Origin of the sequence: Actinoplanes hulinensis (assembly GCF_019429605.1) — a bacterium.
In the GTDB taxonomy this organism is placed as follows: domain Bacteria; phylum Actinomycetota; class Actinomycetes; order Mycobacteriales; family Micromonosporaceae; genus Actinoplanes; species Actinoplanes campanulatus.
Genome location: NZ_JAHXZI010000002.1, coordinates 222,625 through 337,967 on the forward strand (window position 1 = coordinate 222,625; position 115,343 = coordinate 337,967).

102 protein-coding genes, 2 tRNA genes and 3 pseudogenes (2 of these 107 only partly in view) are annotated in these 115,343 nt (G+C 70.0%); 58 read left to right on the forward strand and 49 right to left on the reverse strand.

Annotation, left to right across the window (positions count from 1 at the left end):
• Positions 1 to 256: the 3' portion of a DUF2231 domain-containing protein gene (locus tag KZ829_RS04810; protein WP_220142621.1), read on the forward strand. It extends 221 nt beyond the left edge of the window; the window shows 256 of its 477 coding nt (coding positions 222-477); its start codon lies beyond the left edge, outside the window; the stop codon is at positions 254 to 256.
• A 115-nt stretch (positions 257 to 371) separates the two neighbouring features.
• On the opposite strand, the gene KZ829_RS04815 is transcribed toward KZ829_RS04810, so the two are convergent.
• A complete protein-coding gene (locus KZ829_RS04815) occupies positions 372 to 686 on the reverse strand; it encodes a translation initiation factor 2 (RefSeq protein ID WP_246635068.1) in 315 nt (104 codons plus the stop codon).
• Positions 687 to 750: 64 nt separating this feature from the next.
• On the opposite strand from KZ829_RS04815, the gene KZ829_RS04820 reads away from it, so the two are divergent.
• Entirely contained in the window at positions 751 to 930 is a 180-nt protein-coding gene (locus tag KZ829_RS04820) for a hypothetical protein (protein WP_220142623.1), read from the forward strand.
• A gap of 36 nt (positions 931 to 966) precedes the next feature.
• Here the strand turns inward: KZ829_RS04820 and KZ829_RS04825 are convergent, their stop codons facing one another.
• The 3 genes from KZ829_RS04825 to KZ829_RS04835 form a co-directional block, all read right to left on the reverse strand.
• Positions 967 to 1,401 (reverse strand): hypothetical protein, encoded by a 435-nt coding sequence (locus tag KZ829_RS04825; RefSeq protein WP_246635069.1) that lies wholly within the window; start codon positions 1,399 to 1,401, stop codon positions 967 to 969.
• A 338-nt stretch (positions 1,402 to 1,739) separates the two neighbouring features.
• A complete protein-coding gene (locus KZ829_RS04830; RefSeq protein WP_220142625.1) occupies positions 1,740 to 2,087 on the reverse strand; it encodes an FmdB family zinc ribbon protein in 348 nt (115 codons plus the stop codon).
• A 149-nt stretch (positions 2,088 to 2,236) separates the two neighbouring features.
• Complete coding sequence (locus KZ829_RS04835) at positions 2,237 to 2,971, reverse strand: 5-formyltetrahydrofolate cyclo-ligase (protein WP_220142626.1); 735 nt, start codon at positions 2,969 to 2,971, stop codon at positions 2,237 to 2,239.
• 82 nt (positions 2,972 to 3,053) lie between these two features.
• Between KZ829_RS04835 and KZ829_RS04840 the strand changes: the two genes are divergently transcribed.
• From KZ829_RS04840 to KZ829_RS04865, 6 genes are all read left to right on the forward strand, one after another.
• On the forward strand, positions 3,054 to 5,030 hold the full coding sequence (locus KZ829_RS04840; RefSeq protein ID WP_220142627.1) for a GGDEF domain-containing protein: 1,977 nt from the start codon (positions 3,054 to 3,056) through the stop codon (positions 5,028 to 5,030).
• 46 nt (positions 5,031 to 5,076) lie between these two features.
• Positions 5,077 to 5,970 (forward strand): UTP--glucose-1-phosphate uridylyltransferase, encoded by an 894-nt coding sequence (locus KZ829_RS04845; protein WP_220142628.1) that lies wholly within the window; start codon positions 5,077 to 5,079, stop codon positions 5,968 to 5,970.
• On the forward strand, positions 5,967 to 7,280 hold the full coding sequence (locus tag KZ829_RS04850) for a molybdopterin molybdotransferase MoeA (protein WP_183222579.1): 1,314 nt from the start codon (positions 5,967 to 5,969) through the stop codon (positions 7,278 to 7,280). Before KZ829_RS04845 ends, KZ829_RS04850 begins: the two co-directional genes overlap by 4 nt.
• Positions 7,281 to 7,919 carry a GNAT family N-acetyltransferase gene (locus KZ829_RS04855; protein ID WP_220142629.1) on the forward strand — a complete coding sequence of 213 codons (639 nt, stop codon included), beginning with the start codon at positions 7,281 to 7,283 and terminating at the stop codon, positions 7,917 to 7,919. It abuts the gene before it with no gap.
• Positions 7,920 to 8,019: 100 nt separating this feature from the next.
• Complete coding sequence (gene sepX, locus KZ829_RS04860) at positions 8,020 to 8,769, forward strand: divisome protein SepX/GlpR (protein WP_220142883.1); 750 nt, start codon at positions 8,020 to 8,022, stop codon at positions 8,767 to 8,769.
• A gap of 197 nt (positions 8,770 to 8,966) precedes the next feature.
• A tRNA-Ala gene (locus KZ829_RS04865) sits at positions 8,967 to 9,043 on the forward strand.
• A 62-nt stretch (positions 9,044 to 9,105) separates the two neighbouring features.
• Here KZ829_RS04865 and KZ829_RS43805 read toward each other — a convergent pair.
• The 4 genes from KZ829_RS43805 to KZ829_RS04885 form a co-directional block, all read right to left on the reverse strand.
• Complete coding sequence (locus KZ829_RS43805; protein WP_220142884.1) at positions 9,106 to 9,336, reverse strand: helix-turn-helix domain-containing protein; 231 nt, start codon at positions 9,334 to 9,336, stop codon at positions 9,106 to 9,108.
• A complete protein-coding gene (locus tag KZ829_RS04875; RefSeq protein ID WP_220142630.1) occupies positions 9,333 to 10,643 on the reverse strand; it encodes a replication initiator in 1,311 nt (436 codons plus the stop codon). The genes KZ829_RS43805 and KZ829_RS04875 overlap by 4 nt, the downstream gene beginning before the upstream one ends.
• 98 nt (positions 10,644 to 10,741) lie before the next feature.
• A complete protein-coding gene (locus KZ829_RS04880; protein WP_220142631.1) occupies positions 10,742 to 12,139 on the reverse strand; it encodes an FtsK/SpoIIIE domain-containing protein in 1,398 nt (465 codons plus the stop codon).
• Positions 12,139 to 12,495: a hypothetical protein gene (locus KZ829_RS04885; RefSeq protein WP_220142632.1), complete on the reverse strand. Its 357-nt coding sequence runs from the start codon at positions 12,493 to 12,495 to the stop codon at positions 12,139 to 12,141. Before KZ829_RS04885 ends, KZ829_RS04880 begins: the two co-directional genes overlap by 1 nt.
• A gap of 891 nt (positions 12,496 to 13,386) precedes the next feature.
• On the opposite strand from KZ829_RS04885, the gene KZ829_RS04890 reads away from it, so the two are divergent.
• A complete protein-coding gene (locus tag KZ829_RS04890) occupies positions 13,387 to 14,760 on the forward strand; it encodes a UDP-N-acetylmuramoyl-tripeptide--D-alanyl-D-alanine ligase (RefSeq protein ID WP_308285339.1) in 1,374 nt (457 codons plus the stop codon).
• 2,370 nt (positions 14,761 to 17,130) lie between these two features.
• Here KZ829_RS04890 and KZ829_RS42660 read toward each other — a convergent pair.
• The 3 genes from KZ829_RS42660 to KZ829_RS04900 form a co-directional block, all read right to left on the reverse strand.
• Complete coding sequence (locus KZ829_RS42660; protein WP_308285340.1) at positions 17,131 to 17,589, reverse strand: glutamate ligase domain-containing protein; 459 nt, start codon at positions 17,587 to 17,589, stop codon at positions 17,131 to 17,133.
• A 12-nt stretch (positions 17,590 to 17,601) separates the two neighbouring features.
• A complete protein-coding gene (locus tag KZ829_RS04895) occupies positions 17,602 to 18,564 on the reverse strand; it encodes a Mur ligase domain-containing protein (protein ID WP_246635072.1) in 963 nt (320 codons plus the stop codon).
• A 112-nt stretch (positions 18,565 to 18,676) separates the two neighbouring features.
• On the reverse strand, positions 18,677 to 18,946 hold the full coding sequence (locus tag KZ829_RS04900) for a hypothetical protein (protein WP_220142633.1): 270 nt from the start codon (positions 18,944 to 18,946) through the stop codon (positions 18,677 to 18,679).
• A 501-nt stretch (positions 18,947 to 19,447) separates the two neighbouring features.
• Here KZ829_RS04900 and KZ829_RS04905 point away from each other — a divergent pair.
• Positions 19,448 to 20,581, forward strand: a complete 1,134-nt coding sequence (locus KZ829_RS04905; protein ID WP_220142634.1) for a helix-turn-helix domain-containing protein — start codon at positions 19,448 to 19,450, stop codon at positions 20,579 to 20,581.
• On the opposite strand, the gene KZ829_RS04910 is transcribed toward KZ829_RS04905, so the two are convergent.
• The 3 genes from KZ829_RS04910 to KZ829_RS04920 all read right to left on the reverse strand — a co-directional run bounded on the left by KZ829_RS04910 (position 20,578) and on the right by KZ829_RS04920 (position 24,132).
• On the reverse strand, positions 20,578 to 21,108 hold the full coding sequence (locus KZ829_RS04910; RefSeq protein ID WP_308285341.1) for an NUDIX hydrolase: 531 nt from the start codon (positions 21,106 to 21,108) through the stop codon (positions 20,578 to 20,580). The two genes, KZ829_RS04905 and KZ829_RS04910, sit on opposite strands and share 4 nt — an antisense overlap.
• Positions 21,109 to 21,368: 260 nt before the next feature.
• Positions 21,369 to 22,622 (reverse strand): pentapeptide repeat-containing protein, encoded by a 1,254-nt coding sequence (locus KZ829_RS04915; protein WP_220142636.1) that lies wholly within the window; start codon positions 22,620 to 22,622, stop codon positions 21,369 to 21,371.
• A 175-nt stretch (positions 22,623 to 22,797) separates the two neighbouring features.
• Positions 22,798 to 24,132: a tyrosine-type recombinase/integrase gene (locus KZ829_RS04920; RefSeq protein ID WP_220142637.1), complete on the reverse strand. Its 1,335-nt coding sequence runs from the start codon at positions 24,130 to 24,132 to the stop codon at positions 22,798 to 22,800.
• An 89-nt stretch (positions 24,133 to 24,221) separates the two neighbouring features.
• Between KZ829_RS04920 and KZ829_RS04925 the strand changes: the two genes are divergently transcribed.
• Positions 24,222 to 24,665 (forward strand): hypothetical protein, encoded by a 444-nt coding sequence (locus KZ829_RS04925; RefSeq protein WP_220142638.1) that lies wholly within the window; start codon positions 24,222 to 24,224, stop codon positions 24,663 to 24,665.
• A gap of 695 nt (positions 24,666 to 25,360) precedes the next feature.
• Here KZ829_RS04925 and KZ829_RS04930 read toward each other — a convergent pair.
• Positions 25,361 to 25,819: a GNAT family N-acetyltransferase gene (locus tag KZ829_RS04930; protein WP_220142639.1), complete on the reverse strand. Its 459-nt coding sequence runs from the start codon at positions 25,817 to 25,819 to the stop codon at positions 25,361 to 25,363.
• Between the two features lie 9 nt (positions 25,820 to 25,828).
• On the reverse strand, positions 25,829 to 26,332 hold the full coding sequence (locus KZ829_RS04935) for a DUF2199 domain-containing protein (protein WP_220142640.1): 504 nt from the start codon (positions 26,330 to 26,332) through the stop codon (positions 25,829 to 25,831).
• A 131-nt stretch (positions 26,333 to 26,463) separates the two neighbouring features.
• On the opposite strand from KZ829_RS04935, the gene KZ829_RS04940 reads away from it, so the two are divergent.
• Entirely contained in the window at positions 26,464 to 27,708 is a 1,245-nt protein-coding gene (locus KZ829_RS04940; protein WP_220142641.1) for a GAF domain-containing sensor histidine kinase, read from the forward strand.
• A gap of 55 nt (positions 27,709 to 27,763) precedes the next feature.
• Here the strand turns inward: KZ829_RS04940 and KZ829_RS04945 are convergent, their stop codons facing one another.
• From KZ829_RS04945 to KZ829_RS04955, 3 genes are all read right to left on the reverse strand, one after another.
• Positions 27,764 to 30,049, reverse strand: coding sequence for a bifunctional polysaccharide deacetylase/glycosyltransferase family 2 protein (locus tag KZ829_RS04945; RefSeq protein ID WP_220142642.1), 2,286 nt, complete (start codon positions 30,047 to 30,049; stop codon positions 27,764 to 27,766).
• Positions 30,046 to 30,753 (reverse strand): hypothetical protein, encoded by a 708-nt coding sequence (locus KZ829_RS04950; RefSeq protein WP_220142643.1) that lies wholly within the window; start codon positions 30,751 to 30,753, stop codon positions 30,046 to 30,048. The genes KZ829_RS04945 and KZ829_RS04950 overlap by 4 nt, the downstream gene beginning before the upstream one ends.
• Before the next feature lie 428 nt (positions 30,754 to 31,181).
• Positions 31,182 to 32,765 (reverse strand): dolichyl-phosphate-mannose--protein mannosyltransferase, encoded by a 1,584-nt coding sequence (locus tag KZ829_RS04955; protein WP_220142644.1) that lies wholly within the window; start codon positions 32,763 to 32,765, stop codon positions 31,182 to 31,184.
• A 75-nt stretch (positions 32,766 to 32,840) separates the two neighbouring features.
• On the opposite strand from KZ829_RS04955, the gene rsmI reads away from it, so the two are divergent.
• On the forward strand, positions 32,841 to 33,692 hold the full coding sequence (gene rsmI, locus KZ829_RS04960; RefSeq protein ID WP_220142645.1) for a 16S rRNA (cytidine(1402)-2'-O)-methyltransferase: 852 nt from the start codon (positions 32,841 to 32,843) through the stop codon (positions 33,690 to 33,692).
• Between the two features lie 64 nt (positions 33,693 to 33,756).
• Here the strand turns inward: rsmI and KZ829_RS04965 are convergent, their stop codons facing one another.
• Positions 33,757 to 34,779: a hypothetical protein gene (locus tag KZ829_RS04965; protein ID WP_220142646.1), complete on the reverse strand. Its 1,023-nt coding sequence runs from the start codon at positions 34,777 to 34,779 to the stop codon at positions 33,757 to 33,759.
• A gap of 132 nt (positions 34,780 to 34,911) precedes the next feature.
• On the opposite strand from KZ829_RS04965, the gene metG reads away from it, so the two are divergent.
• From metG to KZ829_RS04980, 3 genes are all read left to right on the forward strand, one after another.
• A complete protein-coding gene (gene metG / locus KZ829_RS04970) occupies positions 34,912 to 36,717 on the forward strand; it encodes a methionine--tRNA ligase (protein WP_220142647.1) in 1,806 nt (601 codons plus the stop codon).
• 185 nt (positions 36,718 to 36,902) lie between these two features.
• Positions 36,903 to 38,180: a hypothetical protein gene (locus KZ829_RS04975; protein WP_220142648.1), complete on the forward strand. Its 1,278-nt coding sequence runs from the start codon at positions 36,903 to 36,905 to the stop codon at positions 38,178 to 38,180.
• Positions 38,181 to 38,340: 160 nt separating this feature from the next.
• Complete coding sequence (locus KZ829_RS04980; RefSeq protein ID WP_220142649.1) at positions 38,341 to 39,657, forward strand: hypothetical protein; 1,317 nt, start codon at positions 38,341 to 38,343, stop codon at positions 39,655 to 39,657.
• A gap of 1 nt (position 39,658) precedes the next feature.
• On the opposite strand, the gene KZ829_RS04985 is transcribed toward KZ829_RS04980, so the two are convergent.
• Entirely contained in the window at positions 39,659 to 40,693 is a 1,035-nt protein-coding gene (locus KZ829_RS04985) for a hypothetical protein (protein WP_220142650.1), read from the reverse strand.
• A gap of 70 nt (positions 40,694 to 40,763) precedes the next feature.
• Between KZ829_RS04985 and KZ829_RS04990 the strand changes: the two genes are divergently transcribed.
• The 5 genes from KZ829_RS04990 to KZ829_RS05010 all read left to right on the forward strand — a co-directional run bounded on the left by KZ829_RS04990 (position 40,764) and on the right by KZ829_RS05010 (position 45,903).
• A complete protein-coding gene (locus KZ829_RS04990; protein ID WP_372453837.1) occupies positions 40,764 to 41,678 on the forward strand; it encodes a TatD family hydrolase in 915 nt (304 codons plus the stop codon).
• Between the two features lie 20 nt (positions 41,679 to 41,698).
• Positions 41,699 to 42,586, forward strand: a complete 888-nt coding sequence (gene rsmA / locus KZ829_RS04995) for a 16S rRNA (adenine(1518)-N(6)/adenine(1519)-N(6))-dimethyltransferase RsmA (protein WP_220142652.1) — start codon at positions 41,699 to 41,701, stop codon at positions 42,584 to 42,586.
• Positions 42,587 to 42,614: 28 nt separating this feature from the next.
• On the forward strand, positions 42,615 to 43,562 hold the full coding sequence (locus KZ829_RS05000) for a 4-(cytidine 5'-diphospho)-2-C-methyl-D-erythritol kinase (protein ID WP_220142653.1): 948 nt from the start codon (positions 42,615 to 42,617) through the stop codon (positions 43,560 to 43,562).
• A gap of 7 nt (positions 43,563 to 43,569) precedes the next feature.
• The gene (locus tag KZ829_RS05005; protein ID WP_220142654.1) at positions 43,570 to 45,363 is read left to right on the forward strand and encodes an ABC-F family ATP-binding cassette domain-containing protein; all 1,794 of its coding nucleotides are present in this window, start codon (positions 43,570 to 43,572) and stop codon (positions 45,361 to 45,363) included.
• A gap of 78 nt (positions 45,364 to 45,441) precedes the next feature.
• Positions 45,442 to 45,903 carry a DUF4383 domain-containing protein gene (locus KZ829_RS05010; RefSeq protein ID WP_220142655.1) on the forward strand — a complete coding sequence of 154 codons (462 nt, stop codon included), beginning with the start codon at positions 45,442 to 45,444 and terminating at the stop codon, positions 45,901 to 45,903.
• A gap of 30 nt (positions 45,904 to 45,933) precedes the next feature.
• Here KZ829_RS05010 and KZ829_RS05015 read toward each other — a convergent pair whose 3' ends face one another.
• Positions 45,934 to 46,536: a TetR/AcrR family transcriptional regulator gene (locus tag KZ829_RS05015; RefSeq protein ID WP_220142886.1), complete on the reverse strand. Its 603-nt coding sequence runs from the start codon at positions 46,534 to 46,536 to the stop codon at positions 45,934 to 45,936.
• A 143-nt stretch (positions 46,537 to 46,679) separates the two neighbouring features.
• Here KZ829_RS05015 and KZ829_RS05020 point away from each other — a divergent pair.
• The 9 genes from KZ829_RS05020 (at position 46,680) to cysN (ending at position 56,031) form a co-directional block, all read left to right on the forward strand.
• Positions 46,680 to 46,751 (forward strand) — tRNA-Gln (locus KZ829_RS05020).
• A gap of 84 nt (positions 46,752 to 46,835) precedes the next feature.
• Positions 46,836 to 48,278, forward strand: coding sequence for a bifunctional UDP-N-acetylglucosamine diphosphorylase/glucosamine-1-phosphate N-acetyltransferase GlmU (gene glmU / locus KZ829_RS05025; RefSeq protein WP_220142656.1), 1,443 nt, complete (start codon positions 46,836 to 46,838; stop codon positions 48,276 to 48,278).
• A gap of 114 nt (positions 48,279 to 48,392) precedes the next feature.
• Positions 48,393 to 49,373: a ribose-phosphate diphosphokinase gene (locus KZ829_RS05030; protein ID WP_183222600.1), complete on the forward strand. Its 981-nt coding sequence runs from the start codon at positions 48,393 to 48,395 to the stop codon at positions 49,371 to 49,373.
• A 379-nt stretch (positions 49,374 to 49,752) separates the two neighbouring features.
• Complete coding sequence (locus tag KZ829_RS05035) at positions 49,753 to 50,355, forward strand: 50S ribosomal protein L25/general stress protein Ctc (RefSeq protein WP_220142657.1); 603 nt, start codon at positions 49,753 to 49,755, stop codon at positions 50,353 to 50,355.
• A gap of 88 nt (positions 50,356 to 50,443) precedes the next feature.
• Complete coding sequence (pth, locus tag KZ829_RS05040) at positions 50,444 to 51,043, forward strand: aminoacyl-tRNA hydrolase (RefSeq protein WP_220142658.1); 600 nt, start codon at positions 50,444 to 50,446, stop codon at positions 51,041 to 51,043.
• A 99-nt stretch (positions 51,044 to 51,142) separates the two neighbouring features.
• The gene (locus tag KZ829_RS05045; protein ID WP_220142659.1) at positions 51,143 to 52,852 is read left to right on the forward strand and encodes a sugar transferase; all 1,710 of its coding nucleotides are present in this window, start codon (positions 51,143 to 51,145) and stop codon (positions 52,850 to 52,852) included.
• A gap of 29 nt (positions 52,853 to 52,881) precedes the next feature.
• On the forward strand, positions 52,882 to 53,772 hold the full coding sequence (locus KZ829_RS05050) for a 3'(2'),5'-bisphosphate nucleotidase CysQ (protein WP_220142660.1): 891 nt from the start codon (positions 52,882 to 52,884) through the stop codon (positions 53,770 to 53,772).
• Between the two features lie 49 nt (positions 53,773 to 53,821).
• Entirely contained in the window at positions 53,822 to 54,733 is a 912-nt protein-coding gene (cysD, locus tag KZ829_RS05055) for a sulfate adenylyltransferase subunit CysD (protein WP_183222605.1), read from the forward strand.
• A complete protein-coding gene (gene cysN / locus KZ829_RS05060) occupies positions 54,733 to 56,031 on the forward strand; it encodes a sulfate adenylyltransferase subunit CysN (protein ID WP_220142661.1) in 1,299 nt (432 codons plus the stop codon). Before cysD ends, cysN begins: the two co-directional genes overlap by 1 nt.
• Here the strand turns inward: cysN and KZ829_RS05065 are convergent.
• The 3 genes from KZ829_RS05065 to galE (KZ829_RS05075) form a co-directional block, all read right to left on the reverse strand.
• On the reverse strand, positions 56,015 to 56,821 hold the full coding sequence (locus KZ829_RS05065; protein ID WP_220142662.1) for an ATP-binding protein: 807 nt from the start codon (positions 56,819 to 56,821) through the stop codon (positions 56,015 to 56,017). The genes cysN and KZ829_RS05065 overlap by 17 nt on opposite strands.
• A gap of 135 nt (positions 56,822 to 56,956) precedes the next feature.
• Positions 56,957 to 58,102 carry a galactokinase gene (galK, locus tag KZ829_RS05070; RefSeq protein ID WP_220142663.1) on the reverse strand — a complete coding sequence of 382 codons (1,146 nt, stop codon included), beginning with the start codon at positions 58,100 to 58,102 and terminating at the stop codon, positions 56,957 to 56,959.
• Positions 58,099 to 59,073, reverse strand: a complete 975-nt coding sequence (galE, locus tag KZ829_RS05075; protein ID WP_220142664.1) for a UDP-glucose 4-epimerase GalE — start codon at positions 59,071 to 59,073, stop codon at positions 58,099 to 58,101. Before galE (KZ829_RS05075) ends, galK begins: the two co-directional genes overlap by 4 nt.
• Before the next feature lie 132 nt (positions 59,074 to 59,205).
• Here galE (KZ829_RS05075) and trpS point away from each other — a divergent pair, with 132 nt between their 5' ends.
• The 12 genes from trpS to KZ829_RS05135 all read left to right on the forward strand — a co-directional run bounded on the left by trpS (position 59,206) and on the right by KZ829_RS05135 (position 70,428).
• Entirely contained in the window at positions 59,206 to 60,231 is a 1,026-nt protein-coding gene (trpS, locus tag KZ829_RS05080) for a tryptophan--tRNA ligase (protein ID WP_183222610.1), read from the forward strand.
• A 4-nt stretch (positions 60,232 to 60,235) separates the two neighbouring features.
• Positions 60,236 to 60,766 (forward strand): 2'-5' RNA ligase family protein, encoded by a 531-nt coding sequence (locus tag KZ829_RS05085; protein ID WP_220142665.1) that lies wholly within the window; start codon positions 60,236 to 60,238, stop codon positions 60,764 to 60,766.
• 21 nt (positions 60,767 to 60,787) lie between these two features.
• On the forward strand, positions 60,788 to 61,708 hold the full coding sequence (locus KZ829_RS05090; RefSeq protein WP_220142666.1) for a YihY/virulence factor BrkB family protein: 921 nt from the start codon (positions 60,788 to 60,790) through the stop codon (positions 61,706 to 61,708).
• 7 nt (positions 61,709 to 61,715) lie between these two features.
• Positions 61,716 to 62,081 (forward strand): hypothetical protein, encoded by a 366-nt coding sequence (locus KZ829_RS05095; RefSeq protein ID WP_220142667.1) that lies wholly within the window; start codon positions 61,716 to 61,718, stop codon positions 62,079 to 62,081.
• A gap of 12 nt (positions 62,082 to 62,093) precedes the next feature.
• Positions 62,094 to 62,321: an SCO4848 family membrane protein gene (locus tag KZ829_RS05100; RefSeq protein ID WP_220142668.1), complete on the forward strand. Its 228-nt coding sequence runs from the start codon at positions 62,094 to 62,096 to the stop codon at positions 62,319 to 62,321.
• Between the two features lie 200 nt (positions 62,322 to 62,521).
• On the forward strand, positions 62,522 to 63,616 hold the full coding sequence (locus KZ829_RS05105) for a BMP family lipoprotein (protein ID WP_220142669.1): 1,095 nt from the start codon (positions 62,522 to 62,524) through the stop codon (positions 63,614 to 63,616).
• 160 nt (positions 63,617 to 63,776) lie between these two features.
• Positions 63,777 to 65,258, forward strand: a complete 1,482-nt coding sequence (locus KZ829_RS05110; RefSeq protein WP_308285343.1) for an ABC transporter ATP-binding protein — start codon at positions 63,777 to 63,779, stop codon at positions 65,256 to 65,258.
• Positions 65,255 to 66,442, forward strand: coding sequence for an ABC transporter permease (locus KZ829_RS05115; protein ID WP_220142670.1), 1,188 nt, complete (start codon positions 65,255 to 65,257; stop codon positions 66,440 to 66,442). Before KZ829_RS05110 ends, KZ829_RS05115 begins: the two co-directional genes overlap by 4 nt.
• Positions 66,443 to 66,446: 4 nt before the next feature.
• A complete protein-coding gene (locus tag KZ829_RS05120; RefSeq protein WP_220142671.1) occupies positions 66,447 to 67,715 on the forward strand; it encodes an ABC transporter permease in 1,269 nt (422 codons plus the stop codon).
• A 38-nt stretch (positions 67,716 to 67,753) separates the two neighbouring features.
• Positions 67,754 to 68,467 (forward strand): cytidine deaminase, encoded by a 714-nt coding sequence (locus KZ829_RS05125; protein WP_183222618.1) that lies wholly within the window; start codon positions 67,754 to 67,756, stop codon positions 68,465 to 68,467.
• Positions 68,464 to 69,741, forward strand: coding sequence for a thymidine phosphorylase (locus KZ829_RS05130; RefSeq protein ID WP_220142672.1), 1,278 nt, complete (start codon positions 68,464 to 68,466; stop codon positions 69,739 to 69,741). Before KZ829_RS05125 ends, KZ829_RS05130 begins: the two co-directional genes overlap by 4 nt.
• Before the next feature lie 6 nt (positions 69,742 to 69,747).
• On the forward strand, positions 69,748 to 70,428 hold the full coding sequence (locus tag KZ829_RS05135) for a DUF4272 domain-containing protein (RefSeq protein ID WP_183222620.1): 681 nt from the start codon (positions 69,748 to 69,750) through the stop codon (positions 70,426 to 70,428).
• A 3-nt stretch (positions 70,429 to 70,431) separates the two neighbouring features.
• On the opposite strand, the gene KZ829_RS05140 is transcribed toward KZ829_RS05135, so the two are convergent.
• A complete protein-coding gene (locus KZ829_RS05140) occupies positions 70,432 to 71,232 on the reverse strand; it encodes a putative RNA methyltransferase (RefSeq protein WP_220142673.1) in 801 nt (266 codons plus the stop codon).
• A gap of 26 nt (positions 71,233 to 71,258) precedes the next feature.
• Here KZ829_RS05140 and KZ829_RS05145 point away from each other — a divergent pair, with 26 nt between their 5' ends.
• The 5 genes from KZ829_RS05145 (at position 71,259) to KZ829_RS05165 (ending at position 77,757) form a co-directional block, all read left to right on the forward strand.
• The gene (locus KZ829_RS05145; protein ID WP_220142674.1) at positions 71,259 to 72,380 is read left to right on the forward strand and encodes an adenosine deaminase; all 1,122 of its coding nucleotides are present in this window, start codon (positions 71,259 to 71,261) and stop codon (positions 72,378 to 72,380) included.
• A gap of 451 nt (positions 72,381 to 72,831) precedes the next feature.
• Positions 72,832 to 76,254: a sensor histidine kinase gene (locus KZ829_RS05150; RefSeq protein WP_220142675.1), complete on the forward strand. Its 3,423-nt coding sequence runs from the start codon at positions 72,832 to 72,834 to the stop codon at positions 76,252 to 76,254.
• Positions 76,251 to 76,655 (forward strand): roadblock/LC7 domain-containing protein, encoded by a 405-nt coding sequence (locus tag KZ829_RS05155; protein WP_014447580.1) that lies wholly within the window; start codon positions 76,251 to 76,253, stop codon positions 76,653 to 76,655. The genes KZ829_RS05150 and KZ829_RS05155 overlap by 4 nt, the downstream gene beginning before the upstream one ends.
• A 132-nt stretch (positions 76,656 to 76,787) precedes the next feature.
• Complete coding sequence (locus tag KZ829_RS05160; RefSeq protein WP_106315985.1) at positions 76,788 to 77,168, forward strand: DUF742 domain-containing protein; 381 nt, start codon at positions 76,788 to 76,790, stop codon at positions 77,166 to 77,168.
• A 1-nt stretch (position 77,169) separates the two neighbouring features.
• Positions 77,170 to 77,757: a GTP-binding protein gene (locus KZ829_RS05165; RefSeq protein WP_183222624.1), complete on the forward strand. Its 588-nt coding sequence runs from the start codon at positions 77,170 to 77,172 to the stop codon at positions 77,755 to 77,757.
• Positions 77,758 to 77,903: 146 nt separating this feature from the next.
• Here the strand turns inward: KZ829_RS05165 and KZ829_RS43810 are convergent, their stop codons facing one another.
• The 7 genes and pseudogenes from KZ829_RS43810 to deoC all read right to left on the reverse strand — a co-directional run bounded on the left by KZ829_RS43810 (position 77,904) and on the right by deoC (position 85,209).
• Entirely contained in the window at positions 77,904 to 78,038 is a 135-nt protein-coding gene (locus KZ829_RS43810) for a hypothetical protein (protein WP_281428033.1), read from the reverse strand.
• A gap of 46 nt (positions 78,039 to 78,084) precedes the next feature.
• Positions 78,085 to 78,387, reverse strand: a pseudogene (locus KZ829_RS44800) (HAD family hydrolase); the annotation flags it as partial.
• Positions 78,388 to 78,660: 273 nt separating this feature from the next.
• The gene (locus KZ829_RS05175; protein ID WP_308285344.1) at positions 78,661 to 80,928 is read right to left on the reverse strand and encodes a transposase; all 2,268 of its coding nucleotides are present in this window, start codon (positions 80,926 to 80,928) and stop codon (positions 78,661 to 78,663) included.
• Between the two features lie 64 nt (positions 80,929 to 80,992).
• Positions 80,993 to 81,850, reverse strand: coding sequence for a SatS C-terminal domain-containing protein (locus KZ829_RS05180; RefSeq protein ID WP_220142676.1), 858 nt, complete (start codon positions 81,848 to 81,850; stop codon positions 80,993 to 80,995).
• 114 nt (positions 81,851 to 81,964) lie between these two features.
• Complete coding sequence (locus KZ829_RS05185; protein WP_308285346.1) at positions 81,965 to 82,792, reverse strand: aldehyde dehydrogenase family protein; 828 nt, start codon at positions 82,790 to 82,792, stop codon at positions 81,965 to 81,967.
• 10 nt (positions 82,793 to 82,802) lie between these two features.
• Entirely contained in the window at positions 82,803 to 84,227 is a 1,425-nt protein-coding gene (locus KZ829_RS05190; RefSeq protein WP_220142678.1) for an aldehyde dehydrogenase family protein, read from the reverse strand.
• A 52-nt stretch (positions 84,228 to 84,279) separates the two neighbouring features.
• Entirely contained in the window at positions 84,280 to 85,209 is a 930-nt protein-coding gene (gene deoC / locus KZ829_RS05195; protein WP_220142679.1) for a deoxyribose-phosphate aldolase, read from the reverse strand.
• Positions 85,210 to 85,269: 60 nt separating this feature from the next.
• On the opposite strand from deoC, the gene upp reads away from it, so the two are divergent.
• Positions 85,270 to 85,902: a uracil phosphoribosyltransferase gene (gene upp, locus KZ829_RS05200; protein WP_220142680.1), complete on the forward strand. Its 633-nt coding sequence runs from the start codon at positions 85,270 to 85,272 to the stop codon at positions 85,900 to 85,902.
• A gap of 124 nt (positions 85,903 to 86,026) precedes the next feature.
• Here upp and KZ829_RS05205 read toward each other — a convergent pair whose 3' ends face one another.
• From KZ829_RS05205 to KZ829_RS44400, 3 genes are read right to left on the reverse strand one after another with little or no spacing between them, the layout of a single operon-like run.
• On the reverse strand, positions 86,027 to 86,515 hold the full coding sequence (locus KZ829_RS05205; RefSeq protein ID WP_220142681.1) for an NUDIX hydrolase: 489 nt from the start codon (positions 86,513 to 86,515) through the stop codon (positions 86,027 to 86,029).
• Between the two features lie 51 nt (positions 86,516 to 86,566).
• Positions 86,567 to 87,715: a glycosyltransferase gene (locus KZ829_RS44395; protein ID WP_220142682.1), complete on the reverse strand. Its 1,149-nt coding sequence runs from the start codon at positions 87,713 to 87,715 to the stop codon at positions 86,567 to 86,569.
• Entirely contained in the window at positions 87,708 to 90,566 is a 2,859-nt protein-coding gene (locus tag KZ829_RS44400) for a bifunctional glycosyltransferase/CDP-glycerol:glycerophosphate glycerophosphotransferase (protein ID WP_220142683.1), read from the reverse strand. Before KZ829_RS44400 ends, KZ829_RS44395 begins: the two co-directional genes overlap by 8 nt.
• A 247-nt stretch (positions 90,567 to 90,813) precedes the next feature.
• Between KZ829_RS44400 and galE (KZ829_RS05220) the strand changes: the two genes are divergently transcribed.
• The gene (galE, locus tag KZ829_RS05220; RefSeq protein WP_220142684.1) at positions 90,814 to 91,818 is read left to right on the forward strand and encodes a UDP-glucose 4-epimerase GalE; all 1,005 of its coding nucleotides are present in this window, start codon (positions 90,814 to 90,816) and stop codon (positions 91,816 to 91,818) included.
• An 86-nt stretch (positions 91,819 to 91,904) separates the two neighbouring features.
• Positions 91,905 to 92,591: a GOLPH3/VPS74 family protein gene (locus tag KZ829_RS05225; RefSeq protein ID WP_183222635.1), complete on the forward strand. Its 687-nt coding sequence runs from the start codon at positions 91,905 to 91,907 to the stop codon at positions 92,589 to 92,591.
• A gap of 41 nt (positions 92,592 to 92,632) precedes the next feature.
• Here the strand turns inward: KZ829_RS05225 and KZ829_RS05230 are convergent, their stop codons facing one another.
• Positions 92,633 to 94,273: a phospho-sugar mutase gene (locus KZ829_RS05230; RefSeq protein ID WP_220142685.1), complete on the reverse strand. Its 1,641-nt coding sequence runs from the start codon at positions 94,271 to 94,273 to the stop codon at positions 92,633 to 92,635.
• A 23-nt stretch (positions 94,274 to 94,296) separates the two neighbouring features.
• Positions 94,297 to 96,231, reverse strand: coding sequence for a serine/threonine-protein kinase (locus KZ829_RS05235; RefSeq protein ID WP_220142889.1), 1,935 nt, complete (start codon positions 96,229 to 96,231; stop codon positions 94,297 to 94,299).
• 206 nt (positions 96,232 to 96,437) lie between these two features.
• Between KZ829_RS05235 and KZ829_RS05240 the strand changes: the two genes are divergently transcribed.
• A complete protein-coding gene (locus KZ829_RS05240) occupies positions 96,438 to 98,003 on the forward strand; it encodes an acyl-CoA mutase large subunit family protein (protein ID WP_220142686.1) in 1,566 nt (521 codons plus the stop codon).
• 216 nt (positions 98,004 to 98,219) lie between these two features.
• Positions 98,220 to 99,476: an amidohydrolase gene (locus KZ829_RS05245; protein WP_220142687.1), complete on the forward strand. Its 1,257-nt coding sequence runs from the start codon at positions 98,220 to 98,222 to the stop codon at positions 99,474 to 99,476.
• A gap of 110 nt (positions 99,477 to 99,586) precedes the next feature.
• Here the strand turns inward: KZ829_RS05245 and KZ829_RS05250 are convergent, their stop codons facing one another.
• A complete protein-coding gene (locus KZ829_RS05250; protein ID WP_220142688.1) occupies positions 99,587 to 100,522 on the reverse strand; it encodes a DUF4349 domain-containing protein in 936 nt (311 codons plus the stop codon).
• A 108-nt stretch (positions 100,523 to 100,630) separates the two neighbouring features.
• Here KZ829_RS05250 and KZ829_RS05255 point away from each other — a divergent pair, with 108 nt between their 5' ends.
• Genes KZ829_RS05255 through KZ829_RS05265 form a run of 3 tightly spaced genes read left to right on the forward strand, consistent with a single transcriptional unit; the run spans position 100,631 to position 102,948 of the window.
• On the forward strand, positions 100,631 to 101,263 hold the full coding sequence (locus tag KZ829_RS05255) for an MBL fold metallo-hydrolase (RefSeq protein WP_220142689.1): 633 nt from the start codon (positions 100,631 to 100,633) through the stop codon (positions 101,261 to 101,263).
• 1 nt (position 101,264) lies between these two features.
• Positions 101,265 to 102,164, forward strand: coding sequence for a hypothetical protein (locus KZ829_RS05260; protein ID WP_220142690.1), 900 nt, complete (start codon positions 101,265 to 101,267; stop codon positions 102,162 to 102,164).
• A gap of 46 nt (positions 102,165 to 102,210) precedes the next feature.
• Positions 102,211 to 102,948, forward strand: coding sequence for an SCO6745 family protein (locus tag KZ829_RS05265; protein WP_220142691.1), 738 nt, complete (start codon positions 102,211 to 102,213; stop codon positions 102,946 to 102,948).
• Between the two features lie 20 nt (positions 102,949 to 102,968).
• Here the strand turns inward: KZ829_RS05265 and KZ829_RS43820 are convergent, their stop codons facing one another.
• Both KZ829_RS43820 and KZ829_RS43825 read right to left on the reverse strand, forming a co-directional pair.
• Positions 102,969 to 103,652: a class I tRNA ligase family protein gene (locus KZ829_RS43820; protein ID WP_308285347.1), complete on the reverse strand. Its 684-nt coding sequence runs from the start codon at positions 103,650 to 103,652 to the stop codon at positions 102,969 to 102,971.
• Positions 103,562 to 104,401, reverse strand: a pseudogene (locus KZ829_RS43825) (methionine--tRNA ligase); the annotation flags it as partial. The gene KZ829_RS43820 and the pseudogene KZ829_RS43825, both read right to left, overlap by 91 nt.
• Before the next feature lie 218 nt (positions 104,402 to 104,619).
• Here KZ829_RS43825 and KZ829_RS05275 point away from each other — a divergent pair.
• Positions 104,620 to 105,585, forward strand: coding sequence for a GNAT family N-acetyltransferase (locus KZ829_RS05275; RefSeq protein ID WP_220142692.1), 966 nt, complete (start codon positions 104,620 to 104,622; stop codon positions 105,583 to 105,585).
• Here the strand turns inward: KZ829_RS05275 and KZ829_RS05280 are convergent.
• Positions 105,582 to 106,043: a gamma-glutamylcyclotransferase gene (locus KZ829_RS05280; RefSeq protein ID WP_183222647.1), complete on the reverse strand. Its 462-nt coding sequence runs from the start codon at positions 106,041 to 106,043 to the stop codon at positions 105,582 to 105,584. The two genes, KZ829_RS05275 and KZ829_RS05280, sit on opposite strands and share 4 nt — an antisense overlap.
• A gap of 99 nt (positions 106,044 to 106,142) precedes the next feature.
• On the opposite strand from KZ829_RS05280, the gene KZ829_RS05285 reads away from it, so the two are divergent.
• Positions 106,143 to 107,543 (forward strand): NAD(P)H-quinone dehydrogenase, encoded by a 1,401-nt coding sequence (locus tag KZ829_RS05285; protein ID WP_220142693.1) that lies wholly within the window; start codon positions 106,143 to 106,145, stop codon positions 107,541 to 107,543.
• Here the strand turns inward: KZ829_RS05285 and KZ829_RS05290 are convergent.
• The 7 genes from KZ829_RS05290 to KZ829_RS05320 all read right to left on the reverse strand — a co-directional run bounded on the left by KZ829_RS05290 (position 107,470) and on the right by KZ829_RS05320 (position 114,457).
• Positions 107,470 to 108,171 carry a DedA family protein gene (locus tag KZ829_RS05290; protein WP_220142694.1) on the reverse strand — a complete coding sequence of 234 codons (702 nt, stop codon included), beginning with the start codon at positions 108,169 to 108,171 and terminating at the stop codon, positions 107,470 to 107,472. The two genes, KZ829_RS05285 and KZ829_RS05290, sit on opposite strands and share 74 nt — an antisense overlap.
• A 328-nt stretch (positions 108,172 to 108,499) precedes the next feature.
• Positions 108,500 to 110,245: an acetyl/propionyl/methylcrotonyl-CoA carboxylase subunit alpha gene (locus KZ829_RS05295; RefSeq protein ID WP_220142695.1), complete on the reverse strand. Its 1,746-nt coding sequence runs from the start codon at positions 110,243 to 110,245 to the stop codon at positions 108,500 to 108,502.
• Positions 110,246 to 110,561: 316 nt separating this feature from the next.
• Positions 110,562 to 111,176 (reverse strand): Maf family protein, encoded by a 615-nt coding sequence (locus tag KZ829_RS05300; protein ID WP_220142890.1) that lies wholly within the window; start codon positions 111,174 to 111,176, stop codon positions 110,562 to 110,564.
• A 155-nt stretch (positions 111,177 to 111,331) separates the two neighbouring features.
• On the reverse strand, positions 111,332 to 112,462 hold the full coding sequence (locus KZ829_RS05305) for a S8 family serine peptidase (protein WP_220142696.1): 1,131 nt from the start codon (positions 112,460 to 112,462) through the stop codon (positions 111,332 to 111,334).
• On the reverse strand, positions 112,463 to 113,758 hold the full coding sequence (locus tag KZ829_RS05310) for an HlyD family secretion protein (protein WP_220142697.1): 1,296 nt from the start codon (positions 113,756 to 113,758) through the stop codon (positions 112,463 to 112,465). It lies immediately after the preceding gene.
• A complete protein-coding gene (locus tag KZ829_RS05315) occupies positions 113,758 to 114,144 on the reverse strand; it encodes a hypothetical protein (RefSeq protein WP_220142698.1) in 387 nt (128 codons plus the stop codon). Before KZ829_RS05315 ends, KZ829_RS05310 begins: the two co-directional genes overlap by 1 nt.
• Before the next feature lie 115 nt (positions 114,145 to 114,259).
• Complete coding sequence (locus KZ829_RS05320; protein WP_229806597.1) at positions 114,260 to 114,457, reverse strand: acyl-CoA carboxylase subunit epsilon; 198 nt, start codon at positions 114,455 to 114,457, stop codon at positions 114,260 to 114,262.
• 101 nt (positions 114,458 to 114,558) lie between these two features.
• Between KZ829_RS05320 and KZ829_RS44805 the strand changes: the two are divergent.
• Positions 114,559 to 115,343, forward strand: a pseudogene (locus KZ829_RS44805) (serine/threonine-protein kinase); its annotated part runs 283 nt beyond the window's last position; the annotation flags it as partial.

Below are 115,343 nucleotides of genomic sequence, written 5' to 3' on the forward strand. Positions count from 1 at the left end.
GGAGCGGGTCTCCCCGGCCGGCAAGGAGATCCTCGACGGCCACATGGCGAACGGGACGCTCACCTTCTGGCTCACCCTCGGCCTCGGCGTGGTCGCCCTGCTCCTGGTCGCACTCACCTTCCGCGACCCCCGCGCCCTGCCGAAGGCCGCCGATCTCGGCTTCGCCGTGGTCCTGGTGGTGCTGGCCGCCCTGAGCGGCTACTACCTCTACCAGACCGGAGACTCCGGAGCCACGGCCGTCTGGGGCACCTACTGACCCGGCGCCGACCTCCCGAGCGTTCCTGAAGCCGACCGTCCACCGAGGCGGTTCCGGGCGTGGGCGACGGGCCGGGTGACGAGCGACATGCGCGGGTGGCGGGTTTCGCGGTCGGTCAGAACACGACCCGGGCGCAGAGCAGGCAGACGACGACCAGGGCGATCGCCCCGACGACCAGGCCGACGCCGTAGGTGACGGTGCGGGCGGAGCCCTCCGCCTCGTCCAGCGCGTCCATGTCCTGCGGGGGCAGGGTGCGCGGCGGCGGTGGGTGGGCGATCGTCGGCGGGCGCCAGTCGGCGGGGGGTGGCTCGGCTCGGGGCGGGCCCGGGTACGGCGGCGTCTCCGGCTCGGGCCGGTCCAGTGGATCAGTGGACGGGTCTGGCCGCTGCCAGTAGGAGTCGTCGTCCGGAGGGCGCGTGGGGGAACTCACGTTCACCGACGGTACAGCCGGAGGGGGACGACGGCCGCAACGCTCGCGGCTTACCCTCGTAGTCGTGGACATCCTGGACGAGCCTGAGCGGGACAACGACGCCGAGCGCGAAGTCGACTTCGAATCCGAAGAGGCACCGGTGTTGCCCGACCAGACCCGTGATGACACCGAGCGCGGTTGGGGTGAGCGCAGCCACTCCAACGATGACCGCCTGTTCGAGGACCGCCCGCCGCACTGGGAATGACCGCCCGGCCCGGTCTCCCCGGGGCGTTTCGGCGGATCAGCCGGGGCGGATCAGGATGGCGAAGCCCTGGGCCGGAGTGCTTACCGCACGGTCTGCCTCGGCAGGGGTGAGGGCCAGGAGCAGACCGCCGGTCACCGGGTCGTCGGCTCCGGTCACATCGAGGACCAGGGCCGAACTCGCCACGGGAGTGGGCCGGTCCCGGTCGCCGTCGATTCGCAGCAGGTCCACCCGGTTGCCGGGGCGGACCACGGTCAGGGCTGTCGGGTCGGCCAGGCGGACCGGCACTCCGACACTGCCCGGTGGGATCGGCCGGGCGGCGGACTGCCCGGAAGGCGTCGCCGACGGCTCGCCGGTCGCGGACGAGGACGACCGTGGCGTCGCCGCGGTCGGCACGCAGCCGGACGGCTCGACCCACAGGACCGCGGCCGCTGTGATCAACAGCACCGTGGCGGTGGCCAGCCGGAGCAACATGCCGCGGCTCGGCCGGCGCCATCGCACGGGATCGAGGCGCTCGCCGGACCGTGCCGGAGCCGCGCGGGGCATGAGGGCCTCCAGAGAATCGCCACACCCTGTCGAGCTGTCGCGGGAACGGCCGCATCGACATCGGGCCGCCGGAAGAGCGACCGCATCGACGTTAGGCAGGGGCGGCTCGGCGCCGCGCGGACGCTTGTGGATGACGGGCGAATGTGGAAAACCCCCGCCACACCACGAAACCTGCTACGGCATGGGGCTGTCGCGACTTGCGGAAACGGCGAAGCGCCGAGCCGGTGGCCGGCTCGGCGCTTCGCGTCAGGGTGGTGGCGGTGCGCTCAGGAAGCGGCCGCGGCCTTCGCTCCACCGCTGCTCGACGAGGAGGTCGAGCTGCTGCTGGTGGAGGAGGAGGTTGACGGGGTCGTCGAGGTGGAGGTCGAGGTGCTCGAGGTCTCCGGCTTCTTGGCGGCGGCGTCGCCGCTGCCCGACTTCTCGGCGCTCACGCTGCCTGAGCGGGAGTCGTTGCGGTAGAAGCCCGAACCCTTGAAAACGATACCGACCGAGTTGAACACCTTGCGGAGCTTGCCGGCGCAGTTCGGGCACTCGGTGAGTGCCGGGTCGGAGAAGGATTGCACGGCTTCGAGCTGCTCACCGCACTCGGTGCAGGAGTACTGGTAGGTAGGCACGGCTCCTCCGGATCGATCGGCTCTTGGCACTCGCCAACTCCGAGTGCCAATGTTGCGGCATCGGAGGTCAGTTCGTCCACTCCGGGCCCGGCCTGAGGGAGAAGCGGGCTGGTGTATGCGGCCGCTCATGCGGCTCGAAGTGGGGCTGGTCACATCCGGCGGTTCGGGGCCGGCCGGAGGGAGAGGCCGCCGGTCGGGGTGATCACGGCGTGGACGCGGCGGTCGTGCGGCTCGGCGGGAACGGTGTCGATGTCCTCGCCGTCGTGAAGGAGCGCCACGATCCGTGGGCCGGTGGGCGGGATCGGGTCGTCGGAGCGGGGCGTGGTCGCGCCGTGGTGGGAGTCGTCCGGGTGAGCCGGCACTTGGTCGTGGGGGCTGCCGCCGGGGTCCGGGCGGGGGGCGTCCAAGCGGGCCAGGGCCCGGTCGTAGGAGCCGCCGCCGCGGCCCATGCGGGTGCCGTCCCGGGCTACGGCCAAGGCGGGGACCAGTATCAGGTCGGCGGCGCGCAGGGCGGCCGGGCCCAGTGGCGGGCCGGTGGGCTCCCGTAGGCCGCGGGCGGCGGGAGTGAGGACGCCGGTGAATTCGGCCCAGTCCAGGTCGTTGTCGGGGAGCAGGACCGGCAGCAGCAGGCGGCCACCGGCGGGGAGCGCCTCCGCCAGGCGGTACGGGAGATCGAGGCCCCCGGGTTCGGAGCCGATCGGGACATAGGCGGCGATCGTGATCGGGTGCGCCGCCCGTACCAGAGCAAGGGTTTGATCTTGAAGTTTGGCCGCCGCGGTCGCGAGGGCGATGTCCGAGAGTGATCGACGGACCGTGAGGAGCCGTGCGCGTAGCGCGATCTTGATTTGCAGTGATTTTTCCGCATCACCGGTTAAATCCGACATGCAACACCCCCTTTTGAAATGCGGCAAACGGTGCACACTATGTCAGCATCGCTGGAAGAGAAGGTCGCTCCCGGGAGGATGTGTGACACTTCGAGGCCGGCTGACCAGCGCATTCCTGGTCGTCGTGCTCGGTCCGGTCCTGCTCGGGGCGATTTTCGTCGCACTGACCGTGAGTGCCGTCAACCGTGACCGGACCACGGAACGCCTGGACCACGCGGCGGCCACCGTGGGCGCCGCCGTGGGCGCTCTCTGCCGCCAGTTGCAGGCCGCGGCCGACGCGGTGGCGGTGGTTCCGGCCGAGAACCGGGTCGCGGTCGCCGACCAGCTGGTCGCCCGTGGGCTGGCCACGACGGTGGACGTGACCGTTCCGAATCAGCCGTTGCTGGGACGTGCGGCGGCGCGCAGCGGGAACGGGACGACCGGTCCGCTCAGTTGCGCCGACCCGGCGCCCCGGGGGACGGCCACGGCGTTCGCCGCTTACGCGTACGCCGAAGAAGTGACCGTGGTCGCCGCCCAGGGCATCGATCCCGCCCTGATGGACCGGCTCGGTGACGCCGCCGGGGTGGCCGTGGCGATCGGCGCGCCGGCGCCGGAGGCCGGCCCCCACACGACCCGGCAGCTGACCGCGGTGCCCGGCCAGCCGTTGCCACTCACGCTCAGCGTGCCCACCGGCGAACCCACCCTCCGGTACGCGATCCTGTTCCTGATCGTGCTGGTCACCGCCGCGGTGGCGGTCCTGGCCGCCCGCTGGTTGGCCCGGTCGACCACCCGTCCGCTCGGTGACCTGGCCTGGGCCGCCGACCGGGTGGCGAACGGTGATCTGGACACCCGGGTGCCGATCCCGCGGCCGGACGAGCTGGGCCGGCTCGCCGGGACCTTCAACCGGATGACCCGTGAGCTGCAGTCCTACGTGCAGGCGCTGACCGCGAGCCGGGATCAGCTGCGCCGTCATCTGGCCATCCTCGGGGACACCCTGTCCAGTACGCACGACCTGGACCGGATCCTGCCGGTGATCCTGCGCACCGCGATGACCGCCACCGGCGCCCGGGCCGGGCTGCTGCTGCTCGCCGACCCGTCGGACGGACGGCTGGCGGCCCGCTGCGGCGCCGGGCTGACCGGCGCGTGGGATCTGACGCCGGCCGAGCTGGCGCAGCGCCGCCTGCCGCCGGGGTACGGCGTGCTGGGGACGGTGGCGTCGACCGGCCGGCCGATGCGCGGGGCCGGCGGGCAGAGCCCGGACGAGCCGGTCTGCGAGTCGTATCTCGCGGTGCCGATCTGCGCGCCGCCGGCCGATCCGGAGACCGATCCGGAGCCGGGCATGCTGGGAGTGCTGGCCCTCTACGACCGGCTGGGCGGGCCCGCCTTCGAGGACGCCGATCTGCGGACCCTGCGCACCTTCGCGGGGCAGGCCGGGGTGGCCGTGCACAACGTCCGGGTTCATGAGGAGGCACAGCGTCTCTCGTTGACCGACCCGCTGACCGGACTCTGGAACTACCGTTATCTGCGAGAGGTGCTGCGCCGCGAGGTGGAGCGGGCCAGCCGGTTCGGCCGGATGCTCACCGTCCTGGTTCTCGACCTGGACCACTTCAAGGAGGTGAACGACACGTACGGGCACACCGCGGGCGATCAGGTGCTGGGCGAGTTCGCGCGGCGCATCCGGATCGGGCTGCGGGAGGTCGACGTGGCGTTCCGTCAGGGCGGGGAGGAGTTCGTGGTGCTGTTGCCGGAGACGGACGCGTACGGCGGCGCGATCGTCGCCGAGCGGCTGGGCGCCGCGGTACGGGACCGGCCGGTGCCGGTCGATCCGCGCCGGCCCGGGCTCGACGACCGGATCCCGATCAGCGTCTCCATCGGAATCGCCGTCTTCCCCGAGCACGGCGGCACCGCCCAGCAGGTGCTGGACGCCGCCGACGAGGCGCTGTACGCCGCGAAGCACGCCGGCCGCGACACCTATCGGCTCGCGGAACGGGTTTCCCGGGCCGGGGCGGAGGGGCATCTGGACGCCGCGACCGCCACCACCGGTGGGCCGCAGCCGCCGGGACACGGCCGTGGCCGATAGTCTCGCGGCATGTCCGGCCACGAACCAGCGAAGGTGAAGTGACTGAATGACGACGAAGCGCGCCGTCAAGGCGGTGATTCCGGCGGCGGGACTCGCGACCCGCTTCCTCCCGGCCACGAAGGCGGTGCCCAAGGAACTGCTGCCGGTGGTGGACCGGCCGGTTCTGCAGTACATCGTCGAGGAGGCCGCGTCCGCCGGCATCACCGACGTCCTGCTGGTCACCGGCCGTGGCAAGACCGCCATGGTGGACCACTTCGACCGGCGGCCGGACGTCGAGGCCCGGCTCGAGGAGAAGGGCGACCACGAGCGTCTCGCCGCGGTGCGCCGGTCCAGCGAACTGGCCGACATCTACACCTGCCGGCAGGGTGAGCCACTCGGGCTCGGGCACGCGGTCGGCTGCGCCGCCTCGCACGTCGGCGACAACCCGTTCGCCGTGCTGCTCGGTGACGAGTTCGTCGAGGAGGACAAGCCGCTGCTCCCGGCCATGCTCGACCTCCAGGCACGGACCGGCGGCATCGTCCTGGCCTTCATGGAGGTCGCGCCGGAGGAGACCTCCCGGTACGGCATCGCCTCGATCCGGGAGAGCGACCTGGGTGAGGACGTCGTCGAGGTGACCGGCCTGGTGGAGAAGCCGGCGCCGGGGGAGGCCCCGAGCAACCTGGCGGTCCTCGGCCGGTACGTGCTGCCCGGCTCGATCTTCGACGTCATCGCCGACACCAAGCCCGGCAACGGCGGCGAGATCCAGCTGACCGACGCGATGGCCGCCATGCTGGCCGACGGGGTGCCGGTGCACGGCATCGTCTACCGCGGCCACCGGTACGACACCGGCATGCCGCTCGGCTACCTCCAGGCCGTCGTCCAGCTCGCGGTGCAGCGACCCGACCTGGGCGAGGAGTTCCGGGCCTGGCTGACCGAATTCATCGGCGGCCGGAAGGGATGACCGCCACGGCCGATCGCGAGGCGGCCGCTTCCAACGAGCTGATGCCCCTCGCCGAGTACCTGGGCAGCGTGCTGCGCAGGCTCCGCGCGCTGCCTCCGCTCGACCTCGACCTCACCCAGGCGCACGGGAACGTGCTCGCCGCCGACGTGGTGGCGCCGCATCCGTTCCCGGCGTTCGACCAGGCCGCGATCGACGGGTACGCGGCCCGATGGGAAGACCTGGCCGGCGCCGGGCGCATCGGGTCGCACCCGTCGTTCGGGCAGTTCGAGAACACCGCCCGTACGGTCCGGCTGAACGTGGTCGGCGACATGGGCGCGGCACACTGGCGGCCGGTCCGGATCACCCCGGGCACCTGCTTCTCGGTGGCGGCCGGGGCGCCGCTGCCGATCGGCGCCGACGTGGTCGTCCCGGTCCACTGGACCGATCAGGGCATGGCCGCCGTCGAGATCCTGCACGCCCCGAAACGGGGTTCCGGGGTCCGCCGGGCCGGTGAGGAGTTCGCCGTCGGGCAGCTGCTCGCCGCCGCCGGGTCGTACGTCGCCCCGCCCATGGTCGCCGTCTTCGCCGCCGCCGGGATCGGCCACGTGCTGGTCCGGCCCAGTCCACGGGTGGTGGTCGTGGCCACCGGCGACGAGCTGGTCGACGTGGGCCGGCCCAGCCAGCCCGGCCAGGTGGTGGACGCCAACTCGCACGCGCTCACCGCGGCGGCCGTGGAGGCGGGCGCGATGGCGTACCGGATCGGGATCTGTGACGACGACCCGGAAGGACTGCGCGGCCTGCTGGAGGACCAGACGCTGCGCGCCGACCTGATCATCACGACCGGCGGGACCGGCACCGGACCCGGCGACATGCTGCGCCGGGTGCTGTCCCGGCCCGGCCCGAGCCGCGGCACCGTCGAGTTCACCGACGTCGCCCTCTGCCCGGGCACCGCGCTCGGCTTCGGCACGGTCGGCGGCGAGGAGGTGCCGGTGGTCTGCCTGCCCGGGGAGCCGGGGGCCGCCCTGATCGGCTTCGAGGTGCTGGCCCGGCCGGTGATCCAGCTGCTCGCCGGCGCCGAACCGGTGTTCCGCCCCGGGGTCAAGGCGCACCTGCTGGAGACCGTCTCCTCGCCCGGTGGGCTGCGCGAGTTCCGGCCGGCGCACGTCGCCGAGCGGCGCGGTGGCGGTTACACGGTGCAGCCGCTCGCCGGAGGGCCGTACACTCTCTCCGGTTTGGCCGAGGCGAACGGCCTGCTGGTGCTCGGCGAACGGGTCACCACAGCGGCCGCCGGCTCGACCGTCGACGTACTGCTGCTCGACCGGAGGCGATGAATGCTCGGGGCCACCACACCCGGATGGCCCGCTGTGTTGTCGGACGGGGCCGTGCTGCTCCGGCCGTACAAGCGGGGTGACGCCCGGGCCTGGTCCGAGGTGCGGATCGCCAACCAGGCGTGGCTGGCGCCCTGGGAGTCGGCACCGCCCGGGCCGTGGGCGGAGATGAACTCGCCCCGCGCCTACGGCTACGTCTACCGGGACATGAAACGGGCCGCCCGCAACGGCGACAGCATGCCGTTCGCCGTCTGCCTGGTCGAGGACGGCCGGGAACGCCTGGTCGGCCACGTCAACCTGGGCAACATCGTGCGGCGGGCGTTCGCGTCGGCGTACGCGGGCTACTGGGTCGATCACCGGGTGGCCGGCCGGGGCGTGATCCCGACCGCGCTCGCGCTCGCCGTGGACCACGCGTTCGGGCCGGGCGGGCTGCACCGGATCGAGGTCAACATCCGGCCGGAGAACGGGCCGAGCCGCCGGGTGGTGGAGAAGCTGGGATTCCGCGAGGAGGCCTACCACCAGCGGTACATGCACATCGACGGTGGTTGGCGTGATCACCTCGGCTATGCGATGACGAGCGAGGAGGTCGCCGCCGAGGGTGGCCTGCTGGCGCGGTGGCGGCGCGCCCGTACCGCTAAATGATCTTGAAGGTCGGAGAGCCTCCGGCGCGGCGCGCGAAATATCACGGCTACCGCCCGTAACCTCGCATTCGTCGTGTCCTTTTCCGTGGCGGATCGGAGGCCTGAGGGTGCCGACCTCGGTGCTCCTTGCGGTCCTCGCCGCGGCGGGTCTGCTCGCTCTCGCTCCGGCGCTGGCCCGCCGGTACGATCCCGCCGAGCGCCTCGCCGCGGAGCGGGCGTCATCGACGGCGCGGGTGCTGCATCGCCGCCGCCGTCCGCGCACCGTGCCCGGACGCCGACCGATCAACCCCGCCCGCCAGGTCACGGTTACGGTTCCGGCCCCATCGGGTGATCCCGCGCCACCCGAACGCAGGCTCCGCCTCGTCACCGGCCGGCCACGCCGCGTCCCACGCCGCCGCGGCACACCCGCCGTCGTCCGCCGCCGCCGCGTCTTCGCCGCCCTGGTGCTGCTCAACGCCATCGAACTGGTCGGCGTACTGGTCGTCGGCCCCGGCTTCTGGATCAGCTTCGCCGTCACCGGCAGCCTCCTCGGCGTGTACCTCGTACACCTGCGCAACCGCGCCGTCGCCGACCGCCGGCGCCGGCGCGTGCAGGCCCGCGAAGCCGCCTGGCTCGCCGCCCGCCAGGCCGAGGTCCGCCGCGAGCAGGCCCGCCGCGCCGCCGCCCGCCGGGAGGCCCAGCGCCGCCTCGCCGCCCAGCGCGAAGCCGTCCGGCGGGCCGCCATGGGCCTCGACCGGGAACCCTCCGACCTGCCCGTCGCCGCCAACGGCGGCTCGGTCTCCTATCGGAGGCGCGGCGGGCTGCGTGGTCGCCCCTACGAGGCCGGCGGCCGGCATCATCACGCTTCATAGAGGGGTACGGCGTACGCCGCCCCCGACGACATCGACCCCGCCCCGCCGGCCCGGCGACCTGGGTGCCGGTCGGGCCAGTGCCGCCCGCATCCGGGCGGGGCTGCCCTGCCGCTTCTCGGGAGGGGCGGTTCGCGAGGCGCATGGACGACCTGTTAACCTTTCCTCGGTTCCGCGGTGAGCGATCATCGAGGAGCCAAGGGGCTGTGGCGCAGTCTGGTAGCGCACCTCGTTCGCATCGAGGGGGTCTGGGGTTCAAATCCCCACAGCTCCACCAGTAAGACCAGGTAAAAGGGCTGATCGCGGATGTTCGCGACCAGCCCTTTGATCATTTGACCGTCATTTGACCGTGGCGGAAATCACCAGCGGGACGCCGAGAAGTTCCAGGATCGCCGGGACCGGCACCAGATAGCTGCGCCCGACGCGGATGATCCGTACGGGGAAGTCACCCTCCTTGGCCAGTGCGTACGCCTTGCTGCGGCCGATTCCGAGGATGGACGCCGCCGTTTCGATGTCGGTGGTGAGCCCGAGATCGCGGACCGCCTCTACGGTCCAGGAGGTCTGCCTCAGGAGGCATCACCGTCCTCGCGTGCGGCCCGCAGGTCCTCCTCGATGCCTTCGGCGAACATCGCCTGCCCGACCGTGTGACCGGAGTGGCTGTACCTCCAGTTCCGTTCGACGACCGCGTCGCCGGTGTCCGAATCCTCGCCGTTGGCCGAGCGGCGATGATCAGCGCGGGCGGCGCGGAGCGCGGTGTACGTGGTGGAGTAGCGGCGGCTCTTGGTGGCGGTATGGCCTCGGTAGCCGAGTTGATGCGCCCAGCGGCGGAAACCGAGAGCCCAGCAGGTTCGGATCATGGTGCGGGTGTGCTCGGTGACCGGCAGGACCGCGATGGTGGCGAGGTCCCGGATCGGCCGGTCGACCGTCACGCCGGTGACCTCCGGCTTGCTGACGTACTTGGCGATGTAGGAGGCGACGGCTCGTTCGGTGAGGTCGTCGCCGGTGCGGCCGGGTGTGATGGGCCTGATGTCGAGCTGGGTGCCGAAGCGGAGCACGACCTGGGTGCCCGGCACGGTGAAGAAGACTCGGCCGGTGGCGGATCGGATGGTGCGGATGAGAAGCCCGGTCGAGGCCCATGCCGGTGGTGGGTCGGTGGGGCCTTCGGGACCGTCGAAGCGGACGACGGAGTGGAAGTGGATTGTGCCCCGTCGCTGCCACTCGGCGACCTTGGCGTAGGACACCCGCACGCTCCGGCGCATGACGCTGCGGGAGACGCCGAGAGTGCTGGCCAGGTCTTCGTAGAGGTTGCGGTTGAGGCGTTGCCACAGGTCGCGGGTGTGGGCGTTGAACAGGACCGCGGTCCGGTAGTCGTAGCAGCCCAGGCACAGCGGCGTACCGGTGACCGGGTCGTCGGCGGTGTGGTGGGCGGGACAGGCCAGCGGGCGGCCGTGCGGGCAGGGCGCGGTGCGTTTCCGGGACCGGCAGGGACCGTCGGTGGTGTGCCGGTGGACAGCGCCGAAGCTGGGCGCGGTGAAGGTGGCGAAGACGCGTGGATGGGTCCGGACCGTGTCCGGGATGCTCTTGCCGCCCGCGAGGCCAGCGGCGATGAGGTGGTAGGTGTCGCCCTGATGGAGACGGGCGCAGGGCTCGCAGCGAGAGACTCGCCGGTTGCCGCAGGCGATCGTGAGCCGCTTGTGGGGCTGGGTCTCGGAGGTCAGCGCCGCCAGGAGTCGGCCGGTGCCGGCTTCGAGGGTCAGGGTGTGGCCGATCAGATGGATCGGGTGCTGGCAGCCGCCGATGTGCTTGATGCGGGCCAGCCAGGCCCGGAAATCAGGGTGGGTGGCGGTGGCCAGGACTTCTTGGTCCGTGAAGTGCATACGCCCTCCTCAGGGTCGGGCCCGGCGGGGCCGCGGAACGGGACGTCAGCCAGATGCGCTTCATGGGGTTCTCCTTCCACTTCGAGGGCGAGGGTTCGTCAGAGCAGCGCGGAGTCGAGAACGGGCAGGTGCGGGGTGAGATGGGCGGTCGCCTCGATCGCCCCGTCGAGGGCGTCCGGTGGGAAGTTCATCGAGCGGGCGCGGATCCAGCCCTGCGATGCCGCGGTGGTGATCGCTACGCCCTTCTCCGCTGAGCTGATGAGCTGGGCGGCCTCGACGGCGTCCGGGTAGAGGTCGCCGAGGGTCATGACCGCGGTCTCCTTGTCGTTGACCGCCAGACAGATCCGGCCGCCGAGTTGGGCTCGGAGCGCGGTGACACCGGTGCCGAAGTCGGATCCGACCCGTTGGCCGGCGAGGACCAGGTGGATGCCGAGGGCCGCGCCGAGTTGGGCCAGTCGCAGCAGGTTGGTGGTCGCCTTCTGGGCGGCTTCCTTCTCGTCTCGGGAAGCGACCAGATACAGCTCAGCGAGTTCGTCGACGATGACGATGATCGGGACCGGTCGTAGATCATGGGGGAGCTGCCAGATGTTGCGTTGCCGGTGGTCCCGGCACAGGTTCATCCGGTCGACGGCTTCGCGCACCAGCCGTTGCAGCAGGTCCGCCGCCTGGTGCCGGTCGGTCGCGAGGGCGGACAGCCGAGGTGTGTGTGGGCCGAGTTCCATGCCGCCCTTGCAGTCGATGCCGACCAGGGCGATGGGACGGGTCGCCCACTGCGCTACGGCGGCGTTGATGAGCGTGGACTTGCCGGACTGCGTGGCGCCGGTGATCAGCCAGTGCGGGAAGCTCAGCAGGTTGATGGCCCACCGTTCGCCGTCCTCGCGGGTGCCGATCGTGGCGGCCAGGTCGTCGACGGTCGGCGCCTCGCTCGCCCCGGCTCTTCGCAGGGAGATGTTGATGTTGTCCGGGATGCTTGTCAGCGGGTCGTCGTTCAGGATGGTCAGCTTGACCCGGCCGCGTCCGGAGGCGACGACACGGACCGCGTGGACCCGCCATGCGTGTGCCATGGCGTCGGCGGCCTCGATGAACGCGGTCGGTTTCTGCCCGGCACCGAAATAGATCATCGCGGTCGCTCCGTTGCGGCGCGGACGGACCCGGGTCAGCCGAGGTAGGGCGATGACGTACCGGAAGTTCGCCGCCGGAGCGGATCGGTGGGCTGTGGACAGGCCCGCGTTCAGGCACAGCCGCTGCCAGGACCTGGTCATACGCAGTCGCAGGAACCAGAACCCGTAGAGGCTCCACCACGTGTGCGGCGCCTTGCGAGCAAGGATGGCTCCGGCCACGGCCCAGGCCACCAGCAGGGATCCGGCTCCGATCGCGTACGGAACGAGGCGTTGCCCGGCTTCGGTGAGGTAGTTGAGATCCAGCCCCGAGCTGCCCGGGACGATGCCGGGCAGCTCGGAGATCGTCGGGGTGGGACTCGGTTTCAGTAGGGGCATCAAGCCTCCGACTTGGTCGTGCGGGAGGGCTTGGCGGCTTCCGCCGGCCGGGGGTAGATCGACGCGGCGCGGTAGGAGAGGCCGTGCCGGCCCTCGATTTCCCACTGGGACACGTCCAGCTCGGTGAGACCGACCATGGTGCCCTCGGCGACACCTACCGGCTCGGCAGAGGTCTGGACGTCGATCACGGACGCCTTGCGGGTCCCGGCGCGGCGCAGGGCTACACCGGTGACCCACAACGTGTTGCCGTCGCGGTCTTTGCGGACCTGGCCGTCCATGTCGGTGCGCTGCTCCGGAGCGGAGACGCACATCAGGCCGGTCAGGCGGGTCAGGTCTACAGGGATGTTCGCGTTCATTTGCCCACCTCCAGGGTTTGGCGGAATTGCCGTTCCGCGCGTTGAAACGGGGTGTCCGATTCTCCGAATGCGCAGGTCAGCCACAGGGTGAGCCGGGGTGGCGCCGGTGGAGTGCGTACAACTTTCCCTACTTGGTCAAGGAGGGAGGATCGGGCGGGAAGGGATGGGTGGTTGGGGGCGGAGGGGGCTGCGGCCTACGGCCGGTCCCCCTCCCGCCCTACGGGAAGTCGCGTACGGACCGCGGAGCATCCAGGCCAGCAGCGGCTGACCCGCTGTGGACAGGCGGACCGGGTTTCTGCACAGCCGGCATCCGTCGACCTGGAGGGCGAACGACGCACCAGGCCGTGAACCGGAAAATCGCATGAAAGATCAGGGGAACCCGAATGTCGGGCGCTATGAGGCGGAGTCACCAGCCAGCACTTTGAACCCCCATTCTCTGGGCGGCGATTCGAATAATCGGAAGGCCGTTCATTTCGCCGCCACACCAGCCTACGAATTTCTCGGCGCCTCGCAAGCACGATGACGTGGGCCTCCGCCGAGGCAGGGGCAAACGCCATCCAGGCGTACACCCGTTGGTCATCATCCGTGTCGCCCAGTCCGCACCCGTGTTCGTTGGTCCTCCTAAAAGACCAGGTCAGGGCTGCATCGCCATTCGATCACACGTACTTTTAGGTGCAAGTGGTTTAAGAAGGGCATACATGGTCGAAAGAAACCATGAAATGGGCTCCGTCTGGGTTGCTCGGCGGCGGCTCTGAGGTGCTGCCGCGCCGGGCACGCCCGGCTTGCCACCGAGAAACGGGGTCGCGCCAGGTTCAGTCTGCGATATCGCGTGAGATTTCCTCAGCGTCGACTAATGGCCATGCGAATTGGGGCGAGCGGTAATGTGCCAGGGTGCTGCCTCTGACTCTTGCTGAGATTGCTGCCGCTGTCGGCGGGACTCTCCACGATGCCGATCCGTCTGCGCGGGTGACCGGGCTGGTCACGTTCGACTCGCGTCATGTCGAGCCGGGCAGTCTGTATGTCGCGCTGGTCGGTGCCCGGGTCGATGGCCACACGTTCGCCGGTCAGGCGATCGAGTCCGGAGCGGTGGGTGTGCTCGCGGCGCGACCGGTGGGTGTGCCCGCGATCGTCGTCCCGGATGTCTTGGCGGCGTATGGCCGGCTGGCGACCTTCCTGGTGCAGCAGCTTCCGGATCTCGGAGTAGTCGGGGTGACCGGCTCGGTGGGTAAGACCACCACCAAGGACTTGATCGGGCAGGTGCTGTCCAAACTGGGACCGACGACCGCGCCGCCGGGCAACCGCAACAGTGAGGTCGGGATGCCGGAGAACGTCTCCCGGCTCACCCCGGACGCCCGGTTCCTGGTGTTGGAGATGGGTGCCCGGCATGTCGGCGACATCGCCTACCTGACCTCGGTGGTCCAGCCACAGGTCGGCGTGGTCCTGAACGTCGGCACCGCCCACCTTGGCGAGTTCGGCAGCCGGGAGGCGATCGCGCAGGCCAAGGGTGAGCTGGTGGAGGCCCTGGCCGCTGACGGCGCGGCGGTGCTCAATGCCGATGACCCCCTGGTCGCCGGGATGGCGAGCCGGACGACGGCGAAGGTGGTCACGTTCGGACTCAGCCCGCAGGCGACCATCCGCGCCGAGGCTGTCAGCTTGGACGCGGCCGGCCGAGCCGCGTTCACCCTGCACACGCCCCACGGGCAGGCCGCGGTTACGCTGCGGCTGCATGGCGAGCACCTAGTGCCGAACGCTCTCGCGGCCGCTGCCGTTGCGTTGCACTTCACCGATGACGTGGCGCTGGTCGCAGATGCGCTGAGCAACGCCGATCCGGTGTCGGACGGGCGGATGCAGGTCGCAGACGCGGCCGACGGGACCACGGTGATCAACGATGCCTACAACGCCAGCCCCGTCTCGATGAAGGCGGCGCTGAAAGCCCTCAAGACCATCGCCCAGGACCGGCGGACTGTCGCGGTGCTGGGCCAGATGAACGAGCTGGGCGAGACCTCCGTTGACGATCACGTCGAGGTGGGCCAGACGGTGGCTGAGCTGGGTGTGGATCTGCTGGTCACCGTCGGCAACGATGATGCCGCCCAACTCGGCGAGACCGCTGGGAAGGCCGGGATCGCCACGCTGCACGCTGTCGACCGTGATGCTGCCGCATTGGTTCTGGCTGAACAGGTGCGGCCGGGGGACGTGGTGCTGTTGAAGGGCTCCAACGGTGTCAGGCTGATGTCGCTGGCCCCGATCCTGCTGGCCCGAAGCTGAAGAAGCGGACATCCGTTTACAAGTCCGAACATTCCCAAGGACAGGTACGCGGAGCTCGCTAACGTCATCTGGGCAGTGGCTTTGAGCAATGACGACTTCGTCGGCGTACAGCAGGGCGGCAAGCCCGACCCGTCGTTACCTGAACGACTGGTACGACAAATGAAGACGGCCAGAACCGCTGGAGCTAACGCGGTGAGTCGATAGCCGGCGCGGCTTCACGGGGTGCGGTGACTTGAAGTGACCACACCCCGCGACGCGAAACCTCCGTTGCCTGAACATCACTTACGCCAGGTGAACAGCTCCGCGAAGGCCTTCAGCACGTCGGGCAGGTTCTCCGGCGGAACCTTGAACAGTGCCAAGATCCCGACCACCAAGCGTGGCAGCACATACGCAGCGACGACGATAGCCAAGGGCCAGAGGCCATAGGCGAGATACGGCTCAAGGGAAGCGAGCCCCACGGTAGGCAGTCCTCCTCGACAACAGACTGGTCGAGAAGAGCGTTGGGCTCAGCTCGACCAGTACAAGACTGGTAAAGCTGAGCCGCTTGTCGGCGGGGCGGACTCAGAGGTCTAGAACAACTTCACGCCCGAAGGACCAGCGTCCCCGAGGTAGCCGACTAAAACTCAAGGCATGTCCATCAGCCTAGATGAGGAGCAGCGCAGATCAAATCGCTGTCACTCTTTAGTGCTACTAAGGTCCACGTAGACGCACGAGGCGGCCCAGTCTCAGGGTGTGGGTGTCCGGGCCGCGGCTCATTCGTACAGGTCAGCGTCGCGGTCGGCTTCCCGCACGTCCTCGCTGTACTCGTTTGCTTCGCCCTCGATGACGCGGAAGTCCTCCCGTCCATCGTCAATGGACGATCGCCGAGGCGATGATCTGCCGCGTTTTCTCCAGCGGAGAGAGTTCTAGGATGTACGCGGCTCCGTGCTTCCCGTTGAGTTCCGATTCCTTCTGCTGAAACGTCCGTTCGATTTTGCGGCGCGCGTTTAGAGAAAGGGATTCCTCGTCCAGCGCCTGCCGCCAGCACGCGAGTCAAGGGGAGTTAGCGGGGCTCATTGGTCGATTCCTCTTGTGTTCGGAAAGCGAGATGTCCAGAGCGGCCCGAAACGCAGCCATACGGCCTCGCGCACCCATCACTTCTCCGATCTAGAAATGTTCCGGTGAGGATTTTACGGCGAATCTAGGAGTTCGTCAGAATGGTTTCCGCTACACGAAACGTGCGACGACTGGACCGTGACGTGGATTTTCCGAGTGGCGGAGTCGTCAGCACACACCGCGGGGTGGTTATAAGTTGCAGGGTTAACAAATTCACTATTCGCGATTTTGCGCCTTGACAGTAGCGAAGGCGGCCTGTATAACAGATTCTCGGAAGTCTAGGTAGATGTTGTCAATCCTTAAGGACTTCCGATTGTGAACGAGCTTCTGATCGCTTTCCCGGTCGCCGCCGGAGCGTATGCGCTGCTTATCGGCATTGTTTCCCTGATCGCCGCGTGGCACCCGGACAAGGAGCGTCGGGCTGACGCTCACAAAGTCCTCGACAAGCTGTTGAGGTTCGGTCGGAGTCGGTCTCAGCGGCGTTGAGCCGGTCGCCGGGTGCCCGGGGACACGTGATCGGGGGGTTCGTCACTCAGAGGCGATGCTGGCACCCTCCGCACGCGACGTTCGGGCCGGTGGGTGGCATACCTTCCAGCTAGCAGACCAGCCATCCGGCCAAGGAGCCCTGAGTCCAGCTAGTACGGCGGCCGCCGCTCGTGATCTGAAGACGCCTGAGCATGTCGCGCCAGTGGACCTCCCAGCTCATCCAGCGGAAAGGCTTCCCCGAGCCACTCGCTGAACTCGCTTTCGGCCCGGTGTGGCTGGCGCAAGACGTCGGGGCATGGATCAAGGAGAACCGGCCGGAAGTCGACGGGCAGGACCAGCCGTAGCCGGGGTGTGGAGCTACGAGGACCACACCCCGGACACGACCGAGTTTCCTTACTGGCTACGCGGCCACCAACGAAAGATCTTCGACAACGCTTCGATGACGGCCGGACGGTCCTCCGGCCGGGAGCCACGTACGGCGATAGCAGTGATCATGACCTTGGCCGCGTTGTTCAACGCTGCCACCAGGCCAACTCCGGACAGGACGGCGGTAAGAAGCTCGACGGGCATGGGCATCACACACGACCCCTCGCAGAGCGTGAGGAGGTCGAAACTGGCGTTGTTGGTTACGGCTCAAGGCAACAGAAACTCGCGTGTGGTGACTTGAGGTGACCACACCCGCTACGCGAAACGTCCGTTGACTGTCAGGGTGTTCCGCCTCCACGGCGGAACACGAATGTGTTGACCATCGAGCCTTCGGTCGACGATCTTCCGTTACAGACGGGTGCTCTACACGTACTGGCCGGCGGTTTCGCGGAGCCGGGTCAGGATCGGCATGGCCAGGCCGCTGACGTCGCCGGTGCCGAGTAGGACGACCACGTCGCCGGGCCGGGCGATAGCGGCGACCAGGTCGGCGGGGTGATGGCCGGTGGCGTAGCGGACGTGCCCGCCGGCCGCGATCGCTGCCTCGCCGACCAACGCGCACGAGACGCCGGGGATCGGGTCTGTCCCGTGTACGTCCAGCATGATCGTGCAGTCGGCGCCGATCGCCAGGACCGCGCCCATCTGGCGGCCGAACGTTCGGACCCGGGCATAACCGGAGGGTTGGACCACCGCGATCACCTGCCGGTCCCCGGCCACCTGATGGGCCGCGTCGAGGTCGGCGGCGATCTCGTTGTGGTGGTCGGCGTAGCAGTCGGCCACCGTGACCTCGCCCGCCACCCCGACCGGAGTGAACCGGCGCCGCACACCCGTGAACGCTCATGCGGCCTGCGCGGCTGCGTCGATCGGATAGCCGAAGGCGACCAGCAGCGCCACGGCCGCGACTGCGTCCTGGACGTGGTAGATCGACGGTGTGCCGAGCCGCAGCACACCTCGGCCGTTCCCGGCGTGGACCTCGGTCATGCTCTGCCAGCCGTGCCGGTCGACGGGGCCGAATCGGACGTCGGCTCGCTCGGACTGGCCGAACGTCACCACCCGCACGTCAGGGCGCAGGCGGCGGACCCGGGCGAGCACGTCGTTGCTGGCCGGTTCGTCTGCGTTGGCGATCAGCACACCCTCCGGTCGGAGCCGGGCCGCGAAGGTCACGTACGCGATCAGGTGGGAGTCGAGGCCGTCAAAGTTTTCCGGGTGGTCGTGCGCGATCGTCGTGATCACCGCGGCCGCCGGCTCCAGGAAGTGGAAGGACCGGTCCGACTCGTCGGCCTCCGCGACGAACAACGGCCCGGTGCCGTGGTGAGAGCCCGAGCCGGGAACGTCCAGGTCCGCGCCGACGACGAAGGACGGATCCTGCCCGAGCTGCCGCAGGGCGGCGACCAGGATCCCGGCGGTGGTCGACTTGCCGTGCGTCCCGGCCACCGCGACCAGATGCCGGCCCGCCAGTTCCCGCAACACCTGGGCACGATGGACGACCGGGATGCCGTTGGCGCGGGCGGCCGCGACCTCGGGTGCGTGCTGGGCGACGGTGGTGTAGACGACGCAGGACGCGTCTTCGATGGCGCGCGGGTCGTGCCCGATCTCGACCTTGCAGCCGGCGGCCCGTAACGCGGTGATGCGGTCGGAGTCGGCGGCGTCGGTGCCGCTGACCAGGGCGCCGCGGGCGGCGCAGAGCTGGGCCAGGCCGGACATCGCGGATCCGCCGACGCCGACGAAGTGCGGGCGGCTCAGGTCGATGGGGCCGGTGTACGCGCCGAGGGTGGGATTGCCGGTGACCGTGTCGGCCATGACGGTGTTCCTCTCGTAGAACCGGAAGGGATCTATCGACACCGGCCAGCCGCCGGTGACCGATCAAAGGAAGGCGGGCGCGATCGGTAGGGGATCCGGCCGCGCCCGCCGGTCAACACCCCGCCGCTGGGCTTGCCGGGGGAACCCAGCCCAGGAAGCGAGGCCAGAAGTCGATGTCCACGTCGAGCGGGTGGCGTACCGCGTCGTCGATGGCGTCCTGCATGTGCGCGGCCAGGTACATGCGCAGCACCAGCCGCGACTCCCGGAAGGTCCGAAGTAGCTCCGCCTTCTCGATGTCACAGGGCCAGGGCTTCCCACAGCCCGGGGCCTTGCAGTTCCAGTCCGGCCGCGACGGGACATGCAGGTCGGTCAGCTCCGGCATCGAGCCACCGGCAGCCCGCGCCCGGACACTGCGACGGGAACACGTCGAGCACCGACCAGCTCGGGTCGACTCGCCCCTGGCTGGCGAACCGGCAGCCGGAGGCTCCGGGAGAAGATCACGACCGCGCTCTCGCGCCGCCAACACGGTCCTGGCGAATCACAGGCCAGGCATCGCCCTGTCGCGCTCGACGTCACGTGCTCGTCGAGCGTCGTCTGCGCCTGGCTGAGCAGTTGCTCGGCCGATACCGCGTAGTACGTGTTCCCGGACATGTACTGCCTCCGTGATGTCGGGACGTGCCACTTCGAGCCCTGCACCCTCGTTGATCAAGATGAATGTCTTGATCCTTTCGGGCCCAGGGCGGTTCAGGCATCAATCAGGCAAGCGGCTGCCGGACCGTCGCGAAAGCCAATAGCTATTAACAGATCTGAGTTAACCCCTGGGCTACGGAGAGAAGTACCGGCATCCTGAGACCTGGCAGCCTGGCGAGGTCAGGAGGGTGGGATGTACTCGACCGGCTTACGGGAGGCGCGTAACGCACGCGGATGGTCTCAACGCCGTCTCGTGGCGGGAATCGAAGAGTACGCACGACGCCGAGGCCTTGAAATCGCGTCCACTCCGAGTCTCGTCGTCTACGTATCGGAATGGGAAAACGGGCGGAGGGTGCTGTCCGATTCCTATGCTGCAATCCTTCGCGCTGTTCTCGGAGTCACAGATGGCGAGTTGTTCGGCGATGTTCCCGGCCCGGTGTCCCTCAGCTCGGACGGCTACGCTCAGCTTCTTGAATCGATCGACTCCGCACGCAGTGTGGGGCGGGGGATGGTTGGCACCCTGCTCGCCCAGACGGAGCTGCTGCGCACCATGGATCGGCAGGCTGGGGCGGCATCACTGGTCGACCAGATGGGCTCGCATCTGGCGGCTCTGCAAGAGGTCTTGACCTTCGCCGTTCTGCCGGACGCCCGGAGGCCTGTGGCGATAGCGCTGGCAGGAGCCGCTACCTTGGCGGCTTGGCAAGCGCTGGACGTCGGCGCGGCAGATAGGGCCTGGCGCCATTACGAGCTTGCGAAAACCGCCGCTCGCGATGCCGATGAGATCGCATATCTGGCGCACGCCATGGCGGAGCAGGCTTACGTTCTCGTCGAGGCGGGGAGGAATGATCTGGCTGTCTCGTTGGCACAGGAAGCGCGGCGAACGGGCGGCAGCCGAATATCGAGCAGACTTTCCGCATGGTTGAACGCGGTGGAAGGGGAGTTGTGCGCACTGGCCGGGCTTCCGGAGGACTGCCGGCATGCCTTGGACCGTGCCGTAGCTGATCTGCCGCCGGACAGCGAGGACCGAGATCCGGAGATGGTCAGTATCTTTCTGAATCAGAGCCATTTTGATCGATGGCGCGGCAATACGTTGGCTCTCATCGGTGACGCCAACGCCGTTGGAGAACTGTACGGGGTGCTCGAAACGATGGATCCGACCTTCGTCCGGGCGCGGGCCGGGGTGTTCAGCCACCTGGCTCAGGCTCACCTCGTTCGAGAGGAGGCCGAAGACGCGCGATCATGCCTGCTCACGGCACGGCGCCTGGCCGGCCAGACCGGGTCGGTGCGGCACCGCCGCCGGGTGGAGCGGTTGATGCGGACGGTCTAAGGCTGTTCCGGCTCGATGCCGAAGGCCAGGATGTGAAGCAGTGCCAGCAGTGTTCCGGAGCTGAGGATCTCGCCCTTCGCGATCAGGTCGCGGACAGCTTCCAGCGGGATCCAGGCGACCTCGCCGGACTCTTCGCCGCCCTCAGGCTCGGTGACTAGGTCGGCACCCCGGCCGACGAAGATGACATGGGGTGAGTCGACCATGCCGATGATGGGTTGATAGGTGAGGACTCTCCGGAGAGCATGAGGCCGCCACCCGGTCTCCTCCTCGACTTCCCGGGCGGCTGTGCCAGCTGCATCCTCGCCGGGGTCCAGGAGGCCGCCGGGTAGTTCCCAAGCCCACTTGTCCGGAACGAAGCGGTAGCGGCGCAACATGAGCACCCGATCTCGGCTGTCGACGACCGCAGCGATCGCGGCGCTGTTCAGGCGGACGACGTGGTGCTCGAATCGTTCGACGCCAGGGGGCTCGATGTCGACGCGAGACAGAGTCACCCACCGGTCCTCGTAGATGCTCCGCTCACCGTGCACTCGCCAAGCAGGTGACGGTTCGTTCACCCCGGATGACGCCATCAGTTCCCGGCCTCCTACGAGTTGCGCCCACATGGAAACCTATAGGGCCGTCTCGGGCAGGGAAGGTTTGGGCGCGGTCTCCGGCCTCCTCGGCGTCCTGCTACTAAGAGCGACCGGAAAGCTTAGGCGGCCCACATCACTGGCGAGCCCGCTCGGTGAGGGTCCAGCACCGCTGGAAAGCCCCGAGCTTTCGATGAGCTTGAGGCGGTGAATCGCTGCTAGACCGGGGCCAACTTGCCGTTGACAACCCTGAAACCAGACGGCCAGGAATGCGGCAGACCCGGGTTATCAACCTGAGCATCCTTCAGGCGGTGTCCATCTTCGGCAACACTGGAACTGAAATTGGCAATTCCGGCGAATTGGGCGTTCGGGTACCAGGCACCGCCGCCGAACTTTGCCTTGGCGAACAGTGCGGCGCCACCGAAAAATGCTCCGTTGAACTCGCCATCAACGGCGAATTTCGCACCTGCCCACGAGGCGTCACGCCGAAATTTGGCTCCACAAAAGCTGGCGTTGTCGCCGAAATTTGACCGACTAAATATGGCGCCTCCGAAGAATTCGGCACTGTCAACCCGAGTCTCATTAGCGACCGTCATTCCGTTCAGCTTAGCGTCCCCGAGGAAGGTTGCTCTCCTTAGATCGAGGACCGCTGCCTCACAGCCCGCAAAGTCGAAGTTGCATAGTGTGGCGCCAAATAGATCGATGCGAATTCCGGGCCAGAAATCTAAAACTTCTTCGCGCTCGTTTTCCGTATTAGAATCTCTCAAGTGTGCGGCAAGTGTGCGCTGGATTGCCAGCCGGACTTGAAACTCCTGGCGCGTGGTCAATTTAACTTCGCCGCTAAGAGGCGAGGTGCTGTCTGTGGAGCTCTTTCTGCGTGGCCCCTTGCTGTAAATCTCCGAGTATGCAAGCTCATTGTCCGACGCAGGGATTTCGAATGGCATTCGGAGATAGCCGCACAGGACATCGACGCACATCTGACGGCCGCGTTGCCAGTCGCTTGCGAGGCTGAACATCGCATACACGCCGCCGAGCCTGACGGCCGCTTCAGGGGAGCCTAACTGTTCTGAGGCTACCTTGAAGCGCTCGCCGTACAGTTTTGTTTCCTCTCGTGCGTTTGCCCTGGTGGAAACGACGTGCTGAGCCTCGTTGAAGCGCTGTCTGCGGTAAGCGACAACTAAAGCCACGACGCCTCCCGCTCCAGCCACCACGGCAAGCGAGATTCGGAGACCGCTGTACAGATCAGCGACACTGAGGGCCGTGCCGGTCTCGGGAAGTTCCGGACGCCCAAGGAGTAACCACAAGGAGACGGAACTTGCGCCTGCCACGAGGAGCGCAAGAAAGATCGAGCCGATCACTTGGCGCAGCAGCGAGCCGCGAACTGTGCTGTGCCGGTCAAGATCTTTTGCGATACTGTCCGGATTCCTCTCGTTCACAGATGCAGGGTTGCACAACTGTGCCACCTGCTCCATCGACGTCATTTCAAGGGCCAGGCGTTCGTTCCTTCGGGGAACGGGGTTTGATACGTTGCGCCAGGCTTTTCCTGATCTATCGGTTGGATGCCAACCGATGGCTCCGTCGTACACGGAAGCCCGATGGCTCCGTCGTACACGGAAGCCGTCGCTTCCATGCCGTGATCCGCTGGAGCTAACTGCTGCGGCGGCGGATGCGGGAGAAGGCGTCTACGGCGGCGTCGTCGGCTTCGGGGAGGGTGTGTAGGTACTTCTGGGTGGTGGAGATGTTGGCGTGGCCGAGGCGCTCCTTCACCACCTGGAGGTCGGCGCCGCCGGCCAGGAGCCATGAGGCGTGGGCGTGGCGTAGGTCGTGGATGCGGACTCTGCCGATCTGGGCCTTCTCCAAGGCGGGGTACCAGATCGTGGTGCGGAACCAGGAGCGCGGGATGTGGCCGTCGGTGGTCAAGGTCCGCTTCGCCCGCGGGGAGTCCTTGCCGTCGGCTCGACGCTGGGAGCGGTAGATCGCGAACGCCGCCTTGCAGTGCTGGCAGCGGCACTTTCCGGTGGTGTAGGCGCTTAGCGAGCCGTGCCGGTACTGGCGGCCCTGGTCGTTCGGCTCGGTCAGGCCGAGAGTGTCTGGGTCGGGGACTGCTCGGAGCTTGGGAGTCGTGATCTCCGGGTCGCGGATCGCGAACAGGAGGTCGTCGGGGGCGAGGTTGTTCTCCGTGACATGGGCCTGGAGCTTGGCGGTGATCTGAGGGCTCAGCTTGAGGCGGCGGTGCTCCTCGTCCTTCGGGTACTCCTTCACCAGGAAGCGATCACCTGTGGGGTGGAATCGCTTCGTCAGTTCGACGGCTACCCGCGTCACCAGGAGCGTACGGGTGGCGAAGTTGATGTCCCGGGGTCGCAGTTCGGTCAGCTCGCCCCATCGGAGGCCGGTCTCGATGTCCGTCTCGATCAGGAGGCGGAACTCGTTGTCGGGGAGCACCGAGTACAGGGTGTCGAACTGCTCGGGGGTGATGATCTCGCGGACCTTCTTGGCGATGGCCGGCGTCCGGACTCCCTTGCACGGGTGAAGGAACGTCACCTGGTCGTTCAGGGCCGTCGTGAAGATCGCGCTCAGGATCGTCATGCAGTAGCGGATGGTCGGCGGGTTCACACCGTCGATGACGAGGTCGGCGATCCACTCACGGACGTGCGACGGGAGGATCTCCACCATCTTCATCGGCCCGAAGTGGGGGACGATCACCTTGTCCAGGTAGTACGTGTAGTTCTCCCGGGTGCGCAGCTCGATCATGTGGTTCGGCAGCCACTCGTCCACCACGTACGTCTGGAAGGTCTGTCGCCCACGCCGGGGATCTCCGGCCCGGCCCTCGGCGACCTTGGTCTCCATCCGCTGCCATGCCTTGTCGGACTCCTTCTTGTTGGCGAAGGTGCCCGCGGAGCGCTCTTGGCCCCGGATGTCCAGGTAGTAGGCGGTGTAGCGCGCTTTGCCGTCCCGCCCGACTCGCTTGCGTGAGAATCCCATGCCGCCCTCCCCAGGTCGTCAAGATCGTTTGACCGTCGTTTGACCGTGGACTGGGCGCTACCGGCCGGTACCAACCAGCATCAGTCAACATGGCGATCATCGCTCTGACCTGCACTTTAGCGGCAGAACAGGGATCAAGTACATCGATAATTTTCCCTGAAATCCCCGTTCGCATCGAGGGGGTCTGGGGTTCAAATCCCCACAGCTCCACCCTTGGGAAACGCCTGGACTTCGGTCCGGGCGTTTTTGGTTTGTCACCAGAGGGTGACGTCGTTCGGTTTTCAGCACCGTTCGAATGGACCGAACGGCAGGCGAAACCGAACCGTGAGCGGCTGCTGGAGGTGGCCCGGCGGTGTTTGCGCGAGTTCGGCATGACGATCGAGCGCCGGCCGCTCAGGAATCCGACGGTGACATGGCCGCGGTCGTCACGCTGTCCCGAGGTGGCTCTACCGCTGGACTTCGGGCGGGTGGTCGCGGTGGTGCTTCCCGGGCACCCGGGTTGGCGCTCTCGGCCGTTGCGCCGGTCACTTTGATCGTCGTCCGCGGTTCCGCCGGGACCGGCGGCCGCACACTCGGCGGCTTTCGTGCGCGCTCACTCCCGAAAACCCGGCCGGCCGGAACTCCGTGTAAGCGAGAGGTCCCGTTCGCTGGTCTTTGTGGTAGATCGAGGTGGCCAGAGAATCTCTTTCTCGGTCGTTGCCTGGGCGTCGATGTTATGTCGCCTGTTCGCTTGTCCCCCGCCTTCACCGCGAGCTTAGGCCGGTCGCCGGCGGCGGTTCGAGTCGTCCGCAAGAACCGATGTCGATCTTGGGCAATTGTTGCCGAACGGCGCGATCCTGAGCGATCCCGGCCATCCGGGAGCCTTCTCCCTGGGTGTTTGCGGTTCTACGGCAAGCGCCCGGTCGGGCGAATCACCACATGGGGCCGGCGTCCGCCGCGCTAAGTGGAAATGGGGCTCTCGTCGGCAAAGGGTGCCCGTTTCGTCCGCTTTATATGCCGACGCTATGCGATCTTGAACGATTGGCCACCCGAAACGGTGGCAGATCGACCAAGATCGCTCCGGGTGACGCGTTCGCTGGGCGAGGGATTGCGGATTCGGCCGTGGGCGGCCAAGAAGAAGGCTTCCGACCAAGATCGCTAGCGAGTCGGGATGACGCCACAGCCATCCGACGGCGCGACGTGATATCGCGGCCACCCGCAACTGAGGAAACAGGCTCCAGAACCGTACCTATGTAAGGGTTTTGACCGCGACCGTCTCGCCCTCAATGATCTCGCCGGTGGGGGTGAAGCCCAGCCTGGCGTAGAACGGCGCGGGGCCGCCCTCGCGGGGCTCGTAGGTGACGTAGGCGCGGGTTCCGCCGCGGGTGCGGATCTCGGCGCAGACGGCCTCCACCGCGAAGGTGCCGTAGCCGCGGCCCTGGCGGTCGGCGGCGATGTTGAGGCGCCAGAGGCCGGAGCGCAGGTCGGTGGGGTCGGAGGGTTCGCCCCACGGGAGGTCGAGGAAGGCCATCACGAAACCGACCAGTTCGTCGCCGTCGTAGATCAGGCGGGGCCAGGCGTATTCGGGGTAGACGTACGCCTCGGCGAGGGACTTGACCACCGGCGCGACCAGGTCGTCCTGGTCGGGGCGGACGGAGAGGGCCAGTGCCGCCTCGTAGTTGTCCGGGTCGACCTTGCGGAGATGCATTCCGGCAGGTTAGCGGTGCAGGTGGAAGGCGGCGATCTCCTCCACCCGGGTCCGGGTGACTCCGGCGAGTTGTTCGACGGCGAGTGGGTGGCCGGTCGGTTCCAGTTCGATGTACGGCAACTGCCCCACGGCCCGGGTGTGCACGTTCGTCCGCAGGTTGAGCGTCGACGGTTCGTACCCGGCGATGACGTTGGAGAGCCAGCCGAAGTAGGGCGGCTCCTTCTCCCGGCCGGGTTGTTCCCAGACGTCGACCGCACGGGTGAAGCTGGCCCGGCTCAGTGACACCCACATGCTGTAGGTGAATATCTCCCCGGTGTCCCAGACCGGCAGTTCGATCAGGCCGCGGACGAAGAACTGCTCCCCGGCGATCACGCACAGGTCCGCGTCCAGCAGGCAGCCTTCCTGGTCCGCCATCTCCGGCTGCCAGAAATCCGGGGCCGGAGCGGCGAAACTGAGCGGCGGGCCGTCGTGCACGGCCCCGCACGTGCCGCAGGTGAACTGCTCGGTGCTCATGGCCGCGAAGCATACGGGCGGCACCGGTAGTGACGGTCGGCACGGCCGCTGTCGGTGCCTGATCTGGGTGAAAAGCGAGTCTTGCTACTTTTGGGTGGTACCTCTGAATCAAGTCTCGGAGGTGACGTCACATGAAAGCACCACTGCCCGACAACGAGATCGAGCGGCTGGCGGCGCTGTACTCGCTCGACATCCTCGACAGCCCCCCGGAGAAGGATTTCGACGACATCGTCGCGCTGGCGGCCGGGGTCTGTGAGGCGCCCATCGCGATGGTCAGCCTGGTCGACGCCGATCGGCAGTGGGCCAAGGCCCGGACCGGCTCCGAGGTCGCGGAGACCTCCCGGGACGTGTCCATCTGCGCCCACGCCATCCTCGGCCGTGACCTGCTCGTCGTTCCGGACACCCGGGCGGACGACCGGTTCGCCGACATCCCGGCGGTGGCCGCGAGCGGTGGCATCCGGTTCTACGCCGGGATGCCGCTGCTGACCACCGACGGATTCGCGCTCGGCACCCTCTGCGTCACGGACTTCGAACCGCGGCGGCTCGACATGGAGCAGCAGCAGGCGCTGCGTGCCCTCGCCCGGCAGGTGACCGCCCAGCTGGAGCTGCGCCGGTACGCCTTCGCGCTGGCCAACACCACGGCCCGGCTCCAGGAGCTGGAGCGCCGCAAGGACGACCTGGCCGGTCTGGTCGGCGGGGAGCTGCGGTCGTCGCTGCGGCTCATGTCGGGTTACCTGGAGCGGCTGGGCGACACCGGCTATCACGACGCCGAGATGGCGGACCTGGTCGGGCGGGCCACGGCGGCGCACGTACGGGGGTTCCGTGAGCTGATCGACCACCTCACCACGATGGCCGACGCCGGGCTGGGCGGGGAGAGCCTGCACATGCGGCAGTGCGACCTCACCCGGGTCACCCAGCGGGCGGTGGAGGCGGTACGCCCGATCGCCGCCAGCAAGCACATCTGGATCCTCAACCAGGCGGGCGGCCCGTCGTTGCCGATCATCGCCGATCCGGTGCGCCTGGAGCAGGTCCTGACGCACCTGCTGTTCGCCGCGGTCAAATACACGCCGGAGGGCGGCCGGGTACGGGTCGGCACCGAGATGGAGTCCGGCCCGACCGTACGGCTGGACGACATGGACCTGCCCGACGGCCTGCGGCCCGAGCTGTTCCCGCACCTGTACTACGGGGCCATCGCCAACCCGACCGACGTACCGGGGCCGGACCGGGGGCTGGCCGTCGCCAAACGCATCCTGGACGCCCATCACGCCACCGTGGCGCTCTCCGACCGGCCGGGCGACGGGACGTCACTGCACGTCGTGTTCCCGTACGCCGAGATGACGCCGGCCGAGATGATCCGGGACCTGGCCATCGCCTGAGCACGAGCGGAACCCGCCCCCGACCGGCTGCAGTTCGGTCGGGGGCGGGCCGGTCTCATCGCCGCCGTGCCGGTGGCCTTCCGTGCGCGCTCGGCGGCCAGGTGTCCACCTCGGGCGCCACCCGCTGCCCGGGCGGCATCGGCGCCGGCGGCGTTGGTGGCGGTGGCGGTGGAACCGGCGAGCGCGGGGCCAGGCCGGCCCGGTTGAGCTTGTGCCAGCGCAACCGTCCACCGGTCAGGGCCGTGGTCGCCGACTGCAACAGCACCAGATACATCAGCTGCCGGTACGCGAACTGCTGCAACGGCAGCCGGAGCAGCGGCTTGAACGACTCCTTGTCGAGGCGGAACGCGACCCCCGCGGTGAACAACTGGAGGGCCAGCATGCCGAGCCAGGCCGCCACGGTCTCCTGACGCTCCCAGAAGACCAGGCCGTACACGAGCATGATGTCGACCACCGGCGCCAGCATCGGCAGCGCCACCCCGAAGAGGGCGAGGAACGGCAGGCCCACCCGCCCGAAGCGGCCGGACGGCCCGGACTCGAAGAGCGACCGCCGGTGCTTCCACATCGCCTGCATGGTCCCGTAGCTCCACCGGTACCGCTGGCGGTACAGCTGCTCCAGCGTGGTCGGCGCCTCGGTCCAGGCCAGGGCGTCCTCCACGTAGACGACGCGCCACCCTTTCCGGCACAGCGCCATCGTGACGTCGGTGTCCTCGGCCAGGGTCTCGTCGCTGACCCCGCCCACCTGGGCCAGCGCCTCCCGCCGGAACGCGCCGATCGCGCCGGGAACGGTGGGCATGCAGTTCAGCACCTCGTAGAGGCGGCGGTCCAGGTTGAAGCCGATCACGTACTCGATGTGCTGCCAGGTGGCGACCATGGTCTCCCGGTTGCCGACCTTGACGTTGCCGGCCACCGCGCCCACCGACGGGTCGCCGAACGGCTGGACCAGCCGGTGCAGCGCGTCGGGTTCGAAGACGGTGTCGCCGTCGACCATCACGATCAGGTCGTGCTTCGCCATGGCCACGCCGGTGTTCAGGGCGTTCGGCTTGCCGCCGTTGGGCACCCGGACCACCCGCACGTGCGGCAGGTCCATCCGGTCGACCAGGTCGGCGGTGCCGTCGGTGGAGCCGTCGTCGACCACCACCACCTCGATCATCGGATGGTTGCCGCCGGCCAGTGAGCGGACCGCGGCCTCGATGCCCTCCTTCTCGTTGTAGGCGGGCACGATCACCGAGACCGGCTCGTTCACCGGTGGACCCCAGCTCCAGCCGGGCTTGCGCCGCTGCCGGGCGTTGCGCGTCGCGAGCGCGAGCATGAGCAGCGTACGGCCGATGGTCAGCAGCCCGACCACCAGGAAGAGCCCGGCGATCACGATGACCATGCCGTCGGCCAGGCTGACCGTCCAGATCAGGGCCATGCCGCGCCACTTGTCGCCGGCCGGCGCCTCGGGGTTGACCGGCAGCGCCGCCGCGGGGGCGTCCGCGCGTCCGGCGAGGCCCAGGTTGAGCCCCTCGGTGACGGTGGTGAAGCGGTAGCCCTGAGCCTTCATCCGCGGGATGAACTCGCGCAGCGCCGCGACGGTCTGCGAGCGCTCGCCACCGGCGTCGTGGAAGAGGACGATCGCGGACTGGCCGTCGGCCGGGGTGGCGTTGGCGATGATCTCGTCGATCCCGGGGCGCTCCCAGTCCCGGCTGTCCCTGTCGTTGACCACGACCAGGTAGCCGAGAGCGCCGGCCTCCTTGACCAGCTCCCAGTTGGCCCTGTCGATGGCCGGGTTCATGGACGAGTACGGGAACCGGGCCAGGTTGGTGTGTACCCCGGTGGACCGGGCGATCGCCACCTGGTTCTGGGACAGCTCGAGCTCCCGCCGCCACGGGGCGAGCTTCTGCATGTTGCGGTGGGTGAAGGTGTGCAAACCCAACTCGTGGCCGCCGTCCACGACGTGCTTGGTCAGCTCGGGGTGCCTGGCGACCTGGGCGCCGACGACGAAGAAGGTGGCGTGGGCGTCCTGCTCGCGCAGCACCTCCAGGATCTTCGGCGTCCACACCGGATCCGGTCCGTCGTCGAAGGTGAGCGCGATGGTGCGCTCCGGCAGCCGGCTGGTGCTCTCCTGGCCGCCGGTGGTGTTGATGATCGGGCCGCCGTCGCGGATCGCCGTCGGCACCCCGGCGTAGTCGCCGGCCTTGCTCGCCACGTGGTCGCCGGCGACCTTGGGGTTGATGTACGTCTGCACGAACAGCACCGCCGTGAAGAACACGACCAGGAGCGTGCCGAGCAGCACGCGCGGCGGGGGCACGATGCGGCGCCGGTTGCGGGCCCGGGCCCGGCGGGACGGGCGAGTCACGGGGCGGCCCGGGTGGACGGTGGAGCGCTGTCGGCCGGGTCGTCGGCGGCCGGCGACGGCGCCGGCGGGGGCGGAGGCGGAGGCGGGGGAGTACCGGTCTCCTCGGCCTGCACCGGGCCGCCACCACCCTCACCGCCGGAGTCGGGGACCGCCGGCGGGGCCGGCGGCACCGGCTCGCTCGGGTTCGGGACCGGGGTGTCCGTCGAGGTGGGGGTCGGTGTCGGCGTTTTGGTGGACTCCAGCGTCTTGGTGGCCGTGGCGCTGGGCGTTCCGGTGGCCGATGGCCGGGTGGTCGACTGCGCCGGCTTGCTGGAGGTCGTCGCGGACTGGCTCGCGGTACGGCGTTCGGTGCCGCCGGAACGCCGCTCCACCGACTCGACGCGCCGGGTCGGGGTGGCGTTCGGCGTGGGTGTCGGCGCGGGGGTGGGACGGGCCGTGGGCTCCTGCTCCTCGTCCTTGTCGTCCTCGTCATCCAGTCCGGGCAGTGGGAACACCGCGCTCGAGCTCACCGGACCGCCGGCCAGGCTGATGCCCACCAGGCCCCCGTACACGACGAGAAGGATGCCGAAGGCCAGTGCGAGGCGCCGGAGCAACCGGCTGCGCCGCCCGGTGGAGTCCACGAACACCGGCGCCGGCTCCGGCACGGTGATCACTTCCGTGGGGAGGTGGGGGTCGTGTGGGTCTCTGGGCTCCTGCGAAGTCACGCGGCGAGCTTAAGAACATTTATCGCGATCTTGGCACAGATCACTCACAAGGGGGACAGTCGACTGATCCTCTGAAATAGGACGAAATGCCATGCGTGGCGATTTGGCCGGTCGGAGGGGGTGTGAACCCGTTTCGCTGACCAGCGGCGGGGCATCGGATCGAAAGACGTTATGCCCTTATCCCCAGCAATTACTGTCGTATTCCCGACTGCGTGGCCGAGCAATTCTCGCGAAAGGATTAAACCGATAAGAGAAGTAAGAACTTAATGTCTGAATCGCTGTGATGGTGGGAGCGACACGACAAACTCCTGGCCGCACCCGTTGTGCACGCCATCCGACCTAGTTAAGCTCTTGTTGCGCGCCCCAATCGCCCGCTTCCCCCGTGGCAGGCGATCGGGGCGCGCCCTTCTGTTTCCGGGCTGTCGCCGCTAGATCCAGCGGCCCCCGAGCCACATGCGCACCGACCAGTCGTCGTAGGGCAGCAGTGTGCCCACGAAGACCGGGTAGAAATAGGCGAAACACAGCGCGACCAGGACGACGTAGGTGGACACCGCGACGGCGCCGATGAGCTGCCGGTCGGAACGGTTCGCCCCCGCCGCCATCCCGCCCGGGGGCGTCATGATCGCCCCGAGCACGTAGACCACCGCCAGGATCAGGAACGGCAGCGCCGGCATCACGTAGAACGCGAACATCGTGCGCCCGTCCTTGACCGCGAAGTAGAACCACGGCAGCAGGCCGGCCACCGCGCCGGTCATGATCGCGTAGGCCCGCCAGTCGCGCCGGGCGATCCCGAACCAGGCCAGCGCGCCCAGCGCCGGCAGGAACGACCACCACAGGATCGGCGTGCCCAGAAGCAGGATCTCGGCGGCGCAGCTCGGGGCTCCGCAGTTGCCGGCCGTGCTCCAGTAGAAGGCCACCGGACGGCCCAGCAGCAGCCACTGCCACGGCCACGACTGGTAGGTGTGCTTCTCGGTCAGTCCGGTGTGGAAGTTGAACGCCTCGGAGTGGTAGTGGGCCAGGTTGAGCAGCGCCCCGATGACCGGCGGTTCGCTCCACCCGTTGTCCGCCCGGTAGTGCCGGAAGTAGCCGTTGTCGGTGACGAACCAGCCGGTCCAGCTGGCCAGGTAGACGCCGATGGCCAGACCGAAGCAGAGCAGCAGCCAGCCCAGGTCGCCGAGGATGCCGGCCAGCACCGGCCCGCGCACCCCGGCGGAGCGCCGCGCCTGCACCCGCCAGACGATCACCAGGGCCGCGAAGAACGGCGCGAAGAAGGCGGCGCTCCACTTGACACTGCACGCCATGCCGAAGGTGATCCCGGCGGCCAGCAGCCACCACGGCACGATCAGCGGCACGGTCGGCGTCTTCTGCGGGTCGTAGCCCCGCTCCAGCGCCCGCAGCCAGCGGCGGCGGTAGTGGTCGCGGTCCAGCACCAGGGCGCCGAAGGTCATCAGGATGAACAGGCCGATGAAGATGTCCAGCAGCGACGTCCGGGAGAGGACCAGCTGGAAGCCGTCCAGCGTCATCAGCAGACCGGCGATCCCGGCCAGCACGATCGAGTGGAACAGCCGGAACGCGATCCGGATGAGGATCAGGACCATCAGCGTGCCGGCGACCGCGGTGGAGAACCGCCAGCCCATCTCGTTGTTGCCGTACACCGTCTCGCCGAGCGCGATCAGCCACTTGCCGAGCGGGGGGTGCACGACGTACGCCGCGCCGTTGACCTTCTCGTCCCACTCGAAGCCGTGCTGGAGCATGTCCCAGGCGTCGGTCGGATAGTAGACCTCGTCGAAGATGTAACCCTTCGGTTTGTCCAGCCCGGCGAACCGCAGGATGCCGGCCACCGTGACGATGATCAGGGTGATGAGCCACGAGTACGGGTTGAACCGTCGGTCCAGCGTCGACAGCCGACGCCGGACGATCTCGGGCACATCACGCACGCTTGGGGATGACCCTGTCCCGGCGGTGGGGTCCGCGGGGGTGAGGTCTGTGTCAGCTGTCGCCGCCGTCGTCACCCCGCGATCGTAGGACGCAAGCCTGAGAAGCGATGCCCGCCATCACCACCTCTTGCCATGTGATGGACTTTTGCGATGCCTGATGACGAAGAAGCCGGCGGCCGCGTGATCCTGGTGGGCGCCCCGCTGGGCAACACCGGCGACGCCTCGACCCGGTTGCGCGAGGTCCTGGCCTCGGCAGATGTGATCGCCGCGGAGGACACCCGGCGGCTCGGCCGGCTCGCCCGGGACCTCGATGTCACCGTGCGTGGCCGGGTCGTCTCCTACTTCGAGGGCAACGACGAACGGCGTACCCCCGAACTGGTCGAGGCGCTGCGCGACGGCTCGGTCGTCGCCGTCGTCACCGACGGCGGCATGCCGAGCGTCTCCGACCCCGGCTTCCGGCTGGTCCGGGCGGCGCTCGACGCCGGCTTCCCGGTCACCTCGGCGCCCGGGCCGAGCGCGGTCACCACGGCGCTGGCCCTCTCCGGCCTGCCCAGCGACCGGTTCGTCTTCGAGGGCTTCCTGCCCCGGTCCGGCTCGAACCGCCGCTCCCGCCTCCGCGAACTGGCCGCCGAGCCGCGCACGCTGGTGTTCTTCGAGGCGCCGCACCGGATCGCCGGCGCGCTCGAGGACCTGGCCGCGATCTTCGGGGCGGACCGGCCGGCCGCCCTCTGCCGGGAGCTCACCAAGACGTACGAGGAGATCCGCCGGGACACCCTCGCCGCGCTCGCCGCGAACGCCGCGGCGGATCCGCCGCGCGGCGAGATCACCCTGGTGGTCGCGGGCGCGCCGGCCGGGCCGCCGGAACGGCCCGGAGACGACGAGCTGCGTGCCGAGGTCGCTCGGCGGGAGGCCGCCGGCGCTTCCCGCCGGGACGCGATCCAGTCGGTGGCCGACGCTTATCAGCTGCGCAAACGCGACGTCTACGCCCTGATACACCATTGATTCGTACGGCTACCCGAACCGATTCCGGAAAATACGCGAAGCACGGTCCCGCCCAGCCGACGGTTCAGTAGGCCGCGACCAGGAAGCCGCTCAGCAGCAGGAGCGGGCCGAGGAAGCTGGCGATCAGGGCACTGCGCCGGGTGGGCCGGGACGGCAGCCGCCGTGCCCCGGTCGCCTCGGCGATGCCGTAGCCGCAGATCGCCACGAGCAGGAAGCCGAGCCCCCAGCGCAGGTGCATGAGCGCCCCGGCCGGCGCCGCGTAGGCCTGGTCGCTGTCCGGGCTGACCATCCGGGCCGAGGACACCGCGCCCGTGTGCCGTCCGGTGCCGGAGATGCCGAGCAGCGTCACCCGGGAGACGCTGTAGTGCCCGTCGAGCGAGGCGAACTGCCCGGCGCAGCGCTGGGCCAGACCGTCGCCGCGGCAGTGGGTGGTGGTCGCGTACCCCTGGTCGCCGTGCCCCACCGCCAGCCAGAACGGTTCCGCGCTGACCCAGCCGAAGAAGGCTGCCACCAGGCTCAGCGTGACCAGCGCGAACAACGCGCTCAGCGGGTTGTGGGCGGGCGGCCGGCGGCGACGGCCGGGCCGGTGGTCGGCGCGTGCCGCGTCGTTGCGGGCGCGCTCCTCCTCGGTGAGCCAGAACGGTGAGTTCTCCATCCGTTCCAGGCGGGCCTCGACGTCGGGGCAGCCGATCACCTCGGGCAGCGGCGTCACCCCGGGCCGGGGTTCCCGCTCCGGGCCGCCCTCGACGATCATCAGCTCGCCCGCGGTGGCGAGCCGGGAGCCGCCGGGCGCGGCGCCCGGCTCGGTCAGCCGGGCGGGCGGTCCCGGCTCCTCGGCGGGTTCCGGGCGGTCGCGGCGGTCGCGGCGGTCCCGGTTCTCCAGGCGGTCCAGGTGTTCCAGACGGTTCAGGTGCTCGGTGAGGTCGCGGACCCCGGCGACGTGGGCGGCGGCCGACGACGGATCTTCGGCGTCCGGCCGGTCCCGGTCGTCCTCGCCGTGCCACCAGGCGCCGTCGGGGTCGGACAGGGTCCACGGGTTGCCCTGGTCACGGGGCGGTTCCGCGGGCTGTGGAGCGTCTCCGGTCATTTGCCCATTGAATGCCCCGGCCCGTCGGTGATCACGTTCCTGATGGGGCGTGTCGGGACAAATCGGCATACCAGCGCCGGAGGAGGCAATCCGTTCGCGAACCCCTGGGAGCGGTCACTACGCTTGGACACCATGAGTCACGTTCTCGCCGCGGTTGCCTGGCCCTACGCCAACGGCCCCCGCCACATCGGTCATGTTTCCGGCTTCGGGGTGCCGTCCGACGTCTTCAGCCGGTACATGCGGATGGCCGGTCACGACGTGCTCATGGTCTCCGGCACGGATGAGCACGGCACCCCGATCCAGGTGCAGGCCGACGCCGACGGGGTGACCCCGCGTCAGCTCGCCGACCGGTACAACCGGGTGATCGTGGAGGACCTGCACGGCCTCGGCCTGTCGTACGACCTGTTCACCCGGACCACCACGCGCAACCACTACGCGATCGTCCAGGAGCTGTTCGAGGGGCTGCACCGGAACGGCTACATCGTCGCCCGGACCACCCTCGGCGCGATCTCCCCGTCCACCGGCCGCACCCTGCCCGACCGGTACATCGAGGGCACCTGCCCGATCTGCGGCTACGAGGGCGCGCGCGGCGACCAGTGCGACAACTGCGGCAACCAGCTCGACCCGGAGCAGCTGCTGAACCCGCGCTCCCGGATCAACGGCGAGGTCCCGCAGTTCGTCGAGACCGAGCACTTCTTCCTCGACCTGCCGGCCTTCGCCGAGGCGATCGGCGGCTGGCTGGACCGCCGGGAGAACTGGCGGCCCAACGTCCTCAAGTTCTCCCGCAACCTGCTCGACGACCTCCAGCCCCGGGCCATCACCCGGGACCTGGAGTGGGGCGTGCCGATCCCGCTGGACGGCTGGCGGGACCGCAACGACAAGCGCATCTACGTGTGGTTCGACGCGGTCATCGGCTACCTGTCGGCGTCCATCGAGTGGGCCCGGCGCAGCGGTGACCCGGAGGCCTGGCGGCAGTGGTGGTCGGCCGACGCGCAGGGCAAGGACGCCCTCGGCTACTACTTCATGGGCAAGGACAACATCGTCTTCCACTCGGTGATCTGGCCGGCCCTGCTGCTCGGCTACTCCGGCGAGGGCGACAAGGGTGGCACGGCCGGCGAGTTCGGCAAGCTCAACCTGCCCACCGAGGTGGTCTCCAGCGAGTACCTGACGATGGAGGGCAAGAAGTTCTCCTCGTCCCGCCGGGTGGTCATCTACGTGCGCGACTTCCTGGAGCGGTACGACGCCGACGCCCTGCGCTACTTCATCGCGGCGGCCGGGCCGGAGTCCAACGACACCGACTTCACCTGGGCCGAGTTCGTCCGGCGCAACAACGACGAGCTGGTGGCCGGCTGGGGCAACCTGGTCAACCGGTCGATCTCGCTGACCGCGAAGAACTTCGGCGAGATCCCGGCGGCCGGTCCGCTGACGCCGGAGGACGAGGCGGTCCTCGAGGTGGCCAAGGCCGGGTTCACCACGGTCGGCGAGCTGATCGGCAAGCACCGGCAGAAGGCGGCGATCGGCGAGGCCATGCGGGTGGTCGCCGAGGCCAACCGGTACCTGTCCGAGCAGGCCCCGTGGAAGCTCAAGTCCGATGAGGACAAGCCGCGCCAGGCCACCGTCCTGCACGTCGCGCTCCAGGTGGTGAGCGACGCCAACACGCTGCTCACCCCGTTCCTGCCGCACTCCGCGCAGAAGGTGTTCGAGCTGCTCGGTGGCGAGGGTGTGCACGCCCCGATGCCGCGCATCGAGGAGGTCGAGGACCTGGACGGCGGCCCCGGCTACCCGGTGCTGACGGGTGACTACCGGACCGGCGCCCGCTGGGAGTCGGTGCCGCTGGTGGCCGGCACCCCGCTGGCCGCGCCGACGCCGGTGTTCCGCAAGCTCGACCCGTCGGTGATCGAGGAGGAGCTGGCCCGCCTGGGTGGCGACGAGTCCTGAGCCGACATTCGATGCCCACCAGATTGTGATCAATCCGGTGGGCATCGTCGTCGTCAAATGCGTTGATCGTTCATCATCGGTTCGGTATCTTCACAGAGCCACGGGGACGGGGGCGTTTCGTCGGTACGTTTAGGTAGCGACCTATTCGCTCCTTCAGGTGGCAGACATCCCCTTGAAGGAGTTTTGTGAAGACACGCCTTGCCGTCGCCGTCGTGAGCGGCGCCCTCATCGCGGGCGGCACGCTCATTGGCGCACCGGCCTACGCGATCCCGGACTCGGCCGCCGACGCGCCCTCCGGGAAGAACCCGTCGGCCGTCGTCGAAGAGTCCGCCACGGGCCTGGACCTGACCGACCCGACGCCGACGGACCCGACGCCGACCCCCACCGACCCGACGCCGACCCCCACCGACCCCACGCCGACGGACCCGACACCGACGGATCCGACACCGACGCCGACGTCCACCGAGCCGACCCCGGACACGACGAAGCCGACCGGCTCGTTCGCGCTCGACTACACCTCGGTCTGGACCGGCCAGCAGATCAAGGTCATCCAGGAATCCTGGGACTACAGCGACCCGGGCGACGCCCAGAGCGCCCTCAAGCGGGTGGTGAGCTGGGGCGACGGCACCAGCACCGTGCTGAGCCCGACCACGTACAGCGCCCGGAAGTCGTACACCCGGGCCGGGAGCTTCAAGGTCACGGTGACCATCACCGACCCGGCCGGCAACACCTCCGCGATCCCGGCCCGTACCGTCGCGGTCACCGTGCCCGCCGGCAAGGCCTCGCTCAGCCGCAAGAGCGTCTACCAGGGCGCATATTTCAACATCAACATCGGCAAGGTCCCGGCCGGGGCGACGATGTACAAGATCGACTGGAGTGACGGCTGGGACTCGGAGTACTGGTCGACGACCAAGTCGCTCTCCGGCCGCATCCTCTACCGGTGGCGGTGGGACGCGGCGCTGAGGCAGTACGTCAAGGTCAGCAACGCCCGCGTCTCCGGCGTCCGCACGCTGCGGATCGCCTGGGGCAACGCCAAGGGCTACGGCACCTGGCAGACCATCGGCTCCATCAACGTCCTCAAGGACAAGTGGAAGCCGACCCTGACGATCAAGAAGCCGTCCAGCACGAACCGGGCGAGCTCCTGGAAGACGATCACCGGCACCGTCGCTGACAAGGGTTCCGGCGTCCGGCACCTCGGCGTCACCGCCTTCCGGGTCACCAAGAGCGGCAAGGCCTACTGCCTCACCCCGGCGCGGAAGTGGAAGCGGTACTACAGCGACGCCGACGTCGACAAGTACTGCTACGCGACCGGCGTCAAGGTCAAGATCAAGAACGGCAAGTGGTCGCTGAAGCTGCCCGCCGGCCTCGCCAAGAACCAGTTCTTCGCGGTCGACGCCTGGGTGTACGACTACGCGAACTACTTCCGCAGCACCTACCGCACCGCGGAGATCACCCGCAGTTGATCGCCCGATGCCCGCCGGTGAGAAACCGGCGGGCATCGCTGTTTTCCAGGCCTTCCGCAGGATTGATCGTGGTCCTGGGCTGGGGTAGCGTCGCGACAACCACGGGGGAGGCCTGGGTTTCGCGTGTCCTTCGTGTGGTTCCGCACCGAAGGAGTCGAAGTTGAAGTCACGGCACACCCGTCCGCTCGTGGCCGCGATCGTCAGTGGCGTGCTGGTGGCCGGCGGCGTGGTCGTCACGTCCCCGGCGTCGGCGGTCGGCCCGGCCACCACGGTGGTCAACCTGGCCGACGAGTCGACCGACCCCACCGTGGACCCGACGACGGACCCGACCACGGAGCCGACGACCGACCCCACGACGGACCCGACCACGACGGCGCCGACGACCGAGCCGACGACGACGCCGCCCACCACGGACCCGACGACGACGCCGCCGACCACCGAGCCGACGACGACGCCGCCGACCACCGGGCCGACGACGACGCCGCCGACCACCGGGCCGACCGGTGACACCGCGGCGCCGACCGGCTCGTTCCGGGTGAACGCCACCTCGCTCTGGCTCGGCCAGTCGGTGCAGCTCAGCCAGGCCGCCGCCGACTTCCAGGACGACACCGACACGGATGCGCAGATCACCCGGGTCGTCAACTGGGGCGACGGCTCGGCGCCGCAGACGCTCGCGGCCGGCGCCGTCGGTGCGACCAGGCAGTACTCCCGGGTCGCGTCGTTCACGATCACCGTGACGATGACCGACCGGGCCGGCAACGCCCGCACCCTCACCCGGACCGTCGCGGTGACCAACCCGGCCGGGAAGTACTCACTCAGCCGGGCCGGCGTCTACCAGGGCTACCCGTTCGCCGTGAAGATCAGCGGCCTGCCGGCCGGCACCCGGTACATGTCGATCGACTGGGGCAACAACTACCGGTCCGGCCTGTCGCCGAAGACCGGCACCTACAACACCTCGCTCCTGTACGACTGGGACGCCGCCAGCCGCCAGTGGAACCTGAGTAGGAAGATCACCGGCGCCCGTACCCTGAAGATCGCTTTTTGGAACGCGAACGGGTGGAGCGCCTACCGGGCCATCGGCACGGTCCAGGTCTACGCCGACGCCGTGAAGCCGTCGCTGAGCATCACCAAACCGTCGAAGTCGAACCGGGTCAGCTCCTGGAAGACGGTCCGCGGAACGGCCTCCGACAAGGCGTCCGGCGTGACCCACGTGTGGATGACCGTGGCCCGTTCCACCGCGAGCGGCAAGCTGTACTGCCTGACCCCGCAGCGGAAGTGGAAGCGGTTCTACACCGACGCGCAGTTCCAGGCCTACTGCTCGAACTCCGGGGTCCGGGTCACCGTCAGCAAGGGCAGATGGTCGCTCAGGCTGCCGGCCGGGGTGAGCCGCGGGCAGTTCCTGGTCTACGCCTGGACGTTCGACCGGGCCGGCAACCTGACCGAGCGGGCCCGGCAGGTCACCCTGAACAAGGCCTGACCTACATCTGGTAGGCGATGTCCGCGATGTGGTGGTCGGTCAGCTCGTCGATCGGCGCCCACGCCTCGTAGACGCCACGCTCGTAGCACCGGGCGCCGGTCGTGTTGATCCCGTCCACCTCGGGGCGGAGCAGCCGCAGCCGGGCCCAGGTCTCGTCGCGCTGCAACACCCAGCAGGAGATCCCGCGCCATCGGGCCTGCTCGGCCCGGCGGCTCAGGGTCTGCACCGGATAGCGGGCCGCGCGGGTCAGCGCCCGTACCCGGAACTCGCCGGGCGGGTCGGCGACCGCCTCGTACTCCTTGTCGTCTATCCGGCCGACCAGCCGGGCCGACCCGGCCGCGGTGCAGGGCACGTACTCCCGGTCGGGGCTGCCGCCGGGGATCTCGGAGAGCAGGCTCCGCCAGCGCGGCCCGGCCAGGCGCAGCCATCCGTGCTGCTCCGGCTGGTACGTGTACAGCACCACCTCGTCCCCGCCCGGCACATGGGCCAGCAACTGCGCGTTCGCCGGCATCGGCAGGTCCGCGAAGCCGGCCGTCACGTACTCGGGGATGAGGTCGTCGGCGCTCGGGGTGAAGCCGGTGCCGAGCACCATGGCCCCGATCCGGGAGTGCGCCGGCAGCGCGGCCAGACCCGGGTGCGCGGGCTCGCCGGGGATCTCGTAGTCCAGCGGATCGGTGGCCCGCCAGCGCAGCGCGAACGTCACCTGCGAGTCGGCCGCGCCGTCCGTGCGCAGCAGTGCCAGCTCCCCGGGTTCACGCAGGTGGGCGAGGTCGCTTGCGCGGTAGCAGAAGCCGTACGGCAGCCAGCCGCCGAGATGGCCGGCGACCTGGGCGGCGGAGAGCATCTTGGTCATCCGGGTGCCCCGGCGGATCGCCGCGGTGACCCGGATCCGGCGCAGCATCGGATCGTCCCGGTAGGCCACCGACTGGCTCATCGACTGCACCTGTTGCCAGGTGAGGTCGCGGCGCAGCGGGGCCATCAGGGGCGGCTCGAGTGGGTCGGTGCCCAGCTCGTTCTCCTCACCGGTCACGGTCACGGGGCGCAACCTAAGTGATCGCGGTGGATATCGGATGAACGCCCGGTTACCGGAAAACTCGGCGTGCACAATGTCTCACATGCCTTCGTCTCCCTCGGGTCAGTCCCCATCAGACCGGCGCCGCGCCAAGGAAGCCCGCCGGGCCGGTGAGTTCCCGCCGGCGCCCGAGCCGCTCTCCGTCCCGGTCTTCGACAGCCACACCCACCTCGACCTCACGGTTCAGGAGGCGGGGGTGCCCGGGGACGGCGCCGGCGACCCGGTCGGGGCACTGATCGGCGCGGCCGCCAAGAGCGGTGTGGACCGGCTGGTCCAGGTGGGGGTGGACGTCGACTCGTCCCGCTGGGGCGCCGACCTGGCCGAGCGCCATGAGTCGATTCTGGCGGCGGTGGCCCTTCACCCGAACGAGGCGCCGCGACTCTCCGATCTGGACGAAGCGCTGCGCGTCATCGAGTCGCTGGCCGCCCGGCCCCGGGTGCGGGGGATCGGCGAGACCGGGCTGGACACGTTCCGTACCGGGGAGGAGGGCCGGGCCGCGCAGGAGGAGAGCTTCCGCGCGCACATCGCCATCGCGAAGCGCTACGGCAAGGCGCTGATCATCCACGACCGGGACGCGCACGCCGACGTGCTGCGGGTGCTCGACTCCGAGGGCGCGCCGGACCGGGTGGTGCTGCACTGTTTCTCCGGGGACGCCGAGTTCGCGGCCGAGTGCGTGCGCCGTGGCTACTACCTGAGTTTCGCCGGGACGGTCACCTTCGCGAGCGCCACCGGGCTGCGGGAGGCGGCCGCGATCACACCGCCCGGGCAGATGATGGTGGAGACCGACGCGCCCTACCTCACCCCGACGCCGTTCCGGGGGCGGCCCAACGCGTCGTACCTGGTTCCGCTGACCATGCGGGCGCTCGCCACCACGACCGGCACCGACCTGGACACGCTCTGCGCGGCGATCTCGGCCAACGGCGAGGAGGTCTTCGGCGGCTGGCGATGAGGTCACCGTAGGCTCTGGCCATGGCTGATGCACTTCTCGGCCCGGCGGAGATCCGGGACCTGGCCGCGCGCCTCGGCGTCGCGCCGACCAAGAAGCTCGGCCAGAACTTCCTGCACGACCCGAACACGATCCGCCGGATCGTGGCGGTGGCCGCCCTGCGCCCGGACGACGTGGCCCTGGAGGTCGGCCCGGGGCTCGGCTCGCTGACGCTGGGCCTGGTCGGCGCGGTCCGGCACGTGCACGCCGTGGAGATCGACCGGGCCCTGGCCGCGGCACTGCCGGGCACCGTCACCGCGGCGCACCTCACCGTGCACCCGGCCGACGCGCTCAAGGTGACCGGCGACCGGTTCGACCCGGCGCCCACCATGCTGGTGGCCAATCTGCCGTACAACGTGGCGGTCCCGGTGGTGCTGCACCTGCTGGCCGAGCTGCCCACCCTGCGCGGCGGGCTGGTGATGGTGCAGAAGGAGGTCGCCGACCGGCTCACCGCCGGTCCGGGCTCGAAGGTGTACGGCGTGCCGTCGGTCAAGCTGGCGTGGTACGCCGAGGCGAGACCGGCCGGGAAGGTGCCGCCCGCGGTGTTCTGGCCGGTGCCCAACGTGGACTCGGGGCTGGTCGCCTTCACCCGGCGGGAGCCGCCGTCCGACGTCCCGCGGGCCGCCGTGTTCGCGGTGGTCGACGCCGCTTTCGCGCAGCGCCGCAAGACGCTGCGGGCCGCGCTGGCCGGCTGGGCGGGCGGGCCGGACCGGGCCGAGTCGGTGCTGCGGGCGGCCGGGGTCAGCCCGCAGGCCAGGGGAGAGTCGCTCACGGTGGGTGAGTTCGCCGCGATCGCGGGGGCGGCCCGACAGCAGGGGTCCGGCGGTAAGCTCAGCCCGTCCGGCGCAGAGCCCGAGGAGAAGAACTCATGACCACGGAAGCTATCCGGGACTTCGCTCCGTGACGGAGGCGTGGGGACCGGACGATGACGAGCCGCGCCCGCACCACGGTCCGGTGAAGGTGCGTGTGCCGGCAAAGATCAACCTGCATCTCGGGGTCGGCCCGCTGCGCCCGGACGGGTATCACGAGCTGAACACCGTCTACCACGCGATCAGCCTCTTCGACGAGCTGACCGCCCGCCGCGGGGACACCCTCACGCTCACCATGGAGGGTGAGGGCACCGGTGAGCTGGAGCTGGACGAGTCGAATCTGATCATCCGGGCGGCCCGGGCGCTGGCCGCCCGCGGCCGGGTCCCGGCCTACGCGCGGCTGCACCTGCGCAAGAGCATCCCGCTGGCCGGTGGCCTGGCCGGGGGCAGCGCCGACGCGGCCGCCACCCTGATCGCCTGCGACATGCTCTGGGGTCTCGGCATGTCCCGCGACGACCTGGCCGAGGTCGGCGCCGAGCTGGGCTCGGACGTGCCGTTCCTGCTGCACGGCGGCACCGCACTGGGCACCGGCCACGGTGAGGCGGTCAGTCCCATCCTGGCCCGCCCGACCACCTGGCACTGGGTGGTGGCGATCGCCGACGGCGGGCTCTCCACCCCGGCCGTCTACCGCGAGCTGGACCGGTTGCGCGCCGCTTCCTCGCCGCCCGAGCCGCTCGGCGGCCCGGACGAGCTGATGGCCGCCATGCGCCAGCGTGATCCCAAGGTGCTCGGCGCGGCGCTCGGCAACGACCTCCAGCCGGCCGCGCTCGCGCTGCGCCCGCAGCTCGCCGACGTGCTGAACGCGGGCCAGGAGGCGGGCGCCATCGCCGGGCTGGTCTCCGGTTCCGGCCCCACCTGTGTCTTCCTGGCCGCCGACGCCAACCACGCGCAGCGGGTCGCGGCCGGGCTCACCGAGGCCGGGGTGTGCCGGGCGGCGGTCACCGCGCGCGGACCGCAGCCGGGCGCGCGGGTAATCTAGAAGCATCGTGGCCAACATCATCAACCTGGACCGGGTCAGCAAGGGTTACGGCGCCGCCGGTCAGCTGCTCACCGACGTGTCGCTCGGCCTGGACGACGACGCCCGCATCGGGATCGTCGGTCTCAACGGCGCCGGTAAATCGACCCTTCTCCGCATGCTCGCCAAGACCGAGGAGCCGGACTCCGGCCGGGTCACCCACCGCCGTGACCTGCGGGTCGCGTCGCTGCCGCAGACCCTCACCCTGGCCGGCGAGGCCACCGTGCGGGACGTCGTGCTCGGCACCGCCTGGCTGCCGCAGAGCATGGGCGCCGAGCACGAGTGGGCCGGCGACGCCGGGGTGCGCACCATCCTCGACGGCCTCGGCATGGGCTACCTCGGGCTGGACACGCCGGTCGGGCCGATGTCCGGTGGCGAGCGCCGCCGGGTTGCCCTGGCCGCGCTTCTGGTCCGGCAGAGCGACCTGCTGATCCTCGACGAGCCCACCAACCATCTGGACGTGGCCGGTGTCGACTGGCTCGCCAAGCACCTGCTGACCCGCCGGGGCGCGCTGCTCGTGGTCACCCACGACCGCTGGTTCCTGGACGCGGTCTGCACCATGACCTGGGAGGTCGTGGATCAGCAGGTGCACACGTACGAGGGTGGTTACGCCGCCTGGGTGCTGTCCCGCGCCGAGCGCCAGCGGGTCGCCGCGGCCGTCGAGGCCCGCCGGCAGAACCTGTTGCGCAAGGAGATCGCCTGGCTGCGCCGTGGCCCGCCGGCCCGGACGTCGAAGCCGAAGTTCCGGATCGACGCGGCCAACGAGCTGATCGCCGACGTCCCGCCGGTCCGCGACACGGTGAGCCTCCAGCGGCTCGCCACCACCCGGCTCGGCAAGCAGGTCTACGACCTGGAGCAGGTCGAGCTGAACGCCGGTCCGAAGAGCATCTTCCAGGGCCTGACCTGGCAGGTCGGTCCCGGCGACCGGATCGCCGTCCTGGGCGCCAACGGGGCCGGCAAGACCACCCTGCTGCGGCTGCTCGCCGGGGTGACGAAACCGGACGGCGGCCGGCTCGTCACCGGCTCGACGGTCCGGTCGGCCTTCCTCTCCCAGGAGCTCAAGGAGCTGCCCGGGCAGCTGCGCCTGCTGGAGGCCGTGGAGGAGGTCGCGAAGCGGGTCAAGCTGGGCGACCGGGAGCTGTCGGCCGGTCAGCTCGCCGAGGTGTTCGGGTTCACCGACAAGCGGATCTGGACGCCGGTCAGCGATCTCTCCGGCGGTGAGCGGCGGCGCCTCCAGATGCTGCGCCTGCTCGCCACCGAGCCCAACGTGCTGCTGCTCGACGAGCCGACCAACGACCTGGACACCGACACCCTGGCCGCGCTGGAGGACCTGCTCGACTCGTGGCCGGGCACCATGGTGGTGGCCAGCCACGACCGTTACCTGGTGGAGCGGGTCACCGACACGGTCTACGGCATGTTCGGCGACGGCCGGCTGGTGCACCTGCCCGGCGGCATCGACGAGTATCTCGCCCGGGTCGCTGTGCCGGGCGCCGTGCCGACGGTGGCCAAGACGGGCGCCCCGTCCGCTGCCTCCGGGCTCTCCGCCGGCGAGTTGCGCCAGGCGAAGAAGGACCTGGCCCGGCTGGAACGGCAGATGGAGAAGCTGTCCGACCGGGAAGCGAAGATCAACGAGAGCCTGGCCGAGCACGGCAGCAACTACGACAAGCTGATCGAGCTGGAGGCTCAGCTCAAGGCCGTGCAGCAGGAGAAGACCGAGGCCGAGGAGGCCTGGCTCGAGCTGGCGGAGCAGGCGTCCGAGAGCTGATCCGGGGGGTGTGGCTGCGCCCGTTGTCGGGGATACGCGAGAATCTGCTCGAAGACACCTGACCTTGGAGACGGAACCATGGCGCACACCCCGGTCAATCACCCGCTTCGGCCGATCTACCGGATCGTCGGCTTCATCACCGGTGCGTACCTGGTGGCGTTCGGCCTCATCGGGTTCATCACCACCTCCGGCGAGGAGTTCACCGGCCCCGGCGTGCGGGTGCTCGGACAGGGCAGCAACATGCTGTGGTCGATCATCTCGCTGGTGCTCGGCGCGATCGTGCTGCTCGCCACCGCGGTCGGCCGCAACATCGACGTCGCCGTCGACCAGTTCCTCGGCTGGGGCCTGCTGGTGGTCGGCACCTACGCGCTGGCCGTGCTGCGGACCGACGACCTGAACATCCTCGGGTTCACCATGTCGACCGTGGTCGTCACCTACCTGGTCGGCCTGCTGCTGATCACCGTGAGCCTGTACAGCAAGAGCGCCCCGAAGGCCATGGCCGGCGCGCCGCGGCAGGTGCGCGAAGGCCGTACCGCCTGATTCTCGCCCTGGGTGACCCGCCGGGACCGCTCAGCGGACCCGGCGGGTGATCAGCCCCGGTTTGGCCTCCAGATGGGACAGGCCGTTCCAGGCCAGATTGACCAGGTGCGCGGCGACGATCTCCTTCTTGGGCTTGCGCTCCTCCCGCCACCACTGCCCCACCAGCGCCACCATCCCGACCAGCGCCTGCGAGTAGAGCGCGGCGTACCTCGGATCGAGGCCCCGGCTCTTGAACTCGGCGCCGAGGATGTGCTCCACCTGGTGCGCCACGTCGCTCAGCACGCTCTGGAGATTGCCCGAGGCGGACAGCACCGGCGACTCGCGCACCAGCACCTGGAAGCCGTGCGGCTCCTGGTCGATGTAGTCGAGCAGCGCCAGCGCGGCCTGCTCCAGCAGCTCGCGCGGATGCCCGGCGGTGAGCGCCGTGGTGATCCGGTCCAGCAGGGCCCGCACCTCGCGGTCGACGACCACCGCGTACAGGCCCTCCTTGCCGCCGAAGTGCTCGTAGACCACCGGCTTCGACACCTTCGACCGGGCCGCGACCTCCTCGACGCTGGTGGCGTCGAAACCACGCTCGGCGAACAGTTGTCGCCCGATCGTGATCAGCTGCTCCCGGCGCTGGGCGGCCGACATCCGGACGCGTCTCTGCCGGTCGGTGGCGTCCCCGTGCTCATTCACCCGGTTCATCCTGCCAGCCCGATCCTGTCGTCAACTCGACAGGCTTCGTCCGCTTATCGCGATCGTTCCGCGGGACGCTAGTCTGTCTGCAGCAACATTCGGCCGTGGTGTAATTGGCAACACCTCTGGTTTTGGTCCAGATGTTCCGGGTTCGAGTCCTGGCGGCCGAGCAATTTCTGTGGTGAGCCCCGATGGCTGCGGGTGGATATGACGCCACCTATGCAAGATGCCACTGCGATCGATGGAGTTACCGCGTGAGCCAGGCCCCCAGCCGTACCGTCGTCGTCCTCGCCGCCGGCGAGGGCAAGCGGATGAAGTCCCAGACGCCCAAGGTTCTCCAGCCGCTGCTCGGGCGCACCCTGCTCGGGCACGTCCTGGCCGTTGCCCAGGCCATCCACACCGACCGCACCGTGGTGGTCGTCGGCCACAAGGCCGACCAGGTCGGGGCGTTCCTGGCCGAGGCCGCTCCGGCGGCGACCCCGGTGCTGCAGGCCGAGCAGAACGGCACCGGCCATGCGGTGCGGATCGCGCTGGACGCCACGCCCGACCTGACCGGCACCGTGGTGGTGCTCAGCGGCGACGTGCCGCTGCTGCGCCCGGAGACGGTGGAGGCGCTGCTGGCCACCCACGAGAAGGCCGGCGCCGCGGCGACCGTGCTGAGCGCCGAGGTGGCCGAGCCGGGCGGGCTGGGCCGGATCGTCCGGGGCGCCGACGGCAACCTGGAGCGGATCGTCGAGCAGAAGGACGCCACCGAGGAGCAGCGGCGGATCCGGGAGATCAACTCGGGGATCTACGCGTTCGACGCGGCGCTGCTGCGTGAGGCGCTGGGCAAGCTGTCCACCGACAACGCCCAGGGCGAGGAGTACCTGACCGACGTCTTCGGGATCCTGGCCGCCCAGGGGCACCCGGTGGCGATCGAGGTGGCCGAGTTCGCGTACGAGACCCTCGGCTGCAACGACCGCGCCGAGCTGGCCCGGTTGCGGGTGCTGATGCGGGACCGGGTGAACGAGGCCTGGATGCGTTCCGGTGTGCTGATCCTCGATCCGGCGACCACCTGGATCGACGTGACCGCCACGCTCGAGCCGGACGCGACCGTCGACCAGAACTCGCAGATCCTCGGCACCAGCTCGGTCGCGACCGGCGCGGTGATCGGGCCGGACACCACGCTCGTCGACACCACGGTGGCGGCCGGCGCCACGGTCCTGCGGACTCACTCGATCGGGGCGGAGATCGGCCCCTCGGCGACCGTGGGACCGTACTCGTACCTGCGCCCGGGCACCCGTCTGGGGGAGAAGTCCAAGATCGGTGGCTTCGTCGAGGCGAAGAACGCCGAGCTCGGTGCGGGCGCCAAGGTGCCGCACCTGACGTACGTGGGTGACGCCACGATCGGGGCCAAGGCCAACATCGGCGCCGGCACGATCTTCGCCAACTACGACGGGGTGAGGAAGAGTCACACCACCGTGGGCGAGGCGGCCTTCGTCGGGTCGGACACCGTGCTCATCGCGCCGGTCGAGATCGGCCCGGGGGCGTACGTGGCGGCCGGCAGCGCGGTGCAGAAGAACGTCCCGGCCGGCAACCTCGGGATCACCCGCGCGCCGCAGCGCAACGTGGAGGGCTGGGTGGCGCGGGCCCGTCCCGGGACGGCCTCCGCCGAGGCCGCCGCCAGGGCCGCGGATATCACCCCTGAGCAGGACTGATCCAGCTGGGGTGAGCCATCCCACCCGAGGCCCTCGAAACGTGGCGGTTACGTTCCCGCAAGGGATACTTCACTGCGAACCTCCATCCCCCTAATCCACGGGAGCAGCGAGCCGATGGGCAGCATCGTCGCCGAGAACCGTAAGAGTCTGATGCTCTTCTCCGGCCGGGGTTTCCCGGAACTGGCCGAGGAGATCGGTCAGGTGCTCGGTGTGGCACCGACCCCGTCGGACTCGTACGAGTTCGCCAACGGTGAGATCTTCGTCCGTTTCAAGGAGTCGGTCCGCGGCTCGGACGCGTTCGTCGTCCAGTCGGTGACCGAGGGCGTCAACCGGTGGGTCATGGAGACCCTCATCATGATCGACGCGCTGAAGCGTGGTTCAGCCAAGCGGATCACCGTGGTGCTGCCGTTCTACCCGTACTCGCGGCAGGACAAGAAGCACCGCGGCCGTGAGCCGATCTCCGCCCGTCTGGTGGCCGACCTGCTGAAGACCGCGGGCGCCAACCGGATCCTCACGGTGGACCTGCACACCGCCCAGATCCAGGGTTTCTTCGACGGCCCGGTGGACCACCTGTTCGCGATGGACATCCTCGCCGACTACGTGCAGAAGAAGTACGCGGGGCGCCCGATGACCGTGGTCGCGCCGGACTCCGGCCGGGTGCGGGTGGCCGAGCGCTGGACCGACCGGCTGGGCGGCTGCCCGCTGGCCTTCATCCACAAGACCCGTGACCCGCTGAAGCCCAACCAGGTGGTGGCGAACCGCGTGGTCGGTGAGGTGGAGGGCCGTGTCTGCCTGATCGTCGACGACATGATCGACACCGGCGGCACGATCGCCAAGGCGGCCGACATCCTGTTCGAGGAGGGCGCGGCCGACGTGATCGTGGCCTCCACGCACGCGCTGCTCTCCGACCCGGCCACCGAGCGGCTGAAGAACAGCAGGATCAGCGAGCTGGTGGTGACGAACACGCTGCCGCTCTCCCCGGAGAAGCGGCTCGACAAGATCACTGTGCTTTCCATCGCTCCGCTGCTGGCCCGGGCGATCCGTGAGGTGTTCGACGACGGCTCGGTGACCACTTTGTTCGGTGGCCTGAGCTGACCTCTGTGGTTCGTGAGGCGCCCGTCGACTCGGCGGGCGCTTTCGCATGTGGTGCAACTTGCATCAGTAGCATCGTTTTTTCGCGGACGCCGCCAGCCGGACGGACCCGCTGACTGATGCACGATCGTGCCAGGTAAGCTGGTGCGGTTGCCACGGCGAGGGTGCCTCGTGGTCTGCTGAGGTTCCGCAGTCCACTCGAGGTGCCGTCATCGACGCGGTGCTCCGGGCCTGTGCCCAGCGCGCCCCTTGCCCGGCAGCGCCAGGAATACCAAAGCCTTCGACGGCTACGCGCCGTCGGCGGCCACCACCGCAGCACTGCCGGATACCGCAGCCGCAGACTTAGCCGCAGCCCGCATCGAAGAGTTTCAGGAGTTTCCCCGTGTCCGAGGTAAAGATCAGCGCCGAGCCCCGTACCGAGTTCGGCAAGGGTGGTGCCCGTCGCACGCGCCGGGCCGGTCTCGTGCCCGCCGTGCTGTACGGCCACGGCGAGGCGCCGCAGCACATCGCCCTCCCGGCCCGTGAGTTCGCGGCCGCCATCCGCCACGGCGGCATCAACCAGATTTTCACGATCGACATCGCCGGCAACCCGGCCGCCACCCTGGCCCTGCCGAAGGCGATCCAGCGTGACCCGATCCGTGACACGTTCGAGCACGTGGACCTGCTGATCGTGAAGCGTGGCGAGCGCATCCAGGTGGACATCGCCGTCGTCCTGACCGGCGAGGCCGCCAAGAACACCCTGATCGTGCACGAGTCGAACACCGTCGCGGTGGTCGCCGAGGCGCTGCACCTGCCGTCCGAGCTGGAGGTCTCGATCGAGGGCCTCGAGGCGGGCAGTCACATCACCGCCGGCGACGTGAAGCTTCCCAAGGGCGTCGAGCTGGCCGTGGACGCGGAGCTGGTGCTCGCGGTGATCAACGCCGCCCAGTCGAACGAGGCTCCGGCCGAGGGCGAGGCTCCGGCCGAGGGCGAGAGCGCGGAGTAATTCTGTCGCGCAGCAGCGGTAAGCCAGATATCAGGGAAAGTGCCGGCCGGCACTTTCCCTGATGCGTATGCGGCGGGAGGCGAGAGGGATGAGCGACGAGGCACCCTGGCTGGTGGTCGGCCTGGGCAATCCGGGCCGGGAGTACGCCGGCAACCGGCACAACGTGGGTTTCATGGTGGCCGACCTGCTGGCCTCCCGGACCGGTGGCAAGTTCGGGCGGGCGAAGCGGGCGCAGGCGGAGGCCGCTGAGGGCAGGCTGGGGTTTCCAAATGGGCACAGTGGGCCAAGGCTGCTGCTTCTCAAGCCGCTCACCTACATGAATCTCTCCGGCGCCCCGGTGGTGGCGCTGTCGCAGTTCTTCAAAATCCCGGTGACGCAGGTGATCGCCGTGCATGATGAGCTGGATGTGCCGTTCGGGCAGGTTCGGGCGAAAATGGGTGGAGGCGAGGGCGGTCACAACGGACTCCGCTCGATGTCCAAGTCGCTCGCGACCAAGGAGTACGCGCGGGTGCGCTTCGGCATCGGACGGCCCCCCGGGCGGCAGGACCCGGCCGACTACGTGCTCTCCGACTTCTCCGGGGCGGAGCGCAAGGAGCTGGACTTCCTGGTGGACCGGGCGGCCGACATGGTGGAGGCGATCGTCCAAGAGGGCGTCGAATGGGCGCAGAACAAGTACCATGGTGTCTGATTTGTCCATCTAACGATCCCGTGACGCGTTCCGCCTCCGACCCGTTGGTCAATCGGACGCACGAACAGGTGCGCTGGCTGACGTAACGGGAGGTTCGAGGTGTCGCAGGACGTGTCCGAGGACCGTGCGGACGCGTTGATCGAACCTACGGTGACCCTGCCGGCGGTCGATGGGCGGGGCGTAGGACTGAACCAGGGGCCACAGCGTGCGCCCGAGCGGCGCAGCGGCCTCAACACCCGGATCCCCGGACCGGCGGCCGGTGTGGAGAACGCTCCGCCACAGGCCGTCCGGGGCGAGCCGGTGCCGGCCCGGAACCAGGCGGTCGAGCGGCACCTGCCGACCGGCCGCAACCGGTCGATGGCGGCCCGTCCGTTCCAGCGGGCCCGCGGCCGGCACGCGGCCATGTCCCGCCGGCAGGACTGGGAGCGCCGCTACGTACGGTCGCTGGTCCTCTTCGACCTGTCCGCCGGCGTGGTGGCCGGGGCGGGCACCTTCTTCACCCGGTTCGGTGACCATGTCACCGCGTACAACCGGCAGTACCTGGTGTGGTCGGCGCTCATGCCGCTGGCGCTGTTGCTGGTGCTGGTCGCGGCGCGGGCGTACGAGCGCCGCTATCTGTTCGTCGGCTCCGACGAGTACCAGCGGGTGCTGCGCGGCGGTGCCGGTCTGGTCGGCGGGGCGGCCGTCGTGTCGTACGCCCTGAATCTCGATCTGGCCAGGTCCTATGTCCTGGTGGCGTGCCCGCTGGCCATCGTCGCGATCGTGGTGTTGCGGTTCGTGCTGCGCAAGCGGTTGCATCTGGCCCGGTCCCGGGGCGAGAACCTGCGCCGGGTGATCGTGGTCGGGCACGAGCACTCCGTCATCGGCATGACCCAGCAGCTGCGCCGTGAGCGCTACCACGGTCTCGAGGTGGTCGGCGCCTGCCTGCCGCCCGGCGCCGACGGGGTCGGGCTGACCGATCCGACGGTCTTCGGCACCTTCGACGACGTGGCGACCGCGGTGGAGCTGGCCGACGCCGACACCGTGGTGGTGCTGAGCTGCCCGGAGCTGGACGGCGCCGCGGTGCGCCGGCTGGCGTGGCGGCTGGAGCGCGACGAGGTGGACCTGGTGGTGGCCAGTGCGCTGGTCGACGTCGCCGGGGCGCGGACCACGATCCGGCCGTTCGACGGGCTGCCCATGCTGCATGTCGAGCACCCCCGGCTGCACGGCGGCTCGCGCCTGGTGAAAGACCTGGTAGATCGGATCGGGGCGATCCTCCTTCTGATTCTTCTGAGCCCGGTGCTCTTGACCGTGGCGCTCTGCGTAGGCCTTACCTCGCGCGGGCCGGTACTCTTTCGCCAGGTGCGCGTGGGACGTGACGGCCGGTTGTTCCGGATCTTCAAGTTCCGCAGCATGTACGTCGATGCCGAAGCCCGGCTTGCCGAGCTGAGGCATCTCAACGAGCACGATGGTGTGCTCTTCAAAATCCGCGACGACCCGCGAGTCACTCCGGTCGGACAGTGGTTGCGCCGGTTCTCGCTCGACGAGCTGCCGCAGCTGCTCAACGTCCTGTCGGGGCAGATGTCGCTGGTCGGTCCGAGGCCGCCGCTGCCGACCGAGGTCGCCGCCTACGCCGACGACGTGCGGCGCCGGCTCGCCGTCAAGCCGGGGATGACCGGCCTCTGGCAGGTGTCCGGGCGGTCGGACCTCTCCTGGGAGGAGGCGGTCCGGCTCGACCTGCGCTATGTGGAGAACTGGTCGTTGAGCCTGGATCTGGTGATCCTGCTGAGGACGGTGACCGCGGTGGTGCGGTCGTCGGGGGCGTACTGAGGACGCATACGGAGCGAAGGAGCGAGACGATGGGCGAGCAGACGAAGACGTCGGCACGCATTGCCGGACCACGGGAAGCCGGTGAGGGCGGAGCGCCCCCAGTGAACGACTCCGCCTTCGCCCGCTGGCTCGCGGACCGCGCCGGACAGGTGCTGCTCCAGGTCCGCCAGGACACCGGGTACTCGGACGGCAAAGCCCTCAAGACGGCCGGCGACCAGGCCGCCCACGAGCTGCTCCGGGCCGAGCTGGCCCGCTGGCGCCCGGCCGACGCGGTGCTCTCCGAGGAGGACGAGCACTCCCGGACCGCCTGGATCGAGGGCGAGCCCACCCTGACCCGGCCGAACCGGCTCGACGCGAACCGGGTCTGGATCGTCGACCCGCTCGACGGGACCCGCGAGTTCTCCGAGGAGGGGCGGGACGACTGGGCCGTGCACGTGGCCCTGTGGACCGCCGACTCGTCGTCGCCGGCCCGGTTGACCGCGGGCGCCGTGGCCATGCCGGCCCGGCACTGCACCCTGGCCACCGACCACGCGCCGGCCTACCCCCCGATGCCCCTCGAAGCGGCGACCGGCGGGGCGATCCGGATCGCGGCGAGCCGGACCCGCCCGCCCGCCTTCGTCACCGCGCTCGCCGAGGAGATCGGCGCCGAGCTGGTGCCGATGGGCTCGGCCGGGGTGAAGATCGCCGCGGTGATCAACGGCGACGCGGACGCCTACGTGCACGCCGGCGGTCAGTACGAGTGGGACTCCGCCGCGCCGGTGGCTGTGGCGTTGGCCACTGGCCTGCACGCAAGCCGTATCGACGGCACCCCGCTCACCTATAACCAGGCAGACCCCAAGTTGCCTGACCTGGTGGTTTGTCGGAAAGATCTCGCTCCTCGGTTGCTTGCTGCACTGCAGAGGCACCTTCCGTCAGAATGACGTCTGCCCTGCCCGGCTGATACCGGAGAAAGGTCTGGGGACAGAACCCATGAGCCAGACGAAGCCCTATCGCGTATCGCATCTGGATGCTCTCGAAGCGGAGAGCATCTTCGTCATGCGTGAGGTCATGGCCGAGTTCGAGCGCCCTGTGCTGCTCTTCTCCGGCGGTAAAGACTCGATTGTGATGCTGCGCCTCGCGGAGAAGGCGTTCGCGCCCGCGCGCATCCCGTTCCCGGTCATGCACGTCGACACCGGGCACAACTTCCCGGAGGTCCTGGAGTACCGGGACCGTCGCGTGGCATCGCTCGGCCTGAACCTGGTGGTCGCCAGCGTGCAGGAGGCGATCGACGCCGGTCAGGTGCGCGAGCTGCCGGACGGCACCCGCAACCGGATCCAGACGCCGGTGCTGCTCGCCGCCGTGGAGAAGTACCGGTTCGACGCGCTCTTCGGCGGCGCCCGCCGCGACGAGGAGAAGGCCCGCGCCAAGGAGCGGATGTTCAGCTTCCGCGACGAGTTCGGCCAGTGGGACCCGAAGAACCAGCGGCCCGAGCTGTGGTCGCTCTACAACGGCCGGCACCACCCGGGCGAGTCGATCCGGGTCTTCCCGCTCTCCAACTGGACCGAGCTGGACGTCTGGCACTACATCGCCAAGGAGAACATCCCGCTCCCGAGCATCTACTACGCCCACGACCGGGAGGTCGTCGAGCGCAACGGGATGTTCTACGCGGTCAACGAGTTCATCCGGCTGCGGGACGGCGAGACCTCCGAGGTCCGCCGGGTGCGGTACCGGACGGTCGGCGACGCGTCGCAGACCGCGGCCGTGCTCTCCGAGGCCGACACGGTGGAGAAGGTGATCGACGAGGTCGCGGCGACCCGGATCACCGAGCGCGGCGCCACCCGTGGCGACGACAAGGTCAGCGAGGCCGCGATGGAAGACCGCAAGCGAGAGGGTTACTTCTGATGAGCCAGGCAGTTCTCGAGCCTGACGCCGCCGCCTCCCGCGGCATGGACCTGCTCCGGTTCGCCACGGCGGGCAGCGTCGACGACGGCAAGTCCACGCTCATCGGCCGGCTGCTGTTCGACACCAAGACGATCTTCGAGGACCAGCTCGAGGCGGTGGAGAGCGCCAGCGCGTCCCGCGGCGACGAGTACACCAACCTGGCCCTGCTCACCGACGGCCTGCGCGCCGAGCGGGAGCAGGGCATCACGATCGACGTGGCCTACCGCTACTTCGCCACGCCGCGGCGGAAGTTCATCATCGCCGACACCCCCGGGCACATTCAGTACACCCGGAACATGGTGACCGGCGCGTCCACCGCGGACCTGGCGCTGATCCTGGTCGACGCGCGCAAGGGCCTGGTCGAGCAGTCCCGGCGGCACGCCTTCCTGACCAGCCTGCTACGGGTGCCGCACCTGGTGCTGTGCGTCAACAAGATGGACCTGGTGGACTGGAGCCAGGAGGTCTTCGAGCGGATCGCCGACGAGTTCACCTCGTTCGCGGCGAAGCTCGACGCGCCGGACCTGAGCATCATCCCGATCTCCGCGCTCAACGGTGACAACATCGCCACCCGGTCGGAGAACACCCCGTGGTACGAGGGCCCGTCCCTGCTGCACCACCTGGAGCACGTGCACATCGCCAGCGACCGCAACCTGGTCGACGTGCGCTTCCCAGTGCAGTACGTGATCCGGCCCCAGTCCACCACCGTCACCGACTACCGCGGGTACGCCGGGCAGGTGGCCTCCGGCATCCTCAAGCCGGGCGACGACGTGATGGTCCTGCCCTCCGGCCTGACCAGCACCATCTCCTCGATCGAGACCGCCGACGGCCCGGTGGCCGAGGCGTTCCCGCCGATGTCGGTGACGGTCCGCCTGGCCGACGAGATCGACATCTCGCGCGGTGACATGATCTGCCGCCCGCACAACGCCCCGACGCCCGCTCAGGATGTCGAGGCGATGATCTGCTGGATGGACGAGTCGGCCCCGCTGCGGGTCGGCGGCAAGTACTCGATCAAGCACACCACCCGGTCGGCGCGTGCCGTGGTCCGCGGTCTCCAGTACCGGCTGGACGTGAACACGCTGCACCGGGACGAGTCGGCCGCCGAGCTCAAGCTCAACGAGATCGGCCGGGTCAAGCTGCGCACCACGGTGCCGCTGCTGGCCGACGAGTACCGCCGCAACCGGACCACCGGTGGCTTCATCCTGATCGACGAGAGCACCAACCGTACGGTCGGCGCTGGAATGATCATCGAGGCTCGCTGAGCCGGACCGTCGCCCAGACGACCTTGCCGGTCTCGGTCGGCAGGGCGCCCCACTGGGCGGCGGTCGCCTGAACCGTCCGCAGCCCGCGACCCCGCTCGTCGAGCGGCAGGTCCGGGCGCGGCGGGGAGGGACGGATCAGCCGGGGCAGGCGCGGGTCGCCGTCGGCCACCGACAGATGCATCCCGGCGCCCCGGCGGCTCACCACCACCCGGATGTCGGTGCCGGCGTGCTCCACCGCGTTCGTCACCAGCTCCGACATGACCAGCCGGCTGGGGTGCAGCAGTTCCACCAGCCCCCAGCCCAGGCAGGCGTCGCTCACCAGGTTGCGGGCCACACTGGGGGCGTCCGGATCGGGCCGCAGCGTGGCGTTCAGCCGCTCGTCGCCGGGGATCCGGCCGGCGAGGGCCACCCGGGCCTGGCCGATCCTGGCGTAGACCGGCAGGTAGCGCCCGGCGCCCAGACCCTGCATGCGGTCGGCGAGCGGCAGCTCCGGGGGCACGCAGAGGGCCAGGTGCACCGGCGGTTGCAGGCCGGCCGCCAGCCGGCGGGCCGTCATCCAGGTCGAGGCGCTCTCGCTGTGCGGGTCGAGCAGCCCGGACAGATCCACGATGAGCCCGTCCGGATGGTCGGTGAAACACCGGCGGAGCGTCGTCGACGCGGTCCAGCGCAGCTGTGCGTCCCACGGTCCGCGCACGGTGAGGAGGGAGACCGCGGCGTCCTCGGTGGAGTCGACGCTGACGGTGACACCTTGCTCGGTGTCACCGCGAAGATACGGTGGGCTGACCCCCATGCCGGACACGATAGTCGCGTGCCCGATTTCCGAGCCCTGGTCTCGCTCGTGCGGGTGATCAGGCGAAGGTCGGCGCGACCCCCGGACGGGTGGCCCCGGAAAGGCCGCTCGGGCACTTCCGGGGACGGTCGGGTGTCAGAGCGCGGTGGCGCCCGGCCCGGCCACCGCGACCCAGCTGGTCGGTGCGGTGAAACCCCGTTCCTCGTACGCGCCGGCGACCGCGGCCGCCGTCGCCTCGGCACGGTCGGCGTCGATCAGGGCCAGCACGCAGCCGCCGAAGCCGCCGCCGGTCATCCGGGCGCCGTACGCCCCGGCCTCCAGAGCCGACTGTACGGCGACGTCCACCTGCGCCACGGTGATCTCGAAGTCGTCGCGCATCGAGGCGTGCGAGGCGGTCAGCAGCGGGCCGATCTCGCGGACCCGGCCGGACCGCAGCAGCGAGACGGTGTCCAGCACCCGCTGGTTCTCGGTGATGATGTGCCGGGCCCGGCGGCGCAGCACGTCGTCGTCCAGCCGCCGGAGGGCGTCGTCCAGCTCGGCGGTGGACACGTCGCGCAGGGCGGGCACCCCGAGGGCCGCGGCCGCCGCCTCACAGCTCTTGCGGCGTTCGCCGTACTCCCCGTCGACGTGCTGGTGCGGCGCGTTGCTGTTGATCACCAGGATGGCCAGGCCCTCGGCGGCCAGGTCGAACGGGATCTGCTCGATCCGGTAGCTGCGGCAGTCCAGGAACAGCGCCCGGCCCTCCTGGCAGCGGATCGACGCGGACTGGTCGAGGATGCCGGTGGGCGCGCCGACGTACACGTTCTCGGCGCGCTGGGCGATGGCCGGCCGGCGCTCCAGCGGCACGTCCAGCCCGCCCAGGTCGATCAGGGCGGTCAGCACGGACGACTCGAGCGCGGCCGACGAGGACAGCCCGGAGCCGAGCGGCACGTCCGAGGCGAGGGCGATCCGGACCGGTGGCACCTCGAAGCCGGCGTCCCGCAGAGCCCAGACCACCCCGGCGACGTACGCGCCCCAGCCGGTGACCTCACCCGGTTCGGTGACCCCGAAGGTCACCGGATCGGGGGCAAGCGTGGAGCAGACCGACCAGCGGCCGTCCGGCGCCGGGCCGACCGCCGCCACGGTGCGCTGCGGCAGCGCGAAGGGCAGCACGAAGCCGTCGTTGTAGTCGGTGTGCTCGCCGATCAGGTTGACCCGGCCCGGCGCCGCCCAGAGACCGGTGGGCTCGTCCCCGTACGCCTCGATGAAGGCCGCCGTGGCGGTCTCTCTGATGCTGGTCATGCCACGTGCTTTCGGTAGAAGGTCCAGGCGTCGCCGATCATGTCGGCCAGGGTGTTCTTCCGGGGCGTCCAGCCCAGCTCGTCGCGGGCCCGGGCCGACGAGGCGACCAGGGTGGCCGGGTCGCCGTCGCGCCGCGGGGCGATCTCGACCGGGATGGCCGCCCCGGTGACCTCGCGGGCCGCCTCGACGACCTGCCGGTTGGAGAACCCGTTGCCGTTGCCCAGGTTGTAGATGCGGTGCTCGCCGGCGACCGTCGCGTCCAGCGCCAGCAGGTGGGCCCGGGCCAGGTCCTCGACGTGGATGTAGTCGCGCACGCAGGTCCCGTCGGCGGTCGGGTAGTCGTCGCCGAACAGCTGGAGCTTCTCCCGCTTCCCGGCGGCCACCTGGAGGGTGATCGGGATGAGGTGGGTCTCCGGGTCGTGCCGTTCGCCGATCTCGTGGCCGTCGCTGATGTACGCCCCCGCCACGTTGAAGTAGCGCAGCGAGACGGCGGCCAGGCCGTGTGCGAACGTCTCCGAGGTCAGCGCCAGGTCGAAGGCCAGCTTGGTGGAGCCGTACGTGCTGGTCGGAGCCTTGATCGCGGATTCGGTGATGGGCAGCTCGACCGGGTTGCCGTAGACCGCCGCGGTGGACGAGAAGATGAGCCGCGGCACCCGCGCGGCGCGCACCGCGTCCAGCAGGGCCAGCGACTTCACCATGTTCTCGTGCCAGTACAGCTCAGGCTTGGCCATCGACTCACCGGCCGCGATCAGGCCGGCGAAGTGCAGGACCGCGTCGAAGCCGGCGTCCGGGGTGAGCACCCGGGCGGCGTCGGCGATGTCCGCCTCCACGAAGGTGGCGCCGGGGGCGACCGCCTGCCGGAAACCGGTCCGCAGACTGTCCAGCACGACGACCTCGTGGCCCGCGTCCAGCAGCAGCCTGCTGGTCACACTGCCCACGTAGCCGGCGCCGCCGGTGACGAGCAATTTCACGGTTCAGGCCCTTCCGTAGTCAGACGATCATAGAATTCCCCAGAATCGCTCATAGGTCAACAGGTTCGAACATCGGTGCCATCCGGTGAGAGGATTCGCGGTTCGAGGCCCGGTGCTGACACAATGGCGGCCATGTCCGACGTTGCCCGCCGCCCGCGTGTGCTTTCCGGCATTCAGCCGACCGCCGATTCCTTCCACCTCGGCAACTATCTGGGCGCGGTGCGCAACTGGGTGTCGATGCAGGACACGCACGACGCCTTCTACTGCGTCGTCGACCTGCACGCGATCACCATGGGCCACGATCCGGAGACTCTTCGTAACCGTAGTCGGATCTCCGCCGCTCAGCTGCTCGCGCTCGGTCTCGACCCGGAGCGCTGCACCCTCTTCGTGCAGTCCCACGTGCCCGAGCACGCGCAGCTCGGCTGGGTGCTGAGCTGCATCACCGGGTTCGGCGAGGCCGGCCGGATGGTCCAGTTCAAGGACAAGTCGGCCAAGGCCGGGCAGGACAGCACCACCGTCGGGCTGTTCACCTACCCGATCCTCCAGGCCGCCGACATCCTGCTCTACCAGGCCGACCAGGTGCCGGTCGGCGAGGACCAGCGGCAGCACCTGGAGCTGACCCGCGACCTGGCGCAGCGCTTCAACACCCGGTTCGGCAAGACGTTCAACGTGCCCTCGGCGTACATCGTGAAGGACACCGCGAAGATCACCGACCTCCAGGACCCGACGAGCAAGATGTCGAAGTCGGCCTCCTCGCCGAACGGTCTCATCGAGCTGCTGGAGGACCCGGCCCGCTCGGCCAAGAAGATCAAGTCGGCGGTCACCGACACCGGGCGGGAGATCCTCTACGACGAGGTGAACAAGCCCGGCATCAGCAACCTGCTGACCATCTACGCGGCCCTCACCAGCCGGGCGATCGACGAGCTTCTCGAGGCGTACGAGGGACGCGGCTACGGCGACCTCAAGAAGGACCTGGCCGAGGTGCTGGTCGAGTTCGTCAAGCCGATCCAGGAGCGCACCCGGCTCTACCTCGACGACCCGGCCCAGCTCGACAAGGTCCTGGCGATCGGGGCGGAGAAGGCGCGGGCGGTGTCCGCGGCCACGCTCGCCACGGCGTACCGGAACGTGGGTTTCCTCAGCCCCGTGCGCGGGGCCTGACCCGGTGTCCGACCCGGCCATCACCCGCATCGGCGTCGCCATCGACATCCCCGAACCCTGGGGTTCGGCGCTGACCCGCCGGCGCGCCGAGGCCGGCGACCCGCAGGCCGCCTGGACACCGGCGCACGTCACCCTCCTAGGGCCCACCGAGGTGGCCGCCGACGCGCTGCCGGCGATCGAGAAGCACCTGGAGGAGATCGCCTCGGCGCAGCCGGCGTTCACCGTCCACCTGCGCGGGACCGGCACGTTCCGGCCGGTCACCGACGTGGTGTTCGTGGCGCTGGCGCAGGGCATCAGCGAGTGCGAGCTGCTGGCCGAGGCGATCACCCGGTCGGAGGACGTGCGACGGGATACCCGGTTCCCGTACCACCCGCACGTCACCGTGGCGCAGGACGTGCCGGCCGGCGCGCTGGACGCGGTGTTCGACGATCTGGCCGGCTTCTCGGCCCGGTTCGAGGTCGCCTCGTTCACGCTCTTCTCGCACGGCGGCGAAGGCCCGTGGCGGCCACGGCGGGACTTCCCGCTCGGAAGCTGACCGGTCGGTTACGGTCTGCCCGTGAACCCGATCGACCGGGCCTACGACGCGACCACGGCCCGGATCACCGCGGTGCGGTACCGATCGCCGTACTTCGACCATCTGTGCCGGGCCATCCTGCGGTACGAGAGCGTCCAGGGCGGCCGGCTGGCCGCGGCGATCGCCTACTACGGCTTCTTCGCGGTCTTCGCCCTGCTGCTGATCGGGTACTCGGCCTTCGGTTTCCTGCTCACCAACAACAGTGAGCTGTTCGAGCTGGTGCGCGACTTCCTCGCCGACAACCTGCCCTTCCTCGACGTGCAGGCGATCCTGGACAGCAAGAGGACGGTCGGCATCGTCGGCCTGGTCGGCCTGACCTTCACCGGCATCGGCTGGGTCGAGTCGATCCGGTCCTCGCAGCGGCTCATCTGGCAGCTGCGCGAGCAGCCCGGCTACATCGGCGTACGCCAGGTCGTCGACCTGCTCGTGCTGATCGGCATACTGCTGCTGCTGGCCCTCTCCCAGCTCGCCGTGTACGGGCTGGAGACCCTGCTGCACTGGCTGGCCGGAGGCGGGTTCGCCACCCTGCTGTCGATCGCCAGCTGGGCCCTCACCCTGGCGGTCAACATGCTGCTGGCGGCGGCGCTCCTGGCCGCGGTGCCCCGGCTGCGGATGACCGCCCGCCGGATGACGCCGCCGGTGCTCCAGGTGGGCATCGGGATCATGCTGCTCAACACGGTGGGCAGGTCGTTCGTCGCGCTGGTCGAGCGGAATCCGGCGTACGGCCTGGTCGGCTCGGCCGTCGGCGCGCTGGTCTACCTCTACGTCTTCAACCAGTTGCTGCTGTTCGGGGCGGCCTGGGCGGCGACCAGCCCACACGGCCGGGTGGTCGATCTGTCGGCTGACGACAAGACCGCCCCGGTGGGGCAGAACACCTGGATTCGGCACTCCCGCCCGCGATGATGAGCCGGTGGGGACACTCGTGACGTTGCATCTGCCGCCCGGCTCGCCGATCGCCGATCAACCGTGGGTCATCACCATCGGCTCGCTCGGTGACCTGGAGGACTGGGAGCCGGTGGTCTGCGGGCCGTACGAGCACGCCCATGCCCTGGCCCTGGCCCGCGCCGTGGTGGCCGACGACGATCTGATGGCCGTGGTGGAGCCGTTGCTGCCGCTGGACGGGGTGGACGCGATCCGCAGGGAGATCGAGCTGGCCCGGACCGGGGAGGAGGAGGACTTCCCGCCGCAACTGGCCCGCGAGCAGCCGGGCGCCCCGCCGGAGCCGGCCGAGGTGCTGGCCGGCTGGCGGCGGATCGCGGCGCGATTGACCGGTTGAGATACTCACTCCGTGGTGATCAACAAGCGGTGGGCGGCGTTCCTGGTCGCGGTCGGCGTGTGGACCTGGCTGATCTGGCCGCGTTTCGGGCTGGCCATCTGGAAGGACGAGCGGTCGTTCGCCGACGGCGCGCCGACCTCGTTCCTGTGGGTGCACGCGATCCTGATCGCCGCCTCGCTGGCGATCGGGACAGGGGTCGGAGTGCTCGGTGTCAAGGCCTGGCGGCGGGCCGCAGATTAACTCCCTGTTTCCTGGTAGAGGCGCAATTCCCTCCTGATCCAGCCGAAAGGAACGACCCGCGGGCGCGGTGATTGCGGAGCTATAACGGTGCGCCAACAGTCCGTACCGATGTCCTGACGGGGTGCGGACCCGGGGATACGCTCCCGCCTGAGATTCACCCGAGATACAGGAACCTCGGTGTGCAGCGGAAGGAGGGCGTCTTGCGCCCAGTACGTGGGAAGCGGATCGTGGCGATTCTCGCGGCAGGTGGGCTGACGCTCGCTGCCGCGGCATGTGGCGAGGCCCCGGAGGAGAGCGGCTCGACCGGCTCCAGCCCGGCCGCCGTCGCCGCCTACAAGGCCTGCATGGTCACCGACCTCGGCGGTATCGACGACAAGTCGTTCAACGCCTCGGCGTGGGCCGGTCTCCAGGCCGCCAAGGCCGAGGTCCCCAGCGTCGACCCGAAGTACGTGGCGTCCTCCTCCGAGGCCGACTACGAGCCGGGCCTGCGGGGCTTCGTGAGCCAGGGCTGCAACTTCATCCTCGCGGTCGGCGGCCTGATGGGCGAGGTCACCACGAAGGTGGCCACGGACAGCCCGAAGTCGCAGTTCGGCATCGTGGACAGCTCCAGCGGTAGCCCCAACGTCTACCCGATGCAGTTCGCGACCCACCAGGCGGCGTTCCTCGCCGGCTACCTGGCCGCGGGCTACTCGAAGTCGGGCAAGGTGGCCACCTACGGCGGCATGAAGATCCCGCCGGTGACCATCTTCATGGACGGTTTCGCCGACGGTGTGGCCCAGTACAACAAGGCCAAGGGCAAGGACGTCAAGGTCCTCGGCTGGGACAAGGCCGCCCAGAACGGCAGCTTCGCCGACAGCTTCATCGACCAGAGCAAGGGCAAGAGCATCGCCGACACCCTGGTCGGTCAGGGCGCTGACGTGATCATGCCGGTCGCCGGTGGCACCGGCCTGGGCACCGCGCAGGTCGCCAAGGACTCCAACGGCAAGCTCGCGGTCATCTGGGTCGACCAGGACGGCTGCACCAGCGCCGCGCAGTACTGCGAGGTGTTCCTGAGCACCGTGGTCAAGAACATCGAGGACGCGGTGAAGCAGGCTGTCGTCAAGGGCGCCAAGGGCGAGGCCCTCGCGGCGAGCCCGGGCTACCTGGGCACCCTGGAGAACGACGGCGTCTCGCTCGCCCCGTTCAACCAGTTCGAGAGCAAGGTCGACCCGGCCCTGAAGGCCGAGCTCGACAAGCTGAAGGCCGACATCATCGCCGGCACCGTCAAGGTCGAGTCGGCCAACGCGCCTAAGTGACCTTCGGGTAGTAGCATTCGGCCGCCGCGCGGCCACGGGCACAACCCGTGGCCGAGCGGCGGCTCGCATTCCCCCCCGTCCACCAGGATCAGTCACCGAACCCCGGGAGATTCCGCTGAAACTGGAACTGCGCGGCATCACCAAGCGCTTCGGCGACCTGGTGGCCAACGACCACATCGACATCACCGTCGAACCCGGCGAGGTGCACGCCCTGCTGGGGGAGAACGGCGCCGGCAAGTCGACGCTGATGAACCAGCTGTACGGCCTGCTCCAGCCGGACGAGGGGCAGATCGTCGTCAACGACGAGCCCCGTGTCTTCAAGAGCCCGCGAGACGCCATCGCGGCCGGCATCGGCATGGTGCACCAGCACTTCATGCTCGTGCCGGTCTTCACCGTGGCGGAGAACATCGCGCTCGGCGCGGAGGAGGTGCGCGGCGGCCCGCTCGGCTGGCTCGACCGCCGCCGGTCCCGTCGGGACGTCATCGAGACCTCCGAGAGGTACGGCCTGCCGGTCGACCCGGACGCGCTGATCGAGGACCTTCCGGTCGGCGCTCAGCAGCGGGTCGAGATCGTCAAGGCGCTGACCCGCGAGGTCGACCTGCTCATCCTGGACGAGCCGACCGCGGTGCTCACCCCGCAGGAGACCGAGGAACTGCTCACGGTGATGCGCTCGCTCACCGCCATGGGCAAGTCCATCGTCTTCATCACCCACAAGCTCAAAGAGGTCAAGGCGATCGCCGACCGGATCACCGTGATCCGGCGCGGCCAGGTCGTCGGGACCGCCTCCCCGGACACCAGCGAGGAGGAGCTGGCCGCCCTGATGGTCGGCCGCGCCGTGAGCCTCGAGGTGGAGAAGTCGCCCGCCGAGCCGGGCGACAGCATCCTCAAGATCTCCGGCCTGGTGGTCGACGACGACCGCGGCGTGCGCGCCGTCGACGGGGTCGACCTGGAGGTCCGGGCCGGCGAGGTGCTCGGTATCGCGGGCGTCCAGGGCAACGGTCAGACCGAGCTGGTCGAGGCGGTGATGGGCCTGCGCGAGGTGCGGGCCGGCGCCGTCCACCTGGAGGGCGAGGACCTGGTCGGCCGGAGCACCAAGCGGATCCTGCGCTCCGGCGTCGGCTATGTGCCCGAGGACCGCAGCCACGACGGGGTCGTCAAGGAGTTCTCCGTCGCGGAGAACCTGATCCTCGACATGTACGACCGGGCTCCGTTCGGCAACGCCTTCCGGATCGACGGCGGCTCCGTGGCGAGCAACGCCAAGCACCGTGTCGAGCAGTTCGACATCCGGTGCCAGTCACCGGCGAGCCTGGTCGGCGCCCTGTCCGGCGGCAACCAGCAGAAGGTCGTGGTGGCCCGGGAGATGTCCCGCCCGCTGCGCCTCTTCATCGCGTCCCAGCCCACCCGTGGTGTGGACGTCGGCTCGATCGAGTTCATCCACAGCCGGATCATCCGCGAGCGCGACCAGGGCACCGCGGTGCTGGTGGTCTCGAGTGAGCTGGACGAGGTGGTCGGCCTCGCGGACCGGATCGCGGTGATGTACCGCGGCCGCATCCTGGCCATCGTCTCGCCGGACACACCACGCGAGGAGATCGGTCTGCTCATGGCCGGCATCACCGGCGACACGCCGGAGGGGGCGAAGTGAAGAGGTTCTGGTCGGCGAACAACTTCACGCTCACGGCCCTGTCGATGCTCATGGCCGTGGTCATCGGCGGGGTCCTGATCATCATCTCGGACGCCACCGTCCTGGCGAAGTTCGGCTACTTCACGGCCCGCCCGAGCGACGCGTTCGAGTCGAGCTGGCTGCTGGTCAGCACGGCCTACGCGGACCTGCTCAAGGGCGCTCTCGGTGACCCCGCGGTGTTCTCCGCCTGGTTCTCCGGGGAGGCCACCTGGCAGCAGGCGTTCGCCCCGATCTCGGAGACGCTCACCTACGCCGCGCCGCTGGTCTTCACCGGCCTCTCGGTGGCGCTCGCGTTCCGGGGCGGCCTGTTCAACATCGGCGCGCAGGGCCAGGCGGTGCTGGGCTGCATCGCGGCCGGGGTCGCCGGCTTCACCTTCGGCCTGCCGATCGTGCTCAACCTGATCGTCGCGGTGGTCGCCGGCGTCCTCGGCGGGGCGCTGTGGGGCTTCATCCCCGGCCTGCTCAAGGCGCGTACCGGGGCGCACGAGGTGATCACCACGATCATGCTCAACTACACGGCCGGCCTCTTCCTGGCCTGGCTGGTCATCCAGCAGGGCATCCAGGCCCCGGGCCGCAGCGACGCGATCAGCAAGGCGGTCGCCGAGTCCGCCCAGCTGCCGTCGCCCGGTGGGGTCCTCCGGGTGCACCTGGGCATCATCCTGGCCGTGCTGACCACGGCCGGGGTGGCCTGGCTGCTGAACAAGTCGGCCTTCGGCTTCGAGATCCGGGCGGTGGGCGCCAACCCGCACGCCGCGAAGACCGCGGGCATCAGCGTCGCCAAGACGTACGTGCTGCTGATGGCGGTCGCCGGCGGTCTGGCCGGGTTCGGTGGCGCCACCCAGGTATTGGGTACCGCGCACGCGCTGACCCCGTCGGTGGCCGGCAACATCGGCTTCGACGGCCTGCTGGTCGCACTGCTGGGCCGTACCCGGCCCTGGGGCACCCTGTTCGCCGCGCTGCTGTTCGGCGCGCTGCGGGCCGGCGGAAACCGGATGCAGTCCTTCTCCGGCATCTCGCTGGAGCTGGTCACCGTGTTGCAGGCGCTCATCGTCATCTTCATCGCCGCCCCCGCCCTGGTGAAGGCGATCTTCCGACTGCGCGCCTCCCGGGCCACCGGGCTCGGCGCCTCGCTGGCGAAGGGCTGAGGACATGTCGACCACGACTGTGGAGGAGATGGCCGAGGTCACCGCGCCGGAGCCGTTCTGGAGCCGGCAGCGCCACCTGGGCGTGGCGCTGATCCTGATCGGCGGCCTGGCCGCCGTGGTGTTCGGCTCGCTGGCGCCGAGCGAGGACGCCCGCTTCACCCTGAGCGAGGATTCCGCGGGCGCCGCGCTCGCCATCAACGGCCAGTTCGGCGCGGTGCTGTTCGGGCTGCTCACCGTGGCGGCCGGCGGGGTGCTCCTCGCCGGCCTGCTCAAGCGCTGGTCCAACGTGTTCCTGGTGGCCGGCATCCTGTCCTTCCTCCTGTCCTTCCTCTGCTGGCAGGTGGCGGGCGAGTTCATGCCGCTGGTGGACACCACCGACGGCACGCTGGAGCTGGCGCTCCCGCTCATCCTGGGCGCCCTGGCCGGCGTGCTGGGTGAGCGGAGCGGTGTGGTCAACGTGGCGATCGAGGGCCAGTTCCTGATGGGCGCCTTCGCCGGCGCCCTGGTCGGCACGATGGCCGGCAGCGTCTGGGCGGGCCTGCTCAGCGCGGCCGTCGGCGGTGTGATCATCGCGGCGATCCTGGCCGTCATGGCGATCCGCTACCTGGTGGACCAGGTGGTCGTCGGTATCGTGCTGAACCTCTTCGCGCTCGGCATCACCGGCTTCCTCTACGAGCGGCTGATGCAGCCCAACGCGCAGGAGTACAACCAGCCGCCGCAGATGCCGGAGTGGCGGATCCCGGGCCTGGCCGACATCCCGGTCGTCGGGCCGGTGTTCTTCGAGGCGAACCTGCTGGTCTGGATCGCGCTCGTGCTGGTCTTGGTGATTCACTTCGGGCTCAGCCGGACCCGCTGGGGCCTGCGTACCCGGGCGGTCGGCGAGCACCCGACCGCGGCCGACACGGTGGGCATCCGGGTGCGCGGCCTGCGCTACCTGAACGTGCTGCTGGGTGGCGTGGTGGCGGGCATCGGCGGGGCGTACTTCACGCTCGTGGCGACCGGCAGCTTCACGAAGAACATGACCGCCGGCGCGGGCTTCATCGCCCTGGCCGCGCTGATCTTCGGCCGGTTCACCCCGTTCGGGGCGTTCGGGGCGGCGCTGTTCTTCGGCTTCGCGCAGAAGCTGGCCACCTACCTGAGCGCGATCGGCAGCCCGGTGCCCAGCCAGTTCCTGAACATGCTGCCCTACCTGGCCACCCTGATCGCGGTGGCCGGCCTGGTCGGGCGGGTGCGGGCTCCGGCGGCGGACGGACAGCCCTACATCAAGGGCTGAGTTCAACGAGCCATTTCAAAAGCGGCAGAATCAGTGACATGGAGATCGACTGGGCGGCCCTGCGCGCCGCCGCCATCGAGACGATGCGGCGGGCGTACACGCCGATATCCGACTTCCCCGTCGGGGTGGCCGGCCTGGTCGACGACGGCCGGGTGATCGTCGGCTGCAACGTGGAGAACGCGTCCATCGGGATGACCCTGTGCGCCGAGTGCGGCCTGGTCAGCTCGCTGCACGCGACCGGTGGCGGCCGCCTGGTGGCGATCTCCTGCGTGGACGCCACCGGCGCCCCGCTGATGCCGTGCGGCCGCTGCCGCCAGCTGCTGTGGGAGCACGGCGGCCCGGAGCTGCTGGTCGAGGCGGTGCCCCGGCCGTTGCGGATGACCGAGTTGCTGCCGCACGCGTTCGGCTACGAGGACATGGAGCGGGTCACCGGCCCGGTCGGTGGCGCCGAGGTGCCCGCCGAGCTGGCCAAGTGGCGTGGACGCGGCACGGTCTTCGTCCACCCCGACCTGTCCGGCGGGGCGACGATCTGGACCGGCTACTGGGAGCGCTCGTCGGGTGAGCCCGGCTCGACCGAGGAGAAGGGCATCCTGGAGGAGGGCCCGAACCTGCCGACCGCGGCGGCCGCCGTGGCGTGGGGTCTCGTCCGTAGTCCGCGGGTCGTGGTGGTGGATGCCGAGGGCGGTCTGTCCTGGGCGGGCGAGGGAGAGGCCCCGGAGGGCATCCCGCAGCGTTGGGAAGATCAGGCATGAGTGCAATAGCAGCAGTGGACGTCATCCGCGCCAAGCGGGACGGCCACGTGCTCACCGACGCGCAGATCGACTGGGTCGTCGACGCGTACACCCGCGGGGCCGTCGCCGACGAGCAGATGTCGGCGCTGGCCATGGCGATCCTGCTGCGCGGCATGACGTCGGGTGAGATCGCCCGCTGGACCGCCGCGATGATCGCCAGCGGCGAGCGGCTGGACCTGTCCTCGGTGTCCCGGCCGACCGCCGACAAGCACTCCACCGGCGGTGTCGGCGACAAGATCACCCTGCCGCTGACCCCGCTGGTCGCCGCGTGCGGCGTGGCCGTGCCGCAGCTCTCCGGCCGAGGTCTGGGCCACACCGGCGGCACCCTGGACAAGCTGGAGTCGATCGCCGGCTGGCAGGCCCGCATCTCCAACGAGCAGTTCAAGAGCCAGTTGCAGGACATCGGCGCGGTCATCTGTGCGGCCGGTGAGGGCCTGGCCCCGGCCGACCGCAAGCTCTACGCCCTGCGCGACGTCACCGGCACGGTCGAGGCCATCCCGCTGATCGCCAGCTCGATCATGAGCAAGAAGATCGCCGAGGGCACCGGGGCGCTGGTCCTGGACGTGAAGGTCGGCACCGGCGCGTTCATGAAGGACCTGGCGAACGCGCAGGAGCTGGCCCGCACCATGGTCCAGCTCGGCAAGGACTCCGGCGTCACCACGGTCGCCCTGCTCACCGACATGAGCACCCCGCTCGGCCTGGCCGTCGGCAACGCCAACGAGGTGGCCGAGTCGGTCGAGGTGCTGGCCGGCGGCGGACCGTCCGATGTGGTGGAACTCACGCTGGCCCTGGCCCGGGAGATGCTGGCCGCCGCCGGGGTGGACGCCGACCCGGAGAAGGTGCTGGCCTCGGGCGCCGCGATGGACACCTGGCGGGCGATGATCCGGGCGCAGGGCGGCGACCCGGACGCGCCACTGCCGACGGCCGCGCACACCGAGGTCCTGCGGGCCACCGAGGACGGTGTGGTCACCTCGCTGGACGCGTACGGGATCGGGATCGCCGCCTGGCGCCTCGGCGCCGGTCGCGCCCGGAAGGAGGACCCGGTCAGCTTCGGCGCCGGGGTGCAGCTCAAGGTCCGCCCGGGTGACCGGGTCCGGGCCGGTGACGTGCTGCTGGAGCTGCGAGCCGACGACGAGTCGCGGATCCCGGTGGCCCAGGCCGACGCGGCCGCCGCGATCACCGTCGGGACAGAGGCGCCCGCCCCTTCCCCGCTGCTGCTCGACCGCATAGCCTGAGCCGCCATGCAGAAGGCCGTCCCCGACCCCCGCGCGGTCCGCGAGGCCAGTCTCGACGAGCTGGCGCGTCTCGGCCTGCCCCTGCCCCCGCTGGCGTTCCCGTTGGTGTGGGAGATGGGCGACACCGTCGAACTCCGCCCGGTCGCCGAACTGGAGGCCCGGGCCGCGGTGCTGCACGTCGTCGTGGCCCGCTGCTTCGGCATGCCCACCGAGGCGGCGATGAGCTGGCTGCTCGGCTCCCACCTGGTCGATCTGGTCACCCCGCCGGAGTGGCAGTTCGTGATCGGCGCGAAGGGCGACCACCGCTCCTTCGTGCTGCACCACGACGCCGTCTTCGCGCTGGCCTGGCTGCTCGGCCTGAGCCGGCACCTGGACCCCACGGTGCCGCCGGACGACCGGCTGATGATCCAGATGCCCGACCTGCCGGCCGGTGAGAGTTTCACCGACTGGCGGTCCCGTTCGCTGGTCGCGATCCGGGACCCGGCCGAGGCCGCCGTGCTGCTGGACCTCTACTACTGCCTGGACTGGGCCTACCAGGAGGCGGAGCAGAACGGGCGGTCACTGCCCGGCGAGGTGGACAGCAACGCGATCGGCCAGCGCCGGTGGGCGCTCGAGTGGGCGGTCGTCTTCCACGGTCCCTACCACGACAAGCCGCCGGAGTGGGAAGAGGTCGACCTCTCGGTCTGAGGACTAACGCGGCCGATAGACCGCTACCTCCACCGCGGCGGTCACCGTCACGTCGTGGCCGGGCAGATCCCCCATCGGTACGTGACGCGCGCTCGGTGTCATGCCGACGAGGGTCCGCGTCTCGCCCGCCGTCAGCCTCAGCTCGCGCCGGTGGGTGGCGGCCGCGTCGAGCGTGAAGTGCTCACCGAGGCTGCCGCTGACCCGGGCCGCCTTCTCCGGGTCGACCTGGATCAGCCCGTACGCGGTGATCAGCTCGGTGAGATGGTCGGCGGCCGGGGTGACCACCAGCAGCAGCCCGTCCGGCCGCAGGATCCGCCGGTACTCCGGGCCGTTGCGGGGCGCGAAGACGTTCAGGATCACGGCCGTCGTGGCGTCGGCGACCGGCAGCGGGCGCCACAGGTCGGTCAGCGCCGCCGCGGCCCGCGGGTGCGCCTTCGCGGCCCGCCGCAGGGCCGGTTTGGAGACGTCCAGCCCGAGCCCCGTCGCGTCCGGCGAACCCTCCAGGAAGTGGGCCAGGTAGTCGCCCGTACCGGTGCCGGCGTCCACCACCAGCCCCTCGGCCCGGTGTGCGGCCAGCGCCTCCGCGATGAACCGGTAGTGCCCGGCGCTGAGGAAGGCGGCCCGGTCGGCCACCATCTCCGCGGTGTCCCCGGTGTGTGGCAGCCGGCCGGCGCTGAGGTCCACGTACCCCTGCCGGGCCATGTCGAAGCTGTGCCGGCGCGGGCAGCGCAGCGCCCGCTCCTGACGGCTGAGCGGTTCCCGGCACACCGGGCACCACAGAAACGGAATTGCTCCGTCGATCATCGGGCGCTTCCCTCTAGGCTCTGCTGATGGTTGGCATCGCACACTCCGACATCGTCAAGGCCCCGAAGGTTCTCCTGCACGACCACCTGGACGGCGGGCTGCGGCCGGCCACCATCGTGGAGCTCGCCGCCGCGGTGGGTCACGAACTGCCCACCACGGATCCCGGGCGGCTCGGCGAGTGGTTCGCCGCGGCGGCCGACTCCGGCTCGCTGGAACGGTACCTGGAGACGTTCGCGCACACCGTGGCGGTGATGCAGACCGAGGAGGGCCTGCACCGGGTCGCCAGGGAGTGCGCGCTCGACCTGGCCGCCGACGGCGTGGTCTACGCCGAGGTCCGGTACGCGCCGGAGCAGCACCTGGAGCGCGGTCTCACCCTGGACCGGGTGGTCGAGGCCGTGCACGCCGGGTTCCGCGAGGGCTGCGCCGAGGCGGAGGCGCTCGGCACGCCCATCCGGGTCGGCACCCTGCTCACCGCGATGCGGCACGCCGCCCGTTCGCAGGAGATCGCCGAGCTGGCCGTCCGCTACCGGGACACCGGCGTGGTCGGCTTCGACATCGCCGGCGCGGAGGCCGGTTTCCCGCCCACCCGGCACCTGGACGCCTTCGAGTACCTCCAGCGCGAGAACTTCCACTTCACCATCCACGCGGGCGAGGCCTTCGGGCTGCCGTCGATCTGGCAGGCGATCCAGTGGTGCGGCGCCGACCGGCTGGGTCACGGGGTGCGCATCATCGACGACATCACGGTCACCGCGGCCGAGCCGAGCGCGGTCACCACGACCGGGGGCACCCACGCCGCGCCGCCGGTGCTGGGCCGGCTCGCGGCGTACGTCCGGGACAAGCGGATCCCGCTGGAGCTGTGCCCGTCGTCGAACGTGCAGACCGGCGCCGCCCCGTCGATCGCCGAGCACCCGATCAAGCTGCTGCACGACCTCCGGTTCCGGGTCACGGTCAACACCGACAACCGGTTGATGAGCGGCACCTCGATGTCACGGGAGATGACTCTGCTGACGGAATCGTTCGGGTGGGGCTGGATGGAACTGCAGTGGCTGACGATCAACGCCATGAAATCCGCCTTCATCCCGTACGACGAGCGGTTGGTGTTGATCAATGAGGTGATCAAGCCGGCGTACGCCAAGTTGCTGAGCTGAGATTAGGACTTGTCGGATATTCCTGGATCTGAACGAACGTACGTCAAAAGAAATCGACCGTCAGCCTTGCGAACCTCGCCGTTCGGCTAGACTGCCGCCTGCAAAGTCGGCATAATCCGGCATCTCGCCTTGTCGATCGCGGGGAACCGAGTCATCGTGACTGTTATCCCGATCGACTACGATCGGGACCCGGTCGGCCTGCACCCACCCCCCACGCCGTGCCGACCGAGTAAGTGACCTTGAGAGATGCACAGCTCCACAGGCAGTGATAAAGGACCGGCGATGTCCAACTACGAGGTTGCAACATCGCGTCACACAACCGGTCCGTGTCCGGCTGCTCTTTCTCTTTGACACTTGTCGTGATGGAATCTCGGGGGCCCGACGTCGGCGAGTCGGCCGTGTGCGGTGCCCGGCGAGCCGAATGCCGGGCCCGAATCAGGAGGACGGTGACGTGAGCAAGCGCCCCAACAGCGCGAATGGCGTCATGTCGCGTCTCAGTCGACCTGCGGGTCGGCTCCGAGACCTACCGATCTGGTCAAAACTAGGCTTGATCATGTTGGTTCCGACGGTGGCTACGATCATCGTCGGTGTCAACGGCCTTGTGGACCACATCGACGAAGCCAGTAACGCGGAGCGCGCGCGCACCCTCTCGGTGCTGTCACAGGCCGCCGGTGGTCTGGTCGACCACCTTCAGGCCGAGCGCACGTTCGCCATCATGATCAACACCGCGCCGAAGGCCACCAACCCGGCCGGTTTCCAGACCGCCGTGGAGCTCTACAACAACGAGCACGCCCAGGTGGACGCGGCCAAGGAGCCCTACCTCCAGCAGAAGCAGGTCCTCGAGGATGTCCCGGAGAACGTCGGCAAGCTGATCGTTCGCCTGGACCGTAACCTCGTCGACCTGACCACCTTCCGGAGCCGGGCGGCCAAGGGCGGCGAGGACCTCAGCAACATCACGAAGACCTACGACGCGCTCATCAACGACCTGCTCCAGGTCCGTGACGCGTCGGCGCAGCTCGCCATCGACCCGGAGCTGAGCAACCACCTCCGGATGGTGGCCGCGGTCGCCCAGGCCAAGGACTACATCGCCCAGCAGCGCTTCATCGGCCAGCAGGTCGTCGGGGTCGGCGAGTTCAACCCGAAACTCCGGCAGGAGTTCCTGGAGACCCAGACCGGTTACCTCCTCGCCACCGAGACGATGAAGGCGGTCGGCACCGCCGACGAGCAGGAGCTCTTCGACAACACCGTCGTCGGCAAGCTGCGGCAGCAGGCGGAGAACCTGAGCATCCCGCTCATGGCCCTCCAGGGTGACAACATCCGGAAGATCCAGTTCAACTCGGCGGAGTGGGAAGAGGCCCTCGCCGGGTACAACACCCTCTTCCGTCAGGTGGAGACCTCGCTCGACAAGCAGATCGTGGCCGACGCCACCGACCTGCGGGACGAGACGAACCAGCAGGTCTTCCTGGAGACCAGCATCCTGCTCGGCATGCTGCTGCTGGCCATCCTGTTCGCCTGGTTGGTCGCCCGGTCGATGGCCCGCTCGCTGCGGGAGCTGCGTCAGGGTGCCCTCGCGGTCGCCCAGTTCGGCCTGCCGCACGCGGTCAGCCGGCTGCGTGACCCGGCGCTCTCCGCGTCGCTCACCCCGGCCCAGGTCGCCGACCAGATCGCCGAGCCCCTCCCGGTGCGCAGCCGGGACGAGTTCGGGCAGGTGACCGAGGCGTTCAACGCGGTTCACCTCGAGGCCGTGCGGACGGCGGCCGAGCAGGCCGCACTCCGTGCCTCCGTCGCGACGATGTTCGTCAACCTCGCCCGCCGTTCGCAGATCCTGGTCGACCGGCTCATCGGTCACCTGGACCGGCTGGAGCGCGGCGAGGAGGACCCGGACCGGCTGGCCGAGCTCTTCCAGCTCGACCACCTGGCCACCCGAATGCGTCGTAACGACGAGAACCTCCTGGTTCTCGCGGGCGCCGACTCGACCCGTGTGCAGCGCGAGCCGGCCGCTCTGATCGACGTGCTCCGTGCCGCCCAGTCCGAGGTCGAGCACTACACCCGCATCGAGTTCGGCATGATCGACCGGGATATCGAGGTCGCGGCGCACGCCGTGAACGACATGGTCCACCTGGTCGCCGAGCTCTTCGACAACGCGACCGCCTTCTCCCCGCCGAACTCCAACGTTCTGGTCGAGGCCCGGCGCGTCGGTGACAACGCCGTGCTGACCGTCGAGGACCACGGCATCGGCATCAGCCGCGAGCAGCTCCGCGACCTCAACGAGCGGCTCGCCAACCCGCCGACGGTGGACGTGGCCGTCTCCCGGATGATGGGCCTCGTCGTGGTCGCCCGGCTGGCCAACCGCCATGCCGTTCGGGTGGAGCTGCGACCGGCCGACCGCGAGCGCGGCACCGTCGCCGAGGTGGGCCTGCCCATCTCGGTTCTGGCCACCGCCGCGACCGCCCAGGTCCAGGGGCGTGGCTCGTTCGACGGTGGTCCCGGCCCCGGCCTGCCCGGCGGCTTCGGCGAGCCTCTGGCTCTGGAGAGCAGCGGCAACGGCGGCTACCCCGGTTCCAACGGCTACCCCGGCTCCAACGGCTCCAACGGTTCGGTCCCGGCGTGGTCCGACCTGACCGGCGCGGCTCCGGCCGGCTTCGGCGGGTTCAACGCCGGCGGCCACAACGGTGGTGGCGGCTTCAACGGCAACGGCAACGGCCTGGCGAACGGCTTCCACGGCCCGCGCAGCAACGAGGTCATCCCTCCGCTGCCGTCCGGTCCGCAGGGCTTCGCCGGCCTGGACGAGCTGGCCCAGCGCCGCAACAGTGAGTACCAGCGGCCGGAGAGCGACACCAACGGCTTCGGCGCGACGATACCGCGGCAGTTGCCCGCCAACCCGAACTCGTTCATGCCGCCGGTCTCGGCGCCTCCGATGCCGCCGGTCTCCGCGCCTCCGGTGTCGGCGGCCCCGTACTCGGCGGCCCCGATCGAGCCGATCTCGGCCTCGCCGGTCTCGCCCGCAGACCAGCGCAATCCGTTCGCGGCAGCGCCGCCGGCCTGGCCGCCGGTCGCCGCCGAGCGCGAACCGGCCGCCCCGCACGTGCCCGAGAACCTGGCCGCCGCGCTCGACATGACGGCCGAGATCCCGCGGTACCGTCCGGAGAACTACGAGCCCCAGCCGCAGGTGGCGCCGCCGGCAAACCCGCAGACCGCACCGATCCCGGTGTCGGCTCCGCCGGTTACCACGCCGGTCCAGGCGCAGGCCACGGCCGCGGCCCAGATGGCCTCCGCCCGGGAGGGCGCGGTTCCGTTCGCCGACGAGACGATGGAGCTGCCGATCTTCCGGGAGCTCGAGTCCGCCTGGTTCACCACCACGGCGCCCGGCGCCGAGGCCGGTCAACCCAAGGTCTCCGGCACCGGTGAGGAGTCGGTGGTCTCCCAGCGGATCCCGACCGGTGAGCCGACCCGCAACACGGGTGTTCCGCAGCAGGCGGCATCGCCCGAGGTCCGCAACCTCGACACGGCTAGTGTTGGTGCACCGGCCACGGCGGCGACCGGTTACGGCAACGGCGCGGCCCCCGCGTCGAACCCGTGGCGGACCGCGGCCGACGACGGCTGGCAGGCGGCCCGTGCGGCCGCTGAGACCCCGGTCGACTCGACCACCACGGCGGGCCTGCCGAAACGTACGCCGATGGCGCAACTCGTCCCCGGCGGTGTCGACCGGGGCGGTACCTCCGTCCAGCGCCGTACTCCTGAGGGGGTTCGCGGTCTGCTGTCCGCGTACCACCGCGGTGTTCAGCGCGGTCGCACCAAGGAACAATCGACCAACCTGGAGGACACTCCGGGAGGGCAGCAGCCCTCGCAGGCTGGCAAGGAGCATGAGGCATGACATCTACGCAGGATCTCGGTTGGCTTCTCGCCAACTTCGCCGACCGCGTTCCCGGGGTCGCGCACGCGATCGCGGTCTCCGCCGATGGTCTGCTCCTGGCGGCCTCGCGGGACCTTCCGCGTGACCGTGCCGACCAGTTGGCGGCCATCGCGTCCGGCCTGGTAAGCCTTACCCAGGGCGCCGCGCGATGCTTCGAGGGCGGCGCCGTCCTTCAGACGGTCGTCGAGATGGACAACGGATTCCTGTTCCTCATGTCCATTTCTGACGGTTCCTCCTTCGCGGTGCTCGCGGCGCGCAGCTGCGACGTCGGTCAGGTCGGCTACGAGATGGCCCTCCTGGTCGACCGCGTCGGCGAGGCGTTGACCCCCGCGCCGCGTTCCGCGGCCGGGGTGCTGGGCTGAGGCGACAGTCAGCCGGAGTCGATCAGGGGCTCATCCGGGGTTTTCGGCCGCGGACAGGCTTCGGCCGGCTACTGGTGAAAACTTTGAGAACCAATACACTTCGAGGGGCCGAGGAAGGGGTTGAGGGTGACGATGCCTGAACGCGATGAGCCGACTGGCGCGCTGGTCAGGCCGTACGCCATGACCCGTGGTCGGACCCGGCCGAAGCTTGAGATAGCGCTGGAAGCGCTGGTCGAGACAACCGTGCGCGGCCGTTCTGGAATCAGCCGCGGCGGGCAGGGTGGAAGCGAGCATCAGTACATCGCGGCGATGTGCGACGGCGGCCGAGTTCAGTCGCTGGCCGAGATCGCCGCTCGCATGCAACTGCCGCTTGGTGTGGCACGTGTGATCGTCGCCGACATGGCCTCTGACGGCCTCGTCGCTGTGTACGAGCCCACCTCGCTCGAGGATGAGACCGACGCGGTAGGCACGGAACTGCTGGAAAGGGTGCTGAGTGGACTTCGCAGGCTCTGACATGTCTCACCGTCCCGCTGCGGGACGCGTGACATCGGCGAAGATTGTCATCGCCGGTGGCTTCGGCGTCGGTAAGACGACGCTGGTGGGGTCGGTCTCGGAGATCACCCCGCTGACCACCGAGGCGATTATGACCTCGGCCGGTGTGGGTGTCGACGACAACCGGCAGGTGCCGGGCAAGATGACCACGACCGTGGCCATGGACTTCGGCCGGATCAGCATCGACCGTGACCTGATCCTCTACCTGTTCGGTACCCCCGGCCAGACGCGGTTCTGGTTCATGTGGGACGAACTGGTCCGGGGTGCCATCGGTGCGGTCGTGATGGTGGACACGCGTCGGCTCGCCGACTGCTTCGCCGCCATCGACTTCTTCGAGCATCGCCGCCTGCCGTACCTGGTGGCGATAAACTGCTTCGACGGCATGCAGTACCACAACGCGCAGGACGTGCGGGACGCTCTGGCGATCTCGAGCGACGTGCCCGTGGTCAGCTGCGACGCCCGTAACCGCGAGTCGACGAAGAACGTCCTCATCTCGCTTGTCGAGTATGTGCTGACGATGCGTCGCACCCGCGCGACCGCGCCCGCCTGAGCAGAGACCGTCTGACGAGTCGCTCCACTGGAGAGGCTCAGCACCCAGTCAACGGTCGAAAGCCCCGTCCCGCCGGTGGAGACCCTCCACTGGCCGGTGCGGGGCTTTCGCGCGCTCTCCGGCCGTTCGTCATCGTATATGAGCGGTCACCCGTTGTCACAAGCCGTTCCCAGTAACCGGATCAACTCGTTCAGCTCGTCGATCCGGTGCTCCGGGAGGTAGGTGTCCGGGTCCACCCGCATCCCGGGAGCGCCCGGGTAGGCGGCGTTCGTGACGAGCACTGAGAAGCCCCAGACGGAAATCCTGGGCCCGGAGGTGGTCGAGTACCGCGAGGGCGCCCCTACGCGGCGTGCGGACCCGCTCAGCGCCCGCGTGGTGCGTCGCGACGGCGTGGTCCAGCCGTTCGTCGTCCGGTTCGGCGCCGCAGCGGTGGGCGATCGTCCGGAGCGTCTCCCGGGTCCCGCCGAGCGCCCCCACGATCCGCTGCGGGAAACTCGCCACCATCGCCGCCCGGAACTCCTCCGCCGGCACCCCGAGCGCCGCCGCCGTCTCGCCGAACGTCCCCGGCCGCAGCGCCTCAGCCGCGGGATCCGTCAACGTCCCGAAGAAATCGAAAATCACCGCGCGCATCGCGCCATCATCACAAAACCCTTCACCGGTACGGGTTGAGCAGTCCTCGACCGCACAACCCCCGAACCGTGGCGCACCGCGATCCGCTGCCGGGTCCCGCCCGTGCGGCACCGCCGGGCTTTGCCGCCCACTCCATCTCCCATCAACGCCGTCCCGCCGCGAAGGACACGACTCGGGGCACAACCCGGCGAGCAGAGCGCCGGGAGCGGGCCGGGGAACGGCGGAGGGGCCGCGACCGGGTGGTCGCGGCCCCTCCGAGGGATCAGGGCGGGGTCAGCGGCCGCCGTACCCCGCGCTGTTGTTGCGGTATTCGTCGGCGGGCTGGCCGTCACGGGTGAAGTCCCAGCCGCCGGCCGCCTCGCGCCCGGGACGGCCGCCCATGGCGAAGCCGCCGATCTCCTGGCCGCGCCGCCAGCCACGGAAGTAGCCCGTGGTGTGTGCCGCGATCGAGGCGGCGTCGCGGACGATGCGAATCGGGCGTTCCTCGCGCAGCGGGGAGCCGGGGACCAGGTTGGCCTGTGGCACCCGCTTGGGCAGACCGGCCGAGGTCTCCGCGGCGACGGCCGGGGTGGCCGCCTTCTCCGCGGCGCGCCAGCCGCTGTCGTTGGGGTTGGTCCAGGTGACGTCGTCGTTGGTGTCGGTGTGGCCGGTGAACCAGGCCGACCGGGCCGCCGCGAAGATCAGCAGGTCGCCGTCGCTGCTGTCGGACGGGACCGGCGGTGCGGAGCTGCGGTCCAGGGCGGTCAGCCTGCCGCCGTTGTGGCCGCGGTCGTCGCTGTCCGGCCGGCGCACCGGCGGGGTGGCGGCGGCGCCGCCCATCTGGTCGAGCCCGGGAAGGCGGGCGCGCTTGCCGTTCTTCGCCTGGTCGACGAGACGCAGCGCCGGCTCCTTGGGCAGTTCCAGGGCGGGCGGCTCCTGCGGCATGTCGTGCCACGGCGGCCGGACGCGGCCACCGGGCGGCGAGCTGACCGAGGAGGCGACGGGCGCCTCGTCCTTCTCCGTGTTGAGCAGCGGCCAGTTGGCCCGGGAACCCGGCTCCGGCATCTCCTGGGCGGGCCGCTGGGCCGGCATCGGGAGGCTGAAGTCGGTGGGGCCGGCCGGTGTGCCGTTGGCGGCCGGCTGCTGACGGGGCGTGGTCGACGGGCGCGGCGGGATGACCGTGCGCCGCTCCGACCGGGCCCGGCTCAGCTCGGCGTTGGCCAGGGTGGGCCGGAACGGCTCGCCGGCCTCGGCGGGTGTGCTCGCGGCAGCGGGCGGCACCGACGACGGGCGGGCGGGCGGAACCGACGTGGGGCGGACCGGCGGCACCGAGGACGGGCGGGCCGGGTTGCGTGTCGCCGGCGCCGGACGGGACCCCGGGGTGATCGGGGTCATGCCGGGCGGGGGCGGCGGCACCGAGACCGGGCGGTTCAACGGGTTCGTGGAGCGGCCGGGCAGGCCGTTCGCCGCGGCCGGGGCCATCGGGGGCGGCCCGATCGGGTCCGGCGCGACCGGCGGCGCGGTCATCGGGCGGGGCGTGGCCGGGCCGGCGCCGGTGGAGGCCGGCTCGGGGCGGCCACGACGGCCGAAGCGGCTGCCGTTGTCGCCGGTCGGCACGGGCTCGAGCGCGGGCGGCTCGGTGCCGCGGCGGGTGCCGCGACGGCCCACGTTCGGTCCGGTGAGCGGCGGGGTGGCCCGGGCGGTGAGCGTGCCGACCAGGGCGGAGCAGGCGGCGTCGCAGGAGCGGATGGCCGAGATCGCCTGGCGGACCGCGTCGGCCGCGGCCGGGGCGAGGGACTTGTTGACGCCGCCCCGGCGCGGGGACTCGCTGATCGCGACCTGGAGGGCGGTGACGGCGGAGCCGACCTCGCCGGAGGACCCGGCGCCGGCCCGGACCAGCTCCGCGGTGATCTCCCGCAGAACCTGGTCGGAGTCGCCGGCCCGGCCGGTCAGCCGGCCGGGCTCGGGCACCGCGTCGAGAACGGCCAGGCAGACGGGGTGGGCGGGATCCGGGTACGCCCGGAGGGCCGCCGGGTAGAGCTCACGGAGGACCTCGCGCAGGGCGACGGCCGCCGCGTTCCGGCCGCCCAGCATCGCCACGTGGGCGGCGAGGACCGGCTTGTAGCTGACGAGCTCCCGGGGAGCGGGCAGGGTGACCGCGGCGATCGCGCCGGCCTGCAGCGCCCGGGCCAGGCCGACGGCCCGCCGGGCGGCCGCAGGCGCCGCGATCTCCTCGGGAGAGTCGTCGTCAGAGAAGCGTTCGGCGAAGTCGTCGGCGTCGTCGTCGTCGACGACCACGAGTGGCCGGCCCGCCGCGGTGAGGAGTGACGTCACGACGTGGTCGTCGCTGTCGGCGGCGACCGCCGCGTCGCTGAAGCCCGTCGTCCGCTCCACGAGCAGCGTCCCCAGCTGGGCGTAGCCGGCCGGGTCGTCGCTGATCTCATGGACGCCGAGCAGCCGGCCTGCGTCGTCCACCACGGCGACGGTCAGTGGTGCGGCCGAGGCCGTACGCACCGAATCATCAGCCGACGCGAGACCGCAGTACACGCGCACGAGCGCCACGGCGTCGTCCTCCTCCCCGGGAGTGCTTCTCTGTGGCCAAGGATTGATATTCCCTGGTAATCGGTCAGTCACGCCAGTCCACAGCGGCAGAGATCTTGCCGATCACCGAACGCCAACCGAGGCTCGCCTGTTGTGCCCCGATTTTCTTCAATCGACGGCGACCGAAGAATCCGCCCATTCCGCCCTTCTCCGCGGTTCGGAGGGACTCGTCGAGATCGTCGAGAGGCGAACCGGGCGACAGCGCCAGGATCACCGGCTTGATACGAAGCGCGAACCCCAGGTCGCGGGCGACCTCGCCGGCGTTGATGAGCAGCGGCAGATCCCACGTGTCATGGCCGCCGCGCAGGTTCTCCACCACGAGGTCGAGCTCGTAGCGGTCCTCCGGCTGCGGGTCGATGTCGCTCGACTCTACCCGCTCGGCCAGGTCACCCCAGGTGTCCAATTGTGCGAGATCGTGCGGAGCACCCGAACGAAGGAAGGAGACGAGCGACTCGGGCGTCTTGAAGGCGAGCAGGCGGCCCTTGTGACTGAGGAACATGGGCACCTCCTCGTCATCCGCCTGGGCCGCGGGCTCCTCCTCGAAGTCAGCCGGATCCGGCTCCTCGGCGGACTTGCCCTCCTCCGCATCGCCGTCGGAGAGGAGCGCCTGGTACTCCTCGTCGACGATGACCTCTTCCTCCTTCTCCTCGGCGCGCTTCTTGCGGGCCTCGAAGGGGTCGTCCTCATCGACCTGGACCTCGGTGGGCGTGAGCTCGGACGCCTTCCGGTACGCCCGGAGGGTCAGCGCCACCCCGGCCGGCAGCGCGATCTCCACCGGCGAGACGCGGACTTGCTCCCAAAGCTCCCGCCCGGAAGTCCCCTCGGACGAGGGCTTCTCGGCCACCGGCGCGGACGCCTCGGGCTCGTCGGACTGGCTGGTCACGGTGACCTCCGGGTGATCTGGGGGTGGCGGGACGGGTGACTCTGGGCACACACCCTAGTCGGCAACGCTGTGTGACAACCGCCCCGTCCCCAGCGCCCATCCGAACTGGTGTCGTCAGTAGCCCTTCGGGTGCCACACGGTCTTGGTCTCCAGCAGAGCGGTCATCGGCCGGAGCCCGGGGTCGGCGGTGAAGTCGACACCGCCGGTCACCGGCCGGATCACCCGCTTCAGCGTGCCCGCCGCGGCGCGTTCCAGCTCGACGGCCACGTCGGGGTGGTCGACGCCGGTGAGATCGATGGCGTTCACGTCGTCGTGCGAGGCGAGCCACGGTGCGGTCTCCGCGTACCGGCCGGTGAGGAGGTTCACCACGCCACCCGGTACGTCCGAGGTGGCCAGCACCTCGGCCAGGGTGATCGCCACCTGCGGGCCGGCGGCCAGAACGACCACCGTGTTGCCGGTCACGATCGCCGGGGCGACCACGCTGACCAGCCCGAGCAGCGAGGGCGGGGCGACCACGGCGACGACGCCGGTGGGCTCCGGGGCGGAGATGTTGAAGAACGGGCCGGCCACCGGGTTGGCGCCGCCGGCGACCTGGGCGATCTTGTCGGACCAGCCCGCGTACCAGACCCAGCGGTCGACGGCCGCCGACAGCTCGGAGGACCGCACGCCCAGCGCGGTGAACTCGGCGCGCCGGGCCTCCGTCATCTCGGCGATCCGGTAGAGGACCTGGCCCCGGTTGTACGCCGTGGCGCCGGCCCATTTGGGCTGGGCGGCCCGGGCGGCGAGCACCGCGTCCCGGGCGTCCTTGCGGGATGCGAGCGCCACGTTGTCGCCGTCCACCAGGTAGGTCCGTCCTGACTCGCTGCGAGGAAAGGCGCCGCCGATGTAGAGCTTGTAGGTCTTGCGCACGGAAAGCCGGCCCGGCTCAGCGGGGGCCTTCACGGAAGATGACTTAGGCAAGGTACGCCTCCAGGCCGTGCCGGCCGCCCTCCCGGCCGTAGCCGGATTCCTTGTAGCCGCCGAACGGCGACGCCGGGTCGAACTTGTTGAACGTGTTGGCCCACACCACACCGGCCCGCAGTTTGTCGGCCACGGCGAGGATCCGCGAGCCCTTCTCGGTCCAGATGCCGGCGGAGAGCCCGTACGGAGTGTTGTTGGCCTTGGCGACGGCCTCCTCGGGCGTACGGAAGGTGAGCACCGACAGCACCGGGCCGAAGATCTCCTCGCGGGCGATCCGGTGCGCCTGGGTGACCCCGGTGAAGATCGTCGGAGCGAACCAGAAGCCCCGGTCCGGCAGCGTGCACTCCGGCGACCAGCGCTCGGCGCCCTCGGATGCGCCAATTTCCGACAATTCGGTAATGCGGGCGAGCTGTGCGGCCGAATTGATCGCGCCGATGTCGGTGTTCTTGTCCAGCGGGTCGCCCACCCGCAGCGTGGCCATCCGCCGCTTCAGCGAGGCCAGCAGCTCGTCGGCGACGGACTCCTGGACCAGCAGCCGCGAGCCCGCGCAGCAGACGTGCCCCTGGTTGAAGAAGATGCCGTTGACGATGCCCTCGACGGCCTGGTCGATCGGGGCGTCGTCGAAGACGATGTTGGCCGCCTTGCCGCCCAGCTCCAGGGTGAGCCGCTTGCCGGTGCCGGCCGCCGCGCGGGCGATCTCCCGGCCCACCTCGGTGGAGCCGGTGAAGGCCACCTTGTTCACGTCCGGGTGCTGGACCAGGTAGGCGCCGGTGTCGCCGGCCCCGGTCACGATGTTGACCACACCCGGCGGCAGCTCGGCCTGGCGGCACACGTCGGCGAAGAAGAGCGCGGACAGCGGGGTGGTCTCGGCCGGCTTGAGCACCACGGTGTTGCCGGTGGCCAGCGCGGGCGCGATCTTCCAGGCCAGCATGAGCAGCGGGAAGTTCCACGGGATGACCTGGCCGGCCACCCCGATCGGGCGCGGGTCGGGGCCGAAGCCCGCGTACGCCAGCTTGTCCGCCCAGCCCGCGTAGTAGAAGAAGTGTGCCGCCACGAGCGGCAGGTCGACGTCGCGCGACTCCTTGATCGGCTTGCCGTTGTCCAGTGACTCGAGCACGGCCAGTTCGCGGGAGCGCTCCTGGATGATCCGGGCGATCCGGAACAGGTACTTGGCGCGCTCGGCGCCGGGCAGGGCCGACCAGGGGCCGAAGGCGCGGCGGGCCGCCGCCACGGCACGGTCGACGTCCTCCGGGCCGGCCGCGGAGACCTCGGCCAGCACCTCCTCGGTGGCCGGGTTCACCGTCTTGAAGACGTTGCCGTCCTTGCCGCCGTCGAAGGCGCCGTCGATGAACAGCCCGTAGGACCCGGCGATGTCTACTACGGAACGGGATTCGGGTGCTGGTGCGTACTCGAACATGCCTCTTCCTAACGGGTTTCTCCCGCAGTGCGGCGGAGCCGCCTTGAATGACTCAGTCCAGGGTGAAGTAGTCCGGACCGGCGTAGTGGCCGGTGGTCAGCTTGGTGCGCTGCATGAGCAGGTCGTTGAGCAGCGAGGAGGCGCCGAACCGGAACCGGTCGGGGCTGAGCCAGTCGTCGCCCACCGTCTCGTTGATCAGCACGAGGTACTTGATCGCGTCCTTGGTGGTCTTGATCCCGCCGGCCGGTTTGACCCCGATGATCCGCCCGTGCCGGGCCCGGAAGTCGCGGACCGCCTCCAGCATGACCAGGGTGATCGGGAGGGTGGCGTTGACCGTCACCTTGCCGGTGGAGGTCTTGATGAAGTCGGCGCCGGCCAGCATCGCGAGCCAGGAGGCCCGGCGGATGTTGTCGTACGTCGCCAGCTCACCGGTCTCCAGGATGACCTTGAGGTGGGCGCCGCCGCACGCCTCCTTGACCGCGGCGATCTCGTCGAAGACCCGCGTGTACTCCCCGGCCAGGAACGCGCCCCGGCTGATCACCATGTCGATCTCGTCGGCGCCGTCGGCGACCGCCTCCCGGGTGTCGGCGAGCTTCACCTCGAGCGGCGCCTGACCGGACGGGAAGGCGGTCGCGACGCTGGCCAGGTGCACTCCGGAACCCGACAGGGCCTCCGCGGCGACCTTGACCATCGCCGGGTAGACGCAGATCGCCGCGGCCGGCGGGCAACTGGGGTCGGCCGGGTCGGGCCGCCTCGCCTTGGCGCAGAGCGCCCGCACCTTGCCCGGGGTGTCGGCGCCCTCCAGCGTGGTGAGGTCCACCATCCGGATGGCCAGGTCGATCGCCTTGGCCTTGGAACTCGTCTTGATCGACCGGGTCGCGAGCGCAGCCGCCCGCGCCTCGACGCCCACCTTGTCGACCCCGGGGAGGCCGTGCAGGAACGAGCGGAGATCGGACAGTTCAGCGGCCGCTGTCACAGTCATGAGAACGATTCTACGCAACCCCGTAGCAGTTGATCATGTTGGAACGATTAGGTTGTTGCCGTGGATGTCCTTGTCGTAGACCACCCGCTGGCTCAGACCCGGCTCACCGCGATGCGCCGTACCGAGACCGACTCCGGGGTCTTCCGTGCCTCGCTGCACGAACTCACCACGATGGTGGTCTACGAGGCGGCCCGCCTCTTCGCCGTCGAGAAGTACCCCATCGAGACGCCGGTCGCGCCGACCGAGGGCACCCGGCTGGCCAACCCGCCGCTGATCGTCCCGGTGCTCCGGGCCGGTCTGGGCATGGCCGACGCCGCGCTCGCGCTGCTGCCCGAGTCGTCGATGGGCTTCGTGGGCCTGGCCCGGGACGAGGAGACGCACGAGCCGCGCGCCTACATGGAATCGCTGCCCGGCGACCTGACCGGGCAGCCGGTCCTGGTTCTCGACCCGATGCTGGCCACCGGCGGCTCGCTGCTGCACTGCTGCCGGCTGCTCGCCGACCGCGGCTGCACCGACATCATCATCTGCTGCGTGCTGGCCGCCCCCGAGGGCGTCGACCGGCTGAAGGACTCCGGCCTGCCGCTGCGCCTGGTCACCGCGTCGATCGACCAGGGGCTCAACGAGAAGGCCTACATCGTGCCCGGCCTGGGCGACGCCGGCGACCGTCAATTCGGCGGCATGCGCCGCTTCTGAGAACCCGTTCCGGGTACGGCGACGGCCGTACCCGGAAGCCGGACCACCGATCTACGCCCGGTGCGGGCGGCACGGGCGTGAGTGGGCAGCAGGTCGCGGCCTTGTGCGTACGATATGACTGGTTTTATGGGGTTGTGTAGTTCCAGGAGAGGGCCTGGCCCGCTGAGAACGGCATGACGCCGTGGAAGACGGCGGGCTCGCCCGCGAAGACCAGCGGGAGGAAGTGCCGGTCGGACTCCCACATCGGGATCTTTCCGGCCAGCACGTCGGTGACCTCGACCCAGTGCAGACTGCCCTCGTCGTTGGCGGTGTGCGGGTCGCCGGTCCAGGACGTGATCCGGAAGAGGAAACCGAACCAGTTCTCCCCGTTCCGGCCGAAACCGGGCCAGGAGATCGTGCCGGCCAGGTCGAGGCCGGTGCAGTCGAGCCCGGCCTCCTCGTGGATCTCCCGGCGCATCCCGGCCACCACGTCCTCGCCGGGCTCCAGCTTGCCGCCCAGGCCGTTGAACTTGCCGTAGTGGATGTCGTCCGGCCGGGCGTCCCGCCGGATCATCAGCACCCGCGAGCCGTCCGGGGAGAACACGTAACCGAGGGTGGCCAGGATCGCTTGCACCGGTGCACCTTACCGGCGCGGGCCGGAGCCCCACCCGCGCCGGTCCGGTGGTCAGCGGTCCAGGAGCGCGAAGAGGCTCTCCCAGCGGTCGACGATGCTGTCCGGGGTGAACCGCTGGACCGACTCGCGGCCCGCGGAACCGAGGCGGACCCGCAGATCGTGGTCCTCGATCAGGCGGCCCAGGCCGTTCGCGAACCCGCCCACGTTGCCGGGCGTGACGACCAGGCCACCGCTGACCTCGTCGTCGATCAGCTCCCGGATGCCGGGCGCGCAGTCGAACGCCACGGTGGGCAGCCCGTACGCCATCGCCTCCATCAGGGCGATCGGGAAGCCTTCCTGGCGCGACGGCAGCACGTAGATCGACGACGCGCTGAGCGCGGTGTCGATGTCGCTGGTCTTGCCCTGGAACAGCGCGGTGTCGTCGAGGCGGTGCTCCCGGGCCAGCGCCCGCAGCGCCTGCTCGTCCGGCCCGGCGCCGTAGATCTTGAGCTGCCAGTCCGGATGCCGCGGCCCGACCTGCGCCCACGCCTCGATGAGCATGTCGAGGCCCTTCTCGTGAGAGAGCCGGCCGAGTGTCACGACCGTCTTCTCGTTGAGCGTGGGCAGGGTCTGTGGGGTGATCATCAGGGGGTTCGGCATGGCACCCACGTTGGACATGCCCGCCCGGGCCCACGCGTCCGCGTCGGCGTCGGTCAGCGACAGGTGGATGTCCATCCCGTCGTAGAACTCGCGGACCCGCTGGAACCGGCTGCTGGCCCGGCAGGCCTCGAAGGACTCGTGGGACATGCCGATGACCTGCATGCCGGTGGTGTCGGCGGCGGCCACCCACTCGCCGGCCCACACCTGGGCGGCGATCACCACGGCGCCGGGGCCGGCGGTACGGAGGATCTCGCTGAGCCGTCGCACTCCGCCCTCGAAGATCTGCTGCCGTTTGCGGTTCCGCAGGGTGAACCCGGGGCTCAGGGCGGCCACCCCGGTCACCTTGCGCCGCCGCGGCAGCCGCTCGGCGTGCAGTGTGATCGTCTCGTACGGCAGTTCGCTGCCGAAGTCCCGGACGTTGACGGCCGGCTCGACACCGATCAGCCGAACCCGGTGCCCGCGGGCGGTGAACAGCCGGGCGACATCGTGCGCCCACTGGTTCAGGCCGCCGAGTTCGTTCACGGTGTTGCAGACGATGAAGATGTCCCGGTGCTCAGCCACGACGGTCACCCGTCCGGAAGAAGTGGTCGACGACGGCCTTGGCGGCCTGCCCGGTGTCGTACTCGCCGAACTCGGCGACGAACTCGCGACGTTTGCCGGCGAAGGCGGTGGCGTTGCCGTCCAGGTCAGCGATGGCGGCGATCAGTTCCTCCGAGGTACGGGTGAGCGGACCGGGCGCGGTCGAGGCGAGATCGAAGTACGACCCCCGGCTGCTGCCCACATAGTCGTCGTAGTCCGGCACGTGGAAGATCATCGGCCGGTCGAGCAGCGAGTAGTCGAACATCAGCGACGAGTAGTCGGTGATCAGCGCGTCGGAGATCTGCATCAGCGGGGTCACGTCGTGCACGTTCGCCACGTTACGGACCGAGTGGCCGTACGCCGGCGGCAGCGCGAACGACACGAGGTAGTGCGGGCGGACCAGCAGGATCGTGTCCTCACCGAACCTCTGCACGAAGTCGTCGAGGTCGAACGGCAGCTCGAGGCCGGAGCGCCGTTTGATCTCCTCCGGCCGGAACGTCGGCGCGTAGAGCACCACCCGCCGCCCGTCGGTGATCCCGAGCTTCTCGCGCAGCTTGGCGAGCTCCTTCTCGTTGCCGCCGTTGACCAGCGCGTCGTTACGCGGGTAGCCGGTGCGCAGCAACTCGGCGCCGACCCGCATGCCCTTGGTCAGGGTGCGCTCGTCGTGCTCGGAACGGACCAGGAAGTAGTCGAACCGGTCGATCGCCGACTGCCACTTGCGCTGCTGCGTCTCGGTCTGCGCCTTGATGGTCGCCTCGTCGAAGCCCATCCGTTTGAACGCCGAACCGTGCCAGGTCTGGATGTACGTGGTCTCCGGCCGCTTGCGCAGGTCGTGCGGGAAGCCCTGGTTGTCGATCCAGAACTCGGCCTGGCCGAGCGCCTGCAAATACGCCCACGAGTTGCGCATGACCAGCTTGGCCTCGGACGGGAAACCGGTCGGATGAGTCGCGTACACCCAGATCGGGGTGAACTTGATCCCCTGCCGCTGCATCTCCTCGTAGATGGCGCGCGGGCTGTCCGAGAACTGCTTGCCCATGTGGCTCTCGAAGACGACCGTGCCCTTCTTGACCGGCATCCTCAGGAAGACGTTCTCGTACCAGGACAGCTTGGTGGCCCGCTTGTTGCGGCGCTGGCGCAGCGAGGTCTGCAACTCGGCGGCCCGCTCCCAGGCGCGGCTGCCGATGCTGGTGTTGCGCACCCCGCTGATCGCGGCGGTGCCCAGCTTCGCGGCGCTGCCGTCGGCGTCCAGCCGCAGCGCCACGTTGCCGCTGTCGGTGCGGTAGCCCTGGAGCAGGTCGGCGGTGAGGCGGGTGAGCTTGGGCCGGGCCGGCAGCCGCAGCGCGTCGGTCACCTCGTCGTCGGCGAACAGGGCCAGGTCGGCGCTGTCGGTGCCGACGGCCAGGTGCAGCCGGACCGAGTAGTTGGGGTCGATGAGACCGACCGGGCGCAGCAGCTTCTCCGGCTCGAAGGTGACCGTCCAGCCGATCCGCTGCTCGTCCACGACGAGCTGCGCCCTGGTCTTGAACACCCGGCGCTTGCTGCGCCGCTCGGAGAAGACCAGCTGCGCCTTCGGCGCCGACTCGACGGTGATCCGGCCGAGCGGGTTGCCGAACGAACCGGCGATGGTGACCAGCTCGCCGTCGCGGTGGACGCTGTCGATCCGGCCGCCCAGGCGCAGCTTGCTGAGCGGGCGGTCCTGGAGGCCCAGCTCGGTGACGTCCAGCACCGCGCGGCCCAGTTCGTCGTCCAGGTGCCGGTCCGACCAGTACACCCGGCCGTCGTGGACCACCAGATCGGCGGTCAGGTGCGGCTGGAACGGCTTGCCGACCATGTAGTCGTGCACCGTGGCCACACCGTGGTAGTCGCCCTGCCGGGCCAGGTAGGCGGCCATCGCGGGCAGCGGCTTGGCCTGGCGGAACGCCTCCGGCTGGAGGGTCTCCAGGTAGGGCCGGGCGGCGTCGACCAGGGCCCGCTGGTTCTCCTCCGGGAGGGTGCCGAGCCGGGCCAGGTGCACCCGCAGGTCGTTCTCGATGAACCGGATGTCCTTCTGCAACCGCAGGTCGCCGGCGTCGTGCTTGGTCAGCAGGTCGTCGATCTTGCGGGTGACGATGATCCGGTCGGTGATGTTGCGGATGTCGGCGGCCCGGCGGGTGATCGAGAGGTTCGCCGCCTTGCGCTCGATGTTCCACGTGTAGATGCGCTGCGGGATGATCGCTATCTTCTTCGCCGCGAGGTACGCGTGCGCCGAGAACAGGTTGTCCTCGTACAGCCGGTCCTCCAGGAAGACCAGGTTCTCCCGGGTCAGGAAGTCGTGACGGTACAGCTTGTTGGTCGACAGCACGTCGTAGAGCAGCTCGGGCTGGTCGTGCAGCGACTCGTAGACCACCTTGCTCTGGACCAGCCAGGGCATCCAGGAGGTCTCCCGGCCGGTCGCCACGTCGTGCCGGACGCAACGGCCGATGACCATGTCGGCGTGCGACTGCTCGGCCATCGCCACCATGTTGCGGCAGGCGTGCGGGTCCAGGGTGTCGTCACTGTCCAGGAACATGATGAACCGGCCCCGGGCCGCCGCCACACCCCGGTTGCGGGGCGCGCCGCAGTGGCCCGAGTTGGCCTCCAGCCGGATGTAGCGCACCACGTCCGGGTGCTCCGCGACGAGCCGCTCCACCACGGCCTGCGTGCCGTCCGTGCTGTGGTCGTCGCAGACGATCACCTCGTGGCTGCGCAGCGACTGGTTCAGCACCGAGCGGACCGCGGTCTCGATCCGGGCCGCGTCGTTGTAGACGATGACCACGACTGTGACGTCTGGGGGCCGGGGCTGGGGCGAGGTCACGGCTTACGTGGTCCTTTCTCAAAGTTCAACGCATCCGTCGTCCGTCGTCGCAGCCGGGAGGCGGGGTGTGCACGGGACACGGTGATGGGGGGCGGGGCCCAAGGCGGTCAGCATCATAGGCTACAACCAGCGGGCTCATGTCCGGCTCGCGATCAAGGCGGTGGTGAATGGCCGCCGCCGGTGTCGTCGCCCGGATGGCGAGATCAGCTAGCCTCGGTGCGGGATTCGGAGAACGAGAGGACGTTTCGTGAAGGTACTAATCGCCGGTGGCGCCGGTTTCATCGGCAGCACGATCGCGTCCTGTCTGCTCGACAACGGGCACCAGCCCGTCATCCTGGACAATCTGGTCACCGGCCGCCGGGAGTTCTGCGAGGGCCGGCCCTTCTACGAGGGTGACATCGCCGACACCGCGATCCTCGACCGGATCTTCGACGAACACCCGGACGTCACGGCCGTGGTGCACTGCGCGGCGCTCATCGTGGTGCCGGAGTCGGTGGAGCGCCCGGTTCATTACTACCGGGAGAACGTGGCGAAGACCCTGGAGTTCGTCGACCACCTGATCGGCAAGGGCGTCACCCGGCTGCTGTTCAGCTCGTCGGCGTCGATCTACCAGCCCGGCGAGGACTTCACCGTCGACGAGAGCTCGGCCCTCACGGCGCTCAGCCCCTACGCGCGGACCAAGCTGATCGTCGAGCAGATGCTGAGCGACATCACCGCCGCGACCCCGATCAAGGTGCTGTCGCTGCGCTACTTCAACCCGATCGGCTCCGACCCGAAGATGCGGACCGGCCTCCAGCTGCGGTCCCCGAGCCACGCGCTGGGCAAGCTCATCGAGGTCTACCGGGAGGGCAAGCCGTTCCCGGTCACCGGCGTCGACTACCCGACCCGGGACGGCTCCGGCATCCGCGACTACGTGCACGTGTGGGACCTGGCCGGCGCCCACCTGCGGGCCCTCGAGGTCTTCGACACGCTGCCCTTCGAGAACGGGTCGCTCGCCATCAACCTGGGCACCGGCACCGGCACCACGGTGCTGGAGTTCGTCGAGGCGTTCAACCAGGTGGCCGACCGCGCGGTCGAGGTCGGGCACGCCCCGCGCCGCCCCGGCGACTCGGCCGGCGCCTACACCCGCAGCAGCCGCGCCGCCGACCTGCTGGGCTGGCGGGCCGAGCACAGCGTGGCGGACGGCATCCGGGACTCGCTGAACTGGTTCGCCCAGCGGGAGCGGATCCTGCCCGACCTTTCCACCCGATAGTTCCCTCAAGCGGGCGGGTCGGCGGCTGATGATCTGACCGACCTGGGGATCGGCTCGGATGACTCGGGCCACTATCGTTGCGTCACATGACCCCCATCCCGCTCGCCGAGGAACTCCTCCTCCTCGCGTATGACGACCAGACCGGAAAGGCCACGGGTTCCCGCATCGGGCTCGACCTGGGCATGGCCGCCGCGGTGCTGATCGACCTGGCGCTGGCCAACCGGATCGCGTACGCGGCCGACGGCTACCTGAAGGTCGTGGACGCCACACCGCTCGGCGACCCGGTCGCCGACGCCGTGCTGGGAAAGGTCGCGTCCGACGAGCCGCACACCCCGGCCCAGTGGCTACAGCGCCTGCGTCACCGGCTGCGGACCCGGGTGCTCGAGGACCTGTGCGCCCGGGGTGTCGTGCAGGACGTGGACGAGACCCAGATGGGCGTCATCCACGTGCACCGTTACCCGACCAGCGATCCGGCGTACGAGGCCGAGATCCGGCAGCGGCTGGCGGCCGCGCTGACCGGCGACACCCTGCCCGACGAGCGGACGGCCGCGCTGGCCACCCTGCTCGTCGCGGCCCGGATGGAGCCGGCGCTGAAACTCCCGGCCGGGGAGTCCGAGCGGGCCCACGAGCGGCTGGCGGAGATCGCCAGCAACGCCGGCTTCGTGGGTGACGTCTCCCTGGAGGACTCCATCGTGCGGCCCAGCGTCGCGCTGGTGGTGGCCACCCTGGGCCGGGCCATCCAGGCCGCGCTGGGCGCGCCCAAGCCGATCTGACCGCTCTCCCGGGGCTTCGCGGGAAGCCCCGGGGACGGTTCCTAGACGCCGAGCGTTGCCGCGATCTCGGCGCGAAGGACCCGCAGGTCCGCCGCCGCGCGGGTGCGGGCCGTCGCCGGGTCGCCCTGGACGACCACTTCGAGGTACGCCTTGAGCTTCGGCTCCGTGCCGGACGGCCGGATCACGACGCGGGTCGTGGCGGTGCGGAAGGTCAGCACGTCGTTCTCCGGCAGCAGGTCGGTCGTCTCGGTGACCGGGGCGCCGAGAAGCGTCGCCGGCGGGTTGCGCCGGGCCCGGCCCATCGCCACCCCGATCTCGGCGAGGTCGTCGACACGGACCGACAGCTGGTCGGTGGCGTGCAGGCCCAGTTCGCGGGCCAGCTCGTCGAGGCGGCCGGCCAGGGTACGGCCCTCCGCCTTCAAACCGGCGGCCAGCTCGGCGACGGTCAGCGCCGCGGTGATGCCGTCCTTGTCCCGGACCAGGGCCGGGGCCACGCAGTAGCCGAGCGCCTCCTCGTAACCGAACGCCAGGTGCTCGGCGGCCCGGACGATCCACTTGAAGCCGGTCAGGGTCTCGGCGTAGGGGACGTCACGGGCGGCGCACAGGCGGCCCAGCATCGACGACGAGACGATCGTGGTGGCGTACAGGCCGGGAGTGCCCCGGCGGATCAGATGGTCGGCCAGCAGCACACCCAGCTCGTCACCGCGCAGCGGCCGCCAGCCGTCCGGGCCCGGGATCGCCACGGCACAGCGGTCGGCGTCCGGGTCGTTCGCGATGGCCAGGTCGGCGCCGTGCTCCCCGGCCAGCGCCAGCAGCCGGTCCATGGCGCCCGGCTCCTCCGGGTTCGGGAACGCCACGGTCGGGAACTCGGGGTCCGGCTCGGCCTGCGCCGCGACGATCGCCGGTGCGGGGAAACCGGCCGCCACGAACGCCTCGGCGAGCGTCGACCCGCCGACCCCGTGCATCGGGGTGTACGCGATCGTCAGGTCACGCGGGCCGGACGGGTCCAGGACGGCGGCCGCGCTCCGCACGTACCCCTGGGCCACCTCCGCACCCAGAAGCGTGCCCGGACCGCCCAGCGGGACCGACGCGACGCTCGGGACCGCCCGGATGGCGGCCTCGATGCCGGCGTCGGCCGGCGGGACGATCTGCGCCCCGTCGCCGGCCGGACCACCCAGCGCCGCGCCCAGATAGACCTTGTAGCCGTTGTCCTGGGGCGGGTTGTGGCTGGCGGTCACCATCACCCCGGCGACCGCGCCGAGAGCGCGGACCGCGTACGCCAGCACCGGTGTAGGCAGCGGCCCGGGCAGCAGCAGCGCCTCCCGGCCGGCGCCGGTCGTGACCCGGGCGGTCCGTTCGGCGAACTCCCTCGAACCGTGCCGGGCGTCGTACCCGATCACCAGCGGGCCTTCGCCGCCGCTCGCCGCGAGCCAGCCGACCAGGCCGGCCGCGGCCCGGGTGACCACCGCGAGGTTCATGCCGTTGGGCCCGGCGCGCAGGCGGCCGCGCAGACCGGCCGTGCCGAAGGTGAGCGGGCCGGCGAAGCGGTCGAGCAGTTCGGCGGCGGTGGCCGGCAGACCGTCGATTACCGCACGCAGCTCGGCCCGGCTCACCGGATCGGGGTCGTCGGCGAGCCAGGCCTCGGCCCGGGCGATCAGGTCAACATCAACTTGTGGTGCCATCAGGGATTGATAGCACAGAGCCGTCACAGGTTGAGCTGGAAACTCTCCGCCATGGCGTCGTAGTACTTGCGGTAGTCGGCGAACTTGGCGTCGGTGGTGGTCAGGTAGAACGAGTACATCTTGTTGTTGACGGTGGTCATCCGCCAGATGCCGTGGCGCATGGCGTCGCCCTCGCCGCAGGTGTACTCGAACTCGGCGCCCGCGTTCCCGGAGATGTCGACCTGCTGCGTGCCGACCGAGACGAACGGGTCGGGGCAGGTCTTGCCCTTCTTCAAACCGGCCGGGGCGGTCTGGGAGACGAACTTGGTCGGGTCGACCGAGCCCTTCTCCACCAGGACCCGCACCTTCGTGGTCTTGTCCGTGGGTTCGTAGTACTCCACGTAGACGCCACCGGACGCCCGGGTCCAGCCGGCCGGCACGTTCACGCTGACCGCGGCGTTGCCCTTGTACGCCTGGGTCTCCACCGCGGGCGCGGGCGGGGCGCTGGCGGGCGGACCGGCAGCCTGGGTGCTCGGCGGGTCGCCGCCACCGCTCAGGGCGAAGACGAGCACCAGGATCAGGACCACGGCGGCGGCCGCGCCACCGGAGATCAACTGCTTGTTGCGCGGCCAGCTCCGGAACGTGGCGACCGCCTTGCCGGTGGTCTCCCGGGCGGAGCCGGCGATGTTCCCGAAGGCGGCCCGGCGCTTGGCGGCCGGGCTGACCACCACGGTGCCCGGGCGGGGCGCGCCACCGGGCGGCGGGACCTGCCAGGGGTTCTGCGGCGGGATGACGCTCGTGGTGTCGCCACCGGCGCGCCGGCCGCCGTCGGGCAGCTTGTGGGCGGGCATGGCGCCGGTGGGCATGCTCACCGCGGGGCCGGACGGCTCGGGCGCGCGCCGGCGGCCGCCGCCCGCGTTCTGCTGCTCCAGCTTGGCCAGGTGGTCGGTGAGCGACTCGTCGGGCGCCAGCATGGCCCGGCCGCCGATCTGACCGGTCGGCTGCGGCGGGATCTGCTGCGTCTCGGCCGGGGCCGGGCTGACCGGCCGCGGCGAGGGCACCACCGAATAGGGGTCGGTCATCATGTGCGGCGGGTTCTTGCTGGCCAGGGGGCCGGCCAGCTGCTGCCGCAGGATGGTCCGGGCGGTCTGCACGTCCATCCGCCGGGACGGGTCCTTCTCCAGCAGGCCCATCAGCACCGGGGTGAGCGAGCCGGCCCGCACCACCGGGGCGGGCGGGTCCTCGACGACCGAGTGCATGGTCTCGATCGGGTCGCCCTTGTCGAACGGCGGCCGGCCCTCGATCGCGGTGTAGAGCGTGACGCCGAGCGAGAACAGGTCGCTGGGCGGGCCGAAGTCGTGGCCCATGGCCCGCTCCGGCGAGATGAAGTGCGGCGAGCCCAGCACCATGCCCGGCGTGGTCAGCTGCACGTCGGTGGGCATCCGGGCGACACCGAAGTCGGTCAGCACGCAGCGGCCGTCACCGCAGATCAGAACGTTGGCCGGCTTCACGTCGCGGTGCAGCACCCCGTGCGCGTGGGCCACCTCGAGGGCGCCGAGCAGGGCGATGCCGATCTTCGCGACCACCCGGGACGGGACCGGCCCGTCCTCGATGACCATGTCGGCGAGGCTGCGGGCGTCCAGCAACTCCATGACGATCCACGGGCGGCCGTTCTCGTGCACGACGTCGTAGACCTGCACCACGGCCGGGTGCTGGAGCGCGGCCGCGGCACGGGCCTCGCGCATGGTCCGTTCGTACATCGCGTCACGGTCACTCGGTGCCAGACCCGGCGGAAGGATGACCTCCTTGATCGCCACGTCGCGGCGCAGCAGCGTGTCCGCCGCCCGCCACACCGTTCCCATGCCGCCGTGACCCACCGCGGCGCGCAGCGTGTACCGCCCGCCGATGAGCGTGCCGGGGGCGGCGCGTCCGTTGGGGGGAGCCGTGTTGCCGCCGCTCCACGTCGGAATTTGAGTCACTGAGGATGCCACCGAGGGGGTATAGGGGCTGTCGACCAACCCCGCTATCTTGCCCGCAGGTTGCCCGAGAACGAAAGTTCCTGAGCCACTGTTAACCACACTTCGACGGTGGGTAGTCGCCGAGTGGCCGAGGGTGGCCCCTGGGCGAACAGAGGGTGGCAAATTCCTCACGGTCGGCGGCCTTAACGAGTCTTAGGATCACCGGTGTGAATGCAGAGTCAGGGTTCCCCATCAAACCGGTGTACGGGCCTGCTGACGTGCCGGTGAGCGCCGGGACCGACGAGCCCGGTCACTATCCCTACACGCGCGGCGTCTACCCGACGATGTACACGAAACGGCCGTGGACCATGCGGCAGTACGCCGGGTTCGGCACCGCGGCCGAGTCGAACGCCCGCTACCACCAGTTACTGGCGGCCGGGACGATGGGCCTCTCGGTGGCCTTCGACCTGCCCACCCAGATGGGTTACGACTCCGACGACCCGATCGCGCACGGCGAGGTCGGCAAGGTCGGCGTCGCCATCGACTCGATCGACGACATGCGGCAGCTCTTCGCCGGCATCCCGCTGGACCAGGTGTCCACCTCCATGACGATCAACGCGCCCGGGTCGGTGCTGCTGCTGCTCTACCAGCTGGTCGCCGAGGAGCAGGGGGTGCCCGGCGCGGCGCTCCAGGGCACCATCCAGAACGACATCCTGAAGGAGTACATCGCCCGCGGGACGTACATCTTCCCGCCGAAACCGTCGCTGCGCCTGGTGGCCGACACGTTCGCCTACTGCAAGGCCGAGATCCCGAAGTGGAACACCATCTCGATCTCCGGCTACCACATGGCCGAGGCCGGCGCCTCGCCCGCGCAGGAGATCGCGTTCACCCTGGCCAACGGCATCGAGTACGTCCGCGCCGCGATCGCCGCGGGCCTGGCCGTCGACGACTTCGCGCCCCGGCTGTCGTTCTTCTTCGTGGCCCGGACCACGCTGCTGGAGGAGATCGCCAAGTTCCGCGCGGCCCGCCGGATGTGGGCGCGGATCATGCGCGACGAGTTCGGCGCCGAGGACCCGAAGTCGCTGATGCTGCGGTTCCACACCCAGACCGCGGGCGTGCAGCTCACCGCGCAGCAGCCGGAGGTCAACCTGGTCCGGGTGGCGATCCAGGCGCTCGGCGCGGTGGCCGGCGGCACCCAGTCGTTGCACACCAACTCGTACGACGAGGCGATGGCCCTGCCCACCGAGAAGTCGGCCCGGCTCGCCCTGCGCACCCAGCAGGTGCTCGCCTACGAGAGCGGCCTGACCGGCACGGTCGACCCGTTCGCCGGCTCGTACGCGGTGGAGGCGCTCACCGACGCCGTCGAGAAGGAGGCGACCGCGCTCATCGACCGGGTCTTCGAGTTCGGCTCATCGGTCGACGCCATCGAGGCGGGCTTCCAGAAGAACGAGATCGAGGCGTCGGCGTACCGGATCGCCACCGAGATCGACGCCGGCGAGCGCGTGGTGGTGGGTGTCAACCGGTTCACCGTCGAGGAGGAGGAGAAGTACGAGCCCCTCAGGGTCGACCCGGCGATCGAGGCCGCACAGGTGGCCCGCCTGGCGAGGCTGCGCGCCGAACGGGACGAGCCGGCCGTGCAGGCCGCGCTGGCAGATCTAGCGAAGGCCGCCGCCGGAAGTGTGAACGTCCTACCGTTGATGAAAGAGGCGTTGCGGCTCCGTGCGACCGTGGGGGAGGTGTGTCACACCCTCCGCGGGGTATGGGGCGTCCACCGCCCCGTCGAGCGCTTCTGAGCGGGTCGACGTACTCGTAGTGTGTCGCGTCACCTCGGCGATCCACTACCCGTTGAGGTTGGCGGGCCGGGATGATCTCCCGTGCGCCCGCCCAGCCTCCGGAACGGTGTGAGCAGCTGTTTACACGACCGTTGCACAGCGTCACCAAAAACGGGACTAAGCTGTCGCGCGTCGTGGAACCCGACAAAACTTCGAGAGCGAATACGGAAGCCTGACGTGACTACAGCTCTGGAGGCGCCCGAGGGCGCCGATACGGCGTGGCCCGGGCAACTCCCCGGGTCCGACCCCCTCCCCGGCCGGCTGGACCGCTGGCTCGCCTCGCGGGGGGCCGAGCTGGTAGCCATTCGCCGGCACCTCCACGCCCACCCCGAGCCGTCACACTCCGAGTTCGAGACCGCGGCGCTCATCGCCCGGGAGCTCTCCGTCGCCGGCCTCACCCCGCAGCTGCTGCCGCGCGGCAACGGCGTCATCTGCGACATCGGTGAGGGCCCGCGGACCATCGCCTTCCGGGCGGACATCGACTCACTGCCGTTGCGGGACCTCAAGGACGTGTCCTACCGCAGCACCGTCGACGGGCAGGCGCACGCCTGCGGCCACGACGTGCACACCACCGTCATGCTCGGGCTGGGCATGGCGCTGGCGCAGCTCAACGAGCAGGATCTGCTGCCCGGCCGGGTGCGGCTGCTCTTCCAGCCGGCCGAGGAGGCGATGCCGTCCGGCGCGCCCGAGGTGATCGCCGCGGGCGGCCTCAAGGACGTCGACGCCATCTTCGCGCTGCACTGCTACCCGCAACTGCCGGCCGGGCTGGTCGGGGTCCGCTCCGGCCCGTTCACCGCCGCCGCCGACGCGGTCGAGGTCAAGCTGACCGGCCCCGGTGGGCACACCGCCCGCCCGCACCTGACCGCCGACCTGGTGCACGCGCTGGGCCGGATCATCGTCGACGTGCCCGCGCTGCTCAGCCGCCGGATCGACCCGCGCGCCGGTATCTCGCTGGTCTGGGGCTCGGTGCACGCCGGGCAGGCGTTCAACGCCATCCCCGGCGCGGGCGAGGTGCGCGGCACCGTCCGGGTCCTCAGCCGGGAGGCCTGGGGGGAGGCGCCCGAGCTGATCACCAAGCTGATCCGGGACGTGGTCGCGGCCACCGGCGCCGAGGTCGACGTCAACTACATCCGCGGCGTCCCGCCGGTCATCAACGACCGGATGGCGTCGGCGATCATCGCGGGCGCCGCGGGCGCCGCGCTCGGCCCGGACCGGGTGGTCGAGGCCGAACTCAGCATGGGTGGCGAGGACTTCGCCTTCTACCTGGAACACGTCCCCGGCGCGATGATCCGCCTCGGCACCGCCCGGCCCGGCTCCGACGTCCGGCACGACCTGCACCAGGGCGACTTCGACGTGGACGAGAGCTGCATCGGCTATGGCGTTCGGGTGATGGCCCACACCGCCTTGGCCGCCCTTGCGACCGGCTCTTTTTAACTGGCTCCGCTTCGCTCCGCGGCAAAACGCCTCCTCACCGGCGGCGTTTTGCGGGTGTGGCTGTCCCGCTTTCACGCATCAGGGAGCCAGTACGCGTGGGGCGTACCGGATCAGGGGTTTGAAGCGGGGGTCTCGGCCGGGGGAGCGACCAGCGCCGGGGTGTTGCGGCGGCGGTAACGCCGCAGCAGGTGCATGACCGCCCAGGCCGGGACGCCGATCGCGACGATCCACGGGAGCAGCGCGCCCAGGACGGTGAGCAGCACCCCGAGCGAGGCCATCAGCGCCTTCCAGCCGCCGGCGAGGCCGGCCAGGAAGCCCGGCGGCTCCTCCTTCGGCTCCACGGCGGCCGCGGCCGGGTCGAGGAGCACCACGGTGATCGTGGAGAGCGAGGTGAGGTCGGACAGCCGCCGCTTCTTGCCCTCCAGCGCGGCCAGGTCCGACTCGCGGGTGGCCACCTCCCGCTCCAGCATGACCAGGTCTTCCAGGCTCTTCGCCTCGGCGAGCAGGCGTTTGCCGCTGTCCACCCGGGCCTTCTGCACGGAGATCCGGGCGTCCAGGTCGACCACCTGCTCGGTGACGTCCTCGGTGTCGATGCCCCGCGCCTCCTCGGTGCCCAGCTTGGCGATCTGGTCCACCGCGGAGGTGAACTTGTCGGCCGGGACCCGCAACGTGATGTTCGCGGTCGACGAGCCGTCGCCGCTGTGCCGCTCGTCGCCGCCGACGAACCCGCCGGAGGCCGCGGCGATGCCGGTGACCTGGGCCGCCGCCGAGGTGACGTCGTCCACCCGCAGGGTGATCGACCCGGTGTAGATGATCGAGCGCTGATCGACCCGGAGGTCGGGCGCCTGTGCCGTGGCGTCCTTGCCCTGGTTCGGCGCGGCCTGCTCCTGTGCCGCCCCGCCGGCCTGGTCGGCGATCTTGCCCGCCTCGCCGACCGCCGGGGCGCCCCCCGAACCGCTGTCCGATTGTGATTCGTTGCCGGCGCCACAGCCGGCGAGCAGCAGGCCCGCCAGAAGGAGTGTCGCCGTGAGTCCCCGTTTATTCATGGCAGCTCCGATCTCATGTCTTCACTGACCGTCGGACGTGAAGCGCACACGTCCCGGTTCCGGCAGACTGCGAGATGAGCGGTCACGATTCAGAATCGGAGGGATCCCGTGCGCGTCACGAAGTTCACGCACTCCTGTCTACGCGTCGAAGGCGCCGGAGTTCTCGTCGTCGATCCGGGCGAATTCTCCGAAGCGTCGGTATTGGACGGCGCGGACGCGGTGCTCATCACCCATGAGCATTTCGATCACCTCGATGTGAAGGCCGTGACCGCCGCCGTCGCCCGGCGGCCGGACCTGCGGATCTTCGCGCATCCGGCGGTGCTGAAACTGCTCACCGACGTCGGCGAGGCCACCACCGCCGTGTCGCCGGGGGAGGAGTTCGAGGCGGCCGGGTACCGGATCCGGGCCTTCGGCGGGCAGCACGCGATCATCCACCCGTACGTCCCGGTCTTCGCCAACCTGGGCTTCCTGATCGACGACGGCGCCACCAACCTCTACCACCCGGGTGACTCCTTCGTGGCGCCGGACGTCGCCGTCGAGACGCTGTTCGTGCCGCTGAACGCGCCGTGGGCGACCATCGCCGAATCGCTCGAGTTCGTCCGCGAGATCCGGCCGGAGCGGGCGTTCGCGCTGCATGACGGTCTGGTCAACGAGCGCGGCGCGGCGGTCTACGGCAAACACCTGGAAAGCTTCTCGGCGACCCGGTTCGCCCGGGTCGAGCCGGGCAGCGTGCTGGGCTGACGTGCTGCACGCCGACGACGTCATCCAGCGGCTGTACGAAGCGCCGCCGGACGGGTTCGTCGCCGCCCGGGCCGAAGCGATCGCGGCGGCCCGGCAGGCGGGCGACCGGGAGGCCGCGAAACGGCTGGCCGCGCTGAAGAAGCCGACCGTGGCGGCCTGGGTGGTCAACCTGGTGGCGCTGCGGCGCCCCGACCTCATCGAGGAACTGGTCGAGCTCTCCACGGCGCTGCGGGCGGCGCAGCGGGAGTTGCGGGGCGACCAGTTGCGGGAACTGTCGACGCAGCGGCGGCAGTTCGTGGCGTCGCTGGTCGCGGCCGCCCGCAAACTGGCCACCGGGGCCGGTGCGGGGGCCGCGAAGCTGCCGCTCGGGGACGTGGAGGCGACGTTCACGGCGGCGCTCGCCGAGCCGGAGATCGCCGGGCAGGTGCGGACCGGGCGGCTGATCCGGGCGGTCAGCCACTCCGGTTTCGGTGAGGTGCCCCGGCCGCGGCTGCGGCTGGTCACCGATTCACCCGAGGACGCCTCCTTCTCCTCGCCGGATACCTCGGAAGGACCGGATACGGATGCCCGGGAACTCACCGTGGCTGAACAGCGGAGCCGGGAGCGGGAGCACCAGGCCGAGCGCCGCAGCCGTGAACTGGAACGGGAGCTGAACGCGGCCACGGCCGCCGAACGGCGCGCCGACCGGCAGCTGGAACGCGCCGAGGACGCCGAACGGGAGGCCGGCCACCTGGTCGAGGACCTCGACGCCGAACTGGCCGAACTGGAGCGACGGCGGACCGAGGCGGTGGCCGACGTGGCCCGGCGCAAGACGGCCCGCCGGACCGCGGAACGGGAGGCCGCGGAGGCCCGCCGCCGGGTCGGTGACGTGCAGGCCGCCCTGGACGACCTGCATCGATAGCGGGGAGCGTTTTCTTTAGACGGTCGAGGGGAGCAGAATCGGGCAGGTGACCCCGGAACAGGCCGCCGCCAACGCCCGCGCGGGACTCGCCGTCATCGTCGGTGCCTTCGCCGAATCACCGCGTACGCTGCGCCGCGCCCGGCTGCTCGGCCTCTCCGGCTGGGCCTACCACGTCTCGGCCCGGGCCGGCGCGCTCGGCGACGTCCGACCGGAGACGGTGGCCGCGGCACTGGCCTTCATCGCGCCGGAGGCCGTCACCGACGGCTGGGAGGCCACGGTGAAGACGCACGCCCCGGCCGAGGTCGCCACCTGGCACCTGGTCGAGCTCTGCGACTGGGGCGCCGAGCACCTGGGCGGCTTCCCCCGCCTGACCCGGCTGCTCGACCTGTCCCGCCGGGTGGCGGACCGGATCGACCCCGCCGGGCTCCCCCTCTTCGCGGCGTGGCAGGCCATGCCGGTGCCGAACACCGAGCCCGGCGCGCAGGCCGCGGTCCTGCTGCACCTGCTGCACGAACACCGGCAGGGCGTCCACGTGATCGCGGTCCGGGCGGCCGGCCTCACCCCGCTGGAGGCGATCATCGCCGGGCCGGAGGGCGAGACCGGGGCGGTGGCCTTCGGCTGGCAGCCGCCCTACCCGCCGGCCGGCCCGCTGCTGCGCCGTCTGCTGTGGGCCGACGCGGTGGCGGACGCGCTGGCCGGGCAGGCGTTCGCGGCCCTGGACCGGGCCGAGCGGCTCGAGTTCGCCGGCCTCCTGGAGTCACTGAGCCACCGCCTCGTCCGCTGAGCCGGGCGTGGTCCCGTGAGTCACCGCCTCGTCCGCTGAGCCAATCGGGGGAAGACCGGCTTCGGGCGGCCCGGCCGGTCCAGCTGTTCCCGGAGACGCCGGGCGCCGTCCGGCAGGAACGGCCCCAACTCGGTGGCCAGCAGGCGGCAGACACCGGTCAGGGTGGCCAGCACCGCCTCCCCACCGCCCTTCCACGGCTGTTCCGCCTCGATCAGCCGGTTCGCCTCGTCGACCACCGAGCAGATCGCACCGGTGGCCGCCCGGAAGTCGAAGTCGTACAGGGCCCGGTCGATCCGCTCCGGCAGGTCCGTGCACCAGACGGGCGGCGGGCTCGCGGCGATCCCGCCCCGGGTCAGCGTCAGCGTGCGGCTGACCAGGTTGCCCAGGCCGTTGGCCAGATCGGTGTCGGAGTGGTGAATCAGGCGCTCGGCGGTGAAGTCGGACTCACCGAGCCGGGCCACGTCGCGGAGCAGCCACCAGCGGACCGCGTCCGTGCCGTACCGGTCGGTGAGCCCGGCCGGGTCGACCGCGTTGCCGGCGCTCTTGGCGATCTCGCCCCGTCCACGGTCAGGTAGTCGTGCACCAGCACCGTCGTGGGCAGCGGCAGCCCGGCCGAGAGCAGCAGGGCCGGCCAGTAGACGGCGTGGAATCGCACGATGCCCTTGCCGATCACGTGCGTACGCTCGCCCGCGCCGTCCCACCACCGCCGGTAGTCCGGGTCGCCGCCGCCGTAGCCGAGCGCCGTCACGTAGTTGGCCAGCGCGTCCCACCAGACGTAGACCACCTGGCCGGGGTCACCGGGCACCGGGATGGCCCAGCCGGCGGCGCGAGCGGCCGGGCGGGAGACGCTGAAATCGGTGAGCCCGGCCCGGACGAACGCCAGCACCTCGTTGCGCCGGGCGGCCGGCTCGATCCGGATCCGTCCGGACTCCAGGATCTCCAGCAACTGATCGGTGTACCGGGACAGGCGGAAGAACCAGTTCTCCTCGGCCACCGTCTCGGGTCGTACCCGGTGCTCGGGGCAGAGCCCGCCGGGCAGCTCCGGTTCGGCGTAGAACTGCTCGCAGCCGGGACAGTAGAGACCCTCGTAGCGGCGCCGGTAGAGGTCTCCGGCCGCCGCGCACTCCCGCCACAGCCGCTCGACGCCGGCCCGGTGCCGGGCGTCCGCGCTGGTGCGGATGAAGTCGTCGAAGGAGAGGGACAAGGGTCCGCGCAGGGCCGTGAAACGGGCCGAGTTGCGGTCGACGAACTCACGGACGTTCACCCCTGCGGCCCGGGCCGCGGTGACGTTCTTGAGCGCGTTGTCGTCGGTGCCGGTCAGGAAGCGTGCCGGGCGGCCCCGCAGCCGGGCATGCCGGGCCAGCACGTCGGCCTGCACCAGCTCCAGGGCGTGACCCAGATGCGGGGCGGCGTTCACGTACGGAATAGCGGTCGTCACGTAGAGAGAGTTCATGATCGTCTCCTGGGATGGCCCGGTCCGGGCGGGAGACGGCGAAACCAGGCCCGGCGGACAGGGCCTGGTCGCGTGAGTTGGTCAGCGCACGGCGAGGAGCCCCGGAACGGGGCCCGTCATCGACTCACGGTGCGGCTGCATGCGCTCATGGTAGAGCCGGGCCCGGGGGAGCGGAAACTCGTTTGGCGGCGGCGCCGGGAGCGTGGTCGGATGCCCGCATGACGGAACTCCCCAGCGGCTGGACCACCCGCCGGCCCACTCTCGACGACATTCCCGCGATCCTCGAGGTGGTGCACGCCAGCGACATCGCCGCGGTGGGTGAGCCCGATTTCACCAGCGACGAGGTCCGTGAGGAGCTCATCGCGCCGAACACGGATCTGAACAGGGACTCCTGGCTGGCCCTCGACCCGTCCGGCAAGATCGTCGCCTGGGCGTACCCGTACAACGGGACCGGCCGGGCCCGGGACATGGCCAACGTCTACTTCTGGCCGGAGATCGGCCTGCCCGCGCTGCGGCCGCTGCTCGCCATGCTGATGGCGCGGATCGCCGAGCGGGCCCGGGAGTTCGGCCACGAGGTCTACGAGGTCCGGTCCGGCGCCATCCCGGGTGAGGACCACCTGATCGCGGCGCTGACCGACGCCGGTTTCATCTTCCTCAAGCAGTTCGCCCGGATGCAGATGTCACTTGAGGGCTACTCCCCGGTCGCGCCCGAGCCGCCGGCCGGCGTCACGGTCCGCGCGGTGGACCCCGGTGACGAGGCCGAGATGCGCCGCTTCCACGCGGTCATCGAGGAGGCCTTCCGGGACTCCGATCACCCCGCGATGGGGTACGACGGCTGGCGCGCCCAGTTCGAGTCCGAGTCCTCGGTCTCGTTCGACGAGTGGCTCGTCGCCGAGGTGGGCGGGGAGATCGCCGGGGTGCTCCAGTCGGCCGACGGCAGCGGTGACACCGAGGAGGGCTACGTGAAGTACCTGGCCACCCTCCGTGGCTTCCGCAAGCGCGGGGTGGGCGAGGCGCTGCTGCGACGGGCTTTCGCCGTCTATGCCGCCAAGGGCCGCCCGAAGGCCGGGCTCGGCGTCGATCTGGCGAACCCGACCGACGCCGCGAGCCTCTACTTCAAGGTCGGCATGACCCCGCTCTACCGGGCCGATGTGTACCGGACCGAGATCAAGGCGGCCGCCTAGATCTCCGGAGAAGCCGTTCCGGTGGGCCGGCCGCGCAGATCGGCGACATAGTCGTCGGGCGCCCCGGCCTTCTCCGCCGCGTTGGCGATCTCCGACAGGTACCAGGCGGTCGGCAGACCACCCTCGTACCCGGCGAAGACGTAAACCCAGGCGGAGACCTCACCGTCGAGCGTCGATACACGCAGGGTGACCTTCTGGTACGCCCCGGCGGTCACGCCCTCGATCTCGTCCAGCTGTGACGCGTCCCACGCGTGGACGTCGTACACGGAGACGAAGACCCGGTCGCCGGGCGACTCGACTATCGTCGCCACCGCCCCCTCCCAGCCGATTTCTCCCTCACCGGCGAAGGTGAGGCGCCAGCCTTCGATCCACCCCACGCCGACCATCGGCGAGTGCGGACAGTAGGCCCGCATGCGGGCGGGATCCAGGTTCGAGCCATACGCGGCGTAGTGACGCACGGCGACGACGATAGTCCTAGCGGGCGGTGGTGAGAATATGAGGAGTGCGTGTCGGCACAACTGTTCGGCATTGGGTGCCGCTTTTGGAGGTCTTTAGTCGTGAGTCGGATCGTGATCATCGGTGGGGGACCGGGAGGGTACGAGGCGGCTCTGGTCGCGGCGCAGCTCGGCGCTGACGTCACTCTCGTCGAAGCTGAGGGGCCCGGTGGGGCCTGTGTGCTGACCGACTGTGTGCCGTCCAAGACGTTCATCGCCAGCTCGGAGGTGGTGACCGGGCTCCGCTACGAGGAGCGCTTCGGGATCCGGTCGTCCGGCCTGTCCGGGGTCACCGTCGACGCGAAGGCGGTCAACGAGCGGGTCAAGAAGCTGGCCCTCGCCCAATCCGGTGACATCCAGACCAAGCTGATCAAGGCCGGGGTGGACGTCGTCCGCGGTCGCGCCCGCCTCGGTGAGGACCGGCTCGGGCACACCCACCAGGTGCTGATCACCCCGGAGGGCGGGGAGACGTACGCGGTGGAGGCCACCACCGTGCTGCTGGCCACCGGCGCCACCCCGCGGGTGCTGTCGTCGGCCCGCCCGGACGGGCAGCGCATCCTCGACTGGCGGCAGGTGTGGGACCTCGAGGAGCTGCCCAGCCACCTGGTCGTGATCGGTTCCGGTGTGACCGGCGCCGAGTTCGCCAGCGCGTACCTGGCGATGGGTGTGAAGGTGACGCTCATCTCCAGCCGTGAGCGGGTCATGCCGCACGAGGACGCGGACGCCGCCATGGCGATCGAGCGGGTGTTCCGGGAGCGGGGCATGACGATCCTCAGCCAGTCCCGTGGCGACTCGGTGGTGAACACCGGCGACGGGGTCCTGGTCACCCTCTCCGACGGGCGCACCGTCGAGGCGTCACACGCCCTGATGGCGGTCGGCGCCATCCCCAACACGTCCGAGCTGGGCCTGCGCGAGTACGGCGTGGACGTCTCCGACGGCGGCTACGTGACCGTGGACCGCGTCTCCCGGACCAACGTGCCGGGCATCTACGCGGCCGGTGACTGCACCGGTGTGCTGCCGCTGGCCAGCGTCGCCGCCATGCAGGGCCGGATCGCGATCTGGCACGCCATGGGCGAGGCGGTCGCCCCGCTGCGTCTGCGGACCGTCTCGGCGAACGTCTTCACCGACCCCGAGCTGGCCACCGTCGGCGTCTCCCAGAACGAGGTGGACTCCGGCCGCTTCCCGGCCCGCCAGGTGATGCTGCCGCTCACCGGCAACGCCCGCGCCAAGATGGCCGGCCTCCAGGACGGGTTCGTCAAGCTGTTCTGCCGCCCGGCCACCGGCCAGATCGTCGGCGGCGTCGTGGTGTCACCCAAGGCCAGCGAGCTGATCCTGCCGATCACCATGGCGATCGAGAACAACCTGACCGTGGATCAGCTGGCCCACACCATCACGATCTATCCGTCGCTCTCCGGCTCGATCGCCGAGGCGGCGCGTCAGCTGATGCAGCACGAGATCCAGTAGCCGGCCCTTCGGCGGCCGCCTGATCGCGGCCGCCGAAGAGGGCCAGGATCCAGCCGGCCGTGCCGAAGATGAGCGCGGCTGTCGCGGCGACGGCGAACAGGCGCCACGCGGACTGGGTGATCGCGGTGCCGCCGAGATGCCCCACCAGCCCGCCGTAGCAGGCCCAGCTCAGCGCGGCCGCCACGTCGTACCCGATGAAGGACTTGATCGGGTAACCGGACCGGCCGGCGTGATAGCCGGACGCCATCCGGCCGCCCGGGACGAACCGGCAGAGCAGCACCACGAGCGGGCCGGGCCGCCGCAGGCCACGGGTGAAGCGGGCGGCGGCGCGCCGGGTCTTCGACTCGCTCTCCTCGTTGCGCGGCGCGAACCTGTCCCGCAAGGCGCTCAGCCGGGCGCCGGTCGACCGGCCCAGCACGAAGGCGATGAGATCACCGGTGAACATGCCGACCGCGCCGACCGCGACCACCGCGGCAAGATCGAGATCTCCGTAGACGGTGAGCGCTCCGGATGTGATCATGATGGCCTGGGTGGGAACCACCGGCACCAGCGCGTCGACCGCGAGAAACGCGAACAAGGCCAGGTAGGCCCACGCCGGTACCGCCAACATGGTCAGCATTTCGGTCATAGGTCGGGCCACCTCGCGGCTTTCAGGACTCCCGGCATTGTGCGTGAACCCGCCTGAGAGTGCGCTGTGTTCAGAACGCGCTCCCGCCGGGCACGGTCCGTCGTGATGCCGGACACGCTACGGCGAGAAGCCACCCTTGCGCGCCCGCTTTTCGCGGGTGGCCGATCCCCGGCGTACGGTGGGATCGGCCCCGCCGCACCACGGCGCGCGGCCGCGGGCCGTCGGTAGGTCCCGTATCGACGGCCCGCTCCGGGAAACCCCGGGCACCTCCATCCCGGGAAGCCCCGGGCCCCTCCAGAGAACGCCACAGGCGGCGAACCCGTGACGGCTAGTCGATCGCGCAGATCACCGTGCCGGCGGTCACCGTGGCGCCCGGCTCCACGGACAGGCCCGCCACCGTGCCGGCCTTGTGCGCCTGCAACGGCTGCTCCATCTTCATGGCCTCGATCACCACGATGGTGTCGCCCTCGGCCACCTCGTCACCGTTCTGCACGGCGACCTTCACGATGGTGCCCTGCATCGGCGCGGTCAGACTGCCGCCGCTGACCCGGGTCTGCGCGCCGCCGCCGCGGGGACGAGACGCACTGCGCTTGGGGGCCGCGGGCCCCGTACCGGAGAAAAGGGTCCTGGGGAGCCGCACCTCGATGCGCCGACCGCCCACCTCGACCACGACGGTCTCGCGCTCGCCCGCCTCCTCGGCCGGCGCGGCGGGCGTGGTGAACGGCTGCACCTCGTTGACCCACTCGGTCTCGATCCAGCGGGTGTGCACCGTGAACGGCTCGCCGGTGAACGCCTCGTCCCGCACCACCGCGCGATGGAACGGCAGCACCGTGGCGATCCCCTCGATCACCGTCTCGTCCAGCACCCGGCGGGCCCGCTCCAGCGCCTCGGCCCGGCTCGCGCCCGTCACGATGATCTTCGCGAGCATCGAGTCGAAGTTGCCGCCGATCACACCGCCCTGCTCGACCCCCGAATCGACCCGCACACCCGGCCCGGACGGCCAGGTCAGCGCGGTGACCGTGCCCGGCGCCGGCAGGAAGTTGCGACCCGCGTCCTCCCCGTTGATCCGGAACTCGATCGAATGGCCGCGCGGCGCCGGGTCCTCGGTGAACGGCAGCGGCTCGCCCGCCGCGATCCGGAACTGCTCGCGCACCAGGTCGATGCCGGTGGTCTCCTCGCTGACCGGGTGCTCCACCTGGAGCCGCGTGTTCACCTCCAGGAACGAGATCGTCCCGTCCTGGCCCACCAGATACTCCACCGTGCCGGCGCCGTGGTAGCCGGCCTCCCGGCAGATCGCCTTCGCGCTGTCGTGGATCTTCTTTCGCTGGTCATCGCTCAGGAACGGCGCCGGCGCCTCCTCGACCAGCTTCTGGTGACGGCGCTGCAACGAGCAGTCCCGGGTGCCGACCACCACCACGTTGCCGTGCGTGTCCGCCAGAACCTGCGCCTCCACGTGCCGGGGCCGGTCCAGGTAACGCTCCACGAAACACTCGCCACGACCGAAAGCGGCCACCGCCTCGCGGGTCGCGCTCTCGAACAGCGCCGGGATCTCCTCGATCGTGCGGGCGACCTTCAGCCCCCGGCCACCGCCGCCGAACGCCGCCTTGATGGCCACCGGCAGGCCGTGCTCCTGCGCGAACGCGACGATCTCGGCCGCGTCCGCGACCGGCTCGGGGGTGCCCGGCACCAGCGGCGCACCCGCACGCTGCGCGATGTGCCGCGCGGTCACCTTGTCACCCAGGTCACGGATCGACTCCGGTGAAGGACCGATCCAGATCAAACCCGCATCCAGTACGGCCTGCGCGAACTCGGCGTTCTCGGAGAGGAAGCCGTAGCCCGGGTGGATCGCGTCGGCCCCACTGCGGGCCGCGATCTCCAGAACCTTGTCGATGCGGAGATAGGTGTCCGCGGCGGTCTCACCGTCCAGCGCGAAGGCCTCGTCGGCCGCTCGCGTGTGTGGCGCGTCCCGGTCGCTGTCGGCGTAGATGGCGACGCTAGTGAGGCCGGCGTCCTTGCAGGCCCGGATTACCCGGAGGGCGATCTCGCCGCGATTGGCGATCAATATCTTCCGCACGGGGTAGAGCCTAACGGTTCCTCAGGTAGTTCCGCCGTGATCGATCTTCACTGTTCTGCAACGTTCCCGGGCTGTGGAAATCCGCCGCTAAGTTAGTCCCGATTCGTCTCGCGGGCCGGGCCTCGCCCACGGGCCGGCGCCGGTCCGATCGCTCCTGCTCTCGACCGTGCTCCTGCTCTCGACCGTGCTGCTGCTCTCGACCGCGCTCCTGCTCTCGACCGCGCGGCTGAGAGTGTCCGGTCGATCGTTCCGTGCGGGTGCCGTGCGTTGCTGAGCTTGGCTGGCTCGACCGTTTGGTGCGGGTGCCGCGTGCGGGTCAGCGACGCCAGAGCGAGGTGATCGGGACACCCATGTCGGCGAGGAGCCGGCGCAGCAGCGGCAACGACAGGCCGATCACGTTGCCCGGGTCGCCCTCGATGCGCTCCACGAAAGCCCCGCCCCGCCCGTCCAGCGTGAACGCGCCGGCCACGTGCAACGGCTCACCCGACGCGACATAGGCCTCGATCTCGGCGTCGCTCACATCGGCGAAATGCACCGTCGTCATGCCGACCGCCTCCGCCTGCAGGCCACTGACCAGCCCGGTCAGGTGATGCCCCGTGTGCAGCACCCCCGACTTGCCGCGCATCGCCAACCAGCGCTCGGCCGCCTCCGCGGCGTCGGCCGGCTTGCCCAGCACCTCACCCTCGAAGGCCAGCACCGAATCACACCCGAGCACGAGCGCCCCCGGATCGGCGGGCAGTGCGGCGGCGACCGTCCGCGCCTTCATCCGCGCCAGGGCGAGACTCGTCGAATAGGCGTCGTCAGCCTCGACGACACTTTCGTCCACACCGCTGACGACGACCTCGGCGTCGATCCCGGCCCCGGTCAGCAGCGCCCGCCGCGCGGGACTGGCCGAGGCGAGAACCAGGCGGTACACGATGTCGGTCTGCACGCTCTGCACGGGAAACGAGCCTACAAGCCGCAGGCGTGCAAAGTGTGCTCAGGCCCGGCGTTTCAGCGGCTATCTCGGACAAATGGCGCAGCTCAGTGCCCATTTCCCGCCGCGGCGCCGGTCACGGAGGGCCCGCGCCCGCGGGAGTTCGCGAACTATGCGGTCGGCTTCCGCAGCCGCCGCACCAAAAACGCGAGAAGCACGCCGAGGACGGCGATCCCACCCGCGACACCGGCGATGACCGGAAGGTTGGATTCCTCCGCTTCGGTCTCCGGAGCCGTGGAACTATCCACCGACGGCGCGGCCACCGAAGGCTGAGCCGACGCGGTCGCGGCCGTGCCCCCCTCAAGCGGCGGAACCTCGGCGGTCAGTGCCTTGACGACATTGAGCACCCCGTAGCCACACTGGTCATCCCGTCCGGGCGGCCCGTTGTCGTCAGCCGTGGCGGTGAGCCTGTGAATCACCTCGGCCGCCGAAAGATCGGGGAACTTCGCCCGCACCAGAGCAGCCGCCCCCGAAACAATCGCCGTAGCCTCCGACGTCCCGTCGGCCTTCTCGTATTTGTTGTTCTTTCCAGTTGTGGCGATATCAACGCCAGGTGCGCAAATTCGCACCTCGGGGCCGGTTAGGGAGAATTTGGCATGTTTGCCTTGCTTGTCGACTGCTCCCACGGCCAATACTTCAGGTAGTGCGGCGGGATAGCCGAGCCTGAGATTTTCCCAATCATTTCCAGTTCCTGCAACCACAACGGCGTCCGCGGCAACTGCAGCCGCAACTGCCTGGGTAATCGCCCGGGAGGTGCCTCCGGAGGTCGAGACGTTAATTACGTCGGCTCCCTCCTTAGCTGCCCATTCGATTCCGTCGGCGACGCCCTGTCCGTTGTCCTTCACGCCGATTGCTTTGACTGGGATTAGTCCTGCATCGGGTGCCACCCCGAGTATTCCATCATTCGTGCCGTGACCATGCCCGACTATTACTCCGGCCATTCGTGTGCCATGACCGTCTTTGTCTACTAAACCAGAGCCGTCTCCGCCGGGCACTGTATCGGTGCCCTTCCTGAGGTTTCTGGAAAAGTCGCGGTGAGGGAATACCCCGCTGTCGATGAGGGCAACCTTAATGTCCGCGCCCGTAGCGATTTTGTGTGCCTCGGCGAGATGGAGGTAAGGAATGTGCCACTGCAGGTTCCTCACCTCGTCGGCGTAGGCCGGATTGGCAGGGAAGGTAATTGAGGCTGAAGCGGCGGCGGTCGCAATGAGCGCCGCCGCTTTCGTCTTCCTATTTCTCACTCAGCGGCCGCCGATGGTGGGTCCCGGGTCGATGCGGTGTTCTGCGGAAGGCAGCAAGACGGGATCTACTCCCTCTGTTGTTTCCCACGGGTTGTCCGGGTCCCAGTTTTGGGAGCGTTCGTCGTCGCTTCTTCTTGACGAATCCCGGCGTCTAGAAGGAGCAGTTGCATCCTGCCCGATCAGGCCGCCGACTGGATTTATTCTTTGTGCGCCACGAGTGGAAGCGCCCAATTGGCCACCCCTACTCGGCGGCGAGCCGCCGATCCCTCCCATCGGGGAGCCCCCAATGATCCCTCCACTCGGGAGTGATCCGCCTCGCGTGACCGGGGTGGGCGGGGAGGTGCCGACAGGGCTGGTATTGACTGTCGGCACGCGGAGTGGGCCTGAGGAAGTCGGCATGCCCGGAGTGGGTACATATGGGTTCGGTGCACCAGTGTTGGGCCCGATGGGAGCGGTTGTTGTAGGCGGGATCGTCGTGGTCGGAGGCGGCTGAGTTTTCGTGCCGCCGAGAATGGGACCGTCCGGAGACGGTTTGGTGGTCCCCGGCTTGTCGGTGCCACCGCTCGGGCCAGTTGTGCCTTTGCCTGGAGTTGAAATCGAAGGCTTCGAAATCTTGGCCGGGGTAGATGGCCGAGGCGAGAAGGGAGGCGTCATCGTCGGGAGGTTTATGCCGGTGCCGCCCGTATTGATGTTATCTGAATTGCTGTCGATTCCAGACCAGGGTGAATACGGTTTGGGGGCTATGAAGTTGGACTGGGCGGCGGCCAACTCGGCCGAGAGGGACTGCATCGTGACGCGGGCCTGGGTGGTCAGGTCGTCCTGACGGCTGTACGGCACCGGCGGCGTCGTGGCGATCGGGTCCATGGTGGCCAGCGCCACCTCGTTCTTGGCCTTCTCGTACTCCTGGAGTTTGTCGCGGTTGGCCGCGTACTCCTTCTGGATGCCGGCGACCTTCTCCTTGGCCTGTTCGACCGCGTCGATGGTGGTCGTCAGGACACGCCAGTTGGTGTTGGAGGCGAGCCGGGTCTCCTCCAGGCTGATGATCAGCTGTTCGAGGCGTTCGATGTACGCGTACGCCGCCCGGCTCCTCTCCGGGGGCCAGGCCTCGGCCAACCGGTCGCGGTATGACCGGACCTGGGCCACGTGGTTCTCCAGGAGCGTGGCCGACTTGTGCCAGGCGTCGCCCATCTCCTGGTGCGGCGCGCTGTCGTGATCGCTGATCAGTTCCCACATGGCATCGACGCTCATGCCGTTCCAGCTGGTGCCGCTGGTGCCGCCGCCGGTATCGATCGCCATCACGCGCCTCCGGGGAACGGCTCCGAGGTTTCCCCGGTGCTATCGAACTGGGCTTCGACGTCGGCGACCTTGGCCCGGGAGAACGCGTCGGAGCCCCGGTACTGCTCGCTGATGCCGCTTGCGGCGCTGGCGAACTTGTACGTCCCGTCGGTGTAGCCGGCGACGTTCATCTGGGTGGCGATCTGCACCTGGTCGTGCCGGTACAGGAACAGGTGCAGCTCGTAGAACGGCGTGTCGGGCAGCTGTTTGATCATGGTGGTGCTCACCGCGTCCGCATATGGGGCGTAGTTCAGCTGGATGTCCTGCTTCAGCTTCGCCGCGAACTGTTCCATGGCGTTGATGTCCGCCTCGATGGCGCCGAAGTCGGTGTAGTCGACATTGCCCAACCACCCCGCGGAATCCCTGGCTTCGGACAACGTGCGTCCTCCCATCGATCGGCAGCTCGTGACCCAGAGAGGTTAGCGAATCACGAGCCGGGCTTCCGCCCCCTGTGGACGACGGTCAGCGGGGAAGTGCCGAGGTGCGCCAGTTCCGGGGCCGTCCGGCGGGGTGCGCTGATCGGATCCAGTCTGAGACGGGTTGGGGGGTAGTGCGAGAATTGACCGAAGTAGATCGAGATGTCAGGATGGCGACGAGCGCCGCCACCTCATGATCGTCTAAGCTTCCTCTTACGACGCTGACCAGCGGTTCCTCGTTCATCAGCCGAGCGTACGACGGGCCACCGGAGATCCGGTGACACGCATCCCACACTCGGCTGATCAATTCGCGGCCGCTCGACAGAACCAGGTATTTTCTGCGTGATGTCTTCTTCTCCCCCACTCGTTGTCGCTGATCGGTACCGGCTCGTCGCGCCGCTCGGTCAGGGCGGGATGGGACGTGTCTGGCGGGCGGCCGATGTCGTCCTGCACCGAGAAGTGGCGATCAAAGAGCTCGTGCCGCCGCCGGGGCTGACCCCGGCCGAGCGGCAGGAGATGCGTGAGCGCTCCCTTCGCGAGGCGCGCGCCATCGCCCGGCTCAACAACATCAACGTGGTGCGCGTCTTCGACGTGCTCAGCACGGATGCCGATCCCTGGATCGTGATGGAGTACGTGCCATCCCGATCGCTCCAGGACGCCCTGGCCGCCGACGGGCCGTTCAACCCGTTGCGCACCGCGGAGATCGGCCTCGGCGTGCTCAACGCGCTGCGCGCCGCCCACCGCAACGGGGTGATGCACCGGGACGTCAAACCGGGCAACGTCCTGCTCGGCGCCGACGGCCGCGTGGTGCTCACCGACTTCGGCCTGGCCACCGTGCCGGGCGACCCCAACGTGACCCGGACCGGCCTGGTGCTGGGCTCCCCGGCGTACATCGCTCCGGAGCGCGCCCGGGACGGCACGGCGGGCCCGGCGGCCGACCTGTGGTCGCTCGGCGCCACGCTGTTCGCCGCGGTGGAGGGGCAGTCGCCCTTCGCCCGCCCGTCGGCGATCGCCACGCTGGCCGCTCTGGCCACCGAGAACGTGCCGGTCTCGCGGAACGCCGGCCCGCTGAAGCCGGTGCTCAACGGGCTTCTGCGCAAGGATCCGGCGCACCGCATCAACGCGGAGGA

Coding starts and splice junctions, on each gene's coding strand:
- KZ829_RS04825 (WP_246635069.1), bottom strand. CDS start 1,401: ATGTTGCTCCGGCTGGCCACCGCCACGGTGCTGTTGATCACAGCGGCC.
- KZ829_RS04835 (WP_220142626.1), bottom strand. CDS start 2,971: ATGTCGGATTTAACCGGTGATGCGGAAAAATCACTGCAAATCAAGATC.
- KZ829_RS04845 (WP_220142628.1), top strand. CDS start 5,077: ATGACGACGAAGCGCGCCGTCAAGGCGGTGATTCCGGCGGCGGGACTC.
- KZ829_RS04850 (WP_183222579.1), top strand. CDS start 5,967: ATGACCGCCACGGCCGATCGCGAGGCGGCCGCTTCCAACGAGCTGATG.
- KZ829_RS04855 (WP_220142629.1), top strand. CDS start 7,281: ATGCTCGGGGCCACCACACCCGGATGGCCCGCTGTGTTGTCGGACGGG.
- KZ829_RS04875 (WP_220142630.1), bottom strand. CDS start 10,643: ATGCACTTCACGGACCAAGAAGTCCTGGCCACCGCCACCCACCCTGAT.
- KZ829_RS04880 (WP_220142631.1), bottom strand. CDS start 12,139: ATGCCCCTACTGAAACCGAGTCCCACCCCGACGATCTCCGAGCTGCCC.
- KZ829_RS04885 (WP_220142632.1), bottom strand. CDS start 12,495: ATGAACGCGAACATCCCTGTAGACCTGACCCGCCTGACCGGCCTGATG.
- KZ829_RS04895 (WP_246635072.1), bottom strand. CDS start 18,564: ATGGCCGACACGGTCACCGGCAATCCCACCCTCGGCGCGTACACCGGC.
- KZ829_RS04900 (WP_220142633.1), bottom strand. CDS start 18,946: ATGCCGGAGCTGACCGACCTGCATGTCCCGTCGCGGCCGGACTGGAAC.
- KZ829_RS04905 (WP_220142634.1), top strand. CDS start 19,448: ATGTACTCGACCGGCTTACGGGAGGCGCGTAACGCACGCGGATGGTCT.
- KZ829_RS04915 (WP_220142636.1), bottom strand. CDS start 22,622: ATGGAGCAGGTGGCACAGTTGTGCAACCCTGCATCTGTGAACGAGAGG.
- KZ829_RS04920 (WP_220142637.1), bottom strand. CDS start 24,132: ATGGGATTCTCACGCAAGCGAGTCGGGCGGGACGGCAAAGCGCGCTAC.
- KZ829_RS04925 (WP_220142638.1), top strand. CDS start 24,222: ATGGCGATCATCGCTCTGACCTGCACTTTAGCGGCAGAACAGGGATCA.
- KZ829_RS04930 (WP_220142639.1), bottom strand. CDS start 25,819: ATGCATCTCCGCAAGGTCGACCCGGACAACTACGAGGCGGCACTGGCC.
- KZ829_RS04935 (WP_220142640.1), bottom strand. CDS start 26,332: ATGAGCACCGAGCAGTTCACCTGCGGCACGTGCGGGGCCGTGCACGAC.
- KZ829_RS04940 (WP_220142641.1), top strand. CDS start 26,464: ATGAAAGCACCACTGCCCGACAACGAGATCGAGCGGCTGGCGGCGCTG.
- rsmI (WP_220142645.1), top strand. CDS start 32,841: ATGCCTGATGACGAAGAAGCCGGCGGCCGCGTGATCCTGGTGGGCGCC.
- KZ829_RS04965 (WP_220142646.1), bottom strand. CDS start 34,779: ATGACCGGAGACGCTCCACAGCCCGCGGAACCGCCCCGTGACCAGGGC.
- metG (WP_220142647.1), top strand. CDS start 34,912: ATGAGTCACGTTCTCGCCGCGGTTGCCTGGCCCTACGCCAACGGCCCC.
- KZ829_RS04990 (WP_372453837.1), top strand. CDS start 40,764: ATGTCTCACATGCCTTCGTCTCCCTCGGGTCAGTCCCCATCAGACCGG.
- rsmA (WP_220142652.1), top strand. CDS start 41,699: ATGGCTGATGCACTTCTCGGCCCGGCGGAGATCCGGGACCTGGCCGCG.
- KZ829_RS05010 (WP_220142655.1), top strand. CDS start 45,442: ATGGCGCACACCCCGGTCAATCACCCGCTTCGGCCGATCTACCGGATC.
- KZ829_RS05015 (WP_220142886.1), bottom strand. CDS start 46,536: ATGTCGGCCGCCCAGCGCCGGGAGCAGCTGATCACGATCGGGCGACAA.
- KZ829_RS05030 (WP_183222600.1), top strand. CDS start 48,393: ATGGGCAGCATCGTCGCCGAGAACCGTAAGAGTCTGATGCTCTTCTCC.
- pth (WP_220142658.1), top strand. CDS start 50,444: ATGAGCGACGAGGCACCCTGGCTGGTGGTCGGCCTGGGCAATCCGGGC.
- KZ829_RS05050 (WP_220142660.1), top strand. CDS start 52,882: ATGGGCGAGCAGACGAAGACGTCGGCACGCATTGCCGGACCACGGGAA.
- cysD (WP_183222605.1), top strand. CDS start 53,822: ATGAGCCAGACGAAGCCCTATCGCGTATCGCATCTGGATGCTCTCGAA.
- cysN (WP_220142661.1), top strand. CDS start 54,733: ATGAGCCAGGCAGTTCTCGAGCCTGACGCCGCCGCCTCCCGCGGCATG.
- KZ829_RS05065 (WP_220142662.1), bottom strand. CDS start 56,821: ATGGGGGTCAGCCCACCGTATCTTCGCGGTGACACCGAGCAAGGTGTC.
- galK (WP_220142663.1), bottom strand. CDS start 58,102: ATGACCAGCATCAGAGAGACCGCCACGGCGGCCTTCATCGAGGCGTAC.
- trpS (WP_183222610.1), top strand. CDS start 59,206: ATGTCCGACGTTGCCCGCCGCCCGCGTGTGCTTTCCGGCATTCAGCCG.
- KZ829_RS05120 (WP_220142671.1), top strand. CDS start 66,447: ATGTCGACCACGACTGTGGAGGAGATGGCCGAGGTCACCGCGCCGGAG.
- KZ829_RS05125 (WP_183222618.1), top strand. CDS start 67,754: ATGGAGATCGACTGGGCGGCCCTGCGCGCCGCCGCCATCGAGACGATG.
- KZ829_RS05130 (WP_220142672.1), top strand. CDS start 68,464: ATGAGTGCAATAGCAGCAGTGGACGTCATCCGCGCCAAGCGGGACGGC.
- KZ829_RS05135 (WP_183222620.1), top strand. CDS start 69,748: ATGCAGAAGGCCGTCCCCGACCCCCGCGCGGTCCGCGAGGCCAGTCTC.
- KZ829_RS05140 (WP_220142673.1), bottom strand. CDS start 71,232: ATGATCGACGGAGCAATTCCGTTTCTGTGGTGCCCGGTGTGCCGGGAA.
- KZ829_RS05145 (WP_220142674.1), top strand. CDS start 71,259: ATGGTTGGCATCGCACACTCCGACATCGTCAAGGCCCCGAAGGTTCTC.
- KZ829_RS05155 (WP_014447580.1), top strand. CDS start 76,251: ATGACATCTACGCAGGATCTCGGTTGGCTTCTCGCCAACTTCGCCGAC.
- KZ829_RS05160 (WP_106315985.1), top strand. CDS start 76,788: ATGCCTGAACGCGATGAGCCGACTGGCGCGCTGGTCAGGCCGTACGCC.
- KZ829_RS05165 (WP_183222624.1), top strand. CDS start 77,170: ATGTCTCACCGTCCCGCTGCGGGACGCGTGACATCGGCGAAGATTGTC.
- KZ829_RS05190 (WP_220142678.1), bottom strand. CDS start 84,227: ATGTTCGAGTACGCACCAGCACCCGAATCCCGTTCCGTAGTAGACATC.
- deoC (WP_220142679.1), bottom strand. CDS start 85,209: ATGACTGTGACAGCGGCCGCTGAACTGTCCGATCTCCGCTCGTTCCTG.
- KZ829_RS05225 (WP_183222635.1), top strand. CDS start 91,905: ATGACCCCCATCCCGCTCGCCGAGGAACTCCTCCTCCTCGCGTATGAC.
- KZ829_RS05230 (WP_220142685.1), bottom strand. CDS start 94,273: ATGGCACCACAAGTTGATGTTGACCTGATCGCCCGGGCCGAGGCCTGG.
- KZ829_RS05250 (WP_220142688.1), bottom strand. CDS start 100,522: ATGAATAAACGGGGACTCACGGCGACACTCCTTCTGGCGGGCCTGCTG.
- KZ829_RS05275 (WP_220142692.1), top strand. CDS start 104,620: ATGACGGAACTCCCCAGCGGCTGGACCACCCGCCGGCCCACTCTCGAC.
- KZ829_RS05290 (WP_220142694.1), bottom strand. CDS start 108,171: ATGACCGAAATGCTGACCATGTTGGCGGTACCGGCGTGGGCCTACCTG.
- KZ829_RS05310 (WP_220142697.1), bottom strand. CDS start 113,758: ATGGCGATCGATACCGGCGGCGGCACCAGCGGCACCAGCTGGAACGGC.
- KZ829_RS05320 (WP_229806597.1), bottom strand. CDS start 114,457: ATGAACGAGGAACCGCTGGTCAGCGTCGTAAGAGGAAGCTTAGACGAT.